The organism is Gordonia sputi NBRC 100414, from assembly GCF_000248055.1.
GTDB classification, from domain to species: Bacteria; Actinomycetota; Actinomycetes; order Mycobacteriales; family Mycobacteriaceae; genus Gordonia; species Gordonia sputi.
The window spans coordinates 1-109,906 of sequence record NZ_BAFC01000065.1 but is presented as its reverse complement, the minus strand read 5'-3'; the positions used below and the strand labels follow the sequence as shown (position 1 = coordinate 109,906).

The following is a 109,906-nucleotide window of genomic DNA, read 5'->3' as shown; positions in this document are numbered from 1 at the left end:
CCGCCCTGTTGATCGACCCGGTCCGATCGAACACCGCCACGATCCGTCCAGGATCAGCCGGCTTACCCGGCCCACGAGGCCGCCCCACCGGCCGACCGATCGCCCGGAGAATCGCGTAGCACCGATGCCGCGGCACGCCCACCGCAACAGCGGCTTCCTTCACCGGCACCCCGGCATCCACCAGCCTCGCCAACTGGTCACCGAACCGAACACAGTCCTCCTGAAACGACATGATCGCCGCAACCTCTCACCTGAGAGTGTTGCGACGATCATGTGAACCCGCCGTCCCGGTCGGGGTCGCTTGTGAGTAAACGCTACTGCTCAGATCAGCGGAAGAAGCCTCGCTGGTAGGCGTTCCACACCATGTCCTGCCAGTAGCCCCACGCGTGGGTGCCGTTGGCGTCGTAGGTCATGAGGTTGATGCCCTGCGTGAACGCGGCGACCTCGAATGCCTTGCGCTGTGCGAGTGCCAGCAGCTCGAGCGTCGAACCCTTGAACAGGTCGTCGAAGACGTTCGGCAGCGCGTTGTAGCGGCCGAAGAGTCCGTTGCCCGATCCGGTGAACACCTTGAGGTGGTGCATCCGGTTGATCAGCATGAACGGGTCGTTGTCGTACCAACGCTGATCCCACGGCGCGCCCCACATGGCGTCGACGTTCCACGGCTTGGGGTCGACGTCGAGCATGGCCAGTCGAAGCATGGTGTGCATGCCCGGAGCGCTCAGGAAGTCGTAGCCCGAGAGCGAGCCTGCCGCGTAGTAGAGATCGGGACGCTTGGCCGCGAGGACGAGCGCCGCGTTACCACCGGACGAGATGCCCATGATGGCGTACTTGCCGCCCTTACCCTTGAAGCCCTTCTGACGCAGAGCCGGCGCGAGGCGGTTCTGGATCACGCACTCCCACATGTAACGACGCTGCTGGCCGTTGAAGTTACTGGGTGCGTTCCAGTTGGTGTAGAAGCTGGCAGGCCCGCCGATCGGCTCGACGACGTTGACGCCGCGGTTGACCAGTTCCTGGACGTTGGTGTTGATCTCCCAGCCCGAGAAGTCGTACTGGGCGCGCATGCCGTCGAGAAGGATCACGGTGCGGGTATTGCCCGGCTTGAACCAGGAGCGCACCTTGACCTTGCCGGGATTCATCGACTTGTTGCCGAACGCCCCGTTGGTCGGCATGCCGCAGGCGTCGATCCACCACTCGCTCTTGCCCGCGGGGGTCCCGTTGATACGTGCATCTGCGGTACCTGCGCCCGTGATGACCGACGCGAGACCCGCGATCGTCATCAGCGCGACCGTCACCGCAACCAATCGGCTGCGCAACCGGAACCCACCGCGCTTACCGGGTGTCATCGCTCCCGACCTCACCGCTACTCCCATCGACCAAACTCTCCTCTGTTACCAGTCCCCATGCGCCCCACAGGACACACCAGGCACCAGATCGTTACGTGCGCGATATCAACCCGACCGGCTTGGCCACCCCTGGACGACGCTCTTGCTCGTCGCTTGCGGCCTCCACACGAACTGTGCGAGACACACCCCCGAGTGCGATGCACCACAGCTTCACGTGCAATGCACAACGATTCGGGAGCCTATTGCATCGTCCAACACACTGACAATCAGTGTGACCGTCGCCACACCCGCCGCCTTACGGCGTCGGCGTGGTGCCGATCGACCAATACCGCTCGGTCTTATCTCTCATCGCTTTATCAGGCTTCGACGTTACCTATCCGATACATAACAGGACAAATCTCTCGCGGCCTCAGACATCCCCATAGCGTTTGACCTGCATAGTTCATCGGTCGGACCGTCGAAAATGTGACGCTCATCTCGGGTGCAGTCGGGGCGGCACCGGCAGTCCGCAGCGCTGGAGTTCGTACTCCGGATTGCGCTGGATGCGGTAGTCGGAGAAGCCGAACGAGGCAGACAGATTCTTCTTGAATCGCGCGTAGGACCAGGTGTCCTTGTACGACTCGATCCGGTCGACGGTCTGCGAGCACGTCAGCGCTTCCTTCGCCTGCGCGACCATGTCCTCGTCGAGGAAGCCCGGCAGCACCGGCCACTTGGGATAGGCGCCCGACTCCGCGATGACCCACTCGGCAGGCAGGTTCTTGTCGTGCCCGATGCGGCCGTCCTCGAGGCGTTCTGTGTGCGCGGCGATCGGGTAGGCGAGTCCCATCTGATCGATCACGCGGACGTCGAGTGGCGCGTTCATACTCGTCATTCCGAGATTGAGGAAGTAGACGGTCGCCTTGCGTTTGTCCTGCGGGGTGTTGTCCGGCAGCTTGGCCACGTACCACTCGTCGTAGTTGTTCGACGGCAGGATCACTCCGCCCTGCGTGCGGTACTCGTCGATCCGCTCGACCATGGCGCGCATGCGCGGGTAGTCGAGGTAGTCGGCAGCGGTGACCGGGTTCTCGTTACCCATGTTGGTGACGTAGAACCGACGTTCGTCGACGATGCCGCTGCGTCCGATGTCGATGCCCGCGTTGGGCAGCACCTTCTCGTGGCAGACGATCGCCCACACGAGCGTCGTGATCCACAGTGCCGCCATCACGGTCGCGCCGCCGAGCTGCACCAGCACGCGACGACGTCGATTCCGGTCCTTCGCAGCGTCGACGCCGCGTCCGAATGCCGCGCGGACATCGGCGAGGGCGGGCAGCGAGAGCGGTACGACCATGACCGGGAGCAGGATCGTGAACATCGATGTCAGCAGCACACGGCCGTGCATGAAGTCGCCGCCCTGGCGCAGCCAGTAGACGCCGTCGATCAGTCCCGCGACCACGATGGCAACGGTGACGGTCGTCGGCGTCTGGAGGTTGCGCGACCAGCGCGACAGCCGCTCGCGCACCGTCGGGCGTTCTTTCTCCTTCGACGACGCCTCGACGCCCGAGTCGTCGCGTGTGCGCGCGCTGTTCATCCGGGTGCCGATGACGATCAAGACCCCTGCGACGACAGCCAGGATGACGGGAAGGACAAGCGTGTAGGGGCCGAAGAGGTTGCCGAGGTAGATGAAGCCCTGATGCCACTTGGAGCCGCTCGCGTCCTTCGCGACAGCAGGGTTGGGCACGAGCAGTGCGTAGTAGCCCATCCGGAAGATCTGGTAGCCCACCGGCAGCACCGCAGCGCACACCACCACACCGACGCGCATCTTCCATGTCAGCGGCGCCAGGAAGACCAACACCAATGCGATCCCGCCGACCACGGTGAGTTCCGGTCGGATCAACGGCGCGAGCCCCGCCCAGAACGCGAGGAACAGCGTCGCCGCGGCTCCTCGGTAACCCGCGGTTCGTCGCGCACCCGCGTTCTGTGGGGCGTCGCCCTCGGCCCGTCTCCGGGACCACGCGATCAGCAGACACCAGAGCACCGCGACCCAGAAGATGCACAGGCCGTTTTCCAGACCACTCGTGGCGAAGTCACGCGCGGGCGGGATCGCGACGTAGACGATCGCACCCAGTGGCAACAGCAACGTGATCCCGGTTGCAGCGGGACCGCTGATGCGCGGTCCGAGCAGTCGTGCCGTGCCGTACATCGCGATCGGGATCGCCGACACCGAGAGCACCAACGCGACCCAGAGCGCGACGTACTCGAGCTGGCCGTCGGTGACCCAGGCCCAGAACCACAGCAGGTAGGTCCACGCCGTCGAGGTGTTTGCCTCGACACGCTCGCCGGCATTGAACACCGGGCCGTTGCCCGCGAAGAGGTTTCGCAGGGTGCGCAGCACGATCAGACCGTCGTCGGCGATCCACCGACGCTGCCATGCTCCGATCGCGAAGAATGTTGTGACCCCGATCGCCCCGATCAGGAAACTGACCGTCGCCGTCCACTCACGTGGTCCCCACGACGACAGAAATCTCCGACGCCCCGCTCCCGGCGGATGGCCCGCGGCCGCATCCTCGTCGTCTGCGTCAGCCGTGTCGTCCTCGTCGGCCGCGTCAGCTGTGTCGTCGTCAACCCGGTTATCAGAGCCGACGGCAACGTCGTCGTCAACATCGCCGGGTTCCCCGCCGACTGGACCGGGTTCCTGCTCTGCGGCGCCGGACCCCTTGCCGACGACGGGGATCACCATCGTGACGTCGGTGTCGAAATCGCGGTCATCTGCGGCAGTAGCGTCGGTGCCGGCAGTCTCTCGAAGTCTGTGCCGCCCCGCGCGAGCGGGCTCGTCACGAACGTCAGACGGCATAGACCGCGACACCAACACAGACGATCCATGCCAGCGCCAGGATCTGCAGAATGCGGTCGCCGAAGGCGATCTCTTCGGGTTCGCCCGCGGTACCGCCGTCGACGACGACGGCGTAGCGCAGAATCGCGATGGTGAACGGCACCATCGAGATGGCGTACCACACGTTGGTGTCGTGGCCGGAGTTCTTGTCGAACGCCCACAGGCCGTAGAACGCGACGACGAGCGTGGCCGAGAGCGTCCAGACGAAGCGCAGGTAGCTCGTGGTGTAGTACTGCAACGACTTACGGATCTTGGCGCCGGTGTGCTCGGCGAGCACCAGCTCGGCGTAGCGCTTGCCCGCCGCCATGAACAGCGATCCGAAGGCCATGACCAGCAGGAACCACTGCGACAGTTTGATGTCGGTCGCGGTACCACCGGCGATCGCTCGCAGCAGGAATCCGGACGAGACGATGCAGATGTCGATGACCGGCTGGTTCTTGAGCCCGAAACAGTAGCCGAGCTGGATCACCAGGTACACCGCGATGACCACCGCGGTCTGCCAGTTCGCCGAGTAGGCGATCAGCAGCGATGCAACGCCGAGCACCACTGCCAGCACATACGCGAGCTTGACGGGCACGACGCCCGCGGCGATCGGCCGATACCGCTTGGTCGGGTGGTTGCGATCGGATTCGACGTCGATCGCGTCGTTGATCAGGTAGATGCACGACGACGCGAGACAGAATGCCACGAAGGCGATCCCGGCGCGGCCGAGCACATGTGCGTCGGTGATGCTGCCCGCGGCCAGCGGAGCTGCCAGCACCAGGACGTTCTTCACCCACTGCCGTGGGCGGAGCGCCTTGATCAGGCCGTCGACCCGGTTCTTCGGCGGCCCGACCTTCTTGCCGCTCTCGATGGGCTCCTCGCTCATGCCTCTCCTCGGTTCCTGATCGCCCACGCGGCCGCTGTCCGTGCGGTCTGCCCGGGCACCAGCGCAAGCGCACCGGCTCGGGCCGCCACACGCGCGGTGCGCGTGGCGCGCGGATGCCCTGCGGCCGTCCGCGATGCCTGCTCGAACAGCGTGTCAGCACCGATGACGGCTCCAGCACCCAGCGCACCGAGTGCGGCTCCCGCGGCGACGTCGCTCGGATAGTGAACCCCGAGCACAAGCCGCGACGTGAGCATAGGTGGCACCAGAAGTGCCGGTAGCAGGTAGGGCGGCAAACCGGCGGCCCGACCGATCAGAATCGACGCCGCGGTGGTCGACGTCGCGTGCGACGACGGGAAGCTGAGCTTGCTCGGCGTCGACACCCCGATACGGATTCTGGGATCGTGCGGGCGGGGTCGTCGGACGATGCGTTTGATGATCACCGACGCCGCGTGCGTACCGAATGCACCGACTCCGGCCTCGACCCATCGCCGCTGCGCCGTCGCGTCGCCTCGACGACGAGCGGCGGCGTACCCGAGTCCCGAGATGGCCAGCCAACCGAGCGAATGCTCGCCGAAATGCGAGAGGGCCCGCGCTGTCGGGAGCACACCGGGACGGTCGTAGAGCGCATCCTGAATGGCGATCAGCGCGTCGACCTCGCGGCTCTCGCCGCGACTGACCGCAGCGTTCGACGATTCGTCGCGTTCGGCGACATCCCGATCATTCGATTCCCCATTACTCGATTCCCCATTACTCGATTCCCCATTACTCGATTCCCCATTACTCGATTCCAAAGACACCCGCCCAGCTCTCCTTACTGGTCAAGTCCTGATGGGCGGCGCGGTAGCGCTGCGCCATCTCAGGAAACCTCTCGTTGAGTTCACGCACCAGGGCAGCGGATTCGCGTGCGAGCGCGATCATCTTGTCGCGATCCCGCTGGCGATACACCACTCCCCGACCGTCGGCCGTGGTGACCGTGACGCCGTCGACCCGTCCAAGCGAGAACCACCGGGCCTCGATCGGCGGGTAGTTGGCTTGCGGCACCTCGTGATGACGAGGGTCTGCCGGGCGCAGGTTGTTGACCACCGACGCCGCGAGCGCTCTGAGTTTGCTCACCGGGTTGGTCGGCACGTTGACACCGAGATGCGTTGCCTCCCCGCTGGTTCGGGGCAGTTCGGTTGCCGAGGGCAACACCACCGCGTCGGGGTACTGCTTGCGCATCTCTGCGATCTTGGGAAGCGCGGTCGGCAACAGGTCGCGGATGTGATCGGGCCCCGCGAGGAAGTCGCGGATCGCTTCGTTCTGAATCGCGACCGTCGAATATTCAAGGCTCAGAAGATGTTTGGCCGTCGCCTTGACCATCGACTGGAGAATTCCCTTGATCGGACCGTCGTGGTGGATCGAGGCGACGACGAGCCTGTTGCGCAAGTGGAAGTACGCCTGCCAGTCGATGGCGTCGTCCTTGTCACTCCAGGCCATGTGCCAGATGGCGATTCCCGGGATCGTCGCCGTCGGGTAGCCCGCTTTCGCGGCGCGCAGGGCGTACTCCCAGTCGTCCCACTTGATGAACAACGGCATCGGTAGGCCGATCTGCTCCGCGCACTCGCGCGGGATCATGCACATCCACCAGCCGTTGCCCTCGACGTCGATCCGACGGTGCAGGTTCTTGGAATTCTCCCTGTCGCGCAACGGGTACTGAGCGAAGTCGTGGTCGTACTCGACGAAGGGCGCGGCCGTCCACATGAAATTGTGGTGATTGATCACCTCACCCATCGAATGCAGGTGACTGCGGTCCTGCAGGTTGAGCATCTGACCGCCAACGAGCATGGGCGAGGAGGCAAATCGCGACATCGCGAGCGCGCGCAGGATGGAATCCGGCTCGATTGCGATGTCGTCGTCCATATAGAGGATGTACGGGCTGTCGGTGAGCCGCAGCGCCTCGTACATGATGCGCGCGTAGCCGCCGGAGCCGCCGAGATTGCCCTGGTCGAAGATGTGCAACCGATCGCCGAGCGCTGCGGCCGCTTCCTCGTAGCCCGGCTCGTCGACCACATTGCGCGTGCCCTGGTCGGGCATCAGCACGGCGTCGATCACCGCGTCCACCAACGGATCCGACGTGAGCGCCGCCAGTGCGTTGACCGCGTCCGTCGGCCTGTTGAACGTCGGGATGCCGACGGTGACGCGCTTGGTGTCCGGACCTGTCGACGCTGCAATCGCCGAATACCAACCCGCCGAGACGATTTCGGTATCGGTGTCGGTGGTGACGTCGAACCAGATCCATCCGCCGTCTTCGAACGGTCCGAGGTCGAGCTCGAATTCGATGACGCCGTAACCGTGTTCGTCGGTGGGTACCAGGTCGCCGCCGATACCGATTCGCGAGCCGTCGACCTTGGAGCGGTACAGGTCCACGCGGCACGTGCCGCGGACCTCGACGCGCAGTACGACCGACTTCAGAACCGACCAGCGTCGCCAATACGACGCCGCGAACGCGTTGAAGTAGGTCTCGAAGCTGACCTCCGACTCGCCTGCCAGCAACACCGACGTCCGGGTCGGCGCGTGGGCACGACGAGTGTTGTTGTCGGACTCCACCTGATAGAGCGAGCGCACGTCGATGGGCTCACCCGGCCGCGGGAAGATGACCCGCTGCAGCAGTTCGACGGCCTTCGACTCGGGAACGCTCGGCGCAGCCGCGGGCTGCGCCCCGGTGGTCGCGGTCGTCTCGTCGGACGTCGTCGTGTTGGAAACAGTCACACTCATCTACTCCGCCTCCGCGAGCGGCGCACCATCACTCAGGTGCGGCGCCAGCGTGTTCTCGAACATGGTGAGCGCACTCGCGATCGCCATGTGCATGTCCAGGTATTGGTAGGTGCCCAACCGGCCGCCGAACAACACCTTGGCGTCCGCGGTCTCGGTCTTGGCGAGTTCGCGGTAGGCGGCGAGCTTGTCGCGGTCTTCCGGGGTGTTGATCGGGTAGTACGGCTCGTCGTCGTTGTTGGCGAATCGGCTGAACTCGCGCATGATGACGGTCTTGTCCGTCGGATAGTTCTTGCGCTCGGGGTGGAAGTGGCGGAACTCGTGGATGCGCGTGAACGGGACGTCGGCGTCGTTGTAGTTCATCACCGGAGTGCCCTGGAAGTCGCCAGTGGCCAGTACCTCGGTCTCGAAATCGAGGGTGCGCCAGCCCAGGCGTCCCGCCGAGTAGTCGAAGTACCGGTCGAGCGGGCCGGTGTAGACCACCGGGGCGTCGGGGTTGGCGGCCCGGATCTCGTCACGGACGGCGAACCAGTCGGTGTCGGTGCGCACCTCGATGCGCTCGTCGGCCGCCATGTTCTCCAGCCACGCGGTGTAGCCGTCGACCGGCAGCCCCTCGTAGGTGTCGTTGAAGTAGCGGTTGTCGAAGGTGTAGCGCACCGGCAGTCGCGTGATGTTCGACGCAGGCAGATTCTTGGGGTCGGTCTGCCACTGCTTGGCCGTGTAGGCCTTGATGAACGCCTCGTACAACGGGCGCCCGATCAGGCTGATCGCCTTCTCCTCGAGGTTCTTGGCGTCCTTGGTGTCGATCTCGCTGGACTGCTCGGCGATCAGTTCCCGCGCCTCGTCGGGGCTGTAGTACCGACCGAAGAACTGCGACACCAGCCCCAGTCCCATCGGGAACTGGTACGCCTGGCCGTCGTGCATGGCGAACACCCGGTGCTGATAGCCGGTGAAGTCGGTGAACTTGTTGACGTAGTCCCACACCTTCTTGTTCGACGTGTGGAAAAGATGGGCGCCGTATTTGTGCACCTCGATGCCGGTTTCGGGCTCGGCCTCTGAGTAAGCATTGCCACCGATGTGCGACCTGCGCTCGACCACCAGAACCCGCTTGTCGAGTTGGGTCGCCGCGCGCTCGGCGATGGTGAGACCGAAGAACCCGGATCCGACGATGATCAGATCAAAGGATGAGTTCGACGCGACGGTGCTATTGGTGGCCACGGGTGTTCAGGGTAACGGACCCGACAAAGTAGTCGTCCACACACGCAGGGGTCGGGGCCGGCCAGCCGCGCGGGGACGACGGACGCGCGAGGTGATGGACACGCGCGAACACGCCGCGACGACGGCGAGAGCGCCGCGTCGAGTTGTGATGTGCGCCGACTACGCAATCGGGGCTGGCCAGGACTCGTATACTCGGTTCATTGGGCTGTAGAAATCGGCTCACCGAAGACTGTGCATCGCAGCTCGTGTACCGCTGTTTGTGTACTGCGGATTGCGCAACTCCCCGTAGGAGTCCGCCAATGACCTCCCAGCACGTCACTCCACCAATACTGTCGCCCACACACGCACACGATTCGTCGCCTGACGTCCCGATTCCGCCTCGCACGCCGATGACCCGCTTCTTTCCCGCGCCGACGCGCAATCAGTCGCCGAAGTCGTTCGGTACCCCCGAACCGGAGTGGCTCACCTGGCTGGCCTCGCAGACCTGGCCACAGGTTGTGTTCGACATCGATCGCCTCGTCGTCGTCGCAGCTCATCCCGACGACGAGATCCTGGGAGCCGGCGGTCTCGTGCACACCGCGGCGTCGCAGGGCATCGAGGTGGTCACGATCTGCGCGTCCGACGGCCACGCGACGCACCCCGGATCGCCCGAGCAATTGGCAAACCGTCGGCATCTCGAACTCGACACCGCGTCGATGCTGCTCGGCCTCGACCTCCCACGATGGGGTGGCCTCCATTCGGGGACGCTCCAGCAGTACCCCGACCGCCTCGACGCGATGATCAGAAACATCCTCGACGCCCGGCCGGGCGCCCGCAACGGCCTGTTGGCCGTGTGGGATCACGACGGCGAGTCCGACCACGAAGCCGTCGGCCAGGCTGCCATGCGTATCGCCAAACCACTGGGTATCCAACTGTGGATGTACCCGATCTGGCTGTGGTATTGGGCGCGGCCCGGCGACGTGAACGTGCCGTGGCATCGAGTGCAGACCGTCGGCGTCTCGCCGACCGTGATGGCCGTGAAGAACGCCGCCGCACGCTCCTTTGCGGAGCAGAAGCGCCCGCGCACCCCGGACGACAACCCCCAGCCCGTGCTCGGTGGTTCGATCACATCGCATCTCCTGCGAGGTACGGAGTATGTTTTCGGCTGATAGGTCCAGGCAGTACGTCCGTGCGCAACCCCAAACGCGCGCATGCGGCGAAGTGCTGTGTGGATGCTGTGCGGAAGGAGTAACCGTTGACTGACCTCACCTCGCGGACAACCGCGCCGACCACATGGACGGGCACCGAGATCGCTGAGAAGAGCTCGGAGATCGCCCGCATTGTCGCGCAACTGCAATCGGAGAGCACCGACAGCGACATGCTGCTGCGCCTGTTCACCAAAGCCGCCGCCGAGGCGATCGGCTCGGACTATGCCAGCATCACCATCGTCACCGAAGGCCGGATCGAGACACCCGTGATGATCGGCGAGATCGCGGCACAATCGGACGCGCTTCAACAGGAACTCGGCGAGGGACCGTGCATCCGCTCGGCCACCGACGACACCACGATCTGGATCGACGACATGCGTCGAGAAACGCGCTGGCCGACGTTCTGCGCGGCGGCCGCCGACCTCGGCATCGGGTCGATGGCGTGCTTCTGCCTCTACATCGCGGGCGAAGAGCGCGGCGCACTCAACCTGCACAGCACTGTTCCGAACGCCTTCGACGACGAGGCGCGGGCCCTCGGCCAGTTGTTCGCCGCCCACACCGCGACTGCGTTCTCCGCGGTGCGCGAGAAGGAGCAGCTCCGCACGGCACTGAGTTCACGCGACCTGATCGGCCAGGCCAAGGGCATGCTGATGGAACGGTACCGACTCAGCCCCGACCAGGCGTTCAGCCTCCTCGCGCGGCTCTCCCAGGACTCGAACACCAAACTCGTCGACATCGCCGCACAGGTCGTCGACGCCGGCCCGGAGTAGTCCGCTCAGCGCAGTCGGTCGGCGCGCGGGAAGCCGAGCACCGGGACGCCGCCGCGCTGCTGGAAGTCGGCCAGCCCCTTGCCCGCGAGCGCGTGGGCGCCGGTCGGCTGGCTGAAGAACATCATGCCCTTCTGGAAGAGCTGCGTGACCCCTGCGCCGTCGGGCGTCAGCGTCGGTACCCCGACCGCCTGGCCGAGCGGCCCGGTGACGCCACCGAGATCACCGAGCTTGCCGTTGAGAGCGTCGGTCGCGATGCCGAGGAGCTTCGACGACCCCGGCACGAGGTTGTCGGCCAGTCCGGTCAGCGAGTCGGGGATCAGCGAGCCGAGATCGGCGGAACCCAGCCCGGCGCCCGCACCCGGCCCCGTCGGCGGGGTCACGATCTTCGGCTTACTCGTCTGGCCCTTGACCGAGAACCACGACGACTTGAGCTGCAGCTTGGTCCGAACGTCTTCGCCGGTCGCCTCGACGGTGCCGCCCGAGCCCGAGACCCGGACCCGCAACGCTCGGCCGTTCTCGGGCCCGAGTCCGTTGGCCTCGATCACCTCGAAGCTACGCAGCGCACCGACCCCGAAAGCGGTAGCGATGCTCGCCGGACTCACGGTGGCAGTCCAATTGTGTTCCGGCGCAATCGAATCGCCCTCGTCGACGACGGCCGGGAAACGTCCACCCGCGGTGTAACCACCGGTCGACGCCGAGAACTCGGTGAACGCGGGCTGGCCGTTCTGCCGCAGGATCTGTCCCGACGTCGCGTCGGCCGCACGGTTGGTGCGCGGGTCCTCACCCCCCACGCCGCCGTACATCTGGGAATTCTGCGTGTCGTCGATCTTCTTACCGCCCGCGATGGCCGAGAGCGCGTAGCTGCGCGCGACGACGGCCTGCGCCTTGAGCGCTTCCATGCCGCCCGAGTCGCCCCAGCCGGGAATGCTCTCCTTGGCGATCACACCCTTGACGTAGTCGTCGAGGTTCAGTTTGTTGACCACGCGTCCGCCGTCGAGCCCGAGTGAACCGCGATACGCAGCGTTCGACCCACAGAACTTCAGCAACTCGTTTCCGGGACGATTGGTGGCCGGGTTGATCGGATCGACGAAGGTCGCGGGCACCGATTGCAGTGCGCCACCGCCGCAGCCGCTGGTGATGGTCGCGGTTCCGCCAGAGATGCTGACCGCCTGCCCCGGCTGCACCTGCACGCTCCCGACGCGTGCACCAGCATCCGCCCGCACGTTGACCGCGGATTGCTTACTGAGTCCGACGGTGATGTCGGGCCGGTCGGCCTTGCTCAGCGTCGTACCGCCGTAGAAGTGCTGCAGGATCTTCGACGACGACCAGCCCTTCTTGGCGTACCCGTATGCACCCCACTGGCCCATTCCGCGGCCGTGACCGTGTCCGTGGCCGATCAGGACCACGCCGGCGTCGGCCGCGAGACCGATGTCGGAGCGCGACGAGTAGCCGTCGCCCGCGATGACCCCTCCGACCAGCAGCGCAGGGGCAACGGCACAGATGACCGCAGATGATGTTCGCCGACGTCGACTCCCCGGACGTGCCCGGGAGACGAACGGATTCGACAGTCGGAGTTTCACGGCTGTCCGCACCTCCAGCACGCAGTTGGTCAGGCAATCCCCATCGAGGCCTGTTACAGATGTGACTAATGGGACTTATGTGACCATAGTGATTCTTCTTCCAAATACCAACCTCAGGGCATAACAACCGCGTCACGAGTTGGACGGCCCTCGCCCCGACCACGCGCACATCCACGCCGACTGGGCGCCTCCTCGCGTCGACTGGGCGCTCCTGCCCGTCGACTGGGCGCTCCAGACCGCCGACTGGGCGCTCCAGACCGCCGACTGGGCGCTCCAGACCGTCGACTGGGCGCTCCAGACCGTCGACTGGGCATGCCCACATTTCGGATCGTCGCAGTTCTTAACCTGTCGGTCGCTCACGACGCTTCCTATCGTTCGACGCACCACCGCGGCCCGTCCGCCGCACGGCATCACGCAGATCGACGACTCACCGACATCAGAACTGCACCGACTTCCACCTTCAGGGGACACCTCATGACAAACACGCTCGACGCCGCTCCGGAGACCCAGATCTCGCGCCTCACGGTGCCCGAGATCGACGACTTGCCCGACGATCTTCAACGCCAGATCCGTTCCATCGAACGTCAATTGGGCTACATCCCCAACTGGGTGCGCGCTTTCGCGCTCGGTGGCGCACATGCCGCGCGGTTCAACGAGTACATCCTCGGGCTGCTCGACCCCAACGCCGGCCTGCTCCCCTACGCCGATCGTGAACTGATCGCGACCGTCAGTTCCGCCGAAAACGGTTGCTCCTATTGCCGTCTCAACCACGCCGTCAGCCTCGGCGACGCACTCGGCGACAAGAAGCTCGGAACCCGAATCGCCGTCGACTACCGCGAGGTCCGTGAACTCACCGCGCGTCAGCGCACGCTCGCCGACTTCGCGGCCACACTCTCGGTCCGCCCCGGCGAGGTCTCCGACGACGACCTCGACGCCCTGCGCGACCTCGGACTCGACGACGCTGCAATCTACGAGGCGATCCAGGTCGTCGCAGCTTTTGCCGCAGCGAACCGGTTCAGCATCGCGCTGCAGGTACGCCCCGACGACCAGTTCTTCGACTGACACCTCCCCCCAGCACCCCGACAACAAAACCCCACAGCCGAAACTCCACCGCCACAACTCCACAGGGGAAACGCCATGACAGAGACAATAATTCAACCCACCACCACCGAATGGGTGATCCCGGAGGACACCCTCGAACGCTTCCGCGAGCGCGCCGTCACCCACGATCGCGACAACACCTTCTTCGCCGACGACCTCGCCGACCTCTCCGAACTCGGCTACCTGCGCGCCACGCTGCCCGTCGAACGCGGCGGCCTCGGCCTGACGCTGCACCAGCTCAACGCCGAGCAGCGTCGCCTTGCCACGTTCGCGCCGGCCACCGCGCTCGGGATCAACATGCACCTGTACTGGGTCGGTCCGATCACCGATCAACTCGCACAGGGTAATTCGGATGTCTCATGGCTCGCCGACGAAGTCGCCACGGGCAAGGTGATCGCCGCCGGGCACGGCGAACCAGGCAACGACCTCGTCATCGACGATTCGACGACCATCGCGACGCCGGTCGAGGGTGGCTACCGCATCACCGGTCGAAAGATCTTCACCTCGCTGTCACCGGCATGGGATTGGCTCGGCGTGCACGCCCGCGACAACTCCGACCCCGAACACCCAAAGATCGTGCACACCTTCAGTCCTCGCGGAGAAGAAGGCGTCACCACCGTCGAGACCTGGGACACCCTGAGCGTGCGGGCAACAGCAAGCCACGACACGCTGCTCGACAACGTCTTCGTTCCACACGAACGCACCGTCGGCGTCGTCGAACTCGGCGAGCAACCCACCGGATACGTCGCGGGCATCTTCCCGTGGGTGCTTCCAGCGCTCGGCAACATCTACGTCGGAATCGCCCGCCGCGCACTCGATCTCGCCATCGCCTCGGCGACGTCGCGCAGCGCGCTCAGCCTCGACGGGGAGACCGTCGCACACAAGCCGTTCACGCAGTATCACGTCGCGGAGGCCGAGCTGGCACTCGAAGCCGTGACCGGCGCCTTGGACGATCTCACCAAGTCGCTCACCGCCGGTGAAGATCTCGGCGACCGCGCCCTTCTGCGCCTGTTCGCCGCGAAGGAGAACAGCACCCGGGTCGCCCGGCAGGTCACCGATCTTGCACTCGAGATCGCGGGAGCCGGTGCGCTGCATCGTCGTAACGAGTTGGAGCGGCTCTACCGCGACGTACGCGCGGGCAGCTTCCACCCACCGAACTCCGACGCGGTGCGCGCCTTCGTCGGGGCGTTCGCGCTCGGGCTTGCCTGAAACCTCTTGGCTTGCGCGGTGGTTCTAGCCGAACCACCGCGCGAGCACCCGCGCGACGCCGTCCTCGTTGTTGCCGACCGTCACTTCGTCGGCGGCGGCGATCGCAGCCGGATGCGCGTGTCCCATCGCAACTCCGTGCCCGGCCCAGGTGAGCATCTCGACGTCGTTCGGCATGTCACCGAACGCGACGGTGCGCTCGCCGGAAAGTCCTGCAAGATCGATGAGTTTGTCCAGACCCGACGCCTTGTGCGTGTCGGGCACCGAGAGCTCGATCAATCCGTTGTCGGTGGAGAAGGTGACCTGCGCAATGCCGTCGACCTCCGGCAGAAGCCGCCGAGCCATCTCACCGCTGGCCAGATCAGGCTGTCGCACAAGAAGTTTCACCACCGGCTCCGCGTAGACCTCGTCATCGCCGACCTCGATGTGATCGGGGTTCAGCCAGGCGTGCCGGTAGCCGGCCGTCGCCACGAACGGCGGTGTGGCAGCGTCGAATTCCGACGAGCCGACTCGCTCTCCGGCAACCCCGGCGTCGGGTAGACACCGCGCGATCACCTCGCGGAGCACCGCGAGCCGATCCGTCTGCAGCAGCGACGAGTACACGATCTTGTCGTTCGCGACGTCGTAGATGATCGCGCCGTTGGCGCACACCGCATATCGCACGTTGACCGCGGAACCCGGGAATTGGTCGGTGATCTCGGCGATCCAGCGCGGTGGCCTGCCCGTCGCCAGGACGAACTCGGTGCCGGCATCACACGCTGCCCCGAGTACGCCGATCGTGAAGGGCGACACGGTGTTCTGGTCGTCGATCAGAGTTCCGTCGACGTCGCTGGCGATCAGTGTCGGCGGGCCGTCGAATCCGACGGTGCTCTCGCCGGTCGACGCCGCGGATGCGTCACTCACCATTGGCCTTTCGCTCGCGGGCTGCGGCCTTGCGCTCGGCCTCGTCTTTCTCGATGACAGCAGCCTCCTCGGGCGTGGGCGCCGAACCCCCGAGTCGGTGGGGCACCCAGAACTCGCCCTCCGGATGCGACCCGTAGTCATCCTGAACACGCAGGAGCTGCTCGTGCATCACATCTCGTAACCGCGATGTCTCCTGCTCCGAATTGCTCTCGGGCGCAACCGTTATCGGACTGCCGTAGCGCACGCGGACCGGAATCCGACTGCGCCCCATGTCACGTGTGCCGCCCTTGGTCCACTGTCGCTGCGCACCCCAGACAATCGTCGGGATCAACGGCACCCCAGCCTCAGCGGCCATGCGCACCGCACCGGTCTTGAAGTCCTTGAGCTCAAAGCTGCGACTGATCGTCGCCTCCGGATACACCGCGACGATCCGACCCTCTCGCAGCGCCGAGACCGCGCCACGATAAGCCTCAACGCCCTGCGATCGATCAACCGGCACAGAGCGCGTGCGGGTGATCAAGAACCGCATGATGGCGATATCCATCATCTCGGACTTGATCATGAACCGCGTTCGACGCCCCGCCTGATACACGCCGTACGCCGCGGGCAGAAAGTCGACGTAGCTCGTGTGGTTGATCACCAGGACAGCACCACCGTCGGCGGGGATGTTGTCGAGACCGTCGAATCGCAGATCCATCTTCTGCCCGCGGACGATCCCGGTGGCAATCAGTTCGAGAGCACGGAACACCGGCTCCCGACGCGACGAGTCGCCGAACTCACCTCTCGACTCAGAACTCACCTGACCAGCCTATCGGGCAGCCTGCCGACCACCCGAAAGCAACCACCCGGGGGCACCTACTCGGGCGACGACTCGTCACGCGCCGCCCTGCGCGCCTCCCTGGCCGCTTGTTCCTCGGCGTCCAGGCGGTTGGCTTCCTCCAACGTCGGCGCCGACCCTCCCAGTCGTGCGGGCACCCAGAACTCGCCCTTGGGGTGCTCACCGTAGGCGTCCTGTAGTTCGAGCAGTTTCTCGCTCATCGACTTGTGCAGCTGCGCGGTCAAGGTCTCGGGATCGCCGACGGGCTCGATCGGCTCGGCCACGCCGACCATGATCTTGTAGCCGGTGCGGCCGAGTTGCTTGAGGAACCCCTTGGTCCAGACGCGCTGCGCTCCCCAGATCACGGTCGGGAGCAGCGGCGCCCCGGCCTCGAGTGCCATCCGTGCGGCACCGTTCTTGAAGTCCTTGAGCTCGAAGCTCCGGCTGATCGTCGCCTCCGGGTACACCCCGACCAGCTCGCCCTGCTTGAGGTACTCGACCGCCTGGTGATAGCTGTCGGCGCCGTTGGCCCGGTCGACCGGGATGTGCTTGAGCGCTCGCATGATCGGCCCCGAGACCTTGTTGTCGAAGACCTCTTTCTTCGCCATGAACCGCACGTATCGCTTGCCCTGGAGATACGCGGGGATGCCCGCGTAGGTGAAGTCCATGTAGCCCGTGTGATTGAGCGCAACCACGCCCGGCCCGGTCTTGGGGACGTTCTCGACGCCGGAGATCTCGAACTTCAAGCCTTCGGCCAGCCACAACAGTCGCGCGGTTGTGATCACAGAGGCGTACACGGGTTCCATGTGTCGAGCTTAGCCAGTGCCGCAACACCCCACAGCGACTCATCTCCACCCGTGCGCACACGCGAGGGAGTGCGCCCCATCACAGCGATCGAGAACGGTACCGAAGCCCCATGACGCGAGTTGCACGCAGTCGATAGATTGGATGGTCGAGAGCTCCACCGCGCGACCCGTAGAACCTCAGCCCCCGCGCGAACACGAAAGGCCCCACGTGCAGATCACCAGCATCGGACACGCCGGTTTCCACCTCCAGACCAACGCAGGCTCGATCCTCTGCGATCCCTGGACCAATCCGACGTACTTCGCGTCGTGGGTGCCCTTCCCCGACAACTCCGAGCTGGACTGGAAAGCGCTCGGCCAGTGCGACTACCTCTACGTCTCACACCTGCACCTCGACCACTTCGACGAGCGCAACCTGCGCGAGAACATCAGCAAGGACGCGACGGTCCTGCTCCCCGACTACCCGGTCCCCGACCTCAAGCGCGAGCTCGAGAAGCTCGGGTTCACCAAGTTCGTCGAGACAACCGACTCGGTCAAGACCACGGTCAGCGGCCCCAAGGGCGACCTCGACATCATGATCGTCGCGTTGCGCGCGCCCGCCGACGGTCCGATCGGCGACTCCGGCCTCGTCGTCTCCGACGGCGAGACAACAGTGTTCAACATGAACGACTCCCGGCCGATCGACCTCGACGTCATCTTCGAGCAGTTCGGCCACATCGACGTCCACATGCTGCAGTACTCGGGCGCCATCTGGTACCCGATGGTCTACGACATCCCGAAGCGCTCCAAGGCCAACTTCGCCGCGCAGAAGCGTCAGCGCGGCATGGACCGCGCCCGCTCGTACATCGAACAGGTCGGGGCTACGTGGGTCATCCCGTCGGCAGGCCCGCCGATGTTCCTCGACGACGACCTGTTCGAACTGAACGACTTCGGGTCCGGGATCGACGACCCATCACAGAACGCACGCCCGGGCGACGTGACGTCGATCTTCCCCGACCAGGAGACCTTCCTCGAGCAGATGGTCATCCACGGCACCGACGACGGCGAGCATCACCGCGGCCTGATGATGGTGTCGGGTTCGACGGCCCGCTTCACCGGTTCGACGCTCGACGAGGTCAGCCACCCGTACGCCCCGCACGACGTGTTCGGCGAGAACAAGCAGGCGTACCTCGAGCGGATGAAGGAGAAGTTCGCACCGGTCATCGCCGCACAGAAGGAAACGTGGGCGGTCGACGACGGTGAATCGCTCCTCGAGCCTCTCCGCGAATTGTTCGAGCCGATCATGGTGCAGTCGGACCTGATCTGCGACGGCATCGGCTACCCGGTCGGCCTGGTCATCACCCCGGACTTCCACAGCAAAGACGGCGCCGACCACCCGCAGGCACAGACCGTCGTCCTCGACTTCCCCAACCGCATCGTGCGCGAGCCGAAAGACGGAGAAGGCAAGTACCGCTACGGTTTTCGCATCGCACCCGAACTGGTGCGCACGGTGCTGCGCGATCAAGAACCCGACTGGGTCAATACCATCTTCTTGTCGACGCGGTTCACCACGTGGCGCATCGGCGGCTACAACGAGTACCTCTACACCTTCTTCAAATGCCTCACCGACGAGCGGATCGCCTACGCCGACGGCTGGTTCTCCGAAGCGCACGACGACTCGGCGTCGATCGTCAAGGACGGCTGGGAGATTCAGCGCCGCTGCCCGCACCTCAAGGCCGACCTCTCCAAGTTCGGTGTGGTCGAGGGCGAGAAGCTCACCTGCAATCTGCACGGCTGGCAGTGGGACCTTCCGTCGGGGCGCTGCCTGACGTCGAAGGGACACGAGTTGCGCTCCAAGCACATTGACGCGCCGTGACAGTCCTCAGCGTGACAACCCAACCGTGACAAGCGAACCGTGACAACAGAACTGTGACAATCGAACCGGGCCAGCGCACGTACGCCGGACGTCCTGTCGCCGACCGGCTGGCAGAGAGGCGTCGACGCTTTTTCGACGCGGCACTGGGCGAATTCGCCTCCGTCGGCTACGCCAAGTCGTCGGTGACGTCGATCTGCCGAGAAGCGGGTCTGTCGCGTCGACAGTTCTACGAGCTGTTCTCCGACCGCGAGGAACTCCTCGTCGCGCTCTACGACGAGATCCAGGGTGCCGCCCGAGATGCCGTCGCAACGGCGTTGTCGGAGAGCACTTCTCGTGACACGCACGTCTTGGCAACCGCTGCGATGCGCGCCTACATGAGCTCTGTGGGCACCGATCCCCGGCGTGCCGAGGTGTCATTCGCACAGATCGTCGGAGTCAGTCCGCGCGTCGAACAGCACAGACTCGACGGACGCGACGAGTGGGTGTCGTACTTCGTTGCCGCGATGTCGGCCTTCGCGGGAAGGCCCACCGACTCACGCACTGATCAGCTCGGAATCGCCTTCGTCGGCGCACTCACCGCGATCGTGCACCGCTGGAGCCTCTCCCCCGATCCCGAGTCGATCGACGACGTCGTCGAACTCCTCGCCGACGTCCTCCTGGCGTTCGCTGAGATCTGACCCCTCTGACGTTCCGACCAGCCTGTCGAGACCTGACCAACTCCGCGCCGATCTTGTGTGCCACACCACACTGGAGTAGCTTCTCCCCACAGTGAGACGTTGGTGTCTCACTCATTGGCAGCGAGGAGTCATGCAGGTGAGTCGGGGAACAGGTCACGCAGTCATGCGCGTGTGGACGGTCGGGGTTGCGGCACTGATGGCGCTCGGAATGATTGCGGGAGCGTTGATCTCCGGCGCGGGGCAGGCGTCGGCGGTGCCGGTCGCGCCGGCGCTCCCCTTCCCCGTTCCGCCGGCGATCCCCGAGTTCGACAAGAGTTTCTACTCGCCACCCGCGCAGACCGTGGCCACCAAGCATCCCGGTGAACTCATCGCGGCTCGACGGGTCAACCTGGCCGCGCTCTCGATCTTTCCGTTGAACGTCGACAGTTGGCAGTACTCCTTCCGCTCGACCAACACTCGCGGCGAGCCGATCGCCTCCGTCGCCACTGTGCTCAAACCCCGCGGCAAAGCGAAACCCGGTCCGTCCAAGCTGGTCTCGTGGCAGTCGGCCGAGGATTCGACGGCGCAGTACTGCGCGCCGTCGTATGCACTGCAGCAGGCCTCGATTCCGGGAACCCTGACCGGCTCGGTCGATTCCACATTCGAACTGCTCCAGATCACGTCGCTCGTCGCGGCCGGCTACTCGGTGGTGATCCCCGACCATCAGGGACCCGATTCCGCTTTCGCCGCAGGCCCTCTCGCCGGGCGTATCACCCTTGATGCGATTCGGGGTGCACGGAACTTCACGCCGTTGGGCCTCAAGCGCGACCTGCGAGTTGGTCTGATGGGTTACTCCGGTGGTGCCATCGCGACCGGCTGGGCGTCGGAGCTTCACGAGTCCTATGCTCCCGAGCTGCCGATCGTCGGGGCAGCCGAAGGTGGTGTGCCCGCGAACATCCGCGCGCTCGTCGACCTCGCCAACAACAACGCGGCGTCCGGCCTCATCCTCGCCGGGGTGATCGGTGTCAGTCGCGAGTACCCAGAGCTCGCGGCTTTCCTACGCGCACATACCAACCCGCTGGGCAAGGCGCTCATCGAGGGCAAGAATCCGCTGTGCCTCTCCTACCAGGCGGCGCTCGCCCCGTTCCTCAACATCAAGGGACTGATCGACGTCCCCGGTGACCCACTGGACTACCCGGCACCACGAAAAGTGCTGAACGAGTTGAAGATGGGGCGCAACACTCCGACCTTCCCGATGTTCATCTACCAATCGAATCCCGACTGGATAGCCCCGGTCGGTCCGGTCAACACCCTCGTGAAGACCTACTGCGCAACGCCGGGAGCCGACATACAGTACACGCGCGACCACTTCAGCGAGCACATCACGCTGGCCGTCGAGGGCTTCGCTCCTGCAGTCGTCTGGATGGCAGATCGCCTGGACGGCAAGCCCGTTCGACGCGGATGTTCTACGAGCGACCAGGGAACGATGGCACTCAACCCCGACACCTGGCCCGCTTTCGTCAACCTCGTCGGCAACAACCTCGCGGCGCTCGTGGGGCAGCAACTCGGCCGAAACCCGGTGCACCCCTGACCGTCAGCAGCGCGGCGCCGGCCGACCGGCGAACCTGTCGTTGAGGTAGGCCAACGCGTCGCCGGTCCACGGCGCGAGCGCCTCGGCGTGGTCGAGTCCCTGGTACACATGGATCGACGTGGAAAGTCCACGCGCACAGTAGCTTCTGCTCAGCCCGACCACATCGGCGGTGAGCATCACCCCGTCACCTCGACCGTCCTTGTCTCCGACGCCGAGCATCATCGGTGTTCGAGGTGTGCCGAGGGAACCCATCACGTTCGCCTTGATCGCTGCGGGGATACCCGGAACGTCGAGGAGCGAAGGATACTGCGGGAGCAGCAACGACGAATCGGTCAGATTCGGGTACTTGCCGAGGAAGTTGTTGATGCACTCACCACGAATGTCGCCGAGAACCTGAACACCCTTGGGCGACAGGTACTTATCGATACCGATGCCGTACGTCTCGTCGTAGACGCTCATGAGTGCGGGGATCACCGCCGACCACCGCGTGGTCCCGTTCACATAGGCGAGGTTGTGTGCCGGGTTGACCAGCACGCCGCCGGCCGTCGCACCGACCAGGTTCAACTCGGGGGCATACGACGGCGCCAACTCGGCACCGAATCCTGTCGGGATGGACCCGCCCGAGTATCCGTAGAGGCCGACCGGCGTCGAGGCCGGAGCGCGCAGAAGCCGTTGTGCCGCACGGATTCCGTCGAGCGCGGCGTGCGCCGACTCCTTTCCGATGGTCCACCGCATGTTGGGACCCTCGTAGTCGGGAACCACCACCGTGTAGCCCGCCGAGACCATCGACGCGATCATCGTGACATCGACCGCACTCGACGACGACTTGCCACCGCGCAGCGTGTACGACGGGTCGCACTGACTGCCGAGCGCGTCGTAGAACTCGTGATACGAGATCATGCGCCGCGCCGTACCGGCCTGCTGCCCGGCGGCGAGATGATCGTGGTGACCGTCGACGACGGCGCCCCGAAGGCGTCGTTGGTCCGGTACAGCAGTTGCGTGCCCGTGGCGGGCAGGCTCGTGCCGTTCGTGCCGAGCGTCACGACACGAGACGAGATCACCGCACCGGGCCGCAGCCCACCGATCGGCACGCTCGGGGTGTAGAACGGGTCGTTCGCAGGCGTAACTGCTGGCGCCGCAGCGGGACTCGCGGCCTGCTCGGTCGACGGGGGTGCAGCCGCCGCCGAACCCGCCGAATACCCCAGCAGCGACAGGGACAGCACAAGCGTGGCGACCACCGCTCGCACGTACACGGATCGTCGACCCACATCTACTCTGCGCACCCGTTCAAATTAGAGCAGCGACACTGTCTGCGCAGCACGATCCCGTAAGCCGCCTATCAGACGACGCCGCCGCGGGTCACCTCGAGTGCGCGCTCCTCGATATCGGCGTCGGTGGCCGCGCTCAGGTCGATCGCAGCCACACCAAGAATGCGGTCATAGACTGATTTGTCGTGTTCTGACAACCACTTCGAGAACTGCTCCGCGACGTCGGCCTTGCCCTTCCCGTGGCCGAGGAGAACGAACGAGCGGTCCTTCAGATCGAGCTTTATCGATCCGGACAGTTCCTTGAAGAAGGCGTCGAGCTCCTTCTCGTCGTCGCGGCCGGTTGCGCGTTCGACGGTCCGCAGGTGACGCGCGACGGACTGCTTGTCGCGCACCTGTTCCGCGGCGTCGGTGACCTTCACCTCGTCGAGGTCGTAGGACAGAATCCGTGCCCCCTTGGCGTCGACGGTGACCACGGCCAGATCGCCCTCACCCTGGTCCTCCGGCTTGGCGGCCAGCAGGTGGCGAGCGAGTTCGATGTCCTCGATCGACACCCGCCCGTCGTGCGGTCGGTGGAAGACCTCGCGGTGCCCGTTGAGCGTTACCGACAGGCGGTCGCCGTGCTCCTGCTCGACCTCATCCGCGACGTCTTCCCACATGTTGATGAACTGCGTCCATTCGATGTCGCGCGGAGCGGGATGTCCGAGGATGGCGTCGCGTGTCTTGCGGTTGTGAGCGTTCACGTGTGTCAGTTCTCCTGTGCCGCACCGGATGCGGCTGGTTGTTGGGATTCCTTTGTAGCGGACGTATCAGTCGTCGCCGGTTCTGCCGACTTCGCGGGCGCCTCGGCGAGCTCGTCGGCAGGCGCCTGGGCCGCTGCGTCCTTCTTCACCGACAGGGTGAGCCTCGGCTCGCCCGCATCGACGACGACGGTGTCGCCGGGTTCGACCGAACCCTTGAGCACGAGGTTCGACAGCTCGTTGTCGAGCTGCTTCTGAATCAGCCTGCGCAGTGGGCGCGCACCGAACTCCGGCTGATAACCCTCTTCGGCGAGTTGATCTTTCGCCGCGTCGGTCACGTCGAGCCCGATGCTCTGCGACTTCAGCATGCGTCGAGTTCCGTCGAGAGTCAGGTCGACGATCTGGCGTAGCTGCGTCTTGTCGAGTCGATCGAATACGACGGTCTCATCGATGCGGTTGAGGAATTCGGGACGGAATCGTTGCCGCAGCAGATCCATCACGTCGGGGACCACCTTCTCCACGTCACCGTCGGGTGCGTTGAGGATGAGATCCGATCCGATGTTGCTCGTCATGATCACCAGCGTGTTCTTGAAATCGACTGTGCGACCCTGACCGTCGGTCACCCGACCGTCGTCGAGCAACTGCAGCAGCACGTTGAACACATCCGGGTGCGCCTTCTCGATCTCGTCGAACAGGATCACCGAATACGGCTGACGGCGAACCTTGTCGGTGAGCTGACCGGCGTCGTCGTATCCGACGTATCCGGGAGGTGCACCGACGAGTCGTGCGACGTTGTGCTTCTCCTGGAACTCGCTCATGTCGAAGCGGATCATGCGGTCCTCATCGCCGAAGACCGCTGCGGCAAGGGCTTTCGCGAGTTCCGTCTTGCCGACGCCGGTCGGTCCGAGGAAGAGGAACGATCCGATCGGCCGGTTGGGATCGGAGAGTCCTGCCCGCGCCCGACGCACGGCCTCGGCCACCGCGGTCACGGCCTTGTCCTGGCCGATCACCCTGTCGTGCAGCGTGTTCTCGAGACCGAGCAACTTCTCGCGTTCCTCGGTGGTCAACTCCGACACCGGGATTCCGGTCTGCCTCGACACCACCTCGGCGATGTCCATGACTGTCACCTCTGGTGTAGGTGACTGACCCGCGGCACCGGCACTCGCGCGCTTCTCGTCGATCTCGGTCTTGAGTTGGTTCGCGCGCTCGTAGTCCTCGTTGGCGACGGCCGATTCCTTCTCCCGTTCGAGACGCGCGACCTCCTCCTCGAACTCCCGTGTCTCAGGGTCGGGAGTCTTGGTACGCAACCGAACCCGCGCACCCGCCTGGTCGATCACGTCGATCGCTTTGTCCGGCATGAACCTGTCGGTGACGTAGCGGTCGGTCAATTCCGCTGCGGCGACGAGAGATTCCTTCGTGTATCGCACCTGGTGATGTTCTTCGTAGACATCGGCGAGGCCCTCGAGAATCTGGATCGTGTCGTCGACGGAGGGTTCGGAGATCATCACCGGCTGGAAGCGACGTTCGAGCGCCGCATCCTTCTCGATGTACTTGCGGTATTCGTCGATCGTCGTTGCGCCGATGGTGTGCAACTCACCTCGGGCGAGCGCGGGCTTGAGCATGTTGCCCGCGTCCATCGAACCCTCGCCGCCGGATCCTGCACCGACGATGGTGTGCAGCTCGTCGATGAACAGGACGAGCTCGTCGGAGTGCTCGCGCACCTCGTCGAGCACCTTGGTGAGGCGCTCCTCGAACTCGCCGCGATATTTTGCGCCCGCGACCATCGAACTCATGTCGAGCGCGATCACTCGTCGCCCGGCGAGCGTCGACGGGACGTCGCCGTTGACGATGCGTTGCGCGAGTCCTTCGACGATTGCCGTCTTTCCGACGCCGGGGTCGCCGATCAGCACCGGGTTGTTCTTCCGACGCCGGGAGAGGATCTCGATGGTCTCCTCGATCTCGTCGTTGCGGCCCACCACGGGATCGACGTTGCCCTCCCTGGCCTGTTCGGTCAGATCGCGCCCGTACTCGTCGAGCGTCGGGGTGTCCGACTCCGCTGCGGGCTTGGCCTCCGACTTGCGCCCCTCGTCGATTCCCGCCCCGCCCTTCAACACTCGCGCGGCCGGGATGTCGGACGGCAACATCGCGATGCCGAGGAGTACGTGCTCTGGCCCGACGTAGCCGACGTTCGCACGCGCCGCCTGCTGTTGTGCATTGCGCAGCGCCTGCCGCGCCGCCGGACTCAGACCGGGGCTCTCGTCGCTGGTGCCGCCGCCGTCGACCGACGAGATCGCCTGCATCTGTGAGGCAACGGTTTCCGGGTCGAGCCCGGTCTGCTCGATGATCGAACGCGACGGCTCGACCTGCGTGGCCCCGTACAGGAGATGCTCGGGCGTGATCTCGGAGTTCCCCCACTCGACGGCTGCCTGCGCGGCCGCCGAGACCAGTCGCTTGGTGTCGTCACTGAACAATCGGTTGACGTCGACGCGCTGCACCTGCGGACGGGTGCCGCTGCTGCCGAAGAACCTGTTGAAGATGTCGCCGAAGGCGTCGTTGCTGCTGAAAGGGTCGCTACCAAACCATGACTCGGACAAAGCTTCCTCACTTCACTCGGGCGCGACGCCACTGAGTACGAATTCGGGTGGGCACGAATTCAGGTGGGCACGCGCAGTTTTCGTGTAGTCATGCGGAAGTCTCGGCAGCAGCGGCGTGGCCGGTGCCGACACAACGGAACTCCCGGGACGTCGCTCGCCCGTCCCGGTCACGCGAAGAGGAACCTCTGTTTCGACGTTAGCCGCTATGTCGAAGCTTCGCCACGAGATCTGCAATGCACCCGACACCGCGGCATCTCGATCGGGTCTCGGCGCTCAGACGTCGGCGAGCGCTCGACGCACCGCCGATTGCCAGCCCGCGGCTTCACGGCGTCTGCGCTGCGGATCCATCGACGGCGTCCACGACGCCGCGACGTGCCGGTTCTCTCGGAGCGAATCGAGATCGTCCCAGTAGCCGACGGCCAGTCCCGCGGCGTATGCCGCCCCCAGTGAGACCGTCTCGGAGACGAAGGGCCTGATGACGGGGACGTCGAGGACGTCGGCGACGTGCTGCATGAGCAGATTGTTCGCCGTCATCCCACCGTCGACGGCCAGCCGCTGCAGTTGAATCCCCGCGACGTCGCGCATCGCTTCGACGACGTCGGCCGTCTGCCACGCGGTGGCCTCGAGCACCGCGCGGGCGAGATGACCCTTCGTCACATACGACGTCAGCCCGGTCACGATCCCTCGCGCTTCCGAATTCCAATGCGGCGCATACAGTCCGGAGAAGGCCGGGACCACGTAGCAGCCGCCGTTGTCGTCGACGGTCCGTGCGAGCGTCTCGATCTCCGGCGCGGTGTCGATCAGGCCGAGTTGGTCGCGACACCAGCTCACCAGCGAGCCCGTCATCGCGATCGGACCCTCGAGTGCGTAGACCGGGGCCTCACCCGGCAGGCTGTAGGCGATGGTCGGGACGAGTCCACGCGCCGACGGAACGATCGATGTTCCCACGTTCATCAGCACGAAAGCGCCTGTGCCATAAGTACATTTGACGTCGCCAGGAGTGAAGCAGGTCTGGCCGAACAATGCAGACTGCTGATCACCGAGCGCACTGGCGATCGGCACCCCCGGCAGCACGCGAGCACACTTGGCATACACCTCACTACTGCCGACAACCCTCGGCATCATCGCCTCCGGGATGTCGAGTAGACGAAGCATCCGTGAACTCCAGTCGCGTCGTCGAAGATCGAGCAACAGGGTGCGACTGGCGTTGGTGACGTCGGTGATGTGGATGCCGCCCTTGGGGCCACCGGTCAGGTTCCAGATGAGCCAGGTCTCCAGCGTCCCGAACAAGACCTCGCCGTGCTGGGCCGACGCTTCAGCGCCACCGATGTTGTCGAGCAGCCAGCGCAGACGCGGCGCGGCGAAGTAGGTCGCCGGGTCGAGTCCTGTCACGTCGCGGATCTCGCTGGCGTGCTCGCCGAGTTGGTCGACCATCGGCCCGGTGCGCGTGTCCTGCCAGGTGATCGCGGGGGCGAGGGGGCGTCCGGTGCGTCGATCCCAGATGACCGTCGTCTCGCGCTGGTTGGCAACACCGAGCGCGACGACGTCCGACGGCGTCCGGCCGGCGAGAGCGAGTGCCTTGGGTACGACCTTCTGCACGTTGACCCACAGCTCGTGCGCGTTCTGTTCCACCCAACCCGGCCGCGGGAACGTCTGTTTCTGCTCGAGTTGGGCGATCGACACCATGCGGCCGTGCCTATCGAAGAGCATGCAGCGTGACGACGTCGTCCCGACATCGATCGCCGCGACGACCGAGCCGTCGGTGGCCTTCGCGCTCACCGCGCAGCACCCAACTCCCGGTCGATCGACGTCGCAGCCTGTCGCATCTGATCGATCACGACGTTGCGCGGCAGCGTGCCCGACCGAAAGATCGTCGACGGTGGTCCGACCACGACGAGCGCGCCGATCTCACCGGGCCTGCGCCCGTGCACGGGAATGGCCGTCGCAGCACTGCCGCGTTCGTACTCGCCATGTTCGGTGGCCAATCCGGTTTGACGCACGGTGGCGATCTCGGCTGCGAGATCGGTGCGCGAGACAACCGTGTCCGAGGTGAACCTGTCCAGAATCATGTTGCGCAACAATCGATCCCGATTCTGCGAGTAGGCGAGGAGCAACTTCCCGCCTGCCGACGCATGTAGCGGCACGCGCTCGCCGACGCGCATCCGCTGGGGCGAGTCGTCGGGCCTGAAGACGTGATGCACCACAACTGCGGCGTCGGTGTCGAGCACCTCGAGCCAGACCTGCATGTCGAGCATTGCCGCCAGGGTGTCGCACCACCCCATCGCCGCCGACCGCAACACGTTGCCGTCGAGATTCGACGGCGCGCCGTTGTGGTGCGCACCGGTGAGGTAGGAGCCGTCCTCGTCCTGATCGACGTAGCCGATGTCGAGGAGGGTGCTGAGGATGCCGTGCACGGTTGCCTTCGGTAAGCCCAGCTCAGTCGCGATTTCTCGTAACGACAACGACCGCGGACTGCGCTCGAGCAGGTCGAGCGCGGCGGCGGCGCGCTGGATCGACTGGATTGGTCCCGGCACCTTGCCTCCTCCCTCGGATCCCACTGGTCCTATGAGCCTTGTGAACGTGTGTCGATGCTCGACTTTACGGCCGTCTACAGCCCCCGCGATCGAGAATGGCCGACCTTCGTTCGACATTGTCGAACGGCAATCATTGATCTGGGTCACACCGTCGGCCTAGTTTTTGTTCCATCCGGCAGGTACCGACGACACCATCAGGACATCGAGCCGGTCACAAAGGAGTGAAACCATGACGAAGAAAATCCCGCTGGTGGGTGAACTCTCCGCCGAATGTCTGGGCACGATGATCCTCATCCTGTTCGGCTGCGGCGTGGTCGCCCAGGTCGTCTGCGGAGGCTTTCCCAAGGCGCTCGGTGCGGGCGACCACAACTCGATCGCGTTTGCGTGGGGCTTCGGCGTCACGCTCGCCGTCTACGTCGCGGGTCGTCTCAGCGGCGCTCACCTCAATCCCGCTGTCACCATCGCCCTGGCCGCGTTCAAGGGCTTCGACCGCCGCAAGGTCTTGCCGTTCATCGCCGCGCAGATGGTCGGCGCGTTCATCGGAGCGCTGATCGTCCGCTACACCTACGCCGATCAGATCAGGGCAATCGACCCCGACCACACCAAGGCGACCCAGGGCATCTTCTCGACGTCCCCGGGCAGCGGCATCTCCCTGACCACCGCATTCATCGACCAGATCGTCGGCACCGCGATCCTCGTCGCCGTGATCTTTGCCCTCACCTGCGTGGTGAACAATCCTCCGCTGGGCAACATGGCGCCGCTCATCATCGGCATCCTCGTCGTCGCGATCGGCATGGCATGGGGCACCAACGCCGGTTACGCCATCAACCCCGCGCGTGACTTCGGTCCGCGACTTGCCTCATTGATCACCGGCTACGGCGACGCGATGTACTCCGCGAACGGTCCGGAACTCTACTTCTGGATACCGATCGTCGCGCCTATCATCGGTGGGCTCATCGGTGGCGCGATCTTCGTCTTCGGCATCGAGCGCTTCCTGCCGACCGAGGGCGACGACAGCCAGGAGATCGGTGTTTCCGAACCCACTGAACCCGAGCACGTCAGCGCGCGACACTGAACACACTCATCACCCCGATCCCAGACTTCATCGAGAACGAGAGACATACCCATGCCAGATTTCGTCGGTTCCGTCGACCAGGGAACCACCAGCACCCGATTCATGATCTTCGACCACGCAGGTAACGAGGTCGCCCGCCATCAACTCGAACACGAGCAGATCCTTCCCCGCGCCGGCTGGGTCGAGCACAACCCGGTCGAGATCTGGGAGCGGACATCTGCCGTCATCCAGACAGCGCTCGGCAAAGCAGGACTGACGGCCAGCGACCTGGCCGCCCTCGGTATCACCAACCAGCGTGAGACCACCGTCGTCTGGGACCGTCGAACGGGACGTCCGTACTACAACGCGATCGTGTGGCAGGACACCCGCACCGACAAGATCGCCAGCGCCCTGGAACGAAACGGCCACGGCGACACCATCCGACACAAAGCGGGACTGCCGCCCGCCACCTACTTCGCCGGCGGCAAGATCCAGTGGATCCTCGAGAACGTGCCGGGCGTCCGTGAGGCGGCAGAAAGCGGCGACGCCATCTTCGGCACCACCGACACCTGGCTCACCTGGCATCTCACCGGCGGCTATCGCGGCGGCGAACACGTCACCGACGTGACCAACGCGAGCCGCACCATGCTGATGAACCTCGAGACCCTCGACTGGGACGACGAACTGTTGGCCCTGTTCAACATTCCGCGCGCGATGCTTCCCGACATCCTGCCGTCGTCGAGCCCCAAGGCTTTCGGTGTCACAGAGTCGACCGGACCGCTTGCGGGTGAGGTTCCGATCACCGGTGTGCTCGGCGACCAGCAGGCAGCGACCGTTGGCCAGGTCTGCTTCGCGCCCGGTGAGGCCAAGAACACCTACGGCACAGGTAACTTCATGTTGCTCAACACCGGTAACGACATCGTGCGCAGCAAGTCGGGTCTGCTGACAACGGTCGCGTACCAGCTCGGCGACGACAAGCCAGTCTACGCGCTCGAGGGCTCGATCGCGGTGACCGGCTCCGCGGTCCAGTGGCTGCGCGATCAGCTCGGAATCATCAGCGGCGCTTCACAATCCGAAGCTCTCGCCCGCCAGGTCGACGACAACGGTGGCGTCTACTTCGTGCCTGCCTTCTCCGGCCTGTTCGCTCCGTACTGGCGATCGGATGCGCGCGGCGCGATCGTCGGACTCTCGCGGTTCAACACCAACGCACACCTCGCACGTGCCACCCTGGAGTCGATCTGTTATCAGACCCGCGACGTCACCGAGGCGATGACCGCCGATTCCGGTGTGACGCTCGATGTTCTGAAGGTCGACGGCGGCGTCACAGCCAACGAGCTGTGTATGCAGATCCAGGCCGACGTGCTCGGCGTCCCGGTCAGCCGACCGGTCGTGGCCGAGACCACCGCACTCGGCGCGGCGTACGCGGCGGGGCTGGCCGTCGGAGTCTGGAAGAACACCGACGAACTGCGCGAGAACTGGAACGAAGCCCGCCGGTGGGAGCCGGAGTGGGACGAGAACCAGCGCGAAGCCGGCTATAAGCAGTGGCGCAAGGCCGTTGAGCGCACGCTCGACTGGGTCGATGTGGACTGACGATGTCACCGTTGCCCGGCTGCCATTCACCCGCCACGTCGCACATGGTGCGTCGTGTCGCGGTGGATGAGCAGTCGGGCGAGGTTCTCGTCGAGCACGATGTCCGTGATCAGTCCTGCGGCGAAAGCACCCTCTGTCGCAGCGGCTTTCGACTCTCCCGACACCACACAGATACGACGGGGGACGGCCCGGATCACATCGAGATCCGGGCCGGAGGATCGCTTGTTCAACTCGATTCCCTCGTCGCTACCGTCGTGACGGTAGAACACCGTCGCGACGTCGCCGACGACTCGCTCGGAGCGCAGCGACGCGAAGTCGGCGGGCTCGAGGTAGCCGCCGGTGTACACGTGGCTGGGGACGTCGGCGTCGGGAGCGCCGAGTCCGAAGAGCGCCACGTTCATCATCTGCTGGACGTCGAGGACACGCTTGGTACTGCGCTCATGCCACAGCGCGACCTTGGTGTTCGGGTCGTCGAAGAACGCGGGCACCGGAAACTGTTCCACGCGAGCCGAATACGCCGTGGCGAAACGGCGGAGGATCTCGCTGGCGTAGTCGATTCCCGAACTCGTCGGGTTGCCCGCGCCGTTGAGTTGCACGATCTGCGTGTTCCACAACTCCTTGGGCACAACGTGTCTGCTGACGACGCTGATCGTCGCACCCCAGGCGACGCCGAGCGTCGTATTGGCCTCCAGCGCCCTGCCCAGCGAACGCGCGGCCTCTTGGCCGACGCGCTCGAGTCTGTCGGCGTCGGACATTTGCGCGGTCGTCGGGACGACGGATGCGTTGACGCCGAAGCGTCGGCCGAACTCGTCAGCAACCTCGCCGGTCCTACCCGCCGGCGCGTGGATCGTGATGTCGACAAGGCCGGTGAAGCGGGCGAAGCTCAGCAATCGCGACACCGACGACCGGCTCATCCCCATCTCGCGACCAATGGCGGCCATGTCGAGGTCTTGCATGTAGTACAGATGTGCCGCGCGCACCGCGAGTGCAGTGCGCTTCGGATCGTCGGCCGCGACTCGTTCCACCCCACACGTTCTACCAGCAAAACCCACCCGTGCACATATGTTCAGAAGTATTGCTCTTATGTGCAGTGACCATCAGGATGGAATCATGACCGAAAACACCACCTCGACCGCACCGCTCCGGCCAGGCGTCGCGACGCTCACCGAGCGCCCGTCGGCACAGGTCCTCATCATCGGTGGCGGCATCAACGGCATCTCCACCTTCCGCGACCTCGCACTGCAGGGCATCGACGTCGTGCTCGTCGAGCGCGACGACTGGGTCAGCGGCGCGTCGTCGGCGTCGAGCCACATGATCCACGGCGGCATCCGTTACCTGGAGAACGGCGAGTTCCGACTCGTCCGTGAGTCGGTGCACGAGCGCAACGGACTCCTCGAGATCGCACCCCACTATGTGAAGCCTCTCGAGACCACCGTCCCGATCTTCTCGACGTTCAGCGGAATCCTCAACGCGCCGAGGCGTTTTCTCACCCACAACACCGGCAAACCCAACGAGCGGGGCGCGGCGTTGATCAAGGCCGGACTGGTCATGTACGACGCCTTCTCCGGTGCGGGCAAGCGCCGGGTGCCGCGTCACAAGTTCCGCGCAGGCGACAAGGCCCGCGCCGACATGCCGCGACTGAACTCCGGCATTCGTTACACCGCAACCTATTTCGACGCATCGGTGCACGATCCCGAGCGTCTGGCACTCGACGTCCTCAAGGACGGTCTGGCCACCGGCCCGCACGCCCGTGCGACCAACCACGTCGAAGCCATCGCGATTCGCGACGGCGAGGTGGTGCTCGCCGATCGTGTCAGCGGTGAACAGTTCACCGTGTCTGCCGAGGTCATCGTGAACGCGAGTGGTCCGTGGACCGATCTCACCAACGACGCGCTCGGCGGCGACACCCGATACATGGGCGGCACCAAGGGATCTCACATCGTTCTCGATCACCCCGACCTCGTCGAGGCCACTCGTGGACGCGAGATCTTTTTCGAGCACTCCGACGGTCGTATCGTGCTGATCTACCCGCTCAAGGATCGAGTTCTGGTGGGCACCACCGACATCGACGCCGACCCGAGCAAGCCGACGCGATGCACCGACGACGAGATCGACTACTTCTTCGACCTCATCAGGCACGTGTTCCCCGATATCGCCGTCTCCCGCGACGACATCGTGTACTCGTTCTCCGGCATCCGCCCGCTGCCCCGCCACGACGACACGACGCCGGGCTTCGTCTCGCGCGACTACAACGTCGAACGTACTGAGCTGCCCGGGGTTTCGGTTCCCGTGCTGAGCTTGGTCGGCGGCAAGTGGACCACCTTCCGCGCCCTCGGCGAGCAGTTGTCGGATCGCATCATGGAGCTGCTCGGCGCGGCCCGACAGGTCTCGACCGTCGGCCTGCCCATCGGCGGCGGCCGCGATTACCCGACCACCGACGCGCAACGTCGGGCATGGGTGGCAAGTCGACGCGGCGACGTTCCCGCCGACCGCGCCGACGAGTTGCTCACCCGCTACGGCACCCGCGCCAGCGAGGTCATCGCAGCGATCACCGCCGGCCCCGACGCACCGCTGCCCGCCAGCGGTCTCTCGACGGCGGAGCTGCGCTACATGATCGAGACGGAGCAGGCCGTGCACATCAGCGACATCCTGCTGCGCAGAACAGATCTGGCCTTCGTCGGCGGAGTGACCGCGGCCGTACTCACCGAACTCGGCGACGCGATGGCCGAGATCCTCGGCTGGGACGGCCAGCAGCGCGCCGCCGAAATCGAGGCGGCCGTCGAGAACCTCAACGACGCCCACCGCGTGCAGGTGACCGCCAGCGCGGCGAGCGTCTGACCGCCGGGCGCTGGTGATCTCGACAAGCTCGATCAGCGGTGGAGGCCCCCGCTGGTTGAGCGGGCGTGAGCGCAGCGAACACCCAAGTCGAAACCACACCCGCTGCGGCAAGTGATCTCGACAAGCTCGATCAGCGGAAGTTCAGCTCGATCAGCGGTAGTCCAGCCCGATCAGCGGTGGCGGCTGACCCCCGCTGGTTGAGCGGGCGTGAGCGCAGCGAACACCCGAGTCGAAACCACCCCCGCGCGGCGAGTGATCTCGACAAGCTCGATCAGCGGTAGTTCAGCTCGATCAGCGGTAGTCCAGCTCGATCAGCGGTGGGCCCCCGCTGGTGATCTCGACAAGCTCGATCAGCGGTGGTCCAGCGCCACAGCTCCATCCGCGGCCTGCGTCGTCAGGCCGCGGACTCCGTCGCCTCGACGGCGGACGATGTCGCGACGACGATCGCGCCGCTCACCGCGGCGGCGAACGCGATCAGCGTCGGCACCGCCCAGCCGGGACGTGTGCTGTCGCCGAGCAGCGCAATCCCCAGCGCGCTGGGAACCACCGTTTCGCCGACCACGATCGACGCCGCCGCGGCGCTGACGGCCCCGGTCTGCAGCGCGACGGTGAACAGATAGAACCCGCCGACGCCGCAGATCGCCACCGCGTATGCGGCCGGGTCGGTGAGTATCGCGCCGACGTCGAACGGGTCGACGCCGTCGAGAATCCTGATCGCCACGGCCATCAGACCGAACAGTGCACCGCCGCCGAGTCCCGCGACAACGGCGACTCCCCTCGGAATCACTCTGGTCACGGCAGTGACCGCCACGAAGAGCCCGACACCTACCCCGAGTAGTGCCCAGTGCAGCCAATTGTGGTCGCGGTGCCCCTCTTCGCCAGCGCCGATACCGAGCACAACGAGCGCGATCACCACGACGGCCACCGCGGTCCACTCTCGACGGCTGAGTCGGGCATCGAGGACCACCGTCGCCAACACCGCGGTGACAACCAGATTCGCACTCACGATGGGCTGCGCGAGGAAGAGTGGAGTGAGCCTGTCCGCGACCAGGTTTCCAGCGAAGCCGACCACATCGAGAACCAGTCCGAGCAGAAACGACACCGTGAGCATGGCCGTGATCGTCGAACGCAACGACGGCGCTGCCCCGACCGTGCCGTCCTCGACGCTCTGCGCACCGCGCGCCTGCAGCACCGACGCCGTGCCGTACGCCACCGCCGCGAGGATCGCAGCAACGATGCCGATGACCATGCGGTTCAGTATTCATCATCCGCGTGGAGAGAACGGGACCTCACGGCAACGCGACGGCCCGACGTATCAGCTGCCGTGCCCGTAGCCGGCGGGCAGGTTGACCGATTCCGCTTTCTCGACGGCGGTCACGGCGCCCGACGATGCCAGGATCACACCGCCGACGACCGCGGCCACGAAGGCGACGATCGCGGCAGGCCCCCAGCCCGAGCGGGTGACGTCGCCGAGAAAGATGATGCCAACAGCGCCCGGCAGCACCGTTTGTCCGACGACGAGCGCCGCGGCCGCGCCATTGACCGAACCCGTCTGCAGCGCAACGGTGAACAGATAGAAACCGCCGATGCCACTAATGAGGAGCGCATAGAGCGCGGGGTCGGTGAAAAGCACTCCCGGCTGCAACGGTGAAACACCCGTCAGCACACGGGAAGCCACGGCCATGACCCCGAAGATCGCGCCCGCGATGAGTCCCGCGAAAGCCGCGATTCGACGCTTGAGCACGCGCGCTCCCACGATGCCGATCACGATCAGCAACGGTCCGGCGACGAGCGTCGCCCATCCCATCCAGGCGTCGTAGTCGGAGCCCTCGCGCCCGGCAGATATCGCGAGCAGGATCAGCGAGAGGATGACCACCGCCCCCGAAACCCATTCTCTCCAAGTGAGAGTCACCTTCAGCACGATCGCGGCGAGCACCGCGGTCGCGACCATGCGCGCGGAGATGATGGTCTGCGAGAGGAACAGTGGGATCAGTCGCGCGGACACGATCGTCGCGATGAAACCGACGATGTCAAACGCGAATCCGATGAGGAACGGCACCGTCAGCATCGTCGCAGCGGTCGAGCGCAGCGTCGGATGTGGTGTGGTCGAACGCAATTCGGACCTGTGCTGAGCACGCTGCGCCACCCGCTCCGCGCCGAGCGCCTGCAGGACAGATGCCGCCGCGAACGAGAGCGCACCGATCACCGCGATGATGATTCCCATTGTCATCGCGACACCAGCACACACCGCGACCAGGTCGCCGTCACACCACGCGTCATACCGCGCTACTGAGTCTTGGCGTGGGGCTTGAGTACGTCGGTACCGACGAACCGCGCGAGTTCGTCGGGCAACACAACCGAACCGTCGGCCTGCTGATGGTTCTCCAGGATCGCAACGAGCCACCGCGTGGTCGCGAGCGTTCCGTTCAGCGTCGCGGCGACCTGCGGCTTACCCGACTCATCGCGGTACCGAATAGACAGGCGACGCGCCTGGAACGTCGTGCAATTCGACGTCGAGGTCAGCTCGCGATACGTCTGCTGCGTGGGAACCCATGCCTCACAGTCGAATTTGCGTGCGGCCGACGACCCGAGGTCGCCTCCGGCAACGTCGATGACCCGATACGGGACGTCGATCGCGGCGAGCATCTCCTTCTCCCAGCCGAGCAGTTTCTGATGCTCGGCGGCGGTGTCCTCGGGCTTGCAGTAGACGAAGCCCTCGACCTTGTCGAACTGGTGCACGCGGATGATGCCGCGCGTGTCCTTGCCGTAGCTACCCGCCTCGCGTCGGAAACACGTCGACCATCCGGCGTAGCGCTTCGGGCCGTCGGAGAGGTCGATGATCTCGTCCATGTGGTAGCCGGCGAGCGGCACCTCCGACGTTCCGACGAGGTAGAGATCGTCGTCCTTGTCGAGGTGGTAGACCTCATCGGCGTGTGCGCCGAGGAAGCCGGTTCCGCCCATCACTTCCGGGCGGACCAGCACCGGCGGGATCATCAGCGTGAATCCATTGGCCGTGGCCTTCTGCGCGGCCATCGTGAGCAGTCCGAGCTGCAACATCGCGCCCTGACCGGTCAGGAAGTAGAACCGCGAGCCGGAGACCTTCGCGCCACGCTCCATGTCGATGAGGCCGAGCGACTCACCGAGTTCGAGGTGGTCCTTGGGATTCTCGATCTCCCGCGGCTGACCGACGTGCTCGAGAACGACGTAGTCGTCCTCGCCTCCGGGAGGCGCGCCCTCGACGATGTTGGAGATCGCGCGCTGCGCATTCGACGCGGCCTCGTCTGCCTCGTTCTGCCGCGCGACCGCAGCCTTGACCTGATCGGCGAGCTCTTTGCCCTTGGCCAGCAGCGCTGCCTTCTCGTCGCCGGACGCCTTGCCGACCTGCTTACCGAGCGCCTTCTGCTCGGAGCGCAGCGAGTCGGCTTCGACGATGGCTGATCGACGCGTCGAGTCGGCGTCGAGCAGAACGTCGACGAGGCCGGGGTCTTCTCCGCGGACGCGCTGCGAGGCGCGGACGAGGTCGGGGTCGTCGCGGACGATTTTGAGGTCGATCACGCCTGTCAACGATACTGGAGCGCCCGGCGGGCGGATCGTCGGACGTTGCCGCGCCTACTGCCAGTGCCCGCGATAGTCGGCTCGGCCGAACATCGACGCCGCGTCGTCGGCGCTCGGGGTTCCCGCGAAAGGGTCGGCTCCGGCCTTCACCAATGCCGCGACGACGTCGTCGAATCCCTTGAACACGGCACCCGCAAGGGGCGTCTGGCCCTTGTCGTTGGCGAGGTCGGCGTCGGCGCCGCGCTCGGCGAGAGCGGTCACCGCCTCGACGTTCCCGTGGTAGGCGGCGAGCATCAGCAGCGAGTCACCCGACTGATTGCGCAGGTCAACGGGCACTCCGGCGTCGAGGTAGGCGGCAAGCGATGCGGCGTCGCCCGAGCGGGCCATGTCGAAGAGTCGTCCGGCCAGTTCCTGGACGTCGGCACTCGGTTCGGGGTCGTCTGCGCTCACCCGTCCGAGTCTAAGCACAGGTATCGGCGCACCCGGACGCTCGGAAAGTGCATGATGGATGCCGATGAACGACGATCCCGACAAGGTGTCCGACGACGAGACGCCCGACCCCTCGGCGACCGACCACGTCGAACCGGTCACCGAGCAGCTCGAGCCGGTCACCGAAGAGTTCGAACCCATCGCCGACGAAGCGGGTGTTGAGGCTGGGGCCGGTGAGAGTGACCGACCGGAGGCCGAGCGACCCGTCGCCGACGACGCCGCCACCGCAGAACCCACGCGTCGACGCGGGGTGACTGGAGCGCTCGCCGCGAACCCGATGCGGGTGGTGCTGGCGGCGATCGTGATCGGTGCGATCGTCGCGGGCGGCATCGCGTTTGCGCTCGGCTCGTTCACCGACAACGGGAACGTCGGAAGCACCGACATCGGCGAGAACGAGCGCCTGACACAGAACGCGTTCACTCGGTCGGTCGCGGGCGACTGCCTCGATTGGCCCGACGGGCAGCCCGGCCAGCCGTCGAAGGTGGGGTGCGACCAACCGCATCGCTTCGAGGTTGCCGGTCCGCTCAACACCGCGGTCCTTCCCGGATCGGAATTCGGCGACTCCGCGGCGTGGCCCGGCGCCGAGCGATTCGCCGCGATCCGCGACGAGCAATGCCCGGTCATCGTCGACGACTATCTGCAGGGCAAACTCGATCCCCAGGGGCGCTTCTCCGTCGGCATGATGTTCCCCTCACAAGCGCAGTGGGACAAGGGCGCTCGCGAACTACGCTGCGGACTGCAGCAGACCGGCAAGGGTGGTCAGCCCGACCAGGTGACCGGCCGCGTCGTCGACAACGACCAATCGTTCTCGTGGCCACCGGGCACGTGCATCGGTATCGATCAGCAGACTCGACGCCCCACGGTGCCCGCCACGGTCGTCGGCTGCAGTGAGCCGCACGCGTTCCAGACGACCGGCATCGTCGACCTGTCTGCACGTTTCGGCAACCGGACGTCGGGCAAGCCGTGGCCGCAGATCGACGAGCAGAACAAGTTCTTGGCCGGAATCTGCCCCGCGCAGGCGCAGCGATTCCTCGGCGGCAAGGAGAAGCTCGACGCCACCACGCTCAACACGCAGTGGTCGGTGATCAGCGAGCCGAGCTGGCTCGCGGGCAGCCGCAAGGTGGTCTGCTACATCGGGTTGCCCGACCGCGGCGGATTCGCGACGCTCGTCGGCGACGCGCGCCAGACACTCCTGATCAACGGCAAGCTCCCGGCACCGCCGCCGCAGGCACCCCCCGGCCGAGTCCTGCCCACACCGGTCCCACTACCGCCCGGCATCCAACCGAACCCCGAAGAGGTCCCCGCCCCCGCGGGCTGATCAGGAGTACACCCATGCCCGTCGCCATGTCCGACGACGAGTTCGAGGGCCTGGTGTCCGATGCACTCGACACCATCCCGAAGGAACTGACCGACGCCATCGACAACGTGGTGATCCTCGTCGAGCCGAACAACCCCGAGTTGCCGAACATTCTCGGGCTGTACTCGGGCGTCGCGCTCACCAGCCGCGACCACGACTACGGCGGCTTCCTACCCGACACCATCACCATCTACCGCGAGCCGATCCTCTGGATGTGCCACACCCGCGAGCAGGTCGTCCACGAGGTCGCGGTCACGGTGATCCACGAAATCGCCCACCACTTCGGCATCGACGACGCCTGGCTCCACGCGCACGGCTGGGGCTGAGGGTAGGAGCGCGGCGCGTCGGAGTTGGGCGCGGGCCGGGGCGCGGAGGTCGCGCCGCGTCGCGCAGAAACTAGGGGAAAGAACCTTTCCCCGACTCTTGTGCCTTTGCTCGAGTTGTTTCTCGCGCAAGGGCACGGGACCCGGGGAAGAGCCACGCCAGCGCGCTGGAACTAGGGGAAGAGTTGCGCGACGTCGCGCAGAACCCCGCCGACCTGCACGGCGCAGCGCTGAACCCGGCGGTGGGTGCACCGCGCCGCGCAGAAACTAGGGGAAAGATTCTTTCCCCGACTCTCGTGCCTTTGCTCGCGTTGTTTCTCACGGAAACGTACACAACCCGAGGAAAGAACCCTTCCCCTACTTCCCGCACCCCTACTTCCCGCACCCCTACTTCCCGCACCCCTACTTCCCGCACCCCTACTTCCCGCACGACGGCGCGCACGCCCCGCGGGGCTGAACCCCCAGCGGCACAAACCTTCCCCTACTTCCCGCGCGTCGGAGCGCCGGCACGGCCCGCCCCGGTCCCACGCAACCGCCGCGCGCCCCGGCCACCTACCCCATCGGGTCGGCGACGAGGGGCTCGTCGACGAGTGCGAACGGGGCGCGGGTGGCGCCCCAGCGGTGCGGGACCCACAGGCCGTCGGTGTACTCCAACTCGACGGAGCCGGTGTTGGGCAAATGCGTTGCGGCAGCGAACTTTCCGTCGATGCCCGCGAGGTGTGCGGCGACGAGTCGAATCGCCGCGCCGTGGCTGACCAGGTACACGTCGCGGGCGTCGGGTCCGCTGAGGTAGCGCTGCGCGAGATCGGTGACCGCGGGCAGGTACCGCTCGAACACCATCGTGAGCGACTCGCCGCCGGGGATCGGGGCGTCGGGGTCGCCCGAGTACCAGCGGTCGAGGATCTCGCGGAAGGCGCCGTGCGCCTCGTCGTCGGTGCGGTCCTCGAGCTCGCCGGCCTGCACCTCGTGCACCCCGGGCACGACTTCGGCGTCGGCGCCCCACACCGACGCGATGACCTCTGCGGTCTGCTGGGCGCGCGTCGCCTGCGAACTCAGCAGCACCGGCCCGGCGTCACCGGTGCGCTCGACCTGATTCTCCAAGCCGTACCGAACTGCTTGTCGCACACCGAAATCGGTGAGCGCGGCGCCGGGTAGTGCGGTGTCGAGTCGACGCATCACGTTCGACGTTGTCTCGCCGTGGCGAACCAAATACAGACGGGCCATCAGTCATCACCATCCTCGACATCTCCATCTCCTCGACGCATCGCCGAGACCCACTCCATGCCCGGTCGATGATCCGGCGGCGGCGAGCCGATCACGCCGCGCGCCGTCCACGACCCCAGATACACGATGTGCTCGGCGTCGCGATAGAGCGCTTGAAGCGCTTCGGCCACCGCGTCGTCGTCGATATGTCCGACGGCATCGAGGAAGAATCGATACTGTCCGGGATTGGACTCGCCGGTATCCGGATCGCGCCGAGGTCGAGATTCGATTCGAGTGAGATCTATTCCACGCGAAGCGAATTGATTCATCGCCGACATGAGGCTACCGGGCTCGTTCGGCAGTTCGAGGATCACGGCGGTGCGGTCGGTGCCGGTCGGCGGCGGAGGCGACACCGGTCTGCCGACGAGGAGGAATCGCGTCGTGGCGTCGACAGCATCCGACACGTCGTCGGCGATCACGGTCAGCTCCGACAGTTCTGCTGCCAGGCGCGTGGTCACCGCGGCGTCGACCTTACCGGCGGCAACATCTTGTGCCGCACCGGCATTCGATGACGCGATGACGAATTCGGCTCCCGGATAGAGCTTTTCGACGGAGGATCGGACCTGAGCCGACGCGACGGGGTACGCGGCGATCCGTTTCACCTGCGACGCATCGATGGCCGTGGGAGCGGCGATGGCGAATGCGACGTCGAGCACGGTTTCGGCGACGACCTGCACACGCTTGGAACCGTCGGGGACGAGCGCGTCCATCGTCGCCGGTACCGATCCCTCGAGCGAACTCTCGATGGGGACGCACGCGAAGTCGGCGTCTCCGGCGCGGACCATCGCGATCGCGGCGGCCGGACTGGGCGCCGCCACCTTGGACACCTCGTCACTGTCGTCGCGGCGCGGAACCCCTGCGGCGCCCGTTTCGGTCGCGAGGATCTTGTCCAACGCCATCTCGGTGAAGGTCCCTGCCGGACCGAAGTACGCGAACACTGACACGACCCGAGCTTAGTCGACACAAAGTGAACATCTCCCTGACCTGCGCAGACAAACCGTCGACCGTCGACGAAACGTCGAAGAAGCGCCCGCTCGACGCCGAGCGCTGCACCGAAAGCGGCAGCCCCCTCGTCAGATTCCACGCGATTGCAACCATTGACGGATCACCCGAAGCGACTTTAGGTTAGGGTTACCTATTATGAGCTGGACAGCACATCAGCCGACCGGGAGTGAGTACCGCATGACACGAGCCGTCACCGACAGACCGACGGACGCCGAGGTCATCGCCACCGCATGTCGAAGGGCGGGAAGCGCGATGCTGGCCGTCGAATCACCCGTCGAGCCGTCGCAGAGTGCACTGCACAGCCACGAGGCCGACCTCGCCACCCCGACCCAGGTCGACCTGGTCCACCTCTTCGACACGCAGGCGTTCATCCTGGTCCCCACCGGGGGACCGGCGATGCGAGCGGCCGTCGAGAGTCCCGACGGCTTGCCCGCGATGGTCGAGGTCACCGACTGCGCACCCATCGACCTGCGCGAACGGGTCCGCTCCCTGATCTGGCTCAACGGACGCCTGCACCACGTCCCGGCCAATCTCGAACGCGACCTCGCCGTCGAGATCGCCACCGAGCACCCCGACGAAGGGCTCCTCGACATCGGACACGGGCGGTCGATGATGCGACTGCAGATCGAGACCGCCGTCGTCGCATGCGGCGCGGGTGCGGCGTCGGTCGCCGCAGACGAACTCGCTCGCGCAGAGCCGGATCCGTTCTGGGAGTACGAGAACGACTGGATCAGTCACCTCGACGCCGCGCACGCCGACATCGTCGACCAACTCGCACGTCGACTTCCGCGTCACCTGCGGCAGGGCCGGGTACGCCCACTCGGACTCGACCGCTTCGGACTACGGTTCCGCGTCGAGGGTTCGGCCGGCGACTCCGACGTCCGACTTCCGTTCCCCCATCCGGTGAACGACGTCAGCGAGTTGTCGCGCGCGCTGCGCAACCTGGCCGGTTGTCCGTTTATGAACAGCCTGCCGGATTAAACAAGACTACCCCCGCCCAGTCGAATCAGAAGACCCCCTCGTCTCGATCGGCTGGACTGCCAGGGCGCGCGGTCGGGAGGGCTGCCGACCGCGCGCCCGACTCTTCCCCGGGTTCCAGCGCGGCCGCGCGACTCTTCCCCTAGTTCCGGCCCGCGCGCTCAGCTCTTCCCCTAGTTCCGACCCGCCAGCTCGGCTCTTCCCCTAGTTCCGGCCGGCCCGGGCGGCTCTTCCCCGAGTCCCTTCCCCTTCCGCGCGAAACAACGCGAGCAACGGCACAAGAGTCGAGGAAAGAATCTTTCCCCTAGTTTCTGCACGACGGCCCACACCCACAGCGGCGGTCAGCCCACCGCCGCGCAACTCTTCCCCGGGTTCCCGACTGACGGCGCGACCCTTCCCCGGGTTCCAGCGCGGCCGCGCGACCCTTCCCCTAGTCGCTTGCCCTTCCGCGCGAAACAACTCGAGCAAAGGTACAAGAGTCGGGGAAAGAACCCTTCCCCTAGTTTCTGCACGACGGCAACGCACCCCACGGGGTCCAGCTCGCCGCCGCGCACTCTTCCCCTAGTTTCTGCGCGACGGCCACGCACCCCCACGGGGTCCGGCCCACCCGCGCGACCCTTCCCCGGGTTCCAGCCCAACCCCGCCCCAGCCCGGCGCCGTAGGCTGTCGGCCATGGTCGACGTGAGGCGCGGGGTCGGTGCGATCCTCCGACCAGCGCCGCAGCGAGTCGTCGAGGTGGTCGACGACCCCCGCGAGCGGCGTGCGTTGATCGTCGAACTCGTCATCGTCGGCGTGCTGACCTTCGGTTTCTCGGCGATCTCGGCGATCCTCTCGCTGATCGAACTGCAGCTGACCAGCGGTGTCGGCAACGCGACGGTCGCACTCAATCCGAGCCGCTCGTCCGTCGGGCTGATCGATTTCCTGCGGCAGCTCATGAGCGTGCTACGACTATTCGCGATCGCCGGACTGGGCGTCTATCTCCTCTGGCGGTCCGGCCTGCGCCTGCGCACCGTGGGACTCGCCCGCCTCAGCGGCCGCGACGTCCCGCCGGGTCTTGTGCTCGCTGCCGCGATCGGACTGCCCGGGTTGGCGCTCGTCGCCGCGGCACGAGCTCTCGGAATGAACGCTCACCTCGTCCCCAGCGAGGTCGACGGTCCGTGGTGGCATTGGCCGGTGCTGATCGCCATCGCAATCGGCAATGCCGCCGCAGAGGAGATCATCGTCGTCGCCTACTTCATCACGCGGCTGCGACAGCTCGGCGCGTCGGAGAACGCGTCGTTGGCCGCGAGCGCCCTACTGCGTGGGGGTTATCACCTGTACCAGGGTGTCGGCGCGGGCATCGGGAACGTCGTGATGGGTCTCGTCTTCGGGCGCTACTACCAGCTCGCCAACCGGGTGTGGCCGCTGGTCATCGCGCACGCGGTGATCGACGTCGTGGCGTTCGTCGGGTACGCACTGCTCCACGATCACCTCGGTTGGGTCGGCTGAGCACACGCGATCGGCCCGTGCGCTGTGTGAATGACGCTTGGTGCCCAGGCGCCCGCGTACATTTGATCTGATGAACGAGCCAGATCCGCGCTACATGCGGCGCCGCGGTGGTCCGTCGCCGCACGAGCAGCAGCCGCGGAATCCGGCGCCCGTGCCGCCTGGAAGAGACCGCGCTCCCGCAGGTCAGCGGCGAAATCCCGCACCGCAGCCGCCCGCTGACCAACGACCTCGCACTCCCGCACCGCATCCCGCTCGCCAGGGCGACCCACGGCAACAGGGACAGCCTCGACGTCCCGCGTCCCCAAACGGCGCCCATCCAAACGCCGCACCCCCGAACGCCGCACCCCCAAATGCCTACGACCCGACCCGCCAGGTGCCGGGGGCCAACGGAAACGATCGGGGTCGACGCGCTGCGGAGTACCAGCCACCGTTGGCGTGGTCGGCGGCGCCCGATCGTGCCCGGCCCCCGCAACCGAGTCCTCGACGCCCCGCGCCTCCCGGACCCTCACGACAGCCCTCCCCGCGCGGCGCAGATCACGCCGGACCCGTGAACCCCAAGCCCTCGCACGCCGCGGTCGGCGCAGCAGCGGGTGCAGCGGCGGGTGCCGGTGCCGCACGCGCGTACGCGCCGACGCAAAAGCCCGAGCCGGTGTCGCCCGACGACCGCCGGTCGCGCGGCGGATCGTCTGCTCCCCCGCGACGTCCGGATCGTGGTCAGACCGCAGCCCCCGCGTCGCCAGCTCGACGCCGCATGCCGAAGTTCCGTCGACCGAAGCTCGGCCGACCCAGACGCATCGGCAGGATCATCCTGATCATCCTGCTCGTGATCGTCCTCGGGTCGCTGGGACTGTTCTTCTACTACGACAGCAAACTGCACCGCGTCGACGCTCTGCCCGGTTACGCTGGCCGTCCCTCCGACACCCCCGGCACAACCTGGCTGATCGTCGGCAGCGACTCCCGCGAGGGATTGACCCAGCAGCAGAAGGACAATCTCGCGACCGGCGACAGCGACGGGTCACGCACCGACACCATCATGCTCGCGTACAAGCCCCCCAGCGGTAAGGCCACGCTGATCAGCATCCCGCGCGACCTCTACGTCCCGATCCCCGGTCAGGGCAGCTACAAGATCAACGCGGCCTACAACTTCGGCGGTCCGCAACTGCTGGCGAAAACCATAGAGCAACTCACCGGCATCCGGATCGACCACTACGCCGAGATCGGCTTCGGCGGGTTCGACACCCTCGTCGACGCTGTCGGCGGCGTGAACATCTGCATCGACCAATCGCTCCACGACCCCAAGGCGGGACTCAACCTGACCAAGGGGTGTCACGATCTCAACGGGCAACAGGCGCTCGGTTTGGTCCGCACCCGAGCATTCCCCAACGCCGACCTCGAGCGCGTCGTCAATCAGCGAAAGTTCTTGTCGGCCTTGATGTCGAAGGCCACCAGCCCAGGCGTGCTGCTCAACCCGTTCCGCCTGTTCCCGTTCATCAGCGGTGCGGTCGACGGCTTGACCGTCGACAACTCGACGCACCTGTGGAACCTGGGCATGCTCGGGTGGTGGCTCAGCGATGATCCGATCACCACGACCACACCGACCGGCGGTCCGGAACAGACCGACGACGGCGACTCACTTGCCGTGGGAGACAACACCAAACAATTCTTCGACGCCATCCGCTCGGGCCAGCAGATACCGAAGGACCTGCTGTCCGATCAGGGCGGCGCGATCGGGTGATCGGGTGATCTCGCACGATCACACCTGGGGACCGGCTGGTTGTTGGTCGGCCACTCCGACCCGATCGAAATTAGGACTGCGCCGTCCGCCGCTCGAACCCCGCGCAAGGCCTTTCGCGCGACCGCTCAAGATCGCTGGCCACAGAGCGCAAGATTTTGTACTCGGACTTCAACATCCCGACGGGCTCATCCCTTTGGAAGTGCACCTCCCGGCTCGAAGCCCTCGATTGGCTGAAGCACTGTCATTGCCCCGACAGTGTCTGCACGTCCGGCACGCTGGCCCAGTCACCTACTTTCGATTCTCCGCGCTCGCCACATGCGTCCATTCCCAACCGGCCGACTTCGGCACGGATATTCGCACTCCAGCGCTCACCCTGGGTCACGCAACTGCGATTCAGCGCCCTCAGGAGACACCACTGTATTGTCGGGTCCGAACCCCGACATTGCGAGGCCAAACGTGACGGTCAACAACAACCAGGTGCCTACCGTACCCCCATGGCTGGGTGGCGGTACTCACGTCCCGCCACCTTCGATCGACGACGACGACGTCAACCAATCAGACACTGAGCAATACCAGCAGTCGCGTTCCGGTGGCGAGGAATCTGATGTCCGGGCAACCGTAGGTCCGGTGGTGCCGCCGACGCCGAACGTGCCCATACCACCCCCCGGCCAGCATCCGACAGTTCCTGAGGCCACGTCTGCGCTACCGCAAACGCCGCCAATTCCCTCGTGGGTCCCGCTGCCAACAACCACGGAGCGTCGGCCACCTACTGATCCGACTCACGCAGTGCCACCTCAATCACTGCCACCACACGCCGGCCCCCCGTTTGCCGCACTTCAACAAGGGCCGCCCCAACAGACCCCACCCGAGCAAGGCCAACCGCAGGGTGTACCCCATCAGTTCGGGGCCCCCACAGGATTCGGTGTCCCAACAGCATTCGGGGCCCCCACAGGATTCGGAGCGCCGCACTTCGGCGGACCCGTTGCGCCGCAGGATCAGTACGCACCCGGACTCGACTCCGGCATGCTCCTCCGCAAGGCACGTCGACCACCGCGATCGGGCTGGCGACGCACGGTGCACCGCATCTCCGGAGGCACGATCAGCCCCAGCGAGTCGCGCGCAACGGTGTATCACGACGAATTGGTCAGGCAGCTCAATGCTCCGGTCCACGGAGACTTCCGGATCGCGGTGCTGTCACTCAAGGGAGGCGTCGGAAAGACAACCACCACAGTGGGTCTCGGCTCGACGTTCGCCAGTCTGCGAGGCGATCGCGTGATCGCCGTCGATGCCAACCCCGACCTCGGGACGCTGTCACAGCGTGTTCCGCAGCAGACATCGTCGACGGTGCAAGACGTTCTCCTCGACGAGCAGATCCACCGCTACTCCGATGTCCGACGACACACGTCACAGTCTGCGAGTCGACTGGAAGTCCTTGCCTCCGAACGTGATCCGGCCACCGCAGAGACGTTCGACGAGCAGGACTACCGCACGGTGATTCAGGTTCTCGAGCGCTTCTACAACATCATCCTCACCGACTGCGGAACAGGACTGTCGCATTCGGCGATGGACGGCGTCCTCGACCTCGCGCACTCGTTGATCATCGTCTCGACGGCCGCCCTCGACGGTGCACGCAGCGCCAGCGCGACCCTCGACTGGCTAGAAGCGCACGGCTACGGCCACCTGGTGTCACGGGCGATTGTCGTCCTGAGCGGACCCCGACGTGGCAGCGCCAGCATCGATCTCACCCAACTGGCGCAACACTTCCTCGCACGAACCCGTGCCGTGCAGGTGATCCCGTTCGACGACCACCTGTCCGAGGGTGCAGAGGTCGATCTTGATCTCCTTGCCAAGTCGACGCGGCGCGCGTTCGTCGAATTGGCCGCAACTGTCGCTGAGGATTTCGCTCTTCTCGGCGACCACCGTCGTCGTGACTACGTTGATCCGCGGTCAGCACAGCCCTGGCAGCAGTAACGACATCCGAACGCGCGCTATGGCTCCACGGTCGTGTTGACGCGGAGATACTGTGCGAGCTGTGTGCGACCACGGTTGAGCCTGGATTTCACCGTCTGCACGCCGACGCCCTGATGCTCGGCGATGTCGGCGTAACTGAAGTCACCGAACTCGCGCAGAACGACGGCCTCACGAATATCGTCGGAAAGTTGTTGCAGCGCATCGCGTAACGCATCGCGCAGCGCGATTTGCTCGTCGAACCGAGGGGCCGAGTCATCGGCGTCGAGCGTCACCGGCGCCTCGGGATCGCTGAAGTCGGTGAGCGTGGTGTTCGCCTTACGCTTGCGGATCAACGCGAGCGCATTGTTGGCTGCGATCCGGTGCATCCAGGTGGAGAATCTCGCCTCGCCGCGGAACTTGTCGAGGTTGCGCCACGCGGCGAGCAGCGTCGCCTGGAGCGCGTCCTCGGCGTCGTGCTGGTTCCCGCAGATCTGCAAGCAGACGGCCCAGATCTGGTTGCGATGGGCGTTGACCAGATCCGCGAAGGCGCGTTGGTCGCCGTCGCGGGCAGCCATCACGAGTGCCGCTTCGTCCACAGATGCTCTCGATCAATCACACGCCTGCGCACCGGTGACGGGTGCCACCGGTGCGCAGACTACGTACGTTGTCCAGTACTTTGCTCATTGCGCTTGCTTCCCGCGCGTCATGCTTGTCGGTCGATTCACAGGTGGTAGTCGCCCCCGTCGTGATGTCCACTACCACCGTCGTGATCGCCGTAATCGTGGTCGGCGAGGTCGACGTCGTGGCCGGTCGAATCGTCGTGCTGCAACGTCGGATCGTCGTCGTGCAGGACCGCGGGATCGGCCGACACCGCACCGCCGTCGTTGTGGCCATCGCCGTTGTCGTGGCCGCCGTCGTTGTGACCGTCGTGGTTCTGGCCGTCTTCGTGATAGATGCCGTCCTCGACGACAACGCCGTCGTCAGCCGGCACGACGGGCTCGTCGTCCATGTCGGGGACGGTGCTGTCGTCGGCCGGGGCGTCGGACTCGAATGCTGCGTACAGCGCGTGCTCGAACACTCCCGGCGGAGGGGCCTGCACGTCGTCGGGCGAGATGCCCAGCGCAGTCAGGATGGAGTCGTCCTCAGCGCTCATCCGTGTCTCCTTCGTTCGTAGCGGGCGGCTGTTTGTTCGACTGCGCGCCGGCTTTCTCGGTTAGATGCTGCCAGGTGCGTGTCAGGCGCGGTAGGCCGACATCGATGACACCGCCGATGCGATCACCACGACGTAAAGCACGATCGAGAGCACGAACAGTACCGCGAACGCGATCAACGAGTACTTTCCGAGCTTCTTCGCCTGGTCGGACGCGTGCTGCGCGCCGACGCGGTCGCCGGAGAGCCAGAGCGTCGCGACACTGCCCGCATTGCTGAATGACGCGAAGGCCAGCGGCCAGAAGAAGAGCAGCGCCGCGGCCGCCCAACCCATGTTCGACGGCGGGCACGACGTCGACGGGTTCTCCTGCAGCGATGGGCGCTGCACGGAAGCCGCATTCAGGTCACGACCCGATGGCCGCATCACGGTGGTGCGGCCGTCGAGTCCGGCCTGGGTTGCGCCACGGTAAGCGGGCATCGGCTGGTTCTGGCTGGGGTACATCGCGTCTCCTCAGATCGTTCGGCGCGCTTCTCGCACCGTCAGAGATTGGATGCGCCGACACCCTCCGAATGTGCCGCGCGGCGTCGAAAACCTTCTGTGAGGTAGGTCACTCGGGTCGTTATCGTTTCAACTGGAGCTTCGACGCCGTGTACGCGATCAGAAGCACGCCGAGCAACGCGAGCGCACTCGTAGTCAGGAGCGCATTGCCGAATGCGGGCTCCCAGAGGTGCGCCCCACGTGTCTGTGGGGCCAGCGGGGCGACTGACGGCAGGTCCACCGCCATCGCCGATGCTGCGTACCCCCAGTACGACGGGAAGAGCCACGCGAGCTGCGACAGACCCGGCGCGCTGAGCCGAAAGAGCCCGCCGCAGAACACAAGTTGCGAGATGACGAGGATGACCAACGGCGGCATCGTCTGTTCGTTGGATTTCACCGCGGCCGAAATGGCAAGTCCGACAACCGTACTCAGGCAGGCGATGAGCGCGACCGCGCCGAGCAACTCGACCGGCGCCGCTCCGACGACACCTCCGGACGGCAGCCCCTTGCCCAGATAGCAGATCACCACCATCACCACCGATTGCGCGATCGCCACGCCGAAGTAGACGCCGATCTTGGCGGTCAGGTACGAGCCGGGTCGAAGTCCCACTGCGCGTTCACGTTCGAAGATGTCGCGTTCACCGACGAGATCGCGGACGGTCAGCGCCATTCCCATGAAGCAGGCACCGATCACCAGGATGACGAGGACCTGAAGCGATTCGCCCGCGGTGTCTTGCGCCGTGTTTACGCCGAAACCGGCACTGCCGGGGATCACCAACGTCAGCAGCCCCAACACGACCGGCATCACCACGAGAAAGGCAAGGTAACCGGGATCGGCAAGGATCAGTCGCAGTTGCCGCCGCGCTATCGTGCTCGCCTGGCGCTGAGCGCTGGTCTGGGGAGGCGTCCGCACGACCCGCGTGCTCGGCGTCGAACGGTGTCGATGCGAGACGTGTCCGTCGGCCCGCGCGAGGTGCCTGCGGTGGGCATCGTCGGGATGGCTTGCGACGTAGGCAAATATCTCGGCCCAGTCGCTACTCCCCATCGCCGGCGTGACCTCGGCAGGGTGTCCGCAGAACGCCGTCTTGCCGCCGGGTGCGAGCAACAACACCTGATCGCACATGGCGAGGAGGGTCAGCGAATGCGTGACGACGATGACCGTGCGCCCGGCGTCGGCGAGTCGCCGCAGCGTGGCCATGACCTGTCTGTCGAGTGCCGGATCAAGACCCGACGTCGGCTCGTCGAGGATGAGAAGCGAAGGGCCGGTGAGCAATTCCATCGCCACCGACGCTCGTTTGCGCTGGCCACCCGACAACGCGTCGACGCGGGTGTCGAGGTGCTCGGACAGTTGGAGTTCGCCGAGCACTCCCGCGATCACGCGGTCGCGCTCGGATTCGGGAAGGTCCTCGGGGAGCCGAAGCTCGGCGGCAAACCGAAGTGCCTGCCGCAGAGTCAGTTTGCGGTGCAGCACGTCGTGTTGGGGCACCATACCGATGCGGGTGCGCAGGGACTCGTACTCGGCGTGGACGTCGTGTCCGTCGAACAACACCCGACCCGACGTCGGAGCGGTCAGGCCGGCGACGATCTTCGACAGTGTCGACTTGCCCGCGCCGGATGGGCCGACGAGTGCTGTCAACGTGCCCGGCCGGGCGACGAGATCGACGTCATGAAGGAGTTCTTTGGTGCGGTCGACGACGAGTCCGATGCCCTCGACCTGCAGGCCGCCCCCAGAAGCGTTGGACCCAGAAGCGCTGTAGTCGGAAGCGTTTGGCCCGGAAGCGTTTTCAGCTGCGACGAGACCGCTGCGGCTGACGACGAGGTCGGTGTTACCGACGGTAACGGTGTCGCCGTCGGTGACTGCCACTCGCCCGATCCGGTGTCCGTTGACGAATGTGCCGTTGACACTGCCGAGATCCTCGAGATGCAGCGCGCCGGACCCGCTGATGAGGCGGGCGTGGTGTCGGGAGACGAGCACGTCGTCGACGACGAGGTTGTTCGTAGGGGCACGTCCGACGAGTGTCACTGCTCGCGTGTCGGTGAACGGGTCATGCTGGATGTCTTCGGTCGCGAGCGGGGCGTCGAATCTGGCAGACGCACAGGCTTCCCACTCAGGTGGCAACGGCGGCCCCAGATGTACCGCTGCCGTCGAGGTGATCGGGAGATCAACCACCGCGGCACCCGACGAGACGAGCGTTGCCCCGTCGACACTCACGAGATGCCATGTGTCGTCACGCCATTCGATCACGAGATGGTGTTCGCGCACATCCCGGTGGTCGACGACGATGTCGTTGTCGAGGGCCGATCCCACTGCGATCCGCGTCGTGTCACCGAGCGCGTACACACGCGATTCGACGCTCACGCTGCCGCGCATCGGAACAGTGGTTGTCATCGAATGTCCGCCTTCTGCATGGGTGAACGACGCGCACGCGCCGCGACGAACGCCGGGCGGCTGCCCCCGCGATCTGCGTTGGGGCTGCCGCCCGGCGTTGTTCGAACGTTGGTGGCCCGCCGATTCGACGGTCGATCAGACTGCAGGACAAGCAGACTGATGGTCGATCAGACGGATGCGTCTCCGTGCAGATCGGCGTGAGCGTCGTTGTGCGTGGCGTGATCGTCGTAGGTGTGCGAGTCGGTGCCGTACGTCTCGTGCGACTCGTCGTGTGCCGACGGATCGGTGGCGCCGTCCGGGCCGCCGTAGATGTAGCTCACGGTGTCGGCGTTGCCGTCACCATCGGTGTCGGAAAGCACGGTGTCGGGAACGCCGTCGTGGTCGACGTCGAGGACCGTGGTGTCGAATTTGCCGTCGTGATCGGTGTCGATGAGCTTGACGTCGGGGGTGCCGTCCTGGTTCAGATCCAGCGTGGCGCTCGTGACGTTGCCGTGGGTGTCGAGGGTGTCGACCTCACGGACCTCGCCACGCTCGTCGAGGATCGAGCGCAGGTCGGCGTGTCCGTCGCCATCGGTATCGGATTCGACGATCGTGGTGCCGTCCTCGCCGGCGTAGGCAACCGTATCCACCTTGCCGTCATGGTTGGCGTCACCCTCGACCAGCGTGACGTTGCCCGCGTTGTCGAGGTAGGCGTTGAGGTGATTTCCCGCATCGTCGGTGAGGTGGACGACGTCGGCGTTGCCGTCACCGTCGGTGTCGACAGCTGAATCAACGTGCAGGCCATTCTCCGACTCAGCGGGAGTCTGCTGGGGCGCCGCGGCCTCGGTCGGCGCGGCGGCCTGGGTCGGTGCCTGGGCCTCGGTCGGTGCCTGGGCCTCGGCCTGCGGAGCGGCATGGGTCGGCGCGGCTGCCTCAGTCGGTGCCGCTGCCTCCGGCGGTGCTGCGGTGGGAGCCGGTTCCGAAGGCGACGAGGTGTCGGAGTGCGCATCCGCGGGGCTCACAGGGGGCGTGGCGTCAGACTTCTCGGCGTCAGACTTCTCGGCGTCAGACTTCTCGGAGTAGGGCGCTTCCGAGGTGATGTTCGGCTTGGCGTCGTGCTCCGAATTCGATTCGGGGACCTGGGTTTCCGTCGGCGCGGAGGAGTCAGCCGACTGTGTAGCCGAGTCCTGGGCGCCCGAGTCCTGGGCACTCGAGTCCTGGGCACTCGAGTCCTGGGCACTCGAGTCCTGGGTACCCGAGTTCAGCTCGTCGGCGGTGACCGTTCCGGCGGGCTTGCCGTTCTCGGTGAAGGTCACGTCGCCGTTGTCGCCGATGACCGCGTCGATCTTGTTTCCGGCGTCGTCGTGCATGTGGACCGTCTCGGGCACACCGTCGTGGTTGGTGTCTTCGACGGAGTCGGTGGTGATGTTGCCCTCGACGTTCAGGCCTGCGAGCTTCGGATCGGGTGTGCCGGTCATGTCACGACTTCTTTCTCTCGTGCCCGTCATCGGGCGGGCTTGCTTGTGCGTTCAGGGATTGGATGCGACCGGATGCGTGGAATGTTCCGCGTTCTAGGAAATCAATCCGGAGCGACTCAGAAATGTCTTGCCGTCGTCGATCGACGCGAGCCCGAATATGGTCATCCCCAGGTTGTTGGACGTGTTCGCGTAGGTCGCGGTGGCGGACTTGGTGGCAGTGTCGTCGGCGATTTCCGCTGCGGACACGCGCGCAGAGTCCTCCACAAGGGTTCCCTTGCCGTTGCTCAGGGTTCCGTTCCGGAGCGACGTGATGGTGCTCTGCACCTTGGTCGAGTCGGAGTAGAAACTGATGAACGCGTCGATTCCCCCGTAGGACTGCTTCGCGAAGAACGACGCCAACGACCCGTCCTTCTTGATGTTGCACATCAAGGTGAGCGCACCGCTCTGGGTGAAGTCGCTCTTGCGGCAATCCTCGACGCCATCCTGCAATGCGGACGGCAGCAGGTTGTAGAGCTGCTTCTCATCGGTGATGATCGCACTACCATTCGCAGCAGTCTGCGCGGCGGCCGTCGAGCTTCCGGCCGCCTGATTCGGGTTGTCATCTCCGCTACTACGGTTCACGAGGGCGATACCACCGACCACGATGCCGATCAACGCAACGACCGCCACACCGATCAGCGCGAGTCGACCCCACTTCCGTCCACCCGACGACGCCGGTGTCGGCGACGGTGTCGGCGCAACGCGTTGCTGTCCCGGCGGTGCCTGTGATGCACCGGACTGGTAGCGCCCGCCCGGCGCCTGCTGCGTGGGCGGTGTCATCAACTCGGCGGCTGTGGGAGCAGCCGGCCGCTCACGGGTGTCGACACCGCGATCACCGACCGCCGTCACCAATGCACCCTGTGCCACAACGGTTTTCGGGTCGTCGAGCGTGGCTACCGGTCCAACCTCACCGAGCCGCTGCTGGATCAGCGGGATCCGCGACGACCCACCTGTCAGATACAGGGCGGTCAACTGCTCCGGATGCGTGATCCCTGCGTCGAGCAGTGTTGCCCTGGTCAGACGCAAGGCCTGCTCGGCCGCCGGGGCGATCAACTCGTCGAATTCGTCGCGGGTGATCTGTAGGGTTTGGCGGCCCTGCGGGGTGTTGTTGATCGTGATGGTCGCTGACGGCGCTTCGGACAGCAGCTCTTTGGCGCTTCGGATGGACTCCTGCAGGCTCTGCACGACGTCGACCGGCGCACGTCGACGCAGCCACTCGACCAACTCGGGGTCGCGATCGGCGAGGCGCTGCTCCACCCATCGCTGAATCAGCGCATCGATGTTCTTGCCGCCGAGGCCGTTGTCACCGCGGGCGGCGATCACCTGGAAGGCGTTCGGTCCGGTCACGGTGAGCACAGCGATGTCGAGGGTGCCGCCGCCGAAGTCGAAGACCGCGATCCGCGCACCCGGCTGCATGGCATGGGAGCGGCTGTAATGGGCTGCCGCAGCACGCGGTTCGGAAATAGTGCTGATCCGTGAGCCGTCGATTCCCGCGCGCATCGCCGCCTCGACGAGCACTCCGACCTGCTGCGGGGCCCACGCCTCGGGGTGGGTCAAGACGACCTGCGTCGGCAACTGCCCCGCGTGCGCTGCCTTGCCACGCGAGATGATCGCCGACATCACCGCGGCGACCGGCAACGCCGACGGCATCGTGTAGCCGGCGATCACCGTCGTCGGAGCACCGGTGATCAGTCGCTTGGGCGAAGCGACGAAACCGGTCGGATTCTGCTGCGCGAGGTTGCGCGCGGGCTCACCGACGGAAATCCGGTCGGGGGCCGCGACATACACACTCGACGGCATCAGATTGCTCGTGTGCGAGAGCGACAGCGTCTCGATGCTTCCGCTTGTCGCACCCGAATGCGCGGCAGCGGAATTCGACGTACCGAAGTCGATGGCGAGAATCCAGGTCGGTGACATATGCGTGTGGGTGTCCTGTGTGCTGCTCGTGAGCCGGTTGCTCATCTGGGGGCGGTCGGGGTGGTCAACGGGGTGTAGCTGCGGATCAGGGCGACGAGTGCCGCATCCTCGGCCGCCGAACTCGTGGCGAGCGAACGCTGATGCGCCATCGCCAGACGACGCTGCGCCTCTGCGGCCACCGCATGCGACGGTGCCGATGGGGGTAGCCCGACCTGGCCGGCTACCGACGTTGCACGAAGGATGGTGTGCAACTCCTCGGTGACCGCCGCGTTCGGGTCGGTACGCAGCATGCGCTGGTAGTCCTCGAGCACGGTGACCAGATGCAACTCCGGTGTGTTGCGAAGTCCCATCGTGAGCGTCCGGATGTGGTCGCGCGCCGGATGGGTGAAAGCCAACTGATCAAGTCGGGCAAGGATACGGTGTGCCCGATGCAGAACGGCATACCGGGCTGTCGACGTGGTCAACGCGCCACGCAATTGGTCGATGCCCGACAGCGAGGTCAACCACGAATTGAGCTCCGCAGCTCCGCGAGCGGCGATCTGGCGACCGTTGAGAACGTCGTACTCCCCGAGCAGACCGAGTAATCGCGCGCGAACCTGCGGCGGCAGCTCGCTTCGGACGTCGTCGTTGTCGAAGGTGCGCACCACGTCGAGCCTGGACAGCGGCGCAAGGCGGGCCAACGCCGACGCGAGGTCTTCGGTCAGCATGCCGGTGTGGCTGGTTTGGGCCATGAGCCCGGAGATCGGCACGACGTCGCTGACCGTCTCCGACAGTTGCTTTGCCAGAACGCGAGCGTGGTCGGCGGCGTGGGGAATCGGGTCGCGCCGTCCGAGTGCGCCCTCGCCGAACGAATCGGCTCGCGACAGCACTCCGAGCATGTTGAGCGGGGGTGAACGGCAGCTGGGAGAGGAACTCGATCTCGTCTGTGCGCGGCGCGGCGTCGAACAGGAAGACCGCGGCGTCGGCGTCGACGGACGCCGTGCGCGTCTGCTCGAATCCGTCGATCACCGCACGTCGTGTGGCCGTGTCGTTTTCGGTTGTCAGCGTTGACAATCCAGGCGTGTCGATGAGTGTGAGCTGCCGCAACGACGCCGACGGCATCCACCGCTCGACGAACTGGATCTCCGCCGACCGCAGCGGTAGCTCGACCGGCTGATGGGCCGCGACGGCGACGCGGTGGCGTCGGCCGTCGACTCCGACGATCTCGGCGCGCGACGGGCTGCCGTCGGAGTAGACGGTGACAACGTTGGTGGCCTCGAGTGCGGCGGTCTCAGCAACGGGCGCCCCGATCAGCGCGTTGACCAGCGTCGACTTGCCAGCCTTCAAGCGTCCGACGATGACAACTCGGGGCGGCGACCACAGGATGGTGCCGATCGAGTTGGCGTGGGAGACGAGGTCGCCACCGAGACCGGCGAGTTGTCGCAGACCGCGATCGAGAGCGGCATGCACCGGATCGTTGCCGGAGGAGGCGGTCATCGTTTCACCTGCGCAAGATACTTGTCGGCCGACGCGATCCGCTTGTCGACGACCTCGAGGTTCGACGTCAGGCGGGCAACGGTCTTCTCCCGCGACGCGGCGTCGGATTGCGCTGTCTTCTGGACCTCGTTGATCGTGTTCTGCAGCGTCTCGATGTTCTCGCGCAGATAGTTTCGGTAGCGGATGACGATCTCTGGTCGCGACTGCGCAACGGCACTGTCGAGGAGGCGTCCGGTTGCGGCCTTGGTCGCGCCGATGGTCTCCCGCAGCCAGGTCAGCAGGTTCGCCTTGCCTGCTCGGATCGCACGGAAACCCAGGTTCACTCCGACCCACACCGTGCCGACCACGACGCCGACACCCATCAGGGCGCTCAGTCCGAGTATCCCGCCGAGCGTCGAGGAGCCGACAACACCCATGGTCAGCAGCGTCGGATCGAGCAGACCATGCCGCTTGCTCGCAACCTGATGGGTTTCGATCCGCTTGTCCTGCATGGACTCGACGATCTGTGCGCGCAGTTCCTCCCACACGGTGGGGTCGTCGGCGAATCGGGGGGCGACGACGGTGTCGTGGAGTCGCTGCAGGAACTCCGCGAGTGTCTGCGCCATCGCCAATTGGAGATCGGCGTGCATGTCCGCGGTGAACTTCTGTTCGCTGCGGCGCAGCACCTGCATGCCGTGCTTGTTGACGTACAGCGTCCACTTGTCGCGTACGTCGTCGAGGCGTCGTTCGAGACCGTCGACCGCCTGCTGTCGCAGCAACGTGAGGTCACGGGCGAGGTACTGCTCCCACTCCCGCGCCTGCTCCTGCAGATCGGTGAGTCTGTCGCGCTCAGCGGTGAGGTCGGGTAGCGCTTTGGCGCCAGCCTGCACGGCGTCGAGTTCGCGAGAGATCTTGGCGCGCAACACTTTCAGACCTTCGAGGCAGGTGCGCACGGCGTCGACCTCCGGCAGATCTGCCGCAGCGTCGAGCCGTCGGGTGAGTTCGGAGCGCAACGTCGCGATACCGCTCTCGTTCTCGAGCCGCTCGCGTTCAGCGGGTTCGACGAGGTCGGCGGAGATCGATGCCAGCAGGCTCGACACCCCGAAAACCGGGAACGGACGCCCGATCTCGCGGGTCAGCAGGCGCTCGTTCTCGCTCACGATCTCGCGCCATCTGCGCAGGTTCTTGTCCGTTTTCGTCACCACCACGACGACCGAGTCGACCGTCGACGACGCCTCGCGGACGAACTCCATCTCCGGGGCCGTCAACGGCGACGACGCGTCGCACACCAGCACCAGCACACACGCCTGTTGGGCCAACTGCGTAGCCAGTTTGGCCAACCCGACGTCGAGTCCCCCCACACCCGGGGTGTCGACCAACGTCATGTCGGAGACCCGCGCCGTGCGGACCCCGACTGCGGCGGAGGTCGGCAGCTCGTCGACCTGCGGGTCGCGGACATGCGCACCATCGGTGGTCACCCACTGCGCGAGTTCATCGACCGGTGTGGTCCGCGATGTCCCGGACGGAAAGAACAGTTCGGCGGTCTCGTCGACGTCGAGGGCAGCGTCGACGGTGACCGACACCGCGGTCGATGAGGTCACCTCGACCCCCACGGGGCACAGGTCGCGTTGCCCGACCAGCGCGTTGACCAGCGAACTCTTACCCCGCTGCACCTCCCCGACGACCACAACCGTGCGGGCCTGCCGATCCCGGGCCAGTTTGGCGGCAGCGACGTCGGCGAGGGTGTCCATCTTGTAGGCGCGCAGCACGGTCGACGCGGCGTCCACAATGGCCGACGCGTCGCCGGCAGCGGACTTCCGCTCCGTTGCGCTCCGCGCCTGTGCAGCCATTGCCTCGTCCCCGTACCCGATCCGTGTACGCGCCGGACACATTCGCCACGGCGCCGCATTGTCGGTGCACCGCCTGTAGACCAAAACCGATCTGCGGCCCGACAGGGCGTGAGTCTAACGTCCCGTCGTCGACGCTGTGCCATCTAGACGACGTGAATGACGCGGACATGCTTCATATGAGCGTCGTGTAATAGCCTGCTGAGCGAACTGAATGAACCGGTCGCGGCCACGCTGGCCCGAGTGCGCACCACCTGAGAGGGCGAGTAACACGATGAGAGGTAATCGGCGAGGACCCAAGACGCTGCTGGCGAGCGGATTCGCTGCGGTTGTTCTGCTGAGCGGGTGTTCCGTCGACGGCAACGCCGTCAGCGACTCCGACCCCGCAGCGAACGCGGTCGTCGACGTCAAGTCTCTCGACACGGGCAAGTACCCGACCGAACCTCGGGAACCATTCGGTGAGGCCACCGGAGACCAGGTCGTCACCTACGACGCGCAGCGTATGGCGCAGTACATCGTCGCGCCGTTCGAGATCGACGCCGACCTCACCGACATGGGTCTGCCGATGCAGGTGCTCTACAGCACGACCAATGTGCGAGCGGTCGTCGGAGACGACGTCGCCAACGTGAAAGCCAACGACGCGATCCTCTACGGTTTCGTCGTGTCGGCGTCGACACCTGACGAGACCATCCGGGCGGGCACCAAGCGTGAACTGAACAACTTCGTGACCAGGTACATCACCGCTGCCGACGCCACCGCCGCGGCGAATCAGATGGCCGACGCGTACCTCAAACGGCCCAAGTCCACCACCGTTCGCGTCGACGGGATGTCGGGGAGCCGGGTGATCTCGTTCCCCGGAAATGCCGACGGAACCACCGCCATGGTCTCCATCACCGCGCACAACACCTACGTGCTCTACACCTACTACCAGACGACTGACGCGCAGAAGGACAAGCTGGAGCCGGCGATCAAGAAGGCCGTCGAGCTTCAAAGCGCGTTGATCGACCAGTTCCCGGCCACGCCCACCAAGGCCGAACGGGAGGCGCGCAATCAGCCGAAGAAGGTGCTGATGATGGACCAGAACCACATCCTGATCTACGCGTTGCCCTACACCGACCAGGAGATCAAGGACGCGAAGGTCAAGACGCCCAATCCGGGTAACGTCCGGGCCGTGTACGGACCGCGATCGATGTCGTTCTTCTCCTCGGATCCGGCGACGGACTTCCGTCTGCTGAACGAGGTCGGATCGACCGCCAACGCAATGGACAGGGCAACCGTCTACCGGGCAAAGACGCCAGAAGGCGCGAAGAAGATCATGGACACGTTCGAGAATTCCAACCGCGCGCGCGGAATGAAGACGGTGCCCGCACCCCCCAACCTCCCGGCGGCACGCTGCCTCTCCGAGGTCACCCAGAACATCACGGGCTACTGGTGTGAGGTCAGCTACGGCCGGTACGTGGCCGAATTGGTCGGGACCGACCCCAAGGACGTGTACCAGCAGACTTCGGCCCAGTACGTCATCTTCACCAAGGCCGACCAGAACGCCAACTGAGCGGTCAGCGGATCGTCACCTGGCGGGTGCGCAGGCCATCTCGTGAGCTGCGCTCGTCGATGGTCAGATCACTTGTGGCAGTGAGCGCTTCGGCGAGCCAGGCGTCGAACTGATCGAGACCGGGGTACCACTCTTCGTGGTGCATCTCGTTGTCGAGGTCGAAGACGGGCACCAACAGTCCGTGCGTACGGAACGAGCCAGCGAACCGCGAGCCCTCACCGAGCGTGAGGTGCCCGGCCGCGTGCAGGCGTGCCAGCGCGTTCATCAGCACGTCCTCGGGTTCTGGTCGCACCCACCGCAGATGTGCGCGATCGCCCGCGTCGACCCACCACGGAGCTCCGACGCCGCTCTTGGGGTGCAGCCTCGCCGTCGGCAGCACGGTGTCGCTGGCGCGTTCGACCATCGGGGCGATCTCGGCGGGCACCTCCGCGCCGTCGGGGAACCACCAGGAGAAGTCGTCGTGGACGATGATGTCGAGCGGCGCATCGGCTTTCAGGACGTCGGCGAGTGTGCCGTCGAACTCGGGTGCCGGCCCCTCGTACTCGTCGCCGAGCTTCGCGTGTGCAGCCCACGAAATCGACTGGGCGAGAGCTGAGTTGACGTCAGCCGGATCGGGATCGGTCTGTGTTGCCGCGACTCCCTGTGGCGCGGTGCGGAATTCGCGCACCACCGCGGGGATGGCGCCGGGCAGGATGGTCGCCAACAGCACTTCGTTGCGTTCGCCCGGTTTGGGGGCGGGACGGGGCGCGTCGTCGGGCATCACCGACGTGGGTTCGGGCCATGTCGGCCCCGGCTCGATGAGGTCGAGTACCGCTGTCGCGGAACTGACGAACGACCGCAGTGCCACCAGGTCGCATTCGGCCGCGAGGCCCGCGAACGGACGGGGCGAGGGCTCGAGTGTCGCTGCGGCGCGGGCCTTTCGCGCGGCTACACGCTCTGCTCGATTACTCCCGGGACGCGGACCGGATCCTCGTTTGCTCTTCTTGGCCATGAGTCCACCCTCTCACGTCGGGGGTCAGTCGACGGTCACCAGCCAGTCACGGACCTTGGCCGGTCGGTTGGTGGCGACCCAACGCACACCGAGGTCTGCGCAGAGCTGGACGTCGGCCTGCTCGTCGACCGTCCAGCAGTAGGTGACGCGGCCCGCGGCTGCGGCCTTGTCGACGATGTCGGGGTGCATGCGCAGCGTCTCGACCGACGGACCGATTCCGGTCGCGCCGACCGCGGTCGCCGCAGAGCCGCCCAGGACGCGAGCCGTATCGCCGAGCAGGATCGTCGGCAGCATGGGCGCGTGGCGTCGAATCCGCCACACGCCCGCCGACGAGAACGAGATGACGACGGCGCGACTGTGATCGGCCGACGGCGGTGTCGCAACACCGAATTCGTGCAGCATCTCGAGGAGCTTCTGCTCGACGAGACTCCCGAAACGGACGGGATGCTTGGTCTCGATGAACAACCGTACGGGACGTCGCCAATCGAGGGTCAGCGTGAGCAACTCGCGCAGCGTGAGTACCGACGCGGGCGCGTCGGCGTCGTGCCAGCTGCCGAAGTCGAGCTCACGAAGCTCCGCGAGCGTCATCTCGCTGACCACTCCGGAGCCGTTCGACGTGCGATCGACGGTCCGGTCGTGGATGCAGACGAGTTCATGGTCGGCGGTGAGCCGGACGTCGCATTCGAGGCCGTCGGCGCCCTGGTCGAGCGCCAGTTCATATGCTGCGAGGGTGTGCTCGGGCGCCTGCGACGACGCGCCCCGATGTGCCACGACGGCGGGTTTTCCCGACCGCGACACCTTCTCGACGGTGCTCACGCGACCGCCACCCACCGCTTCTTGACGACGGGCTCGTCGGCGACGAGGACGTTCGGCAGGTGCCGCGACGCCCAGAACGCGAACGCCGCCGAGACCGCTGCGCTGATGGTGATCAACACGAGGGCGTCGGCGCCGGTCTGGATCGAGCCGGAAGCCAGGGAGACCGCCCAGGTGATCGCCGCCCAGATCGCCAGGGCGTTGACGAGCGCCCACGCGACCCAGAGGCGGTCGAGCGCCGCGCGTGTCATGCCGTCGACGCCCCGTTCGCGCCAGTCGTCGGCCGCCGCGTTCGCGGCCTCGTGCAGCAGCAGCGGAGCCCCGACCACGTTGATGACCGGGATACCGGCCAAGACGATGATCTGCCAGAGCGGGCGCGGATCGCGGCGTCCGCGGTGTCGGTAGGCGTGTTCGCGCACCGCGATCAGCCATCGCACAGCGGCGACGAGTGCGCCGATGACGGAGATCAACGCGACGAGTCCGCCGAGGATGACCAGCGCGGCACTCACGACGATCAACCACGACGGCAGCGCGGTACCCCGGTTGATCACCAGCAGGATGTAGCGGAGGAGATGGACGACGGCCGACGCCGCGAGGGCTCCGGCGCACATCACGAGCGCGCTTCGCAGTGTCTCGGACGCGCGCTCGGCAGGAGCGTCGAGCCGATGTTCGTCGATGGGATCGTCGCGGAGTCCCCAACGTGGCAGGTAGGTGTAGCGAGGGATCAGCCGCGGGCCGCGATATACCTGCTGCCGACGCTGCGGAAACGATTCGGGTGGTCGCCGTGCCACCCAGCGCACGTTGCGGCTGCGGTACATGCGAGGCGCCTGCGTCTGTTGCGGGCGCGGCTGGGGGACGGGGCGCGGCTGGGGGGCGGGGCGCGGTGCCGCGCGGCGGATGACAGGTGACCCGGCGGGAGGGGTTGGCGGCCCGGCGGCAGAGGTGGGAGTCCCCGGCGGGCGAGGAACCCGCGCGGCCGCCTGCGTGGACTCGACCACGACGAGGTTGCCGCCGCAGCGCGGGCAGTGTTCACGCCCGTCCCGGTGCGGTGCCTGAATCCGGCACCGCGGACACATGTCGTACATCGTGGCGCCGCTACTTCGCGTCCTGAGGGGGAGCCTTGTCGCCGTCTCCGGAGTCACCCGGTCCCGTCTGCACCGGCTTGCTGTTCTCGATCCACGCGAGCATTCCGCCGCGCACACACGAGCCGTCGATTCCCGCCTGCTCGAGGTACTGCAGGACGCGCATCGAGCGTCCGCTGGAATGGCAGATGACGAGGAGTTCTGAGTCCAAGTCGATCTCGTCCAATCGGCCGGGGATCTCGCCGAGCGGGATGTGCAGTGCACCCCTGACATGCCCCGCGTTCCATTCGTCGTCCTCGCGCACGTCGAGGAGGACACGGCCGGGCTGATCGGTGAAATCGTCCGGCAACTCGGTCACCGGTACCTGTGGAATGTCGCCCATGCTCACGTTCCCATGTTGGCACATCACGCGGACGCGGAACTGCCACCTCGCGCGAACTCGACGACCCGGCGTCGTGAGGACTTGATGACCTCTCGAAAGTGTCGATCAGGTGCCGGACACGCGATTTGACAGTGCCGGGCCTCGCCGACGCCATCCACACCCGATTATGTATGTCTACATAACGCTATCCACATGGGGGTTTGACAAGCGCCGCTTTAGGCAACTCGCGTGAGTATCAACCTGTGAATGAGGCTGTGAAAATGTGGACAACTTGAGCTCGAGTGTCCACAACGTGTGATCCCGGTCACTGATTCGCAGGTCAGCCAGCATATTCTGTTCACAACAGTGAAGTTGTCGCCGCTGTCGCGAAGGACTCAGTCGAGATCACAAGGTCTGTGGATAACGTGGGGACAACTGTGGACGAGTTGCTCAGCGAAAGTCGATCCGCTGGGTTTTCTCCACAGCGGACAGAACTCCCGAGACGGCGGCATCGGTGAGCGCCGCAGCGCCCGACGGTCCGTTGAGCAATCGAGCGAGGATCGGCTTCGGGGCGGAAATCACCGTGATCTCGACGTCGGGGTAGCGTTCGGCAACCACAGACCGCATCACTCCGATGCCGTCGACAAGTCCGACATCTCGGGCCTTCGCGCCGATCCAGATGTCGCCGTTGAACAACTCCTCGTCGGTGCCGGCGAGCTTCTTTCCACGGCGCTGCTTGACCCACGCGATGAACGCCTGGTGCAGTTCGGACTGCATTCCCTTGAGCCATTCGACGTCGTCGGCGTTCTCGGGTGAGAAGGCGTCGAGCCGGGCCTTGTTGTCGCCCGCGGTGTAGAGCCGACGCTGCACCCCGAGCCGGTCGAGTACCTCGTTGAAGCCGAACCCCGATGAGACGACACCGATCGACCCGACGAGCGAGGTGTGCGCGGCGAAGATCTCGTCGGCCGCGCACGCGATCCAGTAGCCACCCGACGCCGCGATGTCCTCGCAGAACGCCAGAACCGGTACGCCCTTCTCCGACGAGAGCTGCCTGATGCGCTCGGCGATGTACTCCGACTGCGCGGGTGACCCGCCCGGTGAGTTGATGACGACCACGACCGCCTTAACGTGCTCTGTCTCGAAGGCGCGCTTGAGCATCGGCTCGACCGAGTCGATGGTCATCCCGCGACCCGCTCCGACGTGCCCAATGACGCCATCGAGGCGCACCACCGCAACCTTGTCTGCGCGGGATTTCTGGAACTTCTTGACGATCTCGCCGAGGGGCCCGTTCATTGGATCGAGTCTAGTGCGCTAGTCCGACACGTCCCGACGCGACGCTGGTCTCGACCGTAGACTCGGGAGCCGTGGACATCCGGTGGCTCACGGCGTTTCTGGATTTTCCAGCCGACCAGTTCGGCGACGAGGTCACGTTCTGGCGTGCGATCGCAGGCAGTACGGTGTCACCGCCACGCGGTGATCACCGCGAATTCGCAACCCTCGAACCGTTCAGCGGCCACCCGCACCTCCGTGTGCAACGGGTCGGGTCGGGTCCGGGCGGCGTACACCTCGACCTCCACGTCGACGATCCGAGGCTGTCGGCGCTCGAGGCCGTCGAACTCGGCGCACACATCCGCGACGATCTGGGCGAATTCCTCGTCCTCGAATCGCCCGCCGGATTCGTCTTCTGCCTCGTCGATTGGACGGGCGAGTCGTCGAGGTCGCGACCGATCCGATGGCCCGACGACACGATCAGCATCATCGACCAGGTGAGCATCGACGTGCCCGCGAGCCTGTTCGACCGCGAACTCACCTTCTGGGCACAGCTCACCGGCAGGCCGACGCAGGCCACCTCGCGGCCCGAACTCGTTCGCCTACAACGTGATCCGCGCCTGGCCGTCGGAATCCTGCTGCAGCGAATCGACTCCGCCGGTCCGACATCGGCCACCGGGCACGTCGATCTGGCAGCGAACTCGGTGCAGCAGGAGGTGGCTCGCCACGAGGACTGGGGTGCGCGCGTCGTCGAACGTCTCGACAACTGGACCGTGATGGCCGATCCCGTCGGGCGGCCGTACTGCATCACGTCACGCAATCCGCGTACCGGCGACTGAACTGCGCGGCGGGACTGATAGCGAGCCAGGTGGGTCAGGGGCCCGGGTGGGTCAGCGGCTCGGGTGGGTCAGCGGCTCGGGTGGGTCAGCGGCTCGCCCGGAACTCCCGGAGGCGCTCGATCTCGGAGTCGAGTTCTGCGCGCTGCACCCGGGTCGGTTCGGAAAACAACTCGACGTCGACGTCGGGTCCGTCGCCAGGGCGCCACATCCCGGCGAGCCAGCCGTCGACGAGCACGAACCCCGGCGAGCGACCGTTGGGTGTGACAGTGCGTCGGTACGCGGCGTCGTCGGCGATCCGGTAGCGGTCGGCCTGCGCGACGAGGATGTGGTCGAAGGGTGCGATCAGCCGCACCGGCGCAGGCTCGTCGGGGTCGGCGAGTGGGAGGCCGTCGAGGTCGAAGAGGACCTCACCCGACGGCCCCTCCAACTCCACAAGTTCCCAATCGGCGGCCATCTCGTCGAGCAGTGGGCGTAGGCGCGTGAGCCCCGACCACGTCGCGATCGCCTTGGGCGAGGCCGGACCGAAGCCGCGAAGGTACAGGCGTATCAACTCTTTTCGAGCGTCGTCGCCGACGAGGGCCGGCTCACCGGGGCCGATCCAGTCGTCGAGGAGTTGGTAGGTGGGTGCGCCGCTGCCCTTCCACAGTCCGCGCGGGGGCACCTGGACGAGCGGCAGTCCACACCGCGCGTGGGCGGCGAGCGCAGCTGGGTCTTCGTCCGGATGCCGTTGCGCCAGTGCGCTTTTCAACTCGGCGCCGCTGAGTGCTCGCCCGCGAAGTAGTTCTGCTGCGTCGGCGTGGACCGCCTCGGGCGTCGACGAGACGAGCGCATGGCTTCGGTTCGCCCGCACCCCGGCGTCGATCGTCTCCTGCGCCAGAGCACGAATCCACCGCGCGTCGAGGCCGTCGAGTAGGAAGACGGTGCTGCGCAGGAGCGCGATCCTGACCACTTCGCGGTCGGTGAGCAGAGCGTCGAGCTCATCGGGACGAAAATCGTCGATCCGCGACGCGAGCGCATAGAAGGCGCTCGACGGATCCTGCGACTGGATCCCGACGATGCGGTCGATGACCTCGATGGCATCCTCGTCGACTCGGGTCAACAGATGCTGACGCGAGAGCAGTGTCCGATTGGCCCGCCTCGGCGTGATTTGAGTCATAGCGTGAAGTGTGTCTATTATTCTGGCTAATCGCACATCGCTGTGATGCCAGTCACTATTCTTGGTCCTGGTAGCACGCAGCCGGCAACACGCAGTCAACAACGAGTACCGACAACTCGGGACGAGGTTTTCATGGCCGTCAACGCTTCGGGACAACCACGAGTGGCGCCGACGCGTCGCGGCGTTCCGAACGCGGTCTACAACGTCCGGCAGTCGTGCGTCACCATTGGACTCAGCGTCGTCGCGTTGCTGGTACTTCTCTTCGCACTGATTCTCTACTGACCCAAACTCATTGGGGTGCAACACTTCTCGCTTCCGTCCGGCCTGCACGCGCCTGTCGCTACTTCAACTCGACTTGAGGTTTGTTGGTTCGTGTTTGTTGCATTCCCCCACTGTCTGGGGAAGGCTGGAACTACCCGCGCGAGCGTCCACAACACTCAGTAATGGCCCCGCGCGAGACCAAGAGCAGTAGCCGAAGCAGTGCCCGACGGTATGAGTGCTCGCAGGTTGAGCACAGACTCGACGGTTTGAGCAGAGAGAGGAAACCCGTGGCTGAATACACCTTGCCGGATCTTCCATACGACTACGCGGCACTCGAGCCGCACATCTCCGGCAGGATCATGGAGCTCCACCACGACAAGCACCACGCGACCTATGTGAAGGGCGCCAACGACACCCTCGCCAAGCTGGCGGAGGCTCGTGAGGACGGCAGCATCGCCGGAAAGGTCTACGGACTCTCGGCGACCCTCGCCTTCCACCTCGGTGGTCACACCAACCACTCCATCTTCTGGAAGAACCTGTCGCCCAACGGTGGCGACAAGCCGGAAGGCGACCTTGCCGCCGCGATCGACCAGCAGTTCGGCAGCTTCGACAAGTTCCAGGCGCACTTCACCGCCGCTGCCACCACGCTGCAGGGTTCGGGCTGGGCGATCCTGGGTTACGACACCATCGCAGGCAACCTGGTGATCCTGCAGCTCACCGATCAGAGCGGCAACATCCCCGCCGCGATCATCCCGATCGTGCTGCTCGACATGTGGGAGCACGCCTTCTACCTCGACTACCAGAACGTCAAGCCTGACTACGTCAAGGCTTGGTGGAACGTCGTGAACTGGGCCGACGCCGCTGAGCGTTTCGCCACCGCGACGAAGCAGGGCCCCGGCCTGGTCGTCCCGGCCTGATTTAGCGGGTACACACGCGCGAACCACACGCGGCGGCCACCTTCGGGCGGCCGCCGCGTCGCGTTGCGGGTGGGCCGCCGGACGCGCTGGTCGAGCGCGCCCTTCCGTTGGTCGAGCTTCCCTCGCTGGTCGAGCTTCCCTCGCTGGTCGAGCTTCCCTCGCTGGTCGAGCTTCCCTCGCTGGTCGAGCTTGTCGAGACCACCACACCGGTCGAGCGCGCCCTCCCGCTGGTCGAGCTCGTCGAGACCACCACAGTCGAGCTGCCCCCACGAGAGTGGTTTCGACTCGGGTGCTCGCTGCGCTCGCGCCCGCTCAACCAGCGAAAACTGAGGGCCGCTCGAGCGCGCACTCCTGCTGGTCGAGCTTGTCGAGACCACCCGCCTGTCGAGCGCACTCTTCCGCTGGTCGAGCTTCCCTCGCTGGTCGAGCTCGTCGAGACCACCGCAGTCGAGCCTCCCCCACGAGAGTGGTTTCGACTCGGGTGCTCGCTGCGCTCGCGCCCGCTCAACCAGCGAAAACTGAGGGCCGGTCGAGCGCCCCCCCCCGCTGGTCGAGCTTGTCGAGACCACCGCCGTCGAACTGGCCCCGCGACAGTGGTTTCGACTCGGGTGCTCGCTGCGCTCGCGCCCGCTCAACCAGCGGGGGGCTCGACCAGCGGAAACCCGCCTACAGCACGGCTGAGAGCGTGATCGCGGCGGCGCAGACCAGGGCCAGCAGCACGAGAGCGATCACGTCCCGACGGTGCGGGCCGGCGGTCGTCGCGGTGAGTCGGCCGGTGCCGCCGCGGGCGGTGATCGCCTCCGACATCTCCGAACTTCGACGCAGCGCCGACGACATCGCGGCGGTGACCATGTCCATGATCCCCATCTCGGCGGACGGGTGATCCGACCGCCCCGACGTCGGCCGCAGGCGGTGGACGGCGACGAGTAATCGGATCTCCTCGATCAGCAGCGGCAGGCCGCGAAGGCACAGGGCGATGCACACGGCCCACTCGTCGACCGGCATCCTCAGCTTCCGCAACGGCCACATCAGTCGCGAGAGTGCAGGTGCGACCTCGGCCATCGGGGTTGTCCAGATGACCAGGATGGAACTCGCGACCAGCACCAGACCCAGCGCGGTGGCACGAAGGAACAGGATGATCGCCTCGAGGCCGAACGACGCGTTGACCGCAGCGCCGATGGCGATCAGTCCCCAGAACCACCAGGGCGGACGGGGAAGCGCTCCGACCGGAATTCCGGCGATGATGGCGGTGACGAGCATGACCCCCGCGACGAGCCCCAACGACGGCCAGGTCGGCAGCACCACGGTCATCAGACCCAGCACGAACACACCGATCAGCTTGGTGCCCGCCCACAATCGGTGAATCGGAGAGTCGCCGGGCACCTGCCGCAGCGGGACGGTCCGCATGCTCATGGCATCCCCCGTTGTGTCGTGTCTGGCCCTGTCGAGCTGTATCCGGGCGCCGCGTCGAGCACCAGCGTTCCGTCGGCCAGGCGCACGCGTCGGGTACACAGTTGGCCCAGCGAGGCGAAATCGTGGGAGATGATCACGATGGTCATACCCTCGGCGCGCAGTTTCGCCAGCAGTGCCACCACGTCGTCGCGCGCCACCGGATCGAGGCCTGCGAGCGGTTCGTCGAGGATCATCACCTGCGGTGCCCGCGCGATCAATCCGGCCAGCACGACGCGTCGCATCTGCCCACCGCTGAGTGCGTCGACCCGACGAATCGCCATCGTCCGCGGGAGTCCGACCGATTCGAGCGTGTGCGCGACCTCGGTCGTGCCGATCTTGAGACCGCCGACCGCCATGATGTCGTCGCCGACGTTCTGCTTCTGCAACTGCAGGCGCGCATGTTGGAAGGCCAACCCGACCTCGCCGACGTGTTTGCTCACCGGCTCACCCTGCCCCGGCCGTTCCGGGAGGTAGAGCAGGCAACTACCCTCGGTCGGCTCGATGAGTCCGGCCATGATCCACGCGAGAGTTGTTTTGCCGGAACCGTTTCCGCCGACGATCAACAACCCCTCGCCCCGATGCACCGTCAGGTTCACATCGTGGAGTGCATCCACCTCCCACGGCGATCCGCGCAAATACGTGTATCCGACGCCGTTCAGCGAGAGCACCGGTTCGCTCGTCGGCTCCGGTCCCGAGCCCACCTCACCGCTCGACACCTCATGCCACGACGCGTCGAGTTCGAACTTCGTGGCGGCCCCCGCCTCGGCCTCGTGCAGCTCCGACAACCAGTCCGGGCGGTACGGCACGATACGACCGGCGACGAGGTGCACGACCCGATCCGCCGCGACGGCCTCCAGCGCCCTGTGCGTGATCATCACGACGGCGATGCCGCGAGTGCGCGGAAGGTCGCGGAGTACCTCGAGGAGTTCGGCGCGACCGGCAGGGTCGACCATCGACGTCACCTCGTCGGCGATGAGCAGCGCGGGATCTCGAGCGAGAGCAGCCGCGATCGACAGCCGCTGCTGCTGACCACCGGAGAGGTCGGACGTCTCGCGGTTGCCAAGGCCTGCCAGGCCCACCTCGGCCAGCAAGCCGTCGACGTCGACCTCGGTTCCTTCCGGGAGCCCCCAGACGACATCGTCGGCGACGCGCGCGCCGAGCATCTGTGTCTCGGGTCGCTGCAGCACCATGGCTGTGCCGCCGTGCCTGCCCAGTCCCGCGGCGCCGGGTCGGTGCACCGCTCCGCTCGTCGGACGCCTGCCCGCCAGGATCTTCGACAGTGTCGACTTTCCCGAGCCGTTTGCTCCGACGACGGCGATGAACTCGCCCGGTTCGATCCGGAGGTCGATGTCGGAGAGGATCTCGGGTCCGCCCGGCTGGTAGGAGAATCCCACGTGATCGAGCTCGAGGGGCAGCGGCGCCACCGGCCGATCGTCGTCACCGGCGTCGTCGAGCGTGTCTTCGCTGGGGATGTCGGCGAGCCGATCGATCACCGCACCCAGAATCCACCAGGCCACCACCATCGTGATGAAGGTTCCCGCGGCGCCCATCACCCAGATCCACACCCACCAGTACTGCTCGATGCTGTCGCGTAGCCCGTTGATGCCGTCGGCCAACGACTGCGCCGACGGCACCTTCTCAATCCAGTTGGCGAGTCCACCGATGGTGTTCGTCGTCGCTTTGATCACCAGCTCGCGCAGCGGCACCAGGATGAGCAGCACCACAACCGACACCCCACCGATCAGAGGAGCCGCGATCGCCGACACCCCCAATAGCGTCGGCCATCCACGACCACGACGTTTGATCTCGCCGACGACACCTCCGACGACCGCAGCGGCCAGCAGTGACGTGGCGGCCCTGGTCCCGGCCATCGCGAAGCTCACGGCCGCGGTCGAAACGGTCGCCGCAACCATCGCACGGGGCCGCGTACGCGCCCCGATCAGCGCGAGCGGAACAGGCGCGAGCACACGAACAGCACTGGCCAGCGGGATGACCGATCCGATGACGACCGCGGCGACAGCGAGTCCACCGAAGATCGCGATCCAGGCGATCTCGAGCGGACGCAATGCGCCGCGAGTCTTCACGCCGGGCATTTCGGACGGTGAGTGCACGTATCCATAGTGCCTGGTGACCCCGACCACGCCAGGGCCGCACCTGTCGTTACACCGTGTAAACGAAGCGTCACAACACGGCGCTTCGACTGGACGACGACCCGCAACGGGTGGATTCTCATCTCACGAACAGGGAGGTCAGAACATGCAGTCCTCTGTCCCGATCGGGCTCACACCGGTTCAACAACACGGGCATCTCAACGGAATCCTCATCTCCGGACGCTGGCCGGAATCGACACTCGAGTGGACCCAGACCCTCGTCGCCTCGGTGCGGATCGCGTGCCGCCCCGGCTTCCTACCGACTACGACGATCTTCCGCGTCGTCGAAGAACATCCCAATGACCTCGACGAACCCGCCGTCGGCATGATGGTGGCGATCGGGAACGTCGTCGACGACAGCTTCGTCGAAGCCGGCCGCTTCGACAGCAATCCACCCGCATTGGTGATGCTTCATCCACCGTCGCGCACCCGTCCGTCGCTTCCCGAATGCGCCGACGTCGCGTCCGGGTGTGTGTTGCTTCCCGGATTGCCGGAACTCGGTCTCGAGCACCGCGCCGGGTGGGCAGAAGCAGAAGCCGACGGCACGGTGGTCAACCTGCGCAACAAGGTCGGAATCGACCCCAACGCCGACCCCGACACCGCCGTCCTGGCCATGCTCCTCGTCGCCTGAGAGTGTCCGAAGCCTCGTTTCACGGGTGCCCGAACTTCGATTTTTGTGCCCCCTACCTGCACGAATATGGGTTTGCGATCTGTTGCAATCGCGTGTGAGGTCTGGCTAACCTCGACATCGTGATTGCTGCCCTCCTGTTGAGCTTCGGCGTGATCTTTGTCGCCGAGCTCGGCGACAAGTCGCAGCTGATGGCCATGACCTACGCGTTGCGTTACAAGTGGTGGATCGTTCTGCTCGCGATCACCGTGGCCACGACCGCGGTCCACGCTGTTTCCGTCTTCTTCGGCCATTTCCTCGGTTTGTCGATCCCGTCGAATGTCATGTCCATCGTCGCGGGCATCGCGATGTTGATCTTCGGCCTATGGACGCTTCGCGGCGACAGCCTCGACGACGCCGAGCAGGGCAAGGCCGACCGCGTCGGCAAGTCGGTGTTCTTCGCGGTGATGTCGTCGTTCTTCCTCGCCGAGCTCGGCGACAAGACGATGCTCGCCACCATCACGCTCTCAGCGCACAGCAACTGGCTCGGCGTGTGGATCGGTTCGACGATCGGCATGGTCGCCGCCGACGCCCTGGCCATCGCCATCGGCGCTCTCCTCGGCAAGCACCTACCCGAGCGGACCATCGCGATCGGCGCGTCCGTGCTCTTCTTCGCGTTCGCAGCGTGGTTGCTGTTCGAGGGTCTGCGCGACTCGTCGTCGGTCACGGTCATCGCGACACTGTCGGCGGTGGTGGTCCTCGCCGGTGTCGGGTCGTACTACATCCATCGGGTCCACCGCGCGGCAGCACTGGCCGCAACGGCACCCGCCGCCGAGCCCGCTCATAGCGGACATGCGTCTGACCAGCAGTGATCCCGCAGAGCCGGTAGTTTCCCGAGCGATCGGTCGGTTTTGGTAGGGTTTCCTACTTTCTGTGCTGAGTCCACCATTTATGGTGAGGCAGACCAGCTACCGAACGAAAGGCTCTCCCGATGGACATCTCCGGCTCTTCTGTACTCGTCACCGGCGCCGCATCCGGACTCGGAGCCGCGACCGCCGCGCGGTTCGCTGCCGCGGGTGTGCAGGTCTTCGGCCTTGATCTACAGCCGTCGATCGACAAGGCCGAGCCGACCGATGGCATCACCCTCATCCCCACCGACGTCACCGACGAAGCACAGGTGCAGGCGGCCATTGACACCATCGCCGAGGCCGGCGCGCCACTACGTGTTGCGGTCAACTGCGCGGGAGTCGGTTGGGCGTCGCGCATCCTGACCAAGGAGGGTCCGCACGATCTGGATCTCTTCCGCAAGATCATCGATATCAACCTCGTCGGCACGTTCAATGTCATGCGGCTCGCTGCCAATCAGATGAAGGACGAATCGACCGTTGACGACGACGGAACGCGCGGCGTCATCGTGAACACCGCGTCAGTGGCAGCATTCGAAGGCCAGATCGGTCAGATCGCCTATGCGGCGTCGAAGGGTGGCGTTCACGCAATGACGATCTCGGCCGCGCGCGACCTCGCACGCGTCGGGATTCGCGTCTGCACGATCGCTCCGGGAACGATCAGCACGCCGATGCTCGCGGGCATCACCCCCGAGTTCCAGAAGACGCTGGCCGAGGCCATTCCGTTCCCGCACCGCCTCGGCGAACCAGCGGAGCACGCACAGCTCGCGGAGTTCATCGTCGAGCACAACTACCTCAACGGCGAGACCATCAGGATGGACGGCGCACTGCGCATGGCGCCCCGCTGAGCTAGATGGCCGCCCTGCGCGGGGTCAGTCGCGAGCCTGGACCCCGCGCATGGTCGTCGGCACCTCGTGGCCGGGATCGACGTACGCGTCAACGTCCTCGGCCGCATCGGGATCCTCGCGCGCAGAATCCTCGACCACGAACCGTGACAGTCGGATGAGGGGTGCGGCCTCGGCGTCGAGTCCCGTGCCGTCTGCGGGGACCATCGGGCGCACCGGCCCCGACGCTCCGCCTTCGTCGCGGTAGGCCTCGACGGCGTCGCGCAGCATCGCGACCTTCACCTCGTCGTCGACGTCGTCGAACTCCTCGGGGACCAGCGGGCTCAACTGTGTCAGTGAGTCCCTGATCTCGACGACCTCACGGTGCAGGCGTTGTGTCGGCGATCTGCCCGCCTCCGGGAGCACCACCTCGGGGATTGCGCTCGTCAGGAGGCTCCACAACGGTTCGAGGGCGGCGGCGGCACGCCGATGGCGACGTCGTGCGGCCAGCTCGGTCCACCGCGAGTGCAGCATCGGAAAGCTGATGCCCACGAGAAATGCGACGATGCCGACGATGTCGAGGGTTCGCACCGCGATCAGCGAATTGACCGCGCCGATGAGGCCGCTCGCACTTCCGAGCACCGCGAGGACCTGCAGGACCGACGCAAAAGCGAGCAAGCCGAAGCCCGCGAGGAGCAGGCCGAGCGAGAACCGCAGGTACCCCTCCGACACGCGATAGAACTTGAACACACTGCGCACGCACGCACCGAATCCGTACGCGAGATACGCGCTGGCGATGATGTAGAAGAGCGCAAATCCCCAGTTCTTGAAGCTCCACTCGCTGACCGACGACGTCCGCAGCGAGTCCGGGGTGAACACCAGCGCAACCTGCAGACCGATCAATGCGACGACCAGCGGGAAGGCCTCGTGACCGGCACGCCGCTCGCGAGTGGCACGAGCGGTGGGAAAGAAGAACACGATGACCAACGCCGCCACGCCGAGTGCGAGCAACGCGTAGTACAGCCAGCGCGAACTGCCCACATAGACGTGCTCGTCGAGGTAGTGCGCGCTCGTTCTGGTGCTGACCACGAAGGCCAACGTCAGCGCGGAGATCGCCACCGTCATCGCGATGGCCTGAAGGCCCCCGCTACCGCGCCTGATCTTGTCCAGACGCCAACACAGCGCAAGCACGAAGGCGACGAGCGCGACCAGATTGATGATGTCGGTCATCTGAAGTCACCTCACAGCCAGCCTTTATGACCCCCGAGGAGCCGCTGTAGGCCCCGCACTTCTTTGTTGTCGGCCGTTGTCCCGACGCTGTTGCCCGCCGACTGTGCCCACGTCAGAATCATAGAAGCCAGCGTCTCGGCTTCCCACTCGCGGTCGTCGGAGTAGCACGTTCGACGCAGCGCGGCGTCGGATTCGTCTCCGGAGGCCGCCGGTGGGCCTGTCAGCGATGCCTCGCCGAGCATCTGGTGACCTGCGATGAGATGACCGAACTCGTGCACGATGATCTGATCTCTGTGCAACTGCGACGTGTTCTCCTGATAGAAGAAGTAGTCGGCATCTTTGGCCGCCAACCAGACACCATTGGGCATCCCCGCGGGCAGCGCGTACGGCAGTGGCCGGATCGGACGTCCACGCCGCTCGCCGTACCGCTCGCAGAGCTGGACGACGTCGAGCGGTAGGTCGAGGTCGAGGCCGTCGAGTGACCGACGAACAAGCGCCCACAGCGACCGCTGGCTGCGGCGCGAACCCTCATCGACCGACTTGTTCGACGTCACGGTGTCGCGGGGCCTGCAGTATCAGTCGTCGTTGGACAAACCGACGACGCGCAGGCGCGCCTCGATGGCGTCGACCTCGTCTTCAGTGAGACCGGCAGCTACGACGTCGGGCGGGTCCTTGGGCAGCCCCTGCTGCTCGCGCAGCACCTTGATCAGCTCGTTGACCACGGTCACCGAATCGCTCGACAGTCCGGCCAACCGGAATGCTGCAAGCTGGACGTCGGTGTCGGCCTGCAGCCGCATCAGATCAATCTCGTCGCGCGTACGCTGCGCTGCGCGATCTTCCAGGAAGTAGTGGACATCTACCCCGAAAGCCGCAGCGATTCCCTCGACCGTCCTGAACGACGGCGACTTGGCCTTACCCGAGCGAAGCTGACTGAGGTAGGACTCACCCAGCCTGAATCCGCGCTCCGTACTGCGAGCCGCGATCGCTTTGGCGCTGTACGCGCGTCCGTTTGGTCCTGGGACCGTACGAAACAGCTCTTCGAGCCGTCGAGCAAACAAACCCGGATCGACGGACGTGGAGCGTTCGTCGGACCCACCCCTACCGGCGTCACCCATGGGGTTATCCGTCCCTTGTGAAGTCATTCAACTCTCCGAAAGCCGACATTTGAACTTGCAAACATTAAAGCCCGACACGCATCCCCAATGCAACGATGGGCATGCTAGACGCACAGCGTTCCCCCACGTGCGAGCTGGCAACCAGCCATAACGCCAACACCTTACGGCCTTGTGGCATTATTCACAGTTTGATCACGAACACCTCCCCGCGGGTGAACATTTCATCTCGATCTGATTACAGGATCGAGGGTAATGCGGACCAGGGTACCGTTTACTCGGCCGTTCACGACAGAAAACGGACAGGAGCGCAGTATGGCGCATCGCGTCAGCAGCAACCGCCGCCCGAAGCGGTCGCGCATCCCTGCAGTGATTCTCGCACTGTCTGCCGTCCTTCTCTTGTCCATCGGCAGCGGCATCGGTTGGGCCGACGAACCCGACGACTCGGGGTCCGGAAACGGCGGTTCCGACCACTCCAGCTCGCACCACGGCGGTGACTACGGCGGCGGGGGGCACGGCGGCGGTGATCACAGCGGCGGGGGGCACGGTTCGGGCCACCATCACACCCACACCCCGACTTCACCGACGCCACCGACCCCGGTCGACCCTTCGGGCGGTGAGACCTCGACCGGCGAGAATCCGTCGACGACCGAGCGCGGGCCCACAACGCCGTCAACCCCCGGCTCCACGACTGACACCGGCACCACGACTGACACCGGCACCACGACGACCCCGGGCACCACAACCGAGCCCGGTACCACACCCTCGACAACCACCACGACCCACGCCGGCGCAGGTCAGGGTGGCAATCCACCGCCCAACCCACCCGCGGGCCCTGGACAGTCGAATCCGGGACCGTCGAATCTCGGTCCCAACCACAGCGCGCCCGGGCCGGCCGCGCAACCGCCCGCGGCCGCGTTCGCGGTCCCACTGGTCGCGCCGCCTGCCGCAGCACCACCGGCAGCGCCCGCGCAGCCCCAGAGTCCCTCGACCGGCGGCGGATCGTCGTCGAACAGTTCGCAGGCGGGCAGCAGCTCGGGCACACAGCAGGGCGGTGCGCCGTCGAACAATGGCAGCGGCTCCGCCGCGGCCGCCGCGCAGGCACCACCGGCCGCTGCGCCCGCGAAGTCGGGTGGCGTCAGCCTGAGCAGCTTCACGGGGTTCGTCGCCGACATCGCGCCGGGTGCACTGCTACTTCTCGGCGCCGTCGCGCTACTCGGAAGCGGTTCGTTCCTCGACGCTCTCCGCTCGACTCGCGCCTGAGCGTCGGAAAGCGAGAAGGTCGTCGGCAAACGGGAGCTCACCGACGGCCGAGCCGTCTCCTTCACCGACCGCCGAGCCGTCCATCCACTCGCGTAGGACCTTGGTGGCGAGCACGTCGTCTTCGTTGTATTCGAGCAGTCGGTCACGCTGACTCAGGTCGACGTCGACGCCACCGATCCCGACCGCCCGCCGGTACCAGTCCATCGAGGCCTCTCCCCCGGCTTCCGCATCGCGCCACCCGAAACCAGCAACGGGCGCAACACGTTTGAGCCCCTTGCCGTTCGGTGCGACAAAGTTGCGTCCCACCGCCTCGAAGATGTCGACCCACTCGTCCGACGCGATGAACTGCTCGACCTCGGCCCGCGTCGGCATGCCGGGCTCATCGCCGAACCGATCGGCAGACGCGCGTAACCACCTGTTCTCGGCCTGCTGCGAGTAGCAGTACGCGGCGAAGGTCTTGCCCGCTGCGTGGGCGTCGGCGCGCTCGGCCATCAGCCACGTCCAGAACTCGGCAAACGCCCGTCCCTCGTCGGCCGTCGGAAGCGGCGTCCAGGTGGCGAAGCCGCGATAGACGACGTCTCGAGCGGGATCGGTGTTGTCCGTGAGCAGGGTGCCCCACAGGTACGCGCCGTCCTCTCCGAAGCTCTCCATGTCGACGTCCACCTCGACGTCGGCTCGGGCCACGGTCGGCTCCTCGACGCGACGGACGAGTGGAATGTCGGCGAGCCACGCAATCGCGCAGATGACCGCGTCGTCGAAGCTCTGGTTGGCGGGCCAGTCTGCGGGCGGGTCGCCGTCGTAGCGGGCGAGTTGATCGATCGTCGTGATCCCGATCGCACGCAATGCGTCGCCCTGGTTGCCGTTGGCGACGAGGCTGACATCTCGACGTTCCTCCAGCTCAGGGCCGCAGCGCCCCCACCACGGACACCCGCGACACTCACCGATCCGACGCGGCGTCGTCGCGATATCTCCCGCCGCGACGTGCTGCCTGCGATCGAAGACCTCGCGATATTCGGGAAGCGACGTCCCGACCCTGTGCACGACGATGCAGTCGGCGTCGAGTCCGATGACCCCTGCGCGCAACTCGTCTTCTTCGACGTCGGGCGAGAGCCCCTCGTCGAGGAGCATCTGCGTCAGGTGTGCCAGTCGTAGCTGGTCGCGGCGGTTGCTTCGGGGCGAGCGGAACGGGTCGGGCGCCGGAATCCACCCCCACAGCGGACTGGTGACGAGGGTCGGTACCTCGCCGGTGTGCAGACGCGGGTTCTTCGCCGGATACGTCACGCGATGGTTCACCACAATGATCGGGATGTAGCCCGACGCCGCGTCGTCGGACTCGCCGACGCGCAGCAGGAGCTCTGAATGCCCTCGTCTGCCGTGTACACGGTCGGTCGGCAGCGTGGCATTCCAGATCCACCGCGCACCCGACGAGCATGCCTCTCGGGTGGCGGCAACGCGCTGCGCGTGCGGGCCGTCGTCGACGACGACAAACGTGTTCGACGGTTCGCCGCTGTGGAGTCCGAGCAGGAAGTCGCGGATGCGTTCACGTCGCAGCTGCGCAGACTCTTTGCGACGGGCCGCCTCAGGGGTGTCTGCCCGGTCGCGGACGAGGTCGGGATGGCTGAAATCCAGGGCGACCCGATGCTCGCATCCCGCCAGGTCGCGTGGATGCAACACGGCCGCGGCCACACCCCACCTCGATTCTCACCGGCTCATCAGACATCTGGGCTGTCGATCGCACCGCCGGTGTGACGGATGTGATCGGTCTGTATCGAGCCTATGCAATGCTTGTAGCAAACTGGCGCAGGGAAAGGTGCCCGCATGGGATTGTTCTCGTCCGACGGTAAGACTCGTGCTCAACGACGCGCAGAAACCAAGGCCCTCAAAGCCAAGGCGAAGCTCGACGCGAAGCTGGCTGCGAAGGACAGGCGCAGGGCGTCCAAGGAGCTGCACAAGTCGCGCACGAAGATCGTCGAGAAAGAACTCAAGGCGCAGCGCAAGACCTTGAAGGCCGAGGCAAAGGCGGCTCAGAAGGTCGCGAAGGCCGAGGCGAAAACCGTTGCCGCGAAAGCAAAAGCCACTGCCGACGCCAAGCCGTTCAGCCCCGCAAGCGTCAAGCGATTCCTCACCGTCGCACGCCTGGTCGCGCCCATCGCAGTGCCCGTGATCTACCGCGTCGCGGTCGCCGGCCGCGGCAAGATCACCGAACTCCAGGCCAAGCGCATCGGCGTGTCGCCGGCGCAGTTGGTCAAGTACTCGGGCAGCGGCGCACCCCTGCTGGCTCGTATCGACTCGCTCCGCACGTCGCTGCAGAAGGTGTCGGCGCAGGACACGTCGTCGGATACCAAGCAGTTCGTCGACGCCATGACCGCCCGCCTCGACAATCTCGCCATCGCCGTCGAGGCCGCCGAATCGATGCCGCCGCAGCAGCGCAAGACCGCACACAGGGCGGTCGAGAACGAGTTGAGCGCCATCGACGCCGACATCATGGCCCGACTCGGCGTCCGCACGTAGCGACACCGCACGTCGACCCACGCGCGGCGTCGAACATCTCTGCTGCTTCGACGCCGCGCCTACGATGAGGACCATCCAGACCGACCCCAGGGGGCGTCCCGACATGACAGACCCGACTTCCGGCGAGACACCATCCGACGACGCGTCGCGCAAGCCCGCCGCCGAGACGAACGACGCCGCCAAGAAGGCTGTGCCCCCACACGCGTCCGCCGCTGCGAAGTCGCCTGCTGAAGAGTCTCCCGCTGAGGCGTCTTCAACGCAGGAGTCCCCGACCGAGAAGTCCCCCGCGGCGAAGAAGTCAGCGCCCGCCAAGAAGTCCACGCCCGCGAAGAAGGCGCCTGCAGCGAAGAAGAGCGCGCCTGCCAAGAAGACTGCCGCGGCGAAGAAGACCACCGCAGCGAAGAAGAGCGCTCCGACGAAGAGTGCCGCGACACCGTCGGCGGCAAAGAACGCCGCGAAGAAGGCTCCTCCGACCAAGGCCGCGGAGAAAAAGGCTCCCCCGAAGAGCACTCCCCCCGCGACCACTCCCCCTGCTGCAGACGAACCGACATTGTTCGAGGCAGAGGCGCCATCGGCCCCGGTTTCCGAGCCGACGAGCGCCCAGGAGTCTGCGCCGACAACCACGTCTGCGCCAACCACACCGCCGGCGACGACTGCACCTGCATCCGCGCCGACGACCCCAGCGCCCGCGGCACCGACGGCCTCCGATCCCGTTGCCGAATCCGACGCCGCGAGAGCAGGTTTCGCGCGCATCAGATCGGGACGGACCGAGGTTCCCGCGGCCAATCCGGCGATGCCCATCGCGTTCGGCGCGATCACCGGTGCCCTTGCGGCACTCGCCGTCGCGTTGCTGATCGTGCTGCGTTGGCGACGGCACCACCAGTAGCTCTTCAGCCCGCCGGTAGCCTCTCGGCCCGGCAGCCATTCCTCAGTCCGGCAGCTTCTCAGTCAGTCAGCTTCTCAGTCCGACAACGACTCCGCCCGCGCGGTGATCGCATCGGCGATCGCCTCGGGCGCGCGCTGCGGCATCCAATGGTCGACGCCCTGCAAGACCACGAATTCGTATGGGGCGTCGATGAATTCAGAGCACGCGCGCGCACCCGCCTTACTCAAGAAGTGGTCCTTGTCGCCGTAGAGGTAGGTGGTGGGCACCCGCACCTTGTCGTTCGCGAGCGAACCGATCGACGAGAACCGCATGGCGCGATACCAGTTGATCCCTCCGGTGAGCGCACCGTAGTCGACGATCTCGCGTGAGAGTCGTTCGGAGAAGCCGGGATACATCTCGAGTCGCCCACCGCCGTGCTTCGCGCCATACGCAATGACCCGCTCGGGCACCTTCGGCAGTTGGAAGAACCCCATGTACCACGATTTCAGCGCCTGTCCGCGGGGCATCGAGCGCAAGAAGGCACCGGTGTGCGGAACGGCCAACGTCGTCAACGTGGCAACCCGATCGGGGTGACGGGCCGCAACCGAATACGACACTGCCGCGCCCCAGTCGTGTCCGACGAGGTGGAAGCGCGGCGCGTCGAGCGCGTCCGCCAAGGCAATGACGTCGTCGACGAGTTCGCTGATTCGATAGTCGCGCACCGACTGTGGTCGCGCGGCGGGCGAATAGCCACGCTGATCGGGTGCAACGGTACGCAGTCCGCGCTCATTGAGTAGCGGTGTCACGTCCTCCCAACACGATGCGCGTTCCGGAAAGCCGTGCAGCAGGATCACCGGAATGTCCGACGCCGCACCGGGTATCGGACCGGAATCGACGACGTCGAAGGTCCATCCGTCTCGGCTGAACTCGGTGATCTTCTCGATCATGGCTCTCCAGATGCTCGGTCGGATACTGTGCGGTCGGATACGGCCTGGTGCGCGTGCGTACCGTCTGACGACGTCGGCGACCCACCCCCGCGCTCGGCGCGAAAGGTGGGCCGCCGATGGTGCTCTGACCCTACGTCAACTAGTGGTGCGTCACGTCAGCTTGTAGACCGTGGTGCCTCCGACCGTGGTGGCAGTGAAGTTCTGGGCCACCCAGGTGGAGATCGCAGAGTTGCCTCCGGGACCACCCTGACCGCCGCCGATGTAGTACGCGATCTTGCCTTCCTTCACGTACTGCTTGAACTCGTCGAGCGTCGGTGCGGGATCGCCACTCCATCCGCCGATCGCCATGACCGACTTACCCGTCGCAATCTCGATGTTCGCCGCCGACTGCGAGCCGTTGGTCGCCGCCGCCCAGGTGCTGTTGGTGCTCTGCAGCAGCTTCACCAGTTCGGCATTGGTCGACGACTCGCCGCCCGGACCGCCCATACCCATGCCGCCACCGAACGAGCGCGTGCTCTGGGTTCCGCTGCGCGACTGAGTTCCGCCGTTCGACTGGGTTCCGCCGTTCGACTGGGTTCCGCCGTTCGACTGGGTTCCGTTGGGAGGCTGACCCATTCCCGGCTGTCCCGAACTCGACTGCGCGGTGCCGTTCTGTGCGGCGCCGTTCTGTGCGGCGCCGTTCTGTGCGCTGCCGCCTCGCGAGCCGCTCGGACCGCCCCCGCCCGGTCCGCCCATGCCGCCCTGGACGCCGTTCGTCTGCACGGCCGTCGGGATCGACCCGTGGTGTGCCGTCGCGGCAGTGGCGATCGAGAATGCCGCTGCCCCTGCGAATCCCGCGATCGCTCCCGCGATGACGGAGGCCACGAACAGCTTCTTCAGTCCGAGCGCACCTCCCACGAGCACACCGATCACGGCGAGCACGGCCACGACGCCGATGATCCACCGGCACCAGACCGGACCCCACTCGTTGCGGTTGAGCAGGACGATCGACCACCCTGCGGCGAGACCGATCATGGCGCTCAACGCAATTCGTCCGTCCCAGTTGGCGCGACGTCGCCACGCGAACACCCCACCGAGCGCAACCATCGCGGCAACAGCAGGCGCCAGAGCCACCGTGTAGTAGGGGTGGATGATGCCGCTCATGTAGCTGAAGATCATCGCGGTGACCAGGAGCCAGCCACCCCAGGCGACAACCGCGCCCGCCTCAGTGCGATGAATACCGTTGCGATAGTTGAAGATCGGGAAGCTGCGGATCATCAGGTACACGCAGAAGGCGATGGCGAAGAGCGCGACAGGGAGCAACCATGAGATCTCGTTGCCCATCTCCGAGCTGAAGAGTCGACTCAGGCCCGTCGATCCGCCGAAGGAACCTCCTGCGCCGCCGCCACCGCCGCCAGGGCCTCCGCCCGAACCGCCGCTGATGCGTCCGACGCCGTTATAGCCCCAGACGAGGTCCATGAACGTGTTGTTCGTCGAGCCGCCGATGTAGGGACGTGAGCTGGCGGACGTCAGAATCGTCGCCACCACGAACCATCCGGCCGACACAACGAGAGCCACAGCCGCGACGATGAGTTGCCCAATTCGCTTGAGCCAACCGTTGTTTGCGAACAGCAGGTAGGCGAGCCCGAATGCAGGCAGCACCAACAGGCCCTGCAGCATCTTCGTCAGGAAGGCGAAGCCGAGCGCGACACCCACCAGCGCCAGCCACCGGCCGGAGTTCGTCGCGATCGCCCGTGCCAGGCAGTACCCCGCGGCAACCATCAAGAGCACCAGCAGTGCGTCGGGGTTGTTGAAGCGGAACATCAACGCGGCCGCAGGGGTGAAGGCGAGCACCGCGCCAGCGATCAGTCCCGCGGCGGTCCCCTGCCTCGGATCGGTGATCACTCGACGCATCGTCGCGTACATCAGCGCCACCGCCGCGACGCCCATCAGCGCCTGCGGCACCAACACGGCCCAACTGTTCATGCCGAAGATGCGCACCGAGAGTCCGGTCACCCACAGCGACGCCGGGGGCTTGTCGACGGTGATGAAATTCGACGGGTCGAGTGCTCCGAAGAACCACGCCTTCCAGCTCTGCGAGCCCGCCCACGCGGCCGCCGCGTAGAAGGTGTTGCCGTATCCGCTGGCGGAGAGATTCCACAGGTAGAGCACCGCGGTCGCCACGAGGAGTCCTGCAAGCGCGAACGGACTCCACCACACCGGACGCCCGGCCAATCGGCGACGCCTGGGCGTCGGTGGTGAATCGTCGGCGGGCGGCGATACGTCGCGCCGCTCCAGAACTGCGGTCATCATTCCTCCAGAATCTCGGTGTGAGGCAGAAGTCTCGGTTGGGTTCGTCTACCAGAATCCGAGACCCCGCTACCGCGACCCTGGACCCTCGCTGGGAGAAGTCTGTGAACGCGGGCGTCCGTCAGTCGACGAGTGCGAGCACCCTCGCCGGACCACCCGTTCCGCCCGCGAACCGAGGCGCTCCCACGACGACGCGCGCACCCGCGGGCGGAACGTCCGTCAGGTTGGCCAACGCCTCCACCGCGTACCGCCCGGCACCGAGAATCGCTGTGTGCGCGCCGACGCCGCCCTTGATGTCGACGCTCAAGGTGTCGGTCCCCAGCGCCGACACCCCCCGTTCGGTCACCAACATCTGCGCCGCGGCGGGATCAAACCCTGGCGCGTCGGCTCCGCCTGTCGCGGGTTGCCACCCGGAATGCAGCGCCACCAAGGCACGCGCCGGAATGCGACCGTGAACGCGTTCGTACCCTTCGACGTCGCGTTCTGTCAGGACCGCCCGCCGATTTCCGCGCGCAGCGGCCGCGATACTGATCACCACCAGCGGCACCACGAGGTCGCGCGCCGGTATCGCGTCGACCGTTCGCCCGCCTGCGATCTTGTGCGCCGGGGCGTCGACGTGGGTCCCCGAGTGCTCGGCGAACGACATCCACCTGGTGGCGAAGCCCGAGTTGCCGGGCCCGACTCGGGACGTCTGCACGCTGACCACCGGCGGGTTACCGGGCCACATCGGGAAGCCCGGTCCCAGTCGATGGGTGAGGTCGACGACTCGCGTCGCACCGGGCTGAGCCGAGGCGCGCGCAGGTCGCGACGCAATACCGACCCCGGCCGCCGCGGCGCCGGCCGCAGCGGTCATCTGCAACGCGGTCCGACGACTGAACCGCCTGGCTTCCTCGTGCGCATGCCGCACCACGTCGTCGTCACACATAGCTGCCGTCACACATAGCTGCCGTCACTCATCGCTGTCGTCACACATCACCGGGTCACACATGAATCAGGCTCCTGGTCGGATTCGTAGGATCTGATCGGTTCCGGTGTCCGTTCCGACGAGAAGCGAGCCGTCCCTGTCGACCGCCAGGGCACGCAGTCGCCCATACCGATCCGACAAAGCCTCGTCGACGTGGACGACCCGCGTTCCGCTGTCGTCGAGCTTCACCACAACCAACTTCTCGGCCTTCTGCGCCGCGATGACGACTGCCCCGTTCCAGTCGCCCCAGCCGCTGCTCGGCAAGAACTGCAGTGCGGGCGTTGCGATCGTCGGGTTACCCGACTTCCAGATCGGACCGACCGCACCCGGTACCCGCGTGGGGTCGGTCATCGGCACCGATTCGTCGTAGATCACTGGTGCGCGGTCGGGCCGGTAACCGTAGTTGGCGCCGGGCCGGATGAGGTTGAGCTCGTCGTCGACGCTGGTGCCCTGCTCGATCGAGTAGACCCGTCCGCTGCCCGGTTGCACCGCGATGCCCTGCACGTTGCGGTGGCCGAGCGTCGCGATCGGGCTCGCGGGGTCGGGGTTGCCGGCAGCGGGCCTGCCTGTTGCGGCTTTGACGTGTAAGACCTTGCCGCCCAACGACTGTCGACTCTGCGGGTACCCAGCCGTCGCGTTGTCGCCGGTGCCGATCCACAGAGTCCCGTCCGACGCCGCGGCCAACCCGCATCCCGCGTGTCTGCCGCCCGCGTTCAACGGGATACCTGCCAGCACCGTTCGCTCCCGCTGCATGCTCGACCAGTCCTGCGACACCCGCCACGAGGCGACCGTGACCTGCTGCCCGGTGTTCGGCCACGGCAGCGGCACGCTTCCGACACCTTGCGGAATCTTGGCGCCCTGCGCGACCGACGATTCGGTGCCTGCCTTCTCGGCCTGACATGAATAGATTCGACGATTCTGCGCGAATCCCGGATCAACCGCGAGACCCATGAGTCCGGCTTCGCGGTGCACCCAGAGCGCGCTCAAATCGGCCCGGACAGCCTTCGGCGCCTGTCCCGGCCTGATGGCCACGAAACGGCCGGCACGCTCGGTCACGAGAGCCGTGCCGTCTGGTGCGGTGACGATATCCCAGGGGTGGCTCAGCCCGGTCGCGATCGAACTGACCGCAAGGCCGGGCGTGGCCTTCGCTGACGGGGCACCTGCCACGGTTCCCGCGATACCGGCTGCGACGACACACGAGATCACACCGGTTTTGAGTACGCTGCGCTGCGGCGACATGGGCCAACCGTAACGGCTCACACGCGTCCGGGGATCGAGAACCCGACGAATCGCCCTTGGCGGGAGATCCCGACCTCTACCGTCCCGGCAGGAACTTCAGCGACCGCACCGCGAGCGGGGTGACCGCGCGGTAGACACTCTTCGGAACTCCGGGTGCCTTGTCGATGCCGATGAAGCGCTGCTCGGCGATCGTCTGCGGCTCGGTGTACTTGAGCAGCCCCTCTTCGCCGTGGCGTCGGCCGACACCTGAGATGCCCATGCCGCCCATCGGCGCTGCGGTCGACGCCCACGCTGCCGCGTAGCCCTCGTTGATGTTGACGGTGCCGGCGCGCAACTGCTCCGCGATCGCCTGCGCCTCGTCGCTGCTGCCAGCGAAGACGCTCGCGTTGAGACCGTAGTCGGTGTCGTTGGCCAGCTTGATCGCTTCGTCTGTGGAGTCGACCGGATACACCGACACGACCGGGCCGAATGTCTCGTTGCGGAAGCAGGTCATCTCGTCGGTCACGCCCGACAACACGGTCGGCTCGAAGAAGAAGGGGCCGAGGTCGGCGCGACGCTTGCCGCCGGCGACCACCGTTGCCCCCTTCGACACGGCGTCGTCGACGTGCGCTTCGGCCGTCTCGACCTGTGCGGCCGAAGCCAGCGACCCCATGTCGACGTTGAAGTCGTAGTTGGCCCCGAGCTTCATGTTGCGGACAAACGTGCCGAACTTCTCGGTGAACTCCTCGGCGATAGCCTTGTCGACGTACAGCCGCTCGATCGAGATGCACAACTGGCCGGAGTTCGAATAGCACGCTCGCGCAGCACCTTCGACGGCGTGGTCGATCTTGGCGTTGGCGGTCACGATCATCGGGTTCTTGCCGCCGAGTTCCGCGGAGAAACCGATGAGTCGACGCCCCGCCTGCTCGGCGAGCGAGGCTCCGGTCTCCGACGATCCGGTGAACATCACGTAGTCGCAGGTGGCCATGATGGCCTGTCCCACAACACTTCCCGGACCCGGGACCACCGCGAAGAGCGCGGGCGGCAGACCGGCCTCGTACAACAGCTCAGCCAGCGCGAGCGAACAGTAGGGGGTTTGGCTGTCGGGCTTGATCACCACGCCGTTGCCCGCGAGCAGGGCGGCGACCGCATCCGAAACCGCAAGTGTGAGTGGGTAATTCCACGGGCTGATCACTCCGACGACGCCCTTGGGCTGATACCGCACCCGCACCTTGGTGGCACCGGGCAGCATGCCCTGCACCTTGCGCTCGGCGAGCATCTTGGGGCCGTGCGTCGCGTAGTACCGCGCAGTCAGCGCGACGTCGACAACCTCTTCCTGCGCGTACGAACGAGCCTTGCCCGTCTCGGCCTGCGCGATATCCATCAACGACGCCGCGTTGGCGAACACCAACTCGGAGAACTTCTTGAGCACCTTCGCGCGCTCTGCGGGCGACTGCTTGGCCCACCCCTGCTGAGCGGCACGCGCCCGCGACACCGCGGTCTCGAGATCCTCGGCGGTGGCAACCGGGATGGTCGCCATCTCGACGCCGCTGAACGCTTCGAGGATGGATCGGGTCGGGCGTGCGGCAGCGTTGTCGATCGCTACCAATGCGCCGAGTCGTTCGAAGTAGTCGGGGGTTGGCTTGGGCATCGGAGCCTCCTGCTGCGTGGGAAGTGGTCGAGAGTCGAGAAGTCGGAAGGTCAGGGTGCGACGAGGACGATGCCGTCGTCGTCGGAGTACACGGTGTCGCCCGGCGTGAAGGTGACTCCACCCAGCGTCAGCGGTACGTCGCGCTCACCTGCTCCGGTCTTGGTGGATTTGCGGGGATTGGTGCCGAGCGCCTTCACGCCGATCTCCATTCCACCGATGGTCTTGGCGTCGCGAATCGCGCCGTTCGCGATGATCCCGACCCAGCCGTTCGACCGGCCCAGCTCCGCGATGATGTCGCCGACCAACGCCGTGTGCACCGAGGCATCACCGTCGATCACCAGCACACCGCCGGGGTTCGACTCCCCGAGGATCGACTTGAGCAGGGCGTTGTCCTGAAAGCAGCGGACCGTCGTCACGGTTCCGACGAACTCACGGACCCCGCCGTACTGGGTGAACTGGAGATCGCAACTACGGACGTCTGCACCGATCTCGTCGACGAGGTCGGCCGTGGGAGTGAAAGTCAGCTCTGCCATGACGTACAGCATAGGTGTGACGCGCGGTCATGGGTACCTCAGGTTACCGGGCGGTAAGAAGCGCGCTCTCGATCAGCGCAACTGATCGATCGCGTCCGCGATCTCGTCGGGAACCTCCAACACGACGAAATGGCGCGAGACGATCGGCACCAGCCGACCACCGAGCATGCGCGCGTAGCGGGCCTGCTTCCACAGCCAGAAGCTCTGCCACGCCTTCGGCCCGGAAAGCGCGGCGACCACGATCACCGGAACCCGGGGCATCGGATGGCTCTTGCGCATGCGACGCAGCGACGCGTTGATCGCCGGGAAGGCCGCGTTCTCCACCATCGTGGCGAGCAGCATCGGCCAGTTACCGAAGACCCTCGCTGCCCAGTAGTGCTCGTGATCGTAGAACCCCTCCGGGGGCCTGGGTAGCACCACAGTCCGTACTCGCGAGAATCCGCGCCGCGGAAGGCGAAACCGCTCCGTGACTCCTCTCGCCGTGTCGATCATCCTGTGCGCGTTGTCGATTCGCACACCGAGCGGTACCACCCGCCACGGCAGGAGTACATACGAGCCGTCGAGCATCGCAACCGCCGCAGTGCGCGACGGATGGACTCGCGCGAAAGCCTCGACATACAGCGAGGCAACCGAATGTCCGACGATCGTCACAGGCTCCGCGATCCGCAGCGCATCGAGGACGCCCGTCATCCACGAGACCTCGAGCGCCAGGGTCAGCACACGACCTCGCGGAAGTTGTTCGGACAGGCCATATCCAGGGCGATCGAATCGAATCACCCGCCAACCACGCTCGACGAGTCGTGCGGCGAGATGGTCGAGATCGAACCAGTTACTCCCCATCGCAGCCATCAGCAGCAGTGGGCGCCCGACACCCTCGTCGACGACGTGGATGTGCTGGCCATCGACGTCGACGATCTGCCCGGGTGGCGGCCGATCGACCTCGCGACGACCGTCGGCCACCACTCAGCTCTCCTGCGGTTTGGCCAGCGGAAATGCCAGCGATTCGCGAATCGACTGACCCGTGATCAACATGACCACACGGTCGACGCCGACGCCGAGACCGCCGGTCGGCGGCATCGCGTATTCGAGTGCCTGCAGGAAGTCCTCATCGAGTTCCATCGCCTCCGGATCGCCGTCGGCAGCCAGAACCGATTGCGCGGTAAGCCTTTTACGCTGCTCCACCGGATCGGTCAGCTCCGTGTACGCGGTACCGAGTTCGACGCCCCACGCCACCAGATCCCACCGCTCGGCCACTCCCGGCTCGCTCCGATGAGCGCGCGTGAGCGGCGAGACCGACGTCGGGAAATCGGTGTAGAACGTCGGGAAAGTGGTGCGGTCCTCACCGAGATGCTCGTAGAGTTCCTGCACTATCGCGCCCGCGTCCCAGTCCGGACGGAACGCGATGTCGAGGCGCCTGCAGACCTCGCGGAGATGTTCCACCGACGTCTCCGGCGTGATCTCCTCATCAGCGCCCTCCGACACCACCCCGTAGACGGTCTTCACCGGCCACTGCCCGGAGATGTCGATGCGCTGCTCGTTACCCTCGTCGTCGTAGCGCACGATCACCGGCTCACCGTAGGCGGCGGTGGCCGCGAACTGGATCATCTCCCGCGTGAGATCGAGCATCTTCAGGTAATCACTGTGCGCCTCATAGGCTTCCAGGCTCGTGAACTCCGGATTGTGACTGAAGTCGACGCCTTCGTTGCGGAAGTTCCTGCCGATCTCGAACACCTTCTCCACGCCGCCGACGCACAACCGCTTGAGGTACAGCTCCGGTGCGATGCGCAGGTAGAGGTCGAGGTTGTAGGCGTTGATGTGGGTCGTGAACGGGGTCGCGTTCGCGCCACCGTGGATCTGCTGCAGTATCGGGGTTTCGACTTCGAGATAGCCACGGGCAGAGAGGAAGTCACGCAGCGACTTGACGACGACGCTCCGCGTGGCAAGCAACTGTCGCGAACGTGGATTGATCGCGAGGTCGACGTAGCGTTGCCGCACACGGGCTTCCGGGTCTGTCAGGCCCGCCCACTTGTCGGGTAGCGGACGCAGCGACTTTCCGATCATCGCCCAGCGATCCACAAGCACCGATACCTCACCCTTGCGGCTCGTACCCATGTCACCGTGAACCTCGACCAGATCACCGAGGTCGACGTCGGACGCGAAATCCCTTGAGCCGGAATCGAGTCGCGACACTTCGACCAGGATCTGCACCTGCCCGGACCAGTCATGGACGTCGGCAAAGACCACCTTGCCGAAGTCGCGCAGTCGCGTGATGCGCCCGGCGATCGACACCGGCGTACCTGCAGGCGCCGCGATGGCCTCCGCGATCGAGTGCGACGGCGGATCGGCGGGTGGATATGGGTCGACGCCGTCGTCGATCATCCTGTCCAGCTTGGCAAGTCGCACCCGGACCTGCTCCGGACGGTGGGCTGCGACGGCGTTCTGGGCCTCCGCCTCGGCGTCGAGTTCAGCGATCAACGCGTCGACATCGATGCCGGCGGGAATCGACGGCTGTCCCGCGGTGTACTGCTGCTTGCGGCCGAACCTTGGCAGCCTGACGAAGCCCTCGGTGACGACAGCCGCCAGCCCCGCTCGCGCGAGGATTCGGGTGTCCTCGAAGCAGAGGAAGCGAGGCTGCCAGTCGGGAAGGTATTTGGCGTTGGACCGGTAGAGCGACTCCATCTGAAAGAACTTGGAGCCGAACATCAGCACGGCGTAGCTCGCACGCATGACAGGGCCCGCGCCGATCTCCTGCCCCTTCTCGAACACGGCGCGGAAGGTGGCGAAGTTCAGCGAGATGTCGGTGATCCCGAAGTTCTCCGAGTCGCGGCACAGGTCGCTGACCATTGTCTCCACGACGCCGTTGATGCCGCTGCGATCGCGGCGCATCAGATCGAGCGAGACCCCGCGCTTACCCCACGGAACGAATGACAGCATCCCGACGACCTTCTCGTCGGGCTGTCCCTCGTTCAGGACCGCCTCCACAAGCAGGCAGTCACCGTCTGCGGGATCGCCGATTCGCGAGAGCGCCATCGCGAAGCCGCGCTCCTCCTCGGTGTCGCGCCAGGCGTCGGCCCGCGCGATCACGTCGGCCATCTCGGTCGGCGGAATGTCGCGGTGCCTGCGGATGCGGGTGGTGACGCCTGCGCGGCGCGTTCGTGTCACCGCCTGGCGCACGCCCTTCATGGTCGGCCCGCTGATCGTGTACTGGCGCGTGTGCAGGATCGCCTCGTCGCCGATGTTCAGCGAGGTGAACCCCGCGGCATCGAATGCTGCCGCGCCTCGCTCACTCGAACCCATCGCCGCGGGATGCCACCCGTAGCGCTCGCAGAGCACCAGGAATTCGGCGATCGCGTCCGGCCACGACTCTGGGTCGCCGATCGGATCGCCACCCACAAGACCCACACCCAGTTCGACACGGTAGGTGATCGCCGCGCGACCGTCGCGCGAGAAGACAACCGCTTTGTCGCGTCGCGTCGAGAAGTAGGCCAACGAGTCGTCGTCGTTGAATCGCGTGATCAGCGCCCGGATCAGTCGTTCGTCGGTCGCCGTCATCAGCGACTTGAGCCGCTGCGATCGGAAGAGCACCGACGCCGCGACGATCAGCGCGAGCGCACCGAACAGACCCAGTGCGCCATTGACCGGCGGATACGCGTGATGGCCGTCGAAAGTCCGCTGGTCGATCGCGGCGAACGCAACGACCCGATTGAACGCGTAGGGCAGACGCTCGGAGCGTTCCAGACTGCCCGGGAACAGCCACACCAGCGCGAACCCGATGCCGGTTGCCACGGCAAGTCCGACCACCAGCACCACGAGCGCGCGCAGTAGGGCGGCACGTCGAACCCGCGTGTAGAACTGCCGATATGTGACGAGCAGGAAGATAAGGGCCACGAGATCGATACCGAGACCGATCACGATGTTCATGCGCTCGGCGTCGTCGACGTCGAAGTCGTCGGCGACCGGCTGCCACAACAGCACCGCGTTTCCAGCCATGAACAGCAGCAGGTAGATGACACAGATCCACCACGCGATGCGCTTGCGCGCCGTCAGCGCGATGGCGACGAGGGCCAACACAAACGACCACGCGAAGCTCGTGTCGGGCATCGACATGATGAAGTCGTCCACGTAGTCGCGCGGAACGTGAATCCAGTGCCGAAAGAACGGGAAGATGCTCGACAGCAATGCGATGGTCGCCATGATTCCGACGACGAGTCCAGCGATCCGCGGCGCGTGGCTGCCGAATCCGCGGGGGTGGCGGATGCGCTCGAGCAGATCGGCCGAACGACGATCCGCCTCCGCCCGTTGCGATCGCTGCAACGCGACGTCGGGATCTGTGGGAGCACTTGAACGTGCGTGAGATGGGGACTCGACCGCCATGGATCAAAGGTAGTTCACCCGGGATTCGACGGTGCGTACGCTCCGCCGGTCAGGCAGTATCTCAGGCATGGACGACGACGCATTCGACGTACCTGTACGGGGTGACGGGATCAGGCTCGGTCAGTTCTTGAAATTGGCGAACCTCATCGAGTCCGGAGCCGAGGCGAAGGAGGTCATCTCCGACGGTCTCGTCACGGTCAACGGCGGTGTGGAAACACGCAGAGGTCGACAGTTGGTAGTCGGCGACGTGATCTCTCTGGGCGACGCATCAGCGCGGGTCACCGAGGGGTGACCGGCGACCTGCTCACGCACTCAGTCGCTTGAGCTCCGCCGCGGTGACGAGGCGTTCGGCCTCTGCGGGGAATCGCGGCGCCTCACGATGGCGGCCGAGTCGGCCGCCGGTGATGGCACTCAGCATTGAGTGTCGACGGGGTGTCTGGAACGTTGCTGCCAGCTTCATGACGATACGTTTCCTGCGTCAGAACGGATTCGATCTTTACTATCTTGTATTGCCGACTGTGTCGGCGCAACCTCACCCTTCGTATCGATCGTCACACAGGATTCGTTACCAGTCAGAGACCGACGCGCGGTTCAGCCCAATCCGGCGAGAAACTGATGTGCCCATTCCACGGCGGTCACACCCGGCTTGACCTCGAAACGCCCGTAATCGCCGTGTGAACCCGACTGCAAGAACCGGTTGAACTCGATGATCTGCTGCCGCGCTCGAGCGTTGCTCAGCTCGTTGACGACGTTGCCCGGCCCGCCCCTGGTCAGCATCTCGTTGACGATTGCCCCCGCCTCGGCCTGATACTGGCCGACCTGGCTGGGCGTCGGATCACTGGTTTCAGCGAGGTAGCCGATCACGCGCGTCACGTAGTACTCACGCGGCACGTTGCAGTAGAGATCCTTGGGCGCGCAAATGGTGAAGGCGCGCGGCAGCACGTAGCCCATGCCGTCAAGGCGTGGCCCACCGCTACCCTGCCCGGATAGGGGCGGCCCGACCAGATTGTCTTTCGACGACCGACGCGGATCTGAGATCAGCACAACTCCCGCGACCTGCTGCGGACGGATCTTCTCGTGGCCGGTACCGATCTCCGACGCGACGTCGCCTGCGGCGTCGGCACCCTGGCTGTAACCGGTGAGCGCGATCTTGGTGCCCGGGCAACGCTTGAGCATCCCCAGGGCAAGACCCTTGGTATTGGCTACGGCCTGCGCCTTCGACTTTCCGTAGATGGCGCTCTCCCACGGGAACGCCGTGGCGTCGTAGCCGACATAGGAGACCTTGGTGTCGGGCCCGAGATTCGACGTGACGGAACCGAGCAGACCTGGTCCGTCAGACCAGGTGCCGGGTATTGCCAACACGTACACCTTTGGGCATGGTCCCGGCGCGGCCGACGCCGACCCCGCCGATGCGACCACGACGCCACACGCCGCCAACACCACCGCAGCTGCCATCCCGAGAAGCGTGCGCACTGACCTGTACCTCCACGAACACGTATCCGCGACACGATCGCCGCGATCCAACCCACAGAGTGTAGGCAGGAATGCACCCATCCGGCAGCGTCGTCTCACCGAACTCTCATAGAACGTTTGTCTACAGAACCGAGTGATCCGACACATGAGGAGGCCCACGGTGGTCGACGTCTCGCGCACCTTCACTGTCCGACAGCCGCGTGAGGTGATCGTCGCCTATCTGCGCGACTTCGCCCACGCCGAGGAATGGGACCCGGGGACAGTGGAATGCACGCAGGAGGACAACGCCCCGATCGCACTTGGCACGCGTTGGCACAACAAGTCGAAGCTCTTCGGAATCTCGACCGAGCTGACCTACGAACTGACGCGCGACGACCCCGACCACGTCGTGTTCTCCGGCTCCAACAAGACCGCCACGACGTCGGACGACCTCTCGTTCACCGACCTCGGCGACGGAACGACGAGCGTCACCTACCGTGCGCTCGTCGACTTCCACCGCTTCAAGCTGATCGGCGAACCCCTCTTCAGCTCCATCTTCGGCCGCCTCGCCGACTCGGTGCCCACCCAGATGACGAGCGTGCTCGAGAAGCTCTGAGCGCCCCGACCGCCGGTCAAGCGCTTTTCGCTGGTCGAGCCGTCCCGCTGGTCGAGATCACCACCCAGCGGGGCAGGTCAGCGCTGCGCGACCTGCGTCGGCACGATCGGTGCGGGCAGATCCGACGCGCCCGCGAGGTACCGGTCCGCGGCGGCCGCAGCCGAGCGACCCTCCGCGATGGCCCACACGATCAGCGACTGTCCGCGCCCGGCATCGCCCGCGACGTACACGCCCTCCTGCCCGACGGCAGCAAAGTCGTTGTCGCGCTTGATGTTGCCTCGCTGGTCGTATTCGACGCCCAGCTTGTCGAGTAGGTCGACGCGCTCAGGGCCGACGAAGCCCATGGCCAACAGCACCAGATCGCACTCGAGCTCGAAGTCTGAGCCCTCGACCTTCTCGAACCGACCGTCGCGCATGACGACCTCGTGCGCCTTGAGCGCGGTGACCTTGCCGTTCTCGCCGGTGAACTGCTCGGTGTTGACCGAGAAGACGCGTTCGCCGCCCTCTTCATGGGCAGACGACACGCGATACATCAGCGGGTACGTCGGCCACGGGGTCGACTCGGCTCGCTCGGTCGGCGGCTTGGGCATGATCTCGAACTGGTGTACAACCTCAGCGCCTTGACGCAGCGACGTGCCGAGGCAGTCGGCGCCGGTGTCGCCGCCGCCGATGATGACGACCTTCTTGCCCTTGGCACTGATCTGCCCGTCGACGGTGTCGCCGAGCTGAATTCGGTTGGCCTGCGGCAAGAACTCCATCGCCTGGTGGATACCGTCGAGCTCGCGGCCCGGAATCGGCAGATCGCGACCGATCGTCGAACCCATGGCGAGCACAACGGCGTCGAAGTCCTGACGAAGCTGCGCGACGGTGATGTCGACGCCGACGTTGACGCCGGTGCGGAAGATGGTGCCCTCGGCCTTCATCTGCTCGAGACGACGGTCGATGTGGCGCTTCTCCATCTTGAACTCGGGGATGCCGTAGCGCAGCAGTCCGCCGATGCGATCGGCGCGCTCGTAGACGTAAACCGTGTGGCCCGCACGCGTGAGCTGTTGCGCCGCAGCGAGTCCCGCGGGACCCGAACCGACAACCGCAACCGACTTGCCGGTGCGCTCACTCGGCAGCACGGGCTGAACCCAGCCGCTGTCGAAGGCGTTGTCGATCAGTTCCACCTCGACCTGCTTGATGGTCACCGCGGGCTGATTGATACCGAGCACGCACGACGCCTCGCACGGCGCTGGGCACAGGCGCCCCGTGAACTCCGGGAAGTTGTTGGTCGCGTGCAGGCGCTCGATGCCTTCTTTCCACTGATCCCGGTAGACCAGGTCGTTCCACTCCGGGATCAGGTTGCCCAGCGGACAACCATTGTGGCAGAACGGGATACCGCAGTCCATGCAGCGGCTGGCCTGGGTCTGCAGCTCCGACTTGTCGAAGTCGTTGTAGACCTCTTTCCAGTCCATCAACCGCAGGTCGACCGGCCGCCGCTCGGGCAGTTCACGCTCGGTGTGCTTGAGGAATCCTCTGGGGTCAGCCACGTGCGGCCTCCATGATCGCTTCGTTCACGTCTCGTCCGGACTTCTCTGCGGCGTCGATCGCGGCCAGCACGCGCTTGAAATCGCGTGGCATGACCTTGGCGAACGCCTGCTGGGTGTTCTCCCAATCGGCAAGTATCGCCGCGGCGACCGGCGACGCCGTCTCGCCGCGATGCTCACCGATGATGCCGGACAAGAACTCGATGTCTTCGTCGTCGAGTGGTTCGAGGTCGACGAGTTCGGGGTTCAGGTTGGTACCCAGCTTGTTGTCGGGGTCGTACACGTAGGCGATGCCGCCCGACATACCAGCCGCGAAGTTGCGTCCGGTGTCACCGAGCACCACCACGCGTCCACCGGTCATGTACTCGCAGCCGTGATCACCGACGCCCTCGACCACCGCCGTGGCACCGGAGTTACGCACGCAGAAACGCTCGCCGACGACGCCGCGCAGGAAGATCTTTCCCTTGGTGGCACCGAAGCCGATCACATTTCCGGCGATGATGTTGTCCTCTGCGACAAAGCCTTCCGGCGTACTCGCCGGCGGGCGCACCACGATGCGTCCACCCGAGAGGCCCTTGCCGACGAAGTCGTTGGCGTCGCCCTCGAGTCGAAGCGTGATGCCCTTCGGCACGAACGCACCGAAGCTATTGCCTGCAGAACCCTCGAAGTCGATGATGATCGTTCCCTCGGGAAGCCCTTGCGCGCCATGCGTCTTGGTGACCTCATGGCCGAGCATCGTTCCGACGGTGCGGTTCACGTTGGTGATCTTTGACGTGAACGACACCCTGGTGCCGTGATCGATCGCCTCACGACTCTGCGCGATGAGCTGCTGGTCGAGCGCCTTCTCCAAACCGTGGTCCTGCACGCCGGAGCAGTACAGATCCTGGTTCATGAACGGCGATTCGGGCGTCGACAGAATCGGCGACAGATCGAGCTTGCCCGCCTTCGACGACTTCCAGTGTGCGAGTGCCTTTGTCGTGTCGAGAGCCTCGACGTGGCCGACGGCCTCCTGCAGCGTGCGGAACCCGAGGCGAGCAAGCAGCTCGCGTACCTCTTCTGCGATGAACATGAAGAAGTTCTCGACGAACTCCGGCTTGCCGGTGAAACGCTCACGCAGCAGCGGATTCTGGGTGGCGACACCGACCGGGCAGGTGTCGAGATGGCAGACGCGCATCATGACGCAACCGGAGACGACGAGAGGCGCCGTCGCGAAGCCGAACTCCTCGGCTCCGAGCAGTGCACCGATCACCACGTCGCGGCCGGTCTTGAGCTGACCGTCGACCTGTACCGAGATCCGATCGCGAAGTCCGTTGAGCAGCAAGGTCTGCTGCGTCTCGGCGAGACCGATCTCCCAGGGGGCACCGGCATGCTTCAACGACGTCAGCGGCGACGCGCCGGTACCGCCGTCGTGGCCGGAGATCAGCACGACGTCGGCGTGCGCCTTCGACACACCCGCGGCGACCGTTCCGACGCCGAGCTCACTGACGAGCTTGACGTGTACGCGCGCTTGCGGATTGGCGTTCTTCAGGTCGTGGATCAGCTGAGCGAGATCCTCGATCGAGTAGATGTCGTGGTGCGGCGGCGGCGAGATGAGGCCGACGCCTGGCGTCGAGCCCCGCACCTCGGCGACCCACGGGTACACCTTGTGCGGCGGAAGCTGGCCACCCTCACCGGGTTTCGCACCCTGCGCCATCTTGATCTGGATGTCGGTGCAGTTGCTCAGGTAGTGCGAGGTGACGCCGAAGCGTCCCGACGCGACCTGCTTGATCGCGCTGCGTCGCCAGTCACCGTTCTCGTCGTGATGGAAACGCCGCGGATCCTCGCCGCCCTCACCGGAGTTCGAGCGCCCACCGAGACGGTTCATCGCGATGGCGAGTGTCTCGTGTGCCTCGGCCGAGATCGAGCCGAAACTCATCGCCCCCGTCGAGAAGCGCTTGACGATCTCGCTCGCGGGTTCGACCTTGTCGATCGGGATCGGGTCGCGATCGCCGAAGTTGAAGTCGAACAGTCCACGCAGAGTTGCCATTCGGGCCGACTGATCGTCGACCATCTTGGTGTACTCCTTGAACACCTTGTACTGACCGCTGCGCGTTGCGTGCTGAAGCTTGAACACGGTGTCCGGGTTGAATAGGTGGTACTCACCCTCGCGCCGCCACTGGTACTCGCCGCCGACCGGGAGCTCACGGTGTGCGCGCTCGGACGGACGGTCGTTGAACGCCAAGGCATGTCGCGTTGCGACGTCGGCGGCGATCTCGTCGAGCCCGACGCCTCCGAGCTGGCTGTTCATCCCGCTGAAGAACTCGTCGACGGTGTCCTGGTCGAGACCGATCACCTGGAAGAGCTGAGCGCCGGTGTACGAGGCGACCGTGGAGATGCCCATCTTGCTCATCACCTTGAGCACGCCCTTGCCTGCGGCCTTGACGTAGTTGTTGCGGGCGGTCTCGAAATCGATATCGCCGAGCACTCCGCGCTCGACCATGTCCTCGATCGATTCGAATGCCATGTACGGATTGACCGCTGCCGCACCGAATCCCACCAACGTGGCGACGTGGTGGACCTCGCGGCAATCACCCGATTCGACGATCAGGCCGACGCGCGTGCGCTTGCGCTCGCGGACCAGATGATGGTGAACCGCGGCCGTCAGCAGCAACGACGGGATCGGCGCGAGCGTCTCGTCGGACTCGCGGTCGCTGAGCACGACGAGGCTCACACCGTCGTCGATGGCAGCACTGACCTTGGCGCGGATCTCGTCGAGCGCCTTGCGCAACCCGGCACCACCCTCGGCCACCGGGTAGAGACCGTGGATCTGGATGCTGCGGAAGTCGGGAAGCGCGTCGTCCTCGTTGATCCGGACCAACTTGGCGAGGGTGTCGTTGTCGATCACCGGTGAGGGAAGCGCGATCTGGCGGCACGACTCGGGACCCGGGTGCAGCAGATCGGCTTCGGACCCGATGGTTCCGCCGATGCTGGTGACGATCTCCTCGCGGATCGCGTCGAGCGGCGGGTTGGTCACCTGCGCAAAGAGCTGCTGGAAGTAGTCGAACAGCATCCGCGGGCGAGCAGACAACACCGCGATCGGAGTGTCGGTACCCATCGAGCCGATGGCCTCGGCTCCGGTCTTCGCCATCGGCGCGACCAGCAGGTTGAGCTCCTCGGTGGTGTAACCGAACACCAACTGCCGCAACGTGACCCGGTGGTGGGACATGTGCTCATGCGGCAACGCTTTGACGTGGTCGATGTGGACGAGGCCCTTGTCGAGCCACTCCGCGTACGGATGCTCTGCGGCGAGTTCGTCCTTGATCTCCTCGTCGTCGACGATGCGGCCGGCCTCGGTGTCGACGAGGAACATGCGGCCCGGCTGCAGGCGCAGCTTCTGCACGACGTCGGCCTGGTCGATGTCGAGCACGCCGACCTCGGAGGCCATCACGACGAGGCCGTCCTTGGTGACCCAGATTCGGCTGGGGCGCAGGCCGTTTCGGTCGAGCACAGCGCCGACGACGGTGCCGTCGGTGAAGCACACCGATGCCGGTCCGTCCCACGGCTCCATGAGTGACGCGTGGTACTCGTAGAACGCGCGGTGCTCCGGCTTCATCGCCTCCTGGCGTTCCCACGCCTCGGGGATCATCATCAGGACCGCGTGGGGCAGGCTGCGCCCGCCGAGGTGCAGCATCTCGAGCACCTCGTCGAAGCGTGCCGTGTCCGACGCTCCGGGCGTACACACGGGGAAGATCTTCTGCGCTGCGCCGTCGCCGAACAGCGACGTGTCGATCAGTGCCTCACGGGCACGCATCCAGTTCTCGTTGCCGGTGACGGTGTTGATCTCACCGTTGTGGGCGACTCGTCGGAACGGATGCGCGAGCGGCCACGACGGGAAGGTGTTGGTCGAGAAGCGCGAGTGCACGAGGCCCAGCGCGCTCTCCACCCGCGAATCCTGCAGGTCGAGGTAGAACTCCCGCAGCTGCGGGGTGGTGAGCATGCCCTTGTAGACGAAGGTCGTGCCCGACAGGCTCGGGAAGTAGACGGTCTCGCGGCCCGGGCCGTCGGCGCCTGCACCCTTGTTGCCGAGCTCGTGCTGAACACGCTTGCGCACGACGAATGCCTTGCGCTCGAGCTCCATGCCCGACGCGCCGGCGAGGAACACCTGACGGAAGGTCGGCATCGCGTCGCGCGCGAGCGCACCGAGGCCGTTCTCGTTGGTGGGTACCTCGCGCCAGCCGAGCACGGTCAGACCTTCGGACTCGATGATCTTCTCGACGCCCTCGGCGGCGGTCGCGGCGTCGTTCGAGCCCTGCGGCAGGAAGGCGATACCGGTCGCGTAGCTGCCCTCGGCGGGCAGTTCGAAGTCGACAACCTCACGCAGGAAGCGGTCGGGGACCTGGATCATGATTCCGGCACCGTCGCCGGTGTTCGGCTCTGCGCCCGCGGCACCACGATGCTCGAGGTTGATCAGCGCGGTGATCGCCTTGTCCACGATGTCGCGGCTGCGACGACCATGCATGTCGACAACAAACGCAACACCGCACGCGTCGTGTTCGTTGGCCGGGTCATAGAGCCCAATGGGGCCTGGAGCGTGCTTCATGTATTCGCCTCACTAGGTGCGCGACGTTGCGCAGAGCTGTCACCCGTTTCGTCGTTGACAGCAGTCCTACCGAGCCAACAGAATCCACCCTCATCGTGGGCTGACCTGGGCTGATCCTGTGATCACTCGGTGGCTGCCTCGTGCCAGCGCCGTTGCTGGCGGGGGTGTGCCGACCCTGAGATCGCGCTGACACCCCACTGCTTCATGAGCATTGTCGAATATTTTCTCACGGGGGGTACCCAGTATTGAAATCCGGCTACCACATCGCCGCTGATTGCGCAGGTTACGCACAACGAACAAGGCGTCGAACCCCTATCCTGAGTCGGTGGAATCGCTGGTGACTGCTGTGGTGATCGACGACCATCCGTTCTTCCGGGATGGCATCTCCCGCGGACTCACCCAGAGTGGCCGCGTACGCGTGGTGGGTGAGGCAGGTGACGGCCCGTCGGGCCTCGAACTCATTCGCGGTGAGCTGCCGGATGTGGCCGTCGTCGACTATCAGATGCCGGGGCTGACCGGAGTCGACGTCGCGCACGCGGTCACCAGGGACGGACTGCGGACGCGGGTCCTTGTTCTCTCCGCTGTCACCGACGCGCCCATCGTCTTCGCTGCGCTGGAGAAGGGTGCGGCGGGGTATCTGAGCAAGGAGTCGAGCCGCGACGAGATCGTCGGAGCCGTCACGCGGGTTGCCAAGGGCGAGACGGTGGTCCCCGCGGAGTTGGCTGCCGGGCTCGTCGGTGAGATCAGGTCGCACGCGCGCAACGACGGCCCGGCGCTCAGTGAGCGTGAACGCCAGGTGCTCGAAGGCTTCGCCCGCGGCCTGTCGATCCCGCAGGTCGCGGGCGAGCTCTTCATCGGGGCGTCGACGGTCAAAACGCATGCACAACACCTGTACGAGAAGCTCGGCGTGTCCGACCGCGCTGCTGCCGTCGCCGAGGCGATGCGTCGCGGACTTCTCGAATGACTCGACCCTCACTGTTCAGACGCCTGAGCTATGGACGCTCGGGCAACCCGGATGGCCAGGCGCCGCAGCTCGGCCTGACGGAGCTGATCGACGAGCCGCGCATCTCCGAGATCCTGATCGATCACGCACTGCTCGGTGTCCGAGTGCAGGTCGTGCTGCGCATGTTGCTCTCCGTCTTCGTGCTGGCGACCGTGCTCCTCGATCCACCCGCCGACGGTGCCGCGTTCTGCATCGTGGTCGCGGTGCTCTACGCCGTCTGGTGTCTCGCAGGTGTGCTGGCGGCCTCCCGAATACGGGTAGGAATGATCCGATTCGCCTGGCTCGCTTTGTTTGTCGACCTCGCGGTCCTCGTCGTCCTGATCGTCGTGGCGAGTCGTTCCGATCAGGTCAGTTGGACCTCGGACGTACTCGTCAACGGATTCGTCGCCATCCCGATGATCGCCGCGACGCAACTGCGCCCCAGAGTCTGTGCGCTCGTGGTGATCCCGACCGTCGTCGTCTACTTCCTCGCGAGCGCTCTGGCCCGTGTCCCCAACGGCGAACCGTGGTCGCTCATCGCGATGCGCACGCTTGTCGTCGCGATCCTCGCATTGGGCAGCGTAATGCTCTCGACCGTTCAGCGTTCACGGGTGTCGACGATCGGATCTCTTGCGGCACAACGTGCTCGACTTCTCGACGAGACCGTCCGCATCGAGGAACGCGAGCGTCGCGACCTCGCCGAGCACCTCCACGACGGCGCGTTGCAGTACGTTCTCGGCGCGCGGCAGGAACTCGATGCGGCGCGCGACGGCACCGATCCCGACGCTCTCGCACGGGTCGACACAGCGCTGCGCGAGGCGTCGAGGCTACTGCGCTCGACGTTGGGTGAACTCCATCCCGCCGTGCTCGAACAGGGAGGACTCGCCGCGGCGGTCACCGATCTCGCGGCCTCGGTCGAACAGCGTGCCCCGCTGACGATCTCGGTGGACACCGTCGGCTGGCCGAGCGATCTGCGCACCACGTCCGATCCCATGCTGTTCGCAACCGCACGCGAGCTGCTGACCAACGTGGTCAAACATGCCGACGCCCATACCGTCGAACTGTCAGTCGAATTCGACGACGGCACAGCCCGTGTGATTGTTGTCGACGACGGGCGCGGCGTCGACGAGTCGACGCTCGATCGTCGCGTCGCCGAGGGACACATCGGACTCGTCTCGCGTCGGGTGCGCCTCGAGCAGCAGGGCGGCTCGTTGACCGTCACCCGACGTCCCGGCGGTGGGACCGCCGCGATCGCCGAGGTTCCGGTGGTCGACGTCGGAGCGCGTGCTCAGTCGAACGTCGACCCTCTCTCGGAGCCGTAACCCTGCCGGTCCGGACGCTGCGCGAGCCGACGGTCGAGGCCTATCGGCCAATCGAGCGCGACCTGCTCGTCCAGTGCCGCAAGACGTTCGACGATCGGCGGCTGTTGATCCGCGCCGCACTGTGACGCAACGGTTTCGTAGAGCGCGCGCAATCGCCGATGCACCTGAGCCTGGCCGTGACTGTGCCTGCGGATCTCATCGGTACCGATCGCGACATAGTCCGCCCACGTACGTCGATAGCCGCGCACAGCGCGTGAGCGTCGAACCGCGTCGGCGTGGACCCGCGGCGCGAGCATCAGCAGCATGTCCTCGATGTGGTCGAGCGCCAACACCACCGTGCTCGGATCATTGCCAGCAGTCGAGATCGCCTTGAGGGCGATATCCGAAATGGCCTGCAGCGCGGCAACAGGACTCACCGACGGCTGATGCATGTCGCCGAAGAGCAAGCACCGCAATACTTTGTGCTCTGGCACCGGCCCGCCCCGCGGCGTGCCGACCACCGCGATCACGCCGACGTTGTGCGGCACGTTGTCGCCGACCATCACCAGCAGATCGAATCTCACACCCCATGCCGCCGCGTAACGTTCCAGCATCGGCACGTTCACCGCGAGCAGCACCCGCCCTCGAGAACCTATCTCTCGCAACATGATCACATGGCGTGGCTCTTCGCCGAGTGTGGTGTCGGGAGCGGGCGCCACGCTCGGCAACTGGGTCTGGAGCGACTCCTCCGGGTACAGCCGACGGATCGACGCACGACCGTCCGCAGCGATCCACCGCATCAACTGCGCAACGTTGAGAACCGCGCCGACCTTACTGACCAACGCGACGAACAGGATCGCCGACACCACCGTCAGGAAGGCCGCAATCGCCGTCGAGGCGCCCGGGGTTCCGTCGTCGGGACCGGTCAAAGCGAGATCCATCGCCACCATCACGCTGAACACGAATGTGGCAAGGAAGAAGCCGACAGACCAGCGCATCACCGGCTCGCGCTGCAGCATGGGGATGACGCGGACCGAGATCTGCGACGCCCCGAACTGCATCGCGAGTGTCACCGCGGTGAAGACCAGACCTGTCAAAGTGGCTGTGGCCCCGGCGATCACGCCAAGCACGGTCGCCAGGGTTCCCGAGTCGACGTCGAGGCCGATGTTCTCGTCGATCGTGATGCACAACAGGGCCGCGATGATGGCGAGCAGCACGAGGATCACCGGCAGCCGCCAGGTGGGGACCACACGCAGCCGACGTCGCACCCGCCGCCAACGCACGGCCGTCGCGGCCCTACTCGGAAGTGCGACGCCACCCGGAACCGCCGCAACTGCCTCAGGCATCGGGTCCGGCGGTAGGTCTGGGACGCCGAATCGGCCCGCGAGCGTTTCCTGCACGACAATCTTCCACCGAATGAGCGGTTCCCGAAGCCGTTGTTCGCGTCGTACCGCTTTGTCGTACTTGCCTTCTCGGCTGCGGTAGAACCACCGCGCCCACGGCGACGCAGGTCGCGCAATACGAATCGCGCCGACCACCAACAGGACCGGAAAGAACATACCGACCAGTCCGGTCCACAGCTTGCCCTTGGCGAGGGTGATCGCCGCCAACACGACGTTCACCACGATGCCGAGAACGACGACGATCCGTGCCGGCACGGTCGGATCATCGCGGAACTCATCGGCCGCTGAGGTCAGGTCGAGCGGGCGAAAACCCATGAGGAACAACACGCCGATCGCGATGGCGACGAACACGGCGTCGACCGATGCCCGACCCTCCTTCTCCCAGTACACGTCTCGCAGATGCAGGATGAGTGCGAATTCGTCGAGCACGAGCGCACAACCGATTCCGAACAGAGCCGCGAGCACACAGTCGGTGATCGGAGTGTCGAAACGAGAGATCGCGATCAGCCCGAACCCCGACAACACCATGACGATCACGCCGAAGAACTCGTGGTGGAGGTGGAGTCCGCCCGGCGCAACATTGCCCGGCCACCAGCGCACCTCCGCGCGAATCAAACGAACGCTGATGCGGATGAAGATGAACGTCGCTATGAACGCGATCAAGAACAAGAACATGGGAAGACGACCGGGCTCCACGATCGAGTGGTGAAACCAGGTCATCTCAGTGCCCTCGACGGGGCGCGCACACCGTATCGATGGAGTGAGCCTACCGGCGAGCCGTCGCGAAGACGGCGAGATCAGCAACGACGACGACGAGGTCCGCGACCGGTGTGGTCGCGGACCTCGTCGTCGTATCTGAGTGGGTCACATCGGGGTGGATCACGCAGCCGCGTGGCTCGCTGGTGTGATGGTGCCGCTTCCGGTCGGGGTCGACGGCTGAGCAGGCGAGATGCTGCCCGTGGGCGTCGATGGCTGAGCAGGCGTCACATTGTTACCCGGCGTCGACGGCTGAGCGGGCGAGACGTTGTTACCCGGAGTCGACGGGACAGCAGGCGAGACATTGTTGGTCGGAGTCGACGGCACAGCGGGTGAGACGTTGTTGGTCGGCGTCGACGGCACGGCAGGCGAGACGTTGTTACCCGGCTGCGACGGGACAGCGGGCGAAACGTCGTTACCCGGCTGCGACGGCACTGCGGGAGACACCGTGCCGGCGCCGTCGGACTGCGACCCGCCGCTTGTCGACGAGTTGCTGTAGGGCGGCGTCGCGGCATGCGAGGTGCCACCGTGGCCCATTGCCGTCACGCCGAGGCCGATTCCGATGGCCGCGATGATCAGTGCGAGTCCGGCGATGACGCCGACGATCACGTTCTTGCGCTTGGGAGCAGATGCAGTGGCTGCACTGCCGGTGGCGCCGATGCTGGGGTCCTGTGTTGTGGTGAACATGACTACTTCTCGATTTCCCGGTCTCGCGGCCGATCTGGTGTTTTTCTTTCGACACCAATGAGTTTCGCCGTGATACGCGCGGTCTCACATCCACTGCGCGGCCGATTGGCCGGGTGATGAGCCCATCCACCGATCGGTGGATACGGAGACCCGCACCGCGCCGGCAACACCGTCGATCCCCGCGCCTCGGCGACAACTTTCCGGGCGACGTCGGGGCTGCCCTCTGCCCTCCGTCGACCAGCCAACACCCACAGCTGGGGCTAGGCGATGAGGGTGTCTGGAACCGCTGACAAGTTGGCAGATTCCGAACCGGAATTCACGACGCCGATTCCTCGCGGAACTCCCGCACGCAGGGGTGGTTGTGGTCACGCACGATCCGTCTTCGCGTTCTCATCCAAACTTCGGAGTAGTCGCAGTGGAGATCAATCAGGTAGCTTTTTCAGCGTGGCGCGCGCTTGTTTGCGCACTTCGCTGTCAGGATCGTCCAGGTACTGCGCGACCACTGGTCGTAGCCCCGACGGAAGCGGTTTGTACTGACGGATGGCTCTGATGCCCAAGGGACGAACACTGGGATCGTCGAGCTGGTCGACGACGACCTGCAAACCTTCTGGCAGCCCCTGCTTGACCAGCCACTCGAGAATCGCAGCCCGACCTGACCCGAGAGACCGATCAGCACCGAGCTTCGCCATCTGCTCATAGTCACTGGGCACCGCAAGGTAGAGAAGCGCGTTACCGATCGCGAAAGAGTTGATTTCTGGCAGTGGAGGATTCAGGTAGTACTGCTCCATCAGCAACGGAACAGCATCCGTACCCATTGCATCGATTGTCGTGAGGGAGCGATATAACCCATCCCGAAAATTCGCGAGATCACGATGATCCGTCAACCCTGAGTACTCTTCGACATTCCGCACCCAATCAATCAGCATTGGAATCAGCGCCGGATACCGCTCGGTTGTGTTAACGAGATCGCGCATCTGCCGAAAACGCAACCCATGGCGTTTGCTAATCTTCGTGATGTCAGCGGATAGGGCGGCATGCGCTGCTATCCACTCCGGAGTTGGCTCCATCTAGTGCAAATCCATTCGTATCAGTTTCACTTGGCCACTGTTAATCAGCGTCGTCAACATTCGATGAGATTCGCGTGAGTTAGTCGTTCAAGGTTCCTGAGCGCCTTGCGCTGACCGCAGCATCCACCTGAATGTCAACGTCGGTTTGCATGCCGTCTGTCACGGATACCCCCAATATCGCCGAATGCTGCTTCACTGCCACACAAGATGCGGACTGACCGCCGCCCGCATGGTGCCCAAGTTGAACGTCGCCGAGTCTGGCATCGAGTAGGGAACGAGAACCTGCATTGCGTACTCACGGTGTTCCAATAGCACTTCTAACTGCGAGCCCGACTCCCCGGCAACTTCGACTTCTGACACGATCGCGACAGATCGCAACTGATGCGACTCTGATCGAAGAGCATCCGTAAGGCGGTCTCTCATCGGTGTCTCGGATGCGGCGTACTGGTCAGCGTCGGACTGCGCGACTGCTACGACGGTTCTGCCGGTATCGAGCCTGTTCACAATCGCGACAGGATCGAGTCCGGGATTCTCACTCAGCAGCTCAGCTGCCAATTCGATTGCAGCATCCAGCAACTCATCGAGATCGGTCTGACATTCCGCGCTGGTCTCATCTCGCCACCTGGCCATCCACAACTCCTCACAGTGTGATCAGTCGAGTACATTTCCCCGCGATCAGAGCACAATAGCGCCCACGTGACGACCGTCTGCCTCCGCGCCGATCATCACGCGCGCGCCTGCCGATCGTCACGCCTCTCCGATGACTTTCCGGACGTCGACGGGTCTGCCCTCCGTCGACCCGTCAACATCAGGAGCACCCCATGGGGATCATTCAGATCGAACTGTTCACCACACTCGACCTCGTCGGTCAGGCCCCCGGCGGGCCCGACGAGGATCCCGACGGATTCAGCTACGGCGGCTGGCAGGTGCCGCTGCTCAACGAGACGTCGGACGCTCAGGTCGTTGCCGCTTACGCCGACACCGACGCTCTGCTTCTCGGCCGACGAACCTACGACATCTTCGCCGACTACTGGCCACATCAGGACGACGAGTTCGGCGCGTTGTTCAACAGGATTCCGAAGTACGTTGCCTCGCGCGGTTCGGCCGATCTGTCGTGGGGCGGCTCAACACAACTCGGCCCCGACCTTCCGTCGGCGATCAACGAGATCCGTGACCGCCACCAGCACGTCACGGTCGTCGGCAGCCTCGATCTCGTCCAAACCCTCTTGTCCGAGCGCCTCTTTGACCGCCTCGACCTCTGGGTCCACCCCATTCTCCTGGGCAGCGGCAAACGCATCTTCGACGCCGGCACGGTGCCCGCGAACCTCCGACTCGTCGACCCTCCCGTCGCGAGTCCGAGTGGCACGGTGTTCCTGCGCTACGAACTCGCCGACGGCGTGCCGGCCACCGGCGACATGTCGCAGCTCTGACAACTCGACCGGGGCGGCCTACGTGCGGCCACCCCGGTCGAGGAATCACTGACGTTGCGAAACGGCGTGGTTATGAACCGAAGCTCGGGAACTCGATCGAGCCGTTTCCGCCGGAGACCTTGAAGTTGGTCGTGCAGCCGTTGAACGTCACCTCGTCGACGTTGACCTTGGCATCAGCCGTACCGCCGGGCTGGCTGGAGATTCCGTACAGGTCGACGACGGCCTTCTTGCCGTCCGAGTTCGCCGCGGCGATGAGATCCGACAGAGTTGCATTCTGCCCGCGAGCGATGTTGCCCAACTGACGGGTCGCCCACCACTGGTTCGACGACGTCGCGTCGGCCTTGCCCGCCGTTGAAGGAGCTCCCCACACGAGGGTGGTGAACCCGCTCGACGTGCCGGTGTTCGCGCCTGTGATGCGGATCTGCCAGTTGGCATTGCCGTTCGACTTCTGGAAGGTCAGCGGGGTGTTCTTGAGATCGGCGAGCGGCAGTTGGCCCGGCGAGTGGTACGACGCCTGGCGCTTGGTCGTTGCCGAGGTCGCGAACTCCAGCGAGCCGTCGTCGTCGGAGGCCCTTCCGTCGGTGATCTTGCCCGCCTGGCCCTTTTCGTCGAACACGGTGTTGCCCCACCCGTTCGGGTTCGACGGGGTGGCGACCTTGGCGCAGTTGAAAGCCGGTGCGGCCGAAGCCGTACCCGGCAGTGCGAACGAGACGGCTCCCGCCGCGGCCGCGATGGCAACTGCACAACTGATCTTGCGGTTCATTCTTGTAAATCCTCTGTTCTAGCTCTGTGTCCCCGACCACATCGTCGATGACGACGTGAGAAAGCTAGCAGATCGAATGACCCACACTCACAGTGACCTCGCAGTTCGGACCCTTCCGACGACTCGGACAACTGCCCC

General features: G+C 65.6%; 89 protein-coding genes and 3 pseudogenes. 32 read left to right on the top strand and 60 right to left on the bottom strand.

The window, feature by feature from the left end:
- The 7 genes and pseudogenes from GOSPT_RS24125 to glf form a co-directional block, all read right to left on the bottom strand.
- Positions 1-232 (bottom strand): annotated as a pseudogene (locus tag GOSPT_RS24125) (IS30 family transposase); the annotation flags it as partial.
- Positions 233-326: 94 nt separating this feature from the next.
- Entirely contained in the window at positions 327-1,343 is a 1,017-nt protein-coding gene (locus GOSPT_RS11460) for an alpha/beta hydrolase (protein WP_005206261.1), read from the bottom strand.
- A gap of 472 nt (positions 1,344-1,815) precedes the next feature.
- A complete protein-coding gene (locus tag GOSPT_RS11455) occupies positions 1,816-4,173 on the bottom strand; it encodes an arabinofuranosyltransferase AftB family protein (RefSeq protein ID WP_005206259.1) in 2,358 nt (785 codons plus the stop codon).
- Entirely contained in the window at positions 4,163-5,080 is a 918-nt protein-coding gene (locus GOSPT_RS11450) for a decaprenyl-phosphate phosphoribosyltransferase (RefSeq protein WP_005206257.1), read from the bottom strand. The genes GOSPT_RS11455 and GOSPT_RS11450 overlap by 11 nt, the downstream gene beginning before the upstream one ends.
- Positions 5,077-5,877, bottom strand: a complete 801-nt coding sequence (locus GOSPT_RS11445) for a phosphatase PAP2 family protein (RefSeq protein ID WP_005206255.1) — start codon at positions 5,875-5,877, stop codon at positions 5,077-5,079. Before GOSPT_RS11445 ends, GOSPT_RS11450 begins: the two co-directional genes overlap by 4 nt.
- A complete protein-coding gene (locus tag GOSPT_RS11440) occupies positions 5,858-7,834 on the bottom strand; it encodes a glycosyltransferase (protein ID WP_005206253.1) in 1,977 nt (658 codons plus the stop codon). Before GOSPT_RS11440 ends, GOSPT_RS11445 begins: the two co-directional genes overlap by 20 nt.
- On the bottom strand, positions 7,835-9,049 hold the full coding sequence (glf, locus tag GOSPT_RS11435) for a UDP-galactopyranose mutase (RefSeq protein WP_005206252.1): 1,215 nt from the start codon (positions 9,047-9,049) through the stop codon (positions 7,835-7,837).
- A gap of 299 nt (positions 9,050-9,348) precedes the next feature.
- Between glf and GOSPT_RS11430 the strand changes: the two genes are divergently transcribed.
- A complete protein-coding gene (locus tag GOSPT_RS11430) occupies positions 9,349-10,197 on the top strand; it encodes a PIG-L deacetylase family protein (protein ID WP_005206250.1) in 849 nt (282 codons plus the stop codon).
- 86 nt (positions 10,198-10,283) lie between these two features.
- The gene (locus GOSPT_RS11425) at positions 10,284-11,006 is read left to right on the top strand and encodes a GAF and ANTAR domain-containing protein (protein WP_005206248.1); all 723 of its coding nucleotides are present in this window, start codon (positions 10,284-10,286) and stop codon (positions 11,004-11,006) included.
- Positions 11,007-11,011: 5 nt separating this feature from the next.
- On the opposite strand, the gene GOSPT_RS11420 is transcribed toward GOSPT_RS11425, so the two are convergent.
- Positions 11,012-12,586: a SpoIID/LytB domain-containing protein gene (locus GOSPT_RS11420; RefSeq protein ID WP_005206246.1), complete on the bottom strand. Its 1,575-nt coding sequence runs from the start codon at positions 12,584-12,586 to the stop codon at positions 11,012-11,014.
- Between the two features lie 139 nt (positions 12,587-12,725).
- On the opposite strand from GOSPT_RS11420, the gene GOSPT_RS23895 reads away from it, so the two are divergent.
- From GOSPT_RS23895 to GOSPT_RS11405, 3 genes are all read left to right on the top strand, one after another.
- Positions 12,726-13,064, top strand: coding sequence for a hypothetical protein (locus GOSPT_RS23895; protein ID WP_005206244.1), 339 nt, complete (start codon positions 12,726-12,728; stop codon positions 13,062-13,064).
- Positions 13,061-13,648 (top strand): peroxidase-related enzyme, encoded by a 588-nt coding sequence (locus GOSPT_RS11410; RefSeq protein ID WP_005206242.1) that lies wholly within the window; start codon positions 13,061-13,063, stop codon positions 13,646-13,648. The genes GOSPT_RS23895 and GOSPT_RS11410 overlap by 4 nt, the downstream gene beginning before the upstream one ends.
- Before the next feature lie 75 nt (positions 13,649-13,723).
- Entirely contained in the window at positions 13,724-14,896 is a 1,173-nt protein-coding gene (locus GOSPT_RS11405) for an acyl-CoA dehydrogenase family protein (RefSeq protein WP_005206239.1), read from the top strand.
- A gap of 24 nt (positions 14,897-14,920) precedes the next feature.
- On the opposite strand, the gene GOSPT_RS11400 is transcribed toward GOSPT_RS11405, so the two are convergent.
- The 3 genes from GOSPT_RS11400 to GOSPT_RS11390 are packed head-to-tail and all read right to left on the bottom strand — an operon-like array spanning position 14,921 to position 17,419.
- A complete protein-coding gene (locus GOSPT_RS11400; protein WP_051993855.1) occupies positions 14,921-15,799 on the bottom strand; it encodes an HAD family hydrolase in 879 nt (292 codons plus the stop codon).
- Positions 15,789-16,595: a lysophospholipid acyltransferase family protein gene (locus GOSPT_RS11395; protein ID WP_005206235.1), complete on the bottom strand. Its 807-nt coding sequence runs from the start codon at positions 16,593-16,595 to the stop codon at positions 15,789-15,791. Before GOSPT_RS11395 ends, GOSPT_RS11400 begins: the two co-directional genes overlap by 11 nt.
- Before the next feature lie 56 nt (positions 16,596-16,651).
- The gene (locus GOSPT_RS11390; protein ID WP_005206233.1) at positions 16,652-17,419 is read right to left on the bottom strand and encodes a lysophospholipid acyltransferase family protein; all 768 of its coding nucleotides are present in this window, start codon (positions 17,417-17,419) and stop codon (positions 16,652-16,654) included.
- A gap of 208 nt (positions 17,420-17,627) precedes the next feature.
- Between GOSPT_RS11390 and GOSPT_RS11385 the strand changes: the two genes are divergently transcribed.
- The 3 genes from GOSPT_RS11385 to GOSPT_RS11375 all read left to right on the top strand — a co-directional run bounded on the left by GOSPT_RS11385 (position 17,628) and on the right by GOSPT_RS11375 (position 21,518).
- Positions 17,628-19,271 (top strand): Rieske 2Fe-2S domain-containing protein, encoded by a 1,644-nt coding sequence (locus GOSPT_RS11385; RefSeq protein WP_005206231.1) that lies wholly within the window; start codon positions 17,628-17,630, stop codon positions 19,269-19,271.
- A 53-nt stretch (positions 19,272-19,324) separates the two neighbouring features.
- Complete coding sequence (locus tag GOSPT_RS11380; protein WP_005206229.1) at positions 19,325-19,948, top strand: TetR/AcrR family transcriptional regulator; 624 nt, start codon at positions 19,325-19,327, stop codon at positions 19,946-19,948.
- 196 nt (positions 19,949-20,144) lie between these two features.
- On the top strand, positions 20,145-21,518 hold the full coding sequence (locus GOSPT_RS11375) for a lipase family protein (protein ID WP_085941938.1): 1,374 nt from the start codon (positions 20,145-20,147) through the stop codon (positions 21,516-21,518).
- 3 nt (positions 21,519-21,521) lie between these two features.
- Here GOSPT_RS11375 and GOSPT_RS11370 read toward each other — a convergent pair.
- The 5 genes and pseudogenes from GOSPT_RS11370 to GOSPT_RS11350 form a co-directional block, all read right to left on the bottom strand.
- Positions 21,522-22,765, bottom strand: a pseudogene (locus GOSPT_RS11370) (lipase family protein).
- A 92-nt stretch (positions 22,766-22,857) separates the two neighbouring features.
- On the bottom strand, positions 22,858-23,526 hold the full coding sequence (locus GOSPT_RS11365) for a hypothetical protein (protein ID WP_005206223.1): 669 nt from the start codon (positions 23,524-23,526) through the stop codon (positions 22,858-22,860).
- A 5-nt stretch (positions 23,527-23,531) separates the two neighbouring features.
- Positions 23,532-26,117 carry an ATP-dependent Clp protease ATP-binding subunit gene (locus GOSPT_RS11360; RefSeq protein WP_005206221.1) on the bottom strand — a complete coding sequence of 862 codons (2,586 nt, stop codon included), beginning with the start codon at positions 26,115-26,117 and terminating at the stop codon, positions 23,532-23,534.
- A gap of 273 nt (positions 26,118-26,390) precedes the next feature.
- Entirely contained in the window at positions 26,391-27,896 is a 1,506-nt protein-coding gene (gene glpK / locus GOSPT_RS11355; protein ID WP_005206219.1) for a glycerol kinase GlpK, read from the bottom strand.
- Positions 27,893-28,651, bottom strand: coding sequence for an IclR family transcriptional regulator (locus GOSPT_RS11350; protein ID WP_005206218.1), 759 nt, complete (start codon positions 28,649-28,651; stop codon positions 27,893-27,895). Before GOSPT_RS11350 ends, glpK (GOSPT_RS11355) begins: the two co-directional genes overlap by 4 nt.
- 229 nt (positions 28,652-28,880) lie before the next feature.
- On the opposite strand from GOSPT_RS11350, the gene GOSPT_RS11345 reads away from it, so the two are divergent.
- A complete protein-coding gene (locus tag GOSPT_RS11345) occupies positions 28,881-29,726 on the top strand; it encodes an MIP/aquaporin family protein (RefSeq protein ID WP_005206216.1) in 846 nt (281 codons plus the stop codon).
- A gap of 51 nt (positions 29,727-29,777) precedes the next feature.
- Positions 29,778-31,295 (top strand): glycerol kinase GlpK, encoded by a 1,518-nt coding sequence (gene glpK, locus GOSPT_RS11340; RefSeq protein ID WP_005206214.1) that lies wholly within the window; start codon positions 29,778-29,780, stop codon positions 31,293-31,295.
- A gap of 26 nt (positions 31,296-31,321) precedes the next feature.
- Here the strand turns inward: glpK (GOSPT_RS11340) and GOSPT_RS11335 are convergent, their stop codons facing one another.
- On the bottom strand, positions 31,322-32,320 hold the full coding sequence (locus tag GOSPT_RS11335; protein WP_005206213.1) for a sugar-binding transcriptional regulator: 999 nt from the start codon (positions 32,318-32,320) through the stop codon (positions 31,322-31,324).
- An 85-nt stretch (positions 32,321-32,405) separates the two neighbouring features.
- Between GOSPT_RS11335 and GOSPT_RS11330 the strand changes: the two genes are divergently transcribed.
- Entirely contained in the window at positions 32,406-34,133 is a 1,728-nt protein-coding gene (locus GOSPT_RS11330) for a glycerol-3-phosphate dehydrogenase/oxidase (protein WP_005206210.1), read from the top strand.
- 394 nt (positions 34,134-34,527) lie between these two features.
- Here the strand turns inward: GOSPT_RS11330 and GOSPT_RS11320 are convergent, their stop codons facing one another.
- The 4 genes from GOSPT_RS11320 to GOSPT_RS11305 form a co-directional block, all read right to left on the bottom strand.
- Positions 34,528-35,382, bottom strand: coding sequence for a DMT family transporter (locus tag GOSPT_RS11320; protein ID WP_005206208.1), 855 nt, complete (start codon positions 35,380-35,382; stop codon positions 34,528-34,530).
- 66 nt (positions 35,383-35,448) lie between these two features.
- The gene (locus tag GOSPT_RS11315) at positions 35,449-36,363 is read right to left on the bottom strand and encodes a DMT family transporter (RefSeq protein WP_005206206.1); all 915 of its coding nucleotides are present in this window, start codon (positions 36,361-36,363) and stop codon (positions 35,449-35,451) included.
- Positions 36,364-36,419: 56 nt separating this feature from the next.
- Positions 36,420-37,688, bottom strand: a complete 1,269-nt coding sequence (gene serS / locus GOSPT_RS11310; protein ID WP_039855691.1) for a serine--tRNA ligase — start codon at positions 37,686-37,688, stop codon at positions 36,420-36,422.
- A 54-nt stretch (positions 37,689-37,742) separates the two neighbouring features.
- Positions 37,743-38,138 carry an ankyrin repeat domain-containing protein gene (locus tag GOSPT_RS11305; RefSeq protein WP_039855714.1) on the bottom strand — a complete coding sequence of 132 codons (396 nt, stop codon included), beginning with the start codon at positions 38,136-38,138 and terminating at the stop codon, positions 37,743-37,745.
- 64 nt (positions 38,139-38,202) lie between these two features.
- On the opposite strand from GOSPT_RS11305, the gene GOSPT_RS11300 reads away from it, so the two are divergent.
- Complete coding sequence (locus GOSPT_RS11300; RefSeq protein WP_039855690.1) at positions 38,203-39,495, top strand: septum formation family protein; 1,293 nt, start codon at positions 38,203-38,205, stop codon at positions 39,493-39,495.
- Between the two features lie 14 nt (positions 39,496-39,509).
- Positions 39,510-39,860 (top strand): metallopeptidase family protein, encoded by a 351-nt coding sequence (locus GOSPT_RS11295; RefSeq protein ID WP_005206192.1) that lies wholly within the window; start codon positions 39,510-39,512, stop codon positions 39,858-39,860.
- A gap of 549 nt (positions 39,861-40,409) precedes the next feature.
- On the opposite strand, the gene GOSPT_RS11290 is transcribed toward GOSPT_RS11295, so the two are convergent.
- Both GOSPT_RS11290 and pheA read right to left on the bottom strand, forming a co-directional pair.
- Positions 40,410-41,081, bottom strand: a complete 672-nt coding sequence (locus tag GOSPT_RS11290; protein WP_005206191.1) for a histidine phosphatase family protein — start codon at positions 41,079-41,081, stop codon at positions 40,410-40,412.
- Entirely contained in the window at positions 41,081-42,064 is a 984-nt protein-coding gene (pheA, locus tag GOSPT_RS11285) for a prephenate dehydratase (protein WP_039855688.1), read from the bottom strand. The genes GOSPT_RS11290 and pheA overlap by 1 nt, the downstream gene beginning before the upstream one ends.
- Positions 42,065-42,302: 238 nt before the next feature.
- Here pheA and GOSPT_RS11280 point away from each other — a divergent pair, with 238 nt between their 5' ends.
- The 4 genes from GOSPT_RS11280 to GOSPT_RS24720 all read left to right on the top strand — a co-directional run bounded on the left by GOSPT_RS11280 (position 42,303) and on the right by GOSPT_RS24720 (position 48,297).
- The gene (locus GOSPT_RS11280; RefSeq protein ID WP_039855686.1) at positions 42,303-43,106 is read left to right on the top strand and encodes a DUF2470 domain-containing protein; all 804 of its coding nucleotides are present in this window, start codon (positions 42,303-42,305) and stop codon (positions 43,104-43,106) included.
- A gap of 669 nt (positions 43,107-43,775) precedes the next feature.
- Positions 43,776-44,591, top strand: coding sequence for a CPBP family intramembrane glutamic endopeptidase (locus tag GOSPT_RS11275; protein ID WP_039855685.1), 816 nt, complete (start codon positions 43,776-43,778; stop codon positions 44,589-44,591).
- A 547-nt stretch (positions 44,592-45,138) separates the two neighbouring features.
- The gene (locus tag GOSPT_RS11270) at positions 45,139-46,326 is read left to right on the top strand and encodes an LCP family protein (protein ID WP_005206183.1); all 1,188 of its coding nucleotides are present in this window, start codon (positions 45,139-45,141) and stop codon (positions 46,324-46,326) included.
- A 477-nt stretch (positions 46,327-46,803) separates the two neighbouring features.
- A complete protein-coding gene (locus tag GOSPT_RS24720) occupies positions 46,804-48,297 on the top strand; it encodes a MinD/ParA family ATP-binding protein (RefSeq protein ID WP_414652006.1) in 1,494 nt (497 codons plus the stop codon).
- Between the two features lie 17 nt (positions 48,298-48,314).
- On the opposite strand, the gene GOSPT_RS11260 is transcribed toward GOSPT_RS24720, so the two are convergent.
- The 9 genes and pseudogenes from GOSPT_RS11260 to GOSPT_RS11225 form a co-directional block, all read right to left on the bottom strand.
- Positions 48,315-48,872 carry an RNA polymerase sigma factor gene (locus GOSPT_RS11260; protein WP_005206179.1) on the bottom strand — a complete coding sequence of 186 codons (558 nt, stop codon included), beginning with the start codon at positions 48,870-48,872 and terminating at the stop codon, positions 48,315-48,317.
- Between the two features lie 125 nt (positions 48,873-48,997).
- Positions 48,998-49,429 carry a hypothetical protein gene (locus GOSPT_RS11255; protein ID WP_005206178.1) on the bottom strand — a complete coding sequence of 144 codons (432 nt, stop codon included), beginning with the start codon at positions 49,427-49,429 and terminating at the stop codon, positions 48,998-49,000.
- An 81-nt stretch (positions 49,430-49,510) separates the two neighbouring features.
- A complete protein-coding gene (locus GOSPT_RS11250; protein WP_005206176.1) occupies positions 49,511-49,927 on the bottom strand; it encodes a CD225/dispanin family protein in 417 nt (138 codons plus the stop codon).
- A 118-nt stretch (positions 49,928-50,045) separates the two neighbouring features.
- On the bottom strand, positions 50,046-52,352 hold the full coding sequence (locus GOSPT_RS11245) for an ATP-binding cassette domain-containing protein (RefSeq protein WP_005206174.1): 2,307 nt from the start codon (positions 52,350-52,352) through the stop codon (positions 50,046-50,048).
- Between the two features lie 167 nt (positions 52,353-52,519).
- Complete coding sequence (locus GOSPT_RS11240) at positions 52,520-53,809, bottom strand: RodZ family helix-turn-helix domain-containing protein (protein ID WP_005206173.1); 1,290 nt, start codon at positions 53,807-53,809, stop codon at positions 52,520-52,522.
- Positions 53,810-53,902: 93 nt separating this feature from the next.
- Entirely contained in the window at positions 53,903-55,810 is a 1,908-nt protein-coding gene (locus GOSPT_RS11235; protein WP_005206171.1) for an Hsp70 family protein, read from the bottom strand.
- Positions 55,807-56,634, bottom strand: a complete 828-nt coding sequence (locus GOSPT_RS24610; protein WP_306302060.1) for a hypothetical protein — start codon at positions 56,632-56,634, stop codon at positions 55,807-55,809. The genes GOSPT_RS11235 and GOSPT_RS24610 overlap by 4 nt, the downstream gene beginning before the upstream one ends.
- Positions 56,635-56,740: 106 nt before the next feature.
- Positions 56,741-57,241, bottom strand: a pseudogene (locus GOSPT_RS24605) (dynamin family protein); the annotation flags it as partial.
- Positions 57,238-59,070 carry a dynamin family protein gene (locus GOSPT_RS11225; RefSeq protein ID WP_005206168.1) on the bottom strand — a complete coding sequence of 611 codons (1,833 nt, stop codon included), beginning with the start codon at positions 59,068-59,070 and terminating at the stop codon, positions 57,238-57,240. The gene GOSPT_RS11225 and the pseudogene GOSPT_RS24605, both read right to left, overlap by 4 nt.
- A gap of 271 nt (positions 59,071-59,341) precedes the next feature.
- Here GOSPT_RS11225 and GOSPT_RS11220 point away from each other — a divergent pair, with 271 nt between their 5' ends.
- The gene (locus tag GOSPT_RS11220) at positions 59,342-60,619 is read left to right on the top strand and encodes a DUF7373 family lipoprotein (RefSeq protein WP_005206166.1); all 1,278 of its coding nucleotides are present in this window, start codon (positions 59,342-59,344) and stop codon (positions 60,617-60,619) included.
- 4 nt (positions 60,620-60,623) lie between these two features.
- Here the strand turns inward: GOSPT_RS11220 and GOSPT_RS11215 are convergent, their stop codons facing one another.
- From GOSPT_RS11215 to GOSPT_RS11195, 5 genes are all read right to left on the bottom strand, one after another.
- Positions 60,624-61,610, bottom strand: coding sequence for a DUF5926 family protein (locus tag GOSPT_RS11215; protein ID WP_005206164.1), 987 nt, complete (start codon positions 61,608-61,610; stop codon positions 60,624-60,626).
- Positions 61,611-61,634: 24 nt separating this feature from the next.
- The gene (locus GOSPT_RS11210) at positions 61,635-62,426 is read right to left on the bottom strand and encodes a glycerophosphodiester phosphodiesterase (protein WP_005206162.1); all 792 of its coding nucleotides are present in this window, start codon (positions 62,424-62,426) and stop codon (positions 61,635-61,637) included.
- A complete protein-coding gene (locus GOSPT_RS11205) occupies positions 62,423-63,241 on the bottom strand; it encodes a DUF4328 domain-containing protein (RefSeq protein ID WP_005206160.1) in 819 nt (272 codons plus the stop codon). Before GOSPT_RS11205 ends, GOSPT_RS11210 begins: the two co-directional genes overlap by 4 nt.
- A 277-nt stretch (positions 63,242-63,518) precedes the next feature.
- On the bottom strand, positions 63,519-63,887 hold the full coding sequence (locus GOSPT_RS11200; RefSeq protein ID WP_005206158.1) for a rhodanese-like domain-containing protein: 369 nt from the start codon (positions 63,885-63,887) through the stop codon (positions 63,519-63,521).
- A 429-nt stretch (positions 63,888-64,316) separates the two neighbouring features.
- Positions 64,317-65,159 (bottom strand): S49 family peptidase, encoded by an 843-nt coding sequence (locus tag GOSPT_RS11195; protein WP_005206156.1) that lies wholly within the window; start codon positions 65,157-65,159, stop codon positions 64,317-64,319.
- A gap of 71 nt (positions 65,160-65,230) precedes the next feature.
- Here GOSPT_RS11195 and GOSPT_RS11190 point away from each other — a divergent pair, with 71 nt between their 5' ends.
- The gene (locus GOSPT_RS11190; protein ID WP_005206146.1) at positions 65,231-65,974 is read left to right on the top strand and encodes a VOC family protein; all 744 of its coding nucleotides are present in this window, start codon (positions 65,231-65,233) and stop codon (positions 65,972-65,974) included.
- A gap of 85 nt (positions 65,975-66,059) precedes the next feature.
- Here the strand turns inward: GOSPT_RS11190 and GOSPT_RS11185 are convergent, their stop codons facing one another.
- Complete coding sequence (locus tag GOSPT_RS11185) at positions 66,060-67,130, bottom strand: winged helix DNA-binding domain-containing protein (RefSeq protein WP_005206142.1); 1,071 nt, start codon at positions 67,128-67,130, stop codon at positions 66,060-66,062.
- A 132-nt stretch (positions 67,131-67,262) separates the two neighbouring features.
- Here GOSPT_RS11185 and GOSPT_RS23890 point away from each other — a divergent pair, with 132 nt between their 5' ends.
- Both GOSPT_RS23890 and GOSPT_RS11180 read left to right on the top strand, forming a co-directional pair.
- On the top strand, positions 67,263-67,412 hold the full coding sequence (locus GOSPT_RS23890; RefSeq protein WP_168431376.1) for a hypothetical protein: 150 nt from the start codon (positions 67,263-67,265) through the stop codon (positions 67,410-67,412).
- A 266-nt stretch (positions 67,413-67,678) separates the two neighbouring features.
- Complete coding sequence (locus tag GOSPT_RS11180) at positions 67,679-68,308, top strand: superoxide dismutase (RefSeq protein ID WP_005206140.1); 630 nt, start codon at positions 67,679-67,681, stop codon at positions 68,306-68,308.
- A gap of 666 nt (positions 68,309-68,974) precedes the next feature.
- On the opposite strand, the gene GOSPT_RS11170 is transcribed toward GOSPT_RS11180, so the two are convergent.
- Positions 68,975-69,721 carry an energy-coupling factor transporter transmembrane component T family protein gene (locus GOSPT_RS11170; RefSeq protein ID WP_039855677.1) on the bottom strand — a complete coding sequence of 249 codons (747 nt, stop codon included), beginning with the start codon at positions 69,719-69,721 and terminating at the stop codon, positions 68,975-68,977.
- On the bottom strand, positions 69,718-71,853 hold the full coding sequence (locus tag GOSPT_RS11165; protein ID WP_051993859.1) for an ABC transporter ATP-binding protein: 2,136 nt from the start codon (positions 71,851-71,853) through the stop codon (positions 69,718-69,720). The genes GOSPT_RS11170 and GOSPT_RS11165 overlap by 4 nt, the downstream gene beginning before the upstream one ends.
- 163 nt (positions 71,854-72,016) lie before the next feature.
- Here GOSPT_RS11165 and GOSPT_RS11160 point away from each other — a divergent pair, with 163 nt between their 5' ends.
- From GOSPT_RS11160 to GOSPT_RS11150, 3 genes are all read left to right on the top strand, one after another.
- The gene (locus tag GOSPT_RS11160; protein WP_005206128.1) at positions 72,017-72,541 is read left to right on the top strand and encodes a hypothetical protein; all 525 of its coding nucleotides are present in this window, start codon (positions 72,017-72,019) and stop codon (positions 72,539-72,541) included.
- 119 nt (positions 72,542-72,660) lie between these two features.
- Positions 72,661-73,389 (top strand): TMEM165/GDT1 family protein, encoded by a 729-nt coding sequence (locus GOSPT_RS11155; RefSeq protein ID WP_005206126.1) that lies wholly within the window; start codon positions 72,661-72,663, stop codon positions 73,387-73,389.
- A gap of 119 nt (positions 73,390-73,508) precedes the next feature.
- A complete protein-coding gene (locus GOSPT_RS11150) occupies positions 73,509-74,270 on the top strand; it encodes an SDR family NAD(P)-dependent oxidoreductase (protein ID WP_005206125.1) in 762 nt (253 codons plus the stop codon).
- Between the two features lie 24 nt (positions 74,271-74,294).
- On the opposite strand, the gene GOSPT_RS11145 is transcribed toward GOSPT_RS11150, so the two are convergent.
- From GOSPT_RS11145 to GOSPT_RS11135, 3 genes are read right to left on the bottom strand one after another with little or no spacing between them, the layout of a single operon-like run.
- Positions 74,295-75,476, bottom strand: coding sequence for an MAB_1171c family putative transporter (locus tag GOSPT_RS11145; protein ID WP_005206124.1), 1,182 nt, complete (start codon positions 75,474-75,476; stop codon positions 74,295-74,297).
- A gap of 11 nt (positions 75,477-75,487) precedes the next feature.
- A complete protein-coding gene (locus GOSPT_RS11140) occupies positions 75,488-76,030 on the bottom strand; it encodes a hypothetical protein (RefSeq protein ID WP_005206123.1) in 543 nt (180 codons plus the stop codon).
- Between the two features lie 21 nt (positions 76,031-76,051).
- Positions 76,052-76,591, bottom strand: coding sequence for an XRE family transcriptional regulator (locus tag GOSPT_RS11135; protein WP_372495430.1), 540 nt, complete (start codon positions 76,589-76,591; stop codon positions 76,052-76,054).
- 312 nt (positions 76,592-76,903) lie between these two features.
- Here GOSPT_RS11135 and GOSPT_RS24555 point away from each other — a divergent pair, with 312 nt between their 5' ends.
- Positions 76,904-77,851, top strand: coding sequence for a hypothetical protein (locus GOSPT_RS24555; protein ID WP_005206121.1), 948 nt, complete (start codon positions 76,904-76,906; stop codon positions 77,849-77,851).
- Here the strand turns inward: GOSPT_RS24555 and GOSPT_RS11125 are convergent.
- On the bottom strand, positions 77,801-79,537 hold the full coding sequence (locus GOSPT_RS11125) for a TM0106 family RecB-like putative nuclease (protein ID WP_005206120.1): 1,737 nt from the start codon (positions 79,535-79,537) through the stop codon (positions 77,801-77,803). The genes GOSPT_RS24555 and GOSPT_RS11125 overlap by 51 nt on opposite strands.
- A gap of 132 nt (positions 79,538-79,669) precedes the next feature.
- Between GOSPT_RS11125 and GOSPT_RS11120 the strand changes: the two genes are divergently transcribed.
- Positions 79,670-80,362, top strand: coding sequence for a DUF6474 family protein (locus GOSPT_RS11120; RefSeq protein WP_005206119.1), 693 nt, complete (start codon positions 79,670-79,672; stop codon positions 80,360-80,362).
- A 103-nt stretch (positions 80,363-80,465) separates the two neighbouring features.
- Complete coding sequence (locus GOSPT_RS11115) at positions 80,466-81,248, top strand: hypothetical protein (RefSeq protein WP_141630868.1); 783 nt, start codon at positions 80,466-80,468, stop codon at positions 81,246-81,248.
- Between the two features lie 74 nt (positions 81,249-81,322).
- On the opposite strand, the gene GOSPT_RS11110 is transcribed toward GOSPT_RS11115, so the two are convergent.
- The 8 genes from GOSPT_RS11110 to lysX all read right to left on the bottom strand — a co-directional run bounded on the left by GOSPT_RS11110 (position 81,323) and on the right by lysX (position 93,203).
- The gene (locus GOSPT_RS11110; protein WP_005206117.1) at positions 81,323-82,174 is read right to left on the bottom strand and encodes an alpha/beta fold hydrolase; all 852 of its coding nucleotides are present in this window, start codon (positions 82,172-82,174) and stop codon (positions 81,323-81,325) included.
- Positions 82,175-82,324: 150 nt separating this feature from the next.
- Positions 82,325-84,463 carry an ArnT family glycosyltransferase gene (locus GOSPT_RS11105; RefSeq protein ID WP_039855703.1) on the bottom strand — a complete coding sequence of 713 codons (2,139 nt, stop codon included), beginning with the start codon at positions 84,461-84,463 and terminating at the stop codon, positions 82,325-82,327.
- A 121-nt stretch (positions 84,464-84,584) separates the two neighbouring features.
- Entirely contained in the window at positions 84,585-85,388 is an 804-nt protein-coding gene (locus GOSPT_RS11100; protein WP_005206115.1) for a cyclase family protein, read from the bottom strand.
- A gap of 66 nt (positions 85,389-85,454) precedes the next feature.
- Positions 85,455-86,666, bottom strand: a complete 1,212-nt coding sequence (locus GOSPT_RS11095) for a PQQ-dependent sugar dehydrogenase (protein ID WP_005206114.1) — start codon at positions 86,664-86,666, stop codon at positions 85,455-85,457.
- A 76-nt stretch (positions 86,667-86,742) separates the two neighbouring features.
- Positions 86,743-88,350 carry a succinic semialdehyde dehydrogenase gene (locus GOSPT_RS11090; RefSeq protein WP_269449447.1) on the bottom strand — a complete coding sequence of 536 codons (1,608 nt, stop codon included), beginning with the start codon at positions 88,348-88,350 and terminating at the stop codon, positions 86,743-86,745.
- Positions 88,347-88,841, bottom strand: coding sequence for a ribonuclease E activity regulator RraA (rraA, locus tag GOSPT_RS11085; protein ID WP_005206102.1), 495 nt, complete (start codon positions 88,839-88,841; stop codon positions 88,347-88,349). The genes GOSPT_RS11090 and rraA overlap by 4 nt, the downstream gene beginning before the upstream one ends.
- 60 nt (positions 88,842-88,901) lie before the next feature.
- The gene (locus GOSPT_RS11080; RefSeq protein WP_005206100.1) at positions 88,902-89,792 is read right to left on the bottom strand and encodes an alpha/beta fold hydrolase; all 891 of its coding nucleotides are present in this window, start codon (positions 89,790-89,792) and stop codon (positions 88,902-88,904) included.
- Positions 89,793-93,203 (bottom strand): bifunctional lysylphosphatidylglycerol synthetase/lysine--tRNA ligase LysX, encoded by a 3,411-nt coding sequence (gene lysX / locus GOSPT_RS11075; protein WP_005206099.1) that lies wholly within the window; start codon positions 93,201-93,203, stop codon positions 89,793-89,795.
- A 67-nt stretch (positions 93,204-93,270) separates the two neighbouring features.
- On the opposite strand from lysX, the gene GOSPT_RS11070 reads away from it, so the two are divergent.
- On the top strand, positions 93,271-93,495 hold the full coding sequence (locus GOSPT_RS11070) for an RNA-binding S4 domain-containing protein (RefSeq protein WP_005206098.1): 225 nt from the start codon (positions 93,271-93,273) through the stop codon (positions 93,493-93,495).
- A gap of 12 nt (positions 93,496-93,507) precedes the next feature.
- Here the strand turns inward: GOSPT_RS11070 and GOSPT_RS23885 are convergent, their stop codons facing one another.
- Together GOSPT_RS23885 and GOSPT_RS11065 are read right to left on the bottom strand one after the other, a co-directional pair.
- A complete protein-coding gene (locus GOSPT_RS23885; protein ID WP_005206097.1) occupies positions 93,508-93,663 on the bottom strand; it encodes a hypothetical protein in 156 nt (51 codons plus the stop codon).
- A gap of 131 nt (positions 93,664-93,794) precedes the next feature.
- Positions 93,795-94,658, bottom strand: coding sequence for a cutinase family protein (locus tag GOSPT_RS11065; RefSeq protein ID WP_051993853.1), 864 nt, complete (start codon positions 94,656-94,658; stop codon positions 93,795-93,797).
- A gap of 178 nt (positions 94,659-94,836) precedes the next feature.
- Between GOSPT_RS11065 and GOSPT_RS11060 the strand changes: the two genes are divergently transcribed.
- Positions 94,837-95,271, top strand: coding sequence for an SRPBCC family protein (locus GOSPT_RS11060; RefSeq protein WP_005206095.1), 435 nt, complete (start codon positions 94,837-94,839; stop codon positions 95,269-95,271).
- 77 nt (positions 95,272-95,348) lie between these two features.
- Here the strand turns inward: GOSPT_RS11060 and GOSPT_RS11055 are convergent, their stop codons facing one another.
- Positions 95,349-96,803 (bottom strand): glutamate synthase subunit beta, encoded by a 1,455-nt coding sequence (locus GOSPT_RS11055; RefSeq protein WP_005206094.1) that lies wholly within the window; start codon positions 96,801-96,803, stop codon positions 95,349-95,351.
- Complete coding sequence (gene gltB / locus GOSPT_RS11050) at positions 96,796-101,379, bottom strand: glutamate synthase large subunit (RefSeq protein ID WP_005206093.1); 4,584 nt, start codon at positions 101,377-101,379, stop codon at positions 96,796-96,798. Before gltB ends, GOSPT_RS11055 begins: the two co-directional genes overlap by 8 nt.
- A gap of 325 nt (positions 101,380-101,704) precedes the next feature.
- Here gltB and GOSPT_RS11045 point away from each other — a divergent pair, with 325 nt between their 5' ends.
- Positions 101,705-102,343 carry a response regulator gene (locus GOSPT_RS11045; protein ID WP_039855670.1) on the top strand — a complete coding sequence of 213 codons (639 nt, stop codon included), beginning with the start codon at positions 101,705-101,707 and terminating at the stop codon, positions 102,341-102,343.
- Positions 102,340-103,683, top strand: a complete 1,344-nt coding sequence (locus GOSPT_RS11040; protein ID WP_005206088.1) for a sensor histidine kinase — start codon at positions 102,340-102,342, stop codon at positions 103,681-103,683. The genes GOSPT_RS11045 and GOSPT_RS11040 overlap by 4 nt, the downstream gene beginning before the upstream one ends.
- Here the strand turns inward: GOSPT_RS11040 and GOSPT_RS11035 are convergent.
- The 3 genes from GOSPT_RS11035 to GOSPT_RS11025 all read right to left on the bottom strand — a co-directional run bounded on the left by GOSPT_RS11035 (position 103,650) and on the right by GOSPT_RS11025 (position 107,575).
- The gene (locus GOSPT_RS11035; RefSeq protein WP_039855667.1) at positions 103,650-105,785 is read right to left on the bottom strand and encodes a DUF2254 family protein; all 2,136 of its coding nucleotides are present in this window, start codon (positions 105,783-105,785) and stop codon (positions 103,650-103,652) included. The genes GOSPT_RS11040 and GOSPT_RS11035 overlap by 34 nt on opposite strands.
- Before the next feature lie 159 nt (positions 105,786-105,944).
- Positions 105,945-106,508: a hypothetical protein gene (locus GOSPT_RS11030; protein ID WP_005206085.1), complete on the bottom strand. Its 564-nt coding sequence runs from the start codon at positions 106,506-106,508 to the stop codon at positions 105,945-105,947.
- Positions 106,509-106,930: 422 nt separating this feature from the next.
- A complete protein-coding gene (locus GOSPT_RS11025; protein ID WP_005206083.1) occupies positions 106,931-107,575 on the bottom strand; it encodes a HEAT repeat domain-containing protein in 645 nt (214 codons plus the stop codon).
- Positions 107,576-108,396: 821 nt separating this feature from the next.
- On the opposite strand from GOSPT_RS11025, the gene GOSPT_RS11015 reads away from it, so the two are divergent.
- Positions 108,397-109,005: a dihydrofolate reductase family protein gene (locus GOSPT_RS11015; protein WP_005206080.1), complete on the top strand. Its 609-nt coding sequence runs from the start codon at positions 108,397-108,399 to the stop codon at positions 109,003-109,005.
- Between the two features lie 70 nt (positions 109,006-109,075).
- Here the strand turns inward: GOSPT_RS11015 and GOSPT_RS11010 are convergent, their stop codons facing one another.
- Positions 109,076-109,768, bottom strand: coding sequence for a hypothetical protein (locus GOSPT_RS11010; RefSeq protein ID WP_005206075.1), 693 nt, complete (start codon positions 109,766-109,768; stop codon positions 109,076-109,078).
- Between the last annotated feature and the right edge of the window lie 138 nt (positions 109,769-109,906).

Coding starts and splice junctions, on each gene's coding strand:
- GOSPT_RS11460 (WP_005206261.1), bottom strand. CDS start 1,343: ATGACACCCGGTAAGCGCGGTGGGTTCCGGTTGCGCAGCCGATTGGTT.
- GOSPT_RS11455 (WP_005206259.1), bottom strand. CDS start 4,173: ATGCCGTCTGACGTTCGTGACGAGCCCGCTCGCGCGGGGCGGCACAGA.
- GOSPT_RS11450 (WP_005206257.1), bottom strand. CDS start 5,080: ATGAGCGAGGAGCCCATCGAGAGCGGCAAGAAGGTCGGGCCGCCGAAG.
- GOSPT_RS11440 (WP_005206253.1), bottom strand. CDS start 7,834: ATGAGTGTGACTGTTTCCAACACGACGACGTCCGACGAGACGACCGCG.
- GOSPT_RS11430 (WP_005206250.1), top strand. CDS start 9,349: ATGACCTCCCAGCACGTCACTCCACCAATACTGTCGCCCACACACGCA.
- GOSPT_RS11410 (WP_005206242.1), top strand. CDS start 13,061: ATGACAAACACGCTCGACGCCGCTCCGGAGACCCAGATCTCGCGCCTC.
- GOSPT_RS11405 (WP_005206239.1), top strand. CDS start 13,724: ATGACAGAGACAATAATTCAACCCACCACCACCGAATGGGTGATCCCG.
- GOSPT_RS11400 (WP_051993855.1), bottom strand. CDS start 15,799: ATGGTGAGTGACGCATCCGCGGCGTCGACCGGCGAGAGCACCGTCGGA.
- GOSPT_RS11390 (WP_005206233.1), bottom strand. CDS start 17,419: ATGGAACCCGTGTACGCCTCTGTGATCACAACCGCGCGACTGTTGTGG.
- GOSPT_RS11375 (WP_085941938.1), top strand. CDS start 20,145: ATGGCGCTCGGAATGATTGCGGGAGCGTTGATCTCCGGCGCGGGGCAG.
- GOSPT_RS11345 (WP_005206216.1), top strand. CDS start 28,881: ATGACGAAGAAAATCCCGCTGGTGGGTGAACTCTCCGCCGAATGTCTG.
- glpK (WP_005206214.1), top strand. CDS start 29,778: ATGCCAGATTTCGTCGGTTCCGTCGACCAGGGAACCACCAGCACCCGA.
- GOSPT_RS11330 (WP_005206210.1), top strand. CDS start 32,406: ATGACCGAAAACACCACCTCGACCGCACCGCTCCGGCCAGGCGTCGCG.
- GOSPT_RS11320 (WP_005206208.1), bottom strand. CDS start 35,382: ATGGTCATCGGCATCGTTGCTGCGATCCTCGCGGCGGTGGCGTACGGC.
- GOSPT_RS11315 (WP_005206206.1), bottom strand. CDS start 36,363: ATGACAATGGGAATCATCATCGCGGTGATCGGTGCGCTCTCGTTCGCG.
- GOSPT_RS11300 (WP_039855690.1), top strand. CDS start 38,203: ATGAACGACGATCCCGACAAGGTGTCCGACGACGAGACGCCCGACCCC.
- GOSPT_RS11295 (WP_005206192.1), top strand. CDS start 39,510: ATGCCCGTCGCCATGTCCGACGACGAGTTCGAGGGCCTGGTGTCCGAT.
- GOSPT_RS11290 (WP_005206191.1), bottom strand. CDS start 41,081: ATGGCCCGTCTGTATTTGGTTCGCCACGGCGAGACAACGTCGAACGTG.
- GOSPT_RS11280 (WP_039855686.1), top strand. CDS start 42,303: ATGACACGAGCCGTCACCGACAGACCGACGGACGCCGAGGTCATCGCC.
- GOSPT_RS11275 (WP_039855685.1), top strand. CDS start 43,776: ATGGTCGACGTGAGGCGCGGGGTCGGTGCGATCCTCCGACCAGCGCCG.
- GOSPT_RS11255 (WP_005206178.1), bottom strand. CDS start 49,429: ATGAGCGCTGAGGACGACTCCATCCTGACTGCGCTGGGCATCTCGCCC.
- GOSPT_RS11250 (WP_005206176.1), bottom strand. CDS start 49,927: ATGTACCCCAGCCAGAACCAGCCGATGCCCGCTTACCGTGGCGCAACC.
- GOSPT_RS11245 (WP_005206174.1), bottom strand. CDS start 52,352: ATGACAACCACTGTTCCGATGCGCGGCAGCGTGAGCGTCGAATCGCGT.
- GOSPT_RS11240 (WP_005206173.1), bottom strand. CDS start 53,809: ATGACCGGCACACCCGATCCGAAGCTCGCAGGCCTGAACGTCGAGGGC.
- GOSPT_RS11235 (WP_005206171.1), bottom strand. CDS start 55,810: ATGAGCAACCGGCTCACGAGCAGCACACAGGACACCCACACGCATATG.
- GOSPT_RS11225 (WP_005206168.1), bottom strand. CDS start 59,070: ATGGCTGCACAGGCGCGGAGCGCAACGGAGCGGAAGTCCGCTGCCGGC.
- GOSPT_RS11220 (WP_005206166.1), top strand. CDS start 59,342: ATGAGAGGTAATCGGCGAGGACCCAAGACGCTGCTGGCGAGCGGATTC.
- GOSPT_RS11215 (WP_005206164.1), bottom strand. CDS start 61,610: ATGGCCAAGAAGAGCAAACGAGGATCCGGTCCGCGTCCCGGGAGTAAT.
- GOSPT_RS11205 (WP_005206160.1), bottom strand. CDS start 63,241: ATGTACCGCAGCCGCAACGTGCGCTGGGTGGCACGGCGACCACCCGAA.
- GOSPT_RS11200 (WP_005206158.1), bottom strand. CDS start 63,887: ATGGGCGACATTCCACAGGTACCGGTGACCGAGTTGCCGGACGATTTC.
- GOSPT_RS11195 (WP_005206156.1), bottom strand. CDS start 65,159: ATGAACGGGCCCCTCGGCGAGATCGTCAAGAAGTTCCAGAAATCCCGC.
- GOSPT_RS11185 (WP_005206142.1), bottom strand. CDS start 67,130: ATGACTCAAATCACGCCGAGGCGGGCCAATCGGACACTGCTCTCGCGT.
- GOSPT_RS23890 (WP_168431376.1), top strand. CDS start 67,263: ATGGCCGTCAACGCTTCGGGACAACCACGAGTGGCGCCGACGCGTCGC.
- GOSPT_RS11170 (WP_039855677.1), bottom strand. CDS start 69,721: ATGAGCATGCGGACCGTCCCGCTGCGGCAGGTGCCCGGCGACTCTCCG.
- GOSPT_RS11165 (WP_051993859.1), bottom strand. CDS start 71,853: ATGCCCGGCGTGAAGACTCGCGGCGCATTGCGTCCGCTCGAGATCGCC.
- GOSPT_RS11160 (WP_005206128.1), top strand. CDS start 72,017: ATGCAGTCCTCTGTCCCGATCGGGCTCACACCGGTTCAACAACACGGG.
- GOSPT_RS11150 (WP_005206125.1), top strand. CDS start 73,509: ATGGACATCTCCGGCTCTTCTGTACTCGTCACCGGCGCCGCATCCGGA.
- GOSPT_RS11145 (WP_005206124.1), bottom strand. CDS start 75,476: ATGACCGACATCATCAATCTGGTCGCGCTCGTCGCCTTCGTGCTTGCG.
- GOSPT_RS11135 (WP_372495430.1), bottom strand. CDS start 76,591: ATGGGTGACGCCGGTAGGGGTGGGTCCGACGAACGCTCCACGTCCGTC.
- GOSPT_RS24555 (WP_005206121.1), top strand. CDS start 76,904: ATGGCGCATCGCGTCAGCAGCAACCGCCGCCCGAAGCGGTCGCGCATC.
- GOSPT_RS11120 (WP_005206119.1), top strand. CDS start 79,670: ATGGGATTGTTCTCGTCCGACGGTAAGACTCGTGCTCAACGACGCGCA.
- GOSPT_RS11115 (WP_141630868.1), top strand. CDS start 80,466: ATGACAGACCCGACTTCCGGCGAGACACCATCCGACGACGCGTCGCGC.
- GOSPT_RS11110 (WP_005206117.1), bottom strand. CDS start 82,174: ATGATCGAGAAGATCACCGAGTTCAGCCGAGACGGATGGACCTTCGAC.
- GOSPT_RS11105 (WP_039855703.1), bottom strand. CDS start 84,463: ATGACCGCAGTTCTGGAGCGGCGCGACGTATCGCCGCCCGCCGACGAT.
- GOSPT_RS11100 (WP_005206115.1), bottom strand. CDS start 85,388: ATGTGTGACGACGACGTGGTGCGGCATGCGCACGAGGAAGCCAGGCGG.
- GOSPT_RS11095 (WP_005206114.1), bottom strand. CDS start 86,666: ATGTCGCCGCAGCGCAGCGTACTCAAAACCGGTGTGATCTCGTGTGTC.
- rraA (WP_005206102.1), bottom strand. CDS start 88,841: ATGCTGTACGTCATGGCAGAGCTGACTTTCACTCCCACGGCCGACCTC.
- lysX (WP_005206099.1), bottom strand. CDS start 93,203: ATGGCGGTCGAGTCCCCATCTCACGCACGTTCAAGTGCTCCCACAGAT.
- GOSPT_RS11070 (WP_005206098.1), top strand. CDS start 93,271: ATGGACGACGACGCATTCGACGTACCTGTACGGGGTGACGGGATCAGG.
- GOSPT_RS23885 (WP_005206097.1), bottom strand. CDS start 93,663: ATGAAGCTGGCAGCAACGTTCCAGACACCCCGTCGACACTCAATGCTG.
- GOSPT_RS11065 (WP_051993853.1), bottom strand. CDS start 94,658: ATGGCAGCTGCGGTGGTGTTGGCGGCGTGTGGCGTCGTGGTCGCATCG.
- gltB (WP_005206093.1), bottom strand. CDS start 101,379: ATGAAGCACGCTCCAGGCCCCATTGGGCTCTATGACCCGGCCAACGAA.
- GOSPT_RS11040 (WP_005206088.1), top strand. CDS start 102,340: ATGACTCGACCCTCACTGTTCAGACGCCTGAGCTATGGACGCTCGGGC.
- GOSPT_RS11035 (WP_039855667.1), bottom strand. CDS start 105,785: ATGACCTGGTTTCACCACTCGATCGTGGAGCCCGGTCGTCTTCCCATG.
- GOSPT_RS11030 (WP_005206085.1), bottom strand. CDS start 106,508: ATGTTCACCACAACACAGGACCCCAGCATCGGCGCCACCGGCAGTGCA.
- GOSPT_RS11025 (WP_005206083.1), bottom strand. CDS start 107,575: ATGGAGCCAACTCCGGAGTGGATAGCAGCGCATGCCGCCCTATCCGCT.
- GOSPT_RS11015 (WP_005206080.1), top strand. CDS start 108,397: ATGGGGATCATTCAGATCGAACTGTTCACCACACTCGACCTCGTCGGT.
- GOSPT_RS11010 (WP_005206075.1), bottom strand. CDS start 109,768: ATGAACCGCAAGATCAGTTGTGCAGTTGCCATCGCGGCCGCGGCGGGA.